At 67.5% G+C, this 112,408-nt stretch carries 105 protein-coding genes and 1 tRNA gene (2 of these 106 only partly in view); 62 read left to right on the forward strand and 44 right to left on the reverse strand.

What is annotated here, in order from left to right:
- Positions 1–78, forward strand: partial view of a UbiH/UbiF/VisC/COQ6 family ubiquinone biosynthesis hydroxylase gene (locus ACVPT3_RS17230; protein ID WP_492042053.1) — the end only. The gene continues 1,176 nt to the left of window position 1, outside the view; only the last 78 of its 1,254 coding nucleotides appear in the window; the start codon falls outside the window, past its left edge; the stop codon is at positions 76–78.
- On the opposite strand, the gene ACVPT3_RS17235 is transcribed toward ACVPT3_RS17230, so the two are convergent.
- From ACVPT3_RS17235 to dapF, 5 genes are all read right to left on the reverse strand, one after another.
- On the reverse strand, positions 75–890 hold the full coding sequence (locus ACVPT3_RS17235) for a transglutaminase family protein (protein ID WP_492042054.1): 816 nt from the start codon (positions 888–890) through the stop codon (positions 75–77). The genes ACVPT3_RS17230 and ACVPT3_RS17235 overlap by 4 nt on opposite strands.
- A 9-nt stretch (positions 891–899) precedes the next feature.
- Positions 900–1,322, reverse strand: a complete 423-nt coding sequence (locus tag ACVPT3_RS17240; RefSeq protein WP_492042055.1) for a YraN family protein — start codon at positions 1,320–1,322, stop codon at positions 900–902.
- The gene (gene rsmI, locus ACVPT3_RS17245; RefSeq protein WP_492042056.1) at positions 1,319–2,191 is read right to left on the reverse strand and encodes a 16S rRNA (cytidine(1402)-2'-O)-methyltransferase; all 873 of its coding nucleotides are present in this window, start codon (positions 2,189–2,191) and stop codon (positions 1,319–1,321) included. Before rsmI ends, ACVPT3_RS17240 begins: the two co-directional genes overlap by 4 nt.
- Before the next feature lie 2 nt (positions 2,192–2,193).
- Positions 2,194–4,551 carry an NADP-dependent malic enzyme gene (locus ACVPT3_RS17250; RefSeq protein ID WP_492042057.1) on the reverse strand — a complete coding sequence of 786 codons (2,358 nt, stop codon included), beginning with the start codon at positions 4,549–4,551 and terminating at the stop codon, positions 2,194–2,196.
- Positions 4,552–4,694: 143 nt separating this feature from the next.
- Positions 4,695–5,525 carry a diaminopimelate epimerase gene (gene dapF / locus ACVPT3_RS17255; RefSeq protein ID WP_492042058.1) on the reverse strand — a complete coding sequence of 277 codons (831 nt, stop codon included), beginning with the start codon at positions 5,523–5,525 and terminating at the stop codon, positions 4,695–4,697.
- A 40-nt stretch (positions 5,526–5,565) separates the two neighbouring features.
- Here dapF and ACVPT3_RS17260 point away from each other — a divergent pair, with 40 nt between their 5' ends.
- The 6 genes from ACVPT3_RS17260 to ACVPT3_RS17285 all read left to right on the forward strand — a co-directional run bounded on the left by ACVPT3_RS17260 (position 5,566) and on the right by ACVPT3_RS17285 (position 13,855).
- Complete coding sequence (locus ACVPT3_RS17260; RefSeq protein WP_492042059.1) at positions 5,566–6,357, forward strand: potassium channel family protein; 792 nt, start codon at positions 5,566–5,568, stop codon at positions 6,355–6,357.
- Between the two features lie 91 nt (positions 6,358–6,448).
- The gene (locus tag ACVPT3_RS17265; RefSeq protein ID WP_492042060.1) at positions 6,449–8,608 is read left to right on the forward strand and encodes a prolyl oligopeptidase family serine peptidase; all 2,160 of its coding nucleotides are present in this window, start codon (positions 6,449–6,451) and stop codon (positions 8,606–8,608) included.
- A gap of 87 nt (positions 8,609–8,695) precedes the next feature.
- Positions 8,696–10,111, forward strand: coding sequence for a S41 family peptidase (locus ACVPT3_RS17270; protein WP_492042061.1), 1,416 nt, complete (start codon positions 8,696–8,698; stop codon positions 10,109–10,111).
- A 20-nt stretch (positions 10,112–10,131) separates the two neighbouring features.
- The gene (locus ACVPT3_RS17275; RefSeq protein ID WP_492042062.1) at positions 10,132–12,351 is read left to right on the forward strand and encodes a prolyl oligopeptidase family serine peptidase; all 2,220 of its coding nucleotides are present in this window, start codon (positions 10,132–10,134) and stop codon (positions 12,349–12,351) included.
- Positions 12,352–12,418: 67 nt separating this feature from the next.
- Positions 12,419–13,171 (forward strand): DUF1223 domain-containing protein, encoded by a 753-nt coding sequence (locus ACVPT3_RS17280; RefSeq protein ID WP_492042063.1) that lies wholly within the window; start codon positions 12,419–12,421, stop codon positions 13,169–13,171.
- 9 nt (positions 13,172–13,180) lie between these two features.
- Positions 13,181–13,855, forward strand: a complete 675-nt coding sequence (locus tag ACVPT3_RS17285) for a phytanoyl-CoA dioxygenase family protein (RefSeq protein WP_492042064.1) — start codon at positions 13,181–13,183, stop codon at positions 13,853–13,855.
- Positions 13,856–13,900: 45 nt separating this feature from the next.
- Here ACVPT3_RS17285 and ACVPT3_RS17290 read toward each other — a convergent pair whose 3' ends face one another.
- Entirely contained in the window at positions 13,901–14,974 is a 1,074-nt protein-coding gene (locus ACVPT3_RS17290) for a phosphotransferase family protein (protein WP_492042065.1), read from the reverse strand.
- On the reverse strand, positions 14,971–16,503 hold the full coding sequence (gene glpK, locus ACVPT3_RS17295; RefSeq protein WP_492043842.1) for a glycerol kinase GlpK: 1,533 nt from the start codon (positions 16,501–16,503) through the stop codon (positions 14,971–14,973). Before glpK ends, ACVPT3_RS17290 begins: the two co-directional genes overlap by 4 nt.
- Before the next feature lie 63 nt (positions 16,504–16,566).
- Between glpK and ACVPT3_RS17300 the strand changes: the two genes are divergently transcribed.
- From ACVPT3_RS17300 to ACVPT3_RS17310, 3 genes are all read left to right on the forward strand, one after another.
- The gene (locus ACVPT3_RS17300; protein ID WP_492042066.1) at positions 16,567–17,547 is read left to right on the forward strand and encodes a threonine ammonia-lyase; all 981 of its coding nucleotides are present in this window, start codon (positions 16,567–16,569) and stop codon (positions 17,545–17,547) included.
- Positions 17,548–17,611: 64 nt separating this feature from the next.
- On the forward strand, positions 17,612–18,064 hold the full coding sequence (locus ACVPT3_RS17305; protein WP_492042067.1) for a MaoC family dehydratase: 453 nt from the start codon (positions 17,612–17,614) through the stop codon (positions 18,062–18,064).
- 252 nt (positions 18,065–18,316) lie between these two features.
- Positions 18,317–19,477, forward strand: a complete 1,161-nt coding sequence (locus tag ACVPT3_RS17310) for an OmpA family protein (RefSeq protein WP_492043843.1) — start codon at positions 18,317–18,319, stop codon at positions 19,475–19,477.
- Between the two features lie 172 nt (positions 19,478–19,649).
- Here the strand turns inward: ACVPT3_RS17310 and ACVPT3_RS17315 are convergent, their stop codons facing one another.
- Both ACVPT3_RS17315 and ACVPT3_RS17320 read right to left on the reverse strand, forming a co-directional pair.
- A complete protein-coding gene (locus ACVPT3_RS17315) occupies positions 19,650–19,817 on the reverse strand; it encodes a hypothetical protein (protein ID WP_492042068.1) in 168 nt (55 codons plus the stop codon).
- A gap of 138 nt (positions 19,818–19,955) precedes the next feature.
- The gene (locus ACVPT3_RS17320; protein ID WP_492042069.1) at positions 19,956–20,630 is read right to left on the reverse strand and encodes a YiaD family glycine zipper/OmpA-like lipoprotein; all 675 of its coding nucleotides are present in this window, start codon (positions 20,628–20,630) and stop codon (positions 19,956–19,958) included.
- 255 nt (positions 20,631–20,885) lie between these two features.
- Here ACVPT3_RS17320 and ACVPT3_RS17325 point away from each other — a divergent pair, with 255 nt between their 5' ends.
- On the forward strand, positions 20,886–21,797 hold the full coding sequence (locus tag ACVPT3_RS17325) for an isopenicillin N synthase family dioxygenase (protein ID WP_492043844.1): 912 nt from the start codon (positions 20,886–20,888) through the stop codon (positions 21,795–21,797).
- Between the two features lie 15 nt (positions 21,798–21,812).
- Here the strand turns inward: ACVPT3_RS17325 and ACVPT3_RS17330 are convergent, their stop codons facing one another.
- The 6 genes from ACVPT3_RS17330 to ACVPT3_RS17355 form a co-directional block, all read right to left on the reverse strand.
- The gene (locus ACVPT3_RS17330; RefSeq protein WP_492042070.1) at positions 21,813–23,420 is read right to left on the reverse strand and encodes a TadE/TadG family type IV pilus assembly protein; all 1,608 of its coding nucleotides are present in this window, start codon (positions 23,418–23,420) and stop codon (positions 21,813–21,815) included.
- 171 nt (positions 23,421–23,591) lie between these two features.
- Positions 23,592–25,496 carry a M2 family metallopeptidase gene (locus tag ACVPT3_RS17335; RefSeq protein ID WP_492042071.1) on the reverse strand — a complete coding sequence of 635 codons (1,905 nt, stop codon included), beginning with the start codon at positions 25,494–25,496 and terminating at the stop codon, positions 23,592–23,594.
- A 100-nt stretch (positions 25,497–25,596) separates the two neighbouring features.
- Entirely contained in the window at positions 25,597–26,292 is a 696-nt protein-coding gene (gene mtgA, locus ACVPT3_RS17340) for a monofunctional biosynthetic peptidoglycan transglycosylase (protein ID WP_492042072.1), read from the reverse strand.
- Positions 26,292–27,257 (reverse strand): WD40 repeat domain-containing protein, encoded by a 966-nt coding sequence (locus tag ACVPT3_RS17345; protein WP_492042073.1) that lies wholly within the window; start codon positions 27,255–27,257, stop codon positions 26,292–26,294. The genes mtgA and ACVPT3_RS17345 overlap by 1 nt, the downstream gene beginning before the upstream one ends.
- 183 nt (positions 27,258–27,440) lie before the next feature.
- Positions 27,441–28,379 (reverse strand): pirin family protein, encoded by a 939-nt coding sequence (locus ACVPT3_RS17350; protein ID WP_492042074.1) that lies wholly within the window; start codon positions 28,377–28,379, stop codon positions 27,441–27,443.
- Positions 28,380–28,435: 56 nt separating this feature from the next.
- A complete protein-coding gene (locus ACVPT3_RS17355; protein WP_492042075.1) occupies positions 28,436–28,924 on the reverse strand; it encodes an Lrp/AsnC family transcriptional regulator in 489 nt (162 codons plus the stop codon).
- A 149-nt stretch (positions 28,925–29,073) separates the two neighbouring features.
- Between ACVPT3_RS17355 and ACVPT3_RS17360 the strand changes: the two genes are divergently transcribed.
- The 6 genes from ACVPT3_RS17360 to lpdA are packed head-to-tail and all read left to right on the forward strand — an operon-like array spanning position 29,074 to position 35,169.
- On the forward strand, positions 29,074–30,321 hold the full coding sequence (locus tag ACVPT3_RS17360; protein WP_492042076.1) for a 3-methyl-2-oxobutanoate dehydrogenase (2-methylpropanoyl-transferring) subunit alpha: 1,248 nt from the start codon (positions 29,074–29,076) through the stop codon (positions 30,319–30,321).
- Between the two features lie 2 nt (positions 30,322–30,323).
- Positions 30,324–31,448, forward strand: coding sequence for an alpha-ketoacid dehydrogenase subunit beta (locus ACVPT3_RS17365; protein WP_492042077.1), 1,125 nt, complete (start codon positions 30,324–30,326; stop codon positions 31,446–31,448).
- 1 nt (position 31,449) lies between these two features.
- Positions 31,450–33,141: a 2-oxo acid dehydrogenase subunit E2 gene (locus ACVPT3_RS17370; protein ID WP_492042078.1), complete on the forward strand. Its 1,692-nt coding sequence runs from the start codon at positions 31,450–31,452 to the stop codon at positions 33,139–33,141.
- 44 nt (positions 33,142–33,185) lie between these two features.
- Complete coding sequence (locus ACVPT3_RS17375) at positions 33,186–33,401, forward strand: ribbon-helix-helix protein, CopG family (protein ID WP_492042079.1); 216 nt, start codon at positions 33,186–33,188, stop codon at positions 33,399–33,401.
- Positions 33,395–33,760 carry a type II toxin-antitoxin system VapC family toxin gene (locus tag ACVPT3_RS17380; protein WP_492042080.1) on the forward strand — a complete coding sequence of 122 codons (366 nt, stop codon included), beginning with the start codon at positions 33,395–33,397 and terminating at the stop codon, positions 33,758–33,760. The genes ACVPT3_RS17375 and ACVPT3_RS17380 overlap by 7 nt, the downstream gene beginning before the upstream one ends.
- A gap of 14 nt (positions 33,761–33,774) precedes the next feature.
- On the forward strand, positions 33,775–35,169 hold the full coding sequence (lpdA, locus tag ACVPT3_RS17385; RefSeq protein WP_492042081.1) for a dihydrolipoyl dehydrogenase: 1,395 nt from the start codon (positions 33,775–33,777) through the stop codon (positions 35,167–35,169).
- Here the strand turns inward: lpdA and ACVPT3_RS17390 are convergent, their stop codons facing one another.
- Both ACVPT3_RS17390 and ACVPT3_RS17395 read right to left on the reverse strand, forming a co-directional pair.
- Positions 35,170–35,967: an SDR family NAD(P)-dependent oxidoreductase gene (locus tag ACVPT3_RS17390; protein WP_492042082.1), complete on the reverse strand. Its 798-nt coding sequence runs from the start codon at positions 35,965–35,967 to the stop codon at positions 35,170–35,172.
- A gap of 7 nt (positions 35,968–35,974) precedes the next feature.
- On the reverse strand, positions 35,975–36,445 hold the full coding sequence (locus tag ACVPT3_RS17395) for an Rrf2 family transcriptional regulator (RefSeq protein WP_492042083.1): 471 nt from the start codon (positions 36,443–36,445) through the stop codon (positions 35,975–35,977).
- A 167-nt stretch (positions 36,446–36,612) separates the two neighbouring features.
- On the opposite strand from ACVPT3_RS17395, the gene ACVPT3_RS17400 reads away from it, so the two are divergent.
- From ACVPT3_RS17400 to ACVPT3_RS17440, 9 genes are all read left to right on the forward strand, one after another.
- Positions 36,613–38,589, forward strand: coding sequence for a potassium transporter Kup (locus ACVPT3_RS17400; RefSeq protein ID WP_492042084.1), 1,977 nt, complete (start codon positions 36,613–36,615; stop codon positions 38,587–38,589).
- Between the two features lie 62 nt (positions 38,590–38,651).
- Entirely contained in the window at positions 38,652–39,989 is a 1,338-nt protein-coding gene (locus tag ACVPT3_RS17405; RefSeq protein WP_492042085.1) for an RsmB/NOP family class I SAM-dependent RNA methyltransferase, read from the forward strand.
- 47 nt (positions 39,990–40,036) lie between these two features.
- Positions 40,037–40,702, forward strand: a complete 666-nt coding sequence (gene rpe, locus ACVPT3_RS17410) for a ribulose-phosphate 3-epimerase (RefSeq protein ID WP_492042086.1) — start codon at positions 40,037–40,039, stop codon at positions 40,700–40,702.
- Positions 40,699–42,552: a heparinase II/III family protein gene (locus ACVPT3_RS17415; protein ID WP_492042087.1), complete on the forward strand. Its 1,854-nt coding sequence runs from the start codon at positions 40,699–40,701 to the stop codon at positions 42,550–42,552. The genes rpe and ACVPT3_RS17415 overlap by 4 nt, the downstream gene beginning before the upstream one ends.
- Complete coding sequence (locus tag ACVPT3_RS17420) at positions 42,549–42,893, forward strand: hypothetical protein (RefSeq protein WP_492042088.1); 345 nt, start codon at positions 42,549–42,551, stop codon at positions 42,891–42,893. The genes ACVPT3_RS17415 and ACVPT3_RS17420 overlap by 4 nt, the downstream gene beginning before the upstream one ends.
- Before the next feature lie 83 nt (positions 42,894–42,976).
- Positions 42,977–44,581 carry a bifunctional phosphoribosylaminoimidazolecarboxamide formyltransferase/IMP cyclohydrolase gene (purH, locus tag ACVPT3_RS17425; protein ID WP_492042089.1) on the forward strand — a complete coding sequence of 535 codons (1,605 nt, stop codon included), beginning with the start codon at positions 42,977–42,979 and terminating at the stop codon, positions 44,579–44,581.
- A gap of 12 nt (positions 44,582–44,593) precedes the next feature.
- Entirely contained in the window at positions 44,594–45,058 is a 465-nt protein-coding gene (locus tag ACVPT3_RS17430) for a GNAT family N-acetyltransferase (RefSeq protein WP_492042090.1), read from the forward strand.
- 63 nt (positions 45,059–45,121) lie between these two features.
- Positions 45,122–46,021 (forward strand): dienelactone hydrolase family protein, encoded by a 900-nt coding sequence (locus tag ACVPT3_RS17435; RefSeq protein ID WP_492042091.1) that lies wholly within the window; start codon positions 45,122–45,124, stop codon positions 46,019–46,021.
- A 233-nt stretch (positions 46,022–46,254) separates the two neighbouring features.
- Entirely contained in the window at positions 46,255–48,339 is a 2,085-nt protein-coding gene (locus ACVPT3_RS17440; RefSeq protein ID WP_492042092.1) for a S8 family peptidase, read from the forward strand.
- An 88-nt stretch (positions 48,340–48,427) separates the two neighbouring features.
- Here the strand turns inward: ACVPT3_RS17440 and grpE are convergent, their stop codons facing one another.
- Positions 48,428–49,015, reverse strand: coding sequence for a nucleotide exchange factor GrpE (gene grpE / locus ACVPT3_RS17445; RefSeq protein ID WP_492043845.1), 588 nt, complete (start codon positions 49,013–49,015; stop codon positions 48,428–48,430).
- 44 nt (positions 49,016–49,059) lie between these two features.
- On the reverse strand, positions 49,060–50,118 hold the full coding sequence (hrcA, locus tag ACVPT3_RS17450) for a heat-inducible transcriptional repressor HrcA (RefSeq protein ID WP_492043846.1): 1,059 nt from the start codon (positions 50,116–50,118) through the stop codon (positions 49,060–49,062).
- Between the two features lie 100 nt (positions 50,119–50,218).
- Between hrcA and rph the strand changes: the two genes are divergently transcribed.
- Both rph and ACVPT3_RS17460 read left to right on the forward strand, forming a co-directional pair.
- Positions 50,219–50,944 carry a ribonuclease PH gene (rph, locus tag ACVPT3_RS17455; RefSeq protein WP_008259300.1) on the forward strand — a complete coding sequence of 242 codons (726 nt, stop codon included), beginning with the start codon at positions 50,219–50,221 and terminating at the stop codon, positions 50,942–50,944.
- 65 nt (positions 50,945–51,009) lie between these two features.
- Positions 51,010–51,465: a hypothetical protein gene (locus ACVPT3_RS17460; protein WP_492042093.1), complete on the forward strand. Its 456-nt coding sequence runs from the start codon at positions 51,010–51,012 to the stop codon at positions 51,463–51,465.
- A 66-nt stretch (positions 51,466–51,531) separates the two neighbouring features.
- On the opposite strand, the gene pnp is transcribed toward ACVPT3_RS17460, so the two are convergent.
- The 8 genes from pnp to ACVPT3_RS17500 form a co-directional block, all read right to left on the reverse strand.
- Positions 51,532–53,769 (reverse strand): polyribonucleotide nucleotidyltransferase, encoded by a 2,238-nt coding sequence (gene pnp, locus ACVPT3_RS17465; RefSeq protein WP_492042094.1) that lies wholly within the window; start codon positions 53,767–53,769, stop codon positions 51,532–51,534.
- Between the two features lie 245 nt (positions 53,770–54,014).
- Positions 54,015–54,284 carry a 30S ribosomal protein S15 gene (gene rpsO / locus ACVPT3_RS17470; protein WP_492026835.1) on the reverse strand — a complete coding sequence of 90 codons (270 nt, stop codon included), beginning with the start codon at positions 54,282–54,284 and terminating at the stop codon, positions 54,015–54,017.
- A gap of 72 nt (positions 54,285–54,356) precedes the next feature.
- Positions 54,357–55,289 carry a tRNA pseudouridine(55) synthase TruB gene (truB, locus tag ACVPT3_RS17475; protein ID WP_492042095.1) on the reverse strand — a complete coding sequence of 311 codons (933 nt, stop codon included), beginning with the start codon at positions 55,287–55,289 and terminating at the stop codon, positions 54,357–54,359.
- A 121-nt stretch (positions 55,290–55,410) separates the two neighbouring features.
- Entirely contained in the window at positions 55,411–55,866 is a 456-nt protein-coding gene (gene rbfA / locus ACVPT3_RS17480) for a 30S ribosome-binding factor RbfA (RefSeq protein WP_492042096.1), read from the reverse strand.
- 65 nt (positions 55,867–55,931) lie between these two features.
- Positions 55,932–56,609 carry a DUF2459 domain-containing protein gene (locus ACVPT3_RS17485; protein WP_492042097.1) on the reverse strand — a complete coding sequence of 226 codons (678 nt, stop codon included), beginning with the start codon at positions 56,607–56,609 and terminating at the stop codon, positions 55,932–55,934.
- Between the two features lie 83 nt (positions 56,610–56,692).
- A complete protein-coding gene (locus ACVPT3_RS17490) occupies positions 56,693–57,217 on the reverse strand; it encodes a hypothetical protein (RefSeq protein WP_492042098.1) in 525 nt (174 codons plus the stop codon).
- A 47-nt stretch (positions 57,218–57,264) separates the two neighbouring features.
- Positions 57,265–58,197, reverse strand: coding sequence for a Gfo/Idh/MocA family protein (locus ACVPT3_RS17495; protein ID WP_492042099.1), 933 nt, complete (start codon positions 58,195–58,197; stop codon positions 57,265–57,267).
- Between the two features lie 5 nt (positions 58,198–58,202).
- Positions 58,203–59,360, reverse strand: a complete 1,158-nt coding sequence (locus ACVPT3_RS17500) for a DegT/DnrJ/EryC1/StrS family aminotransferase (RefSeq protein ID WP_492042100.1) — start codon at positions 59,358–59,360, stop codon at positions 58,203–58,205.
- Positions 59,361–59,547: 187 nt separating this feature from the next.
- Here ACVPT3_RS17500 and ACVPT3_RS17505 point away from each other — a divergent pair, with 187 nt between their 5' ends.
- From ACVPT3_RS17505 to ACVPT3_RS17515, 3 genes are all read left to right on the forward strand, one after another.
- On the forward strand, positions 59,548–60,630 hold the full coding sequence (locus ACVPT3_RS17505; RefSeq protein ID WP_492042101.1) for an AGE family epimerase/isomerase: 1,083 nt from the start codon (positions 59,548–59,550) through the stop codon (positions 60,628–60,630).
- Positions 60,627–61,136, forward strand: a complete 510-nt coding sequence (locus ACVPT3_RS17510) for a D-glycero-alpha-D-manno-heptose-1,7-bisphosphate 7-phosphatase (protein ID WP_492042102.1) — start codon at positions 60,627–60,629, stop codon at positions 61,134–61,136. Before ACVPT3_RS17505 ends, ACVPT3_RS17510 begins: the two co-directional genes overlap by 4 nt.
- A 62-nt stretch (positions 61,137–61,198) precedes the next feature.
- Positions 61,199–62,080: an alpha/beta fold hydrolase gene (locus tag ACVPT3_RS17515; RefSeq protein ID WP_492042103.1), complete on the forward strand. Its 882-nt coding sequence runs from the start codon at positions 61,199–61,201 to the stop codon at positions 62,078–62,080.
- 18 nt (positions 62,081–62,098) lie between these two features.
- On the opposite strand, the gene ACVPT3_RS17520 is transcribed toward ACVPT3_RS17515, so the two are convergent.
- Positions 62,099–63,073 carry an ABC transporter ATP-binding protein gene (locus ACVPT3_RS17520; protein ID WP_492042104.1) on the reverse strand — a complete coding sequence of 325 codons (975 nt, stop codon included), beginning with the start codon at positions 63,071–63,073 and terminating at the stop codon, positions 62,099–62,101.
- Positions 63,074–63,180: 107 nt separating this feature from the next.
- Between ACVPT3_RS17520 and ACVPT3_RS17525 the strand changes: the two genes are divergently transcribed.
- From ACVPT3_RS17525 to polA, 4 genes are all read left to right on the forward strand, one after another.
- Positions 63,181–63,420 (forward strand): zinc-finger domain-containing protein, encoded by a 240-nt coding sequence (locus tag ACVPT3_RS17525; protein WP_492042105.1) that lies wholly within the window; start codon positions 63,181–63,183, stop codon positions 63,418–63,420.
- 87 nt (positions 63,421–63,507) lie between these two features.
- Entirely contained in the window at positions 63,508–63,948 is a 441-nt protein-coding gene (locus tag ACVPT3_RS17530; RefSeq protein ID WP_492042106.1) for a VOC family protein, read from the forward strand.
- A complete protein-coding gene (locus ACVPT3_RS17535; protein ID WP_492042107.1) occupies positions 63,948–64,574 on the forward strand; it encodes a DUF6655 family protein in 627 nt (208 codons plus the stop codon). Before ACVPT3_RS17530 ends, ACVPT3_RS17535 begins: the two co-directional genes overlap by 1 nt.
- A gap of 38 nt (positions 64,575–64,612) precedes the next feature.
- Positions 64,613–67,528, forward strand: coding sequence for a DNA polymerase I (polA, locus tag ACVPT3_RS17540; RefSeq protein ID WP_492043847.1), 2,916 nt, complete (start codon positions 64,613–64,615; stop codon positions 67,526–67,528).
- A gap of 221 nt (positions 67,529–67,749) precedes the next feature.
- On the opposite strand, the gene ACVPT3_RS17545 is transcribed toward polA, so the two are convergent.
- Positions 67,750–68,220, reverse strand: a complete 471-nt coding sequence (locus ACVPT3_RS17545) for a hypothetical protein (protein ID WP_492042108.1) — start codon at positions 68,218–68,220, stop codon at positions 67,750–67,752.
- On the reverse strand, positions 68,217–69,419 hold the full coding sequence (locus ACVPT3_RS17550) for an AAA family ATPase (protein WP_492042109.1): 1,203 nt from the start codon (positions 69,417–69,419) through the stop codon (positions 68,217–68,219). Before ACVPT3_RS17550 ends, ACVPT3_RS17545 begins: the two co-directional genes overlap by 4 nt.
- Before the next feature lie 315 nt (positions 69,420–69,734).
- Here ACVPT3_RS17550 and ACVPT3_RS17555 point away from each other — a divergent pair, with 315 nt between their 5' ends.
- The 3 genes from ACVPT3_RS17555 (at position 69,735) to ACVPT3_RS17565 (ending at position 73,081) form a co-directional block, all read left to right on the forward strand.
- Entirely contained in the window at positions 69,735–70,490 is a 756-nt protein-coding gene (locus tag ACVPT3_RS17555) for a hypothetical protein (RefSeq protein WP_492042110.1), read from the forward strand.
- A 311-nt stretch (positions 70,491–70,801) separates the two neighbouring features.
- Positions 70,802–71,761, forward strand: coding sequence for a hypothetical protein (locus ACVPT3_RS17560; RefSeq protein ID WP_492042111.1), 960 nt, complete (start codon positions 70,802–70,804; stop codon positions 71,759–71,761).
- Complete coding sequence (locus ACVPT3_RS17565; protein WP_492042112.1) at positions 71,762–73,081, forward strand: phage terminase large subunit family protein; 1,320 nt, start codon at positions 71,762–71,764, stop codon at positions 73,079–73,081.
- Positions 73,082–73,090: 9 nt separating this feature from the next.
- On the opposite strand, the gene ACVPT3_RS17570 is transcribed toward ACVPT3_RS17565, so the two are convergent.
- Positions 73,091–74,245 (reverse strand): hypothetical protein, encoded by a 1,155-nt coding sequence (locus ACVPT3_RS17570; RefSeq protein ID WP_492042113.1) that lies wholly within the window; start codon positions 74,243–74,245, stop codon positions 73,091–73,093.
- Positions 74,246–74,346: 101 nt separating this feature from the next.
- On the opposite strand from ACVPT3_RS17570, the gene ACVPT3_RS17575 reads away from it, so the two are divergent.
- Both ACVPT3_RS17575 and ACVPT3_RS17580 read left to right on the forward strand, forming a co-directional pair.
- Positions 74,347–74,547, forward strand: a complete 201-nt coding sequence (locus ACVPT3_RS17575) for a twin transmembrane helix small protein (RefSeq protein ID WP_492042114.1) — start codon at positions 74,347–74,349, stop codon at positions 74,545–74,547.
- Positions 74,548–74,566: 19 nt separating this feature from the next.
- Positions 74,567–75,139 carry a cob(I)yrinic acid a,c-diamide adenosyltransferase gene (locus tag ACVPT3_RS17580; protein ID WP_267514888.1) on the forward strand — a complete coding sequence of 191 codons (573 nt, stop codon included), beginning with the start codon at positions 74,567–74,569 and terminating at the stop codon, positions 75,137–75,139.
- 265 nt (positions 75,140–75,404) lie between these two features.
- Here the strand turns inward: ACVPT3_RS17580 and ACVPT3_RS17585 are convergent, their stop codons facing one another.
- Together ACVPT3_RS17585 and ACVPT3_RS17590 are read right to left on the reverse strand one after the other, a co-directional pair.
- Positions 75,405–76,952: a S41 family peptidase gene (locus ACVPT3_RS17585; RefSeq protein WP_492042115.1), complete on the reverse strand. Its 1,548-nt coding sequence runs from the start codon at positions 76,950–76,952 to the stop codon at positions 75,405–75,407.
- 345 nt (positions 76,953–77,297) lie between these two features.
- Complete coding sequence (locus ACVPT3_RS17590; RefSeq protein WP_492042116.1) at positions 77,298–77,642, reverse strand: hypothetical protein; 345 nt, start codon at positions 77,640–77,642, stop codon at positions 77,298–77,300.
- Positions 77,643–77,758: 116 nt separating this feature from the next.
- On the opposite strand from ACVPT3_RS17590, the gene ACVPT3_RS17595 reads away from it, so the two are divergent.
- From ACVPT3_RS17595 to ACVPT3_RS17605, 3 genes are all read left to right on the forward strand, one after another.
- Complete coding sequence (locus tag ACVPT3_RS17595; protein ID WP_492042117.1) at positions 77,759–78,523, forward strand: electron transfer flavoprotein subunit beta/FixA family protein; 765 nt, start codon at positions 77,759–77,761, stop codon at positions 78,521–78,523.
- 1 nt (position 78,524) lies between these two features.
- Positions 78,525–79,454, forward strand: coding sequence for an electron transfer flavoprotein subunit alpha/FixB family protein (locus ACVPT3_RS17600; RefSeq protein WP_492042118.1), 930 nt, complete (start codon positions 78,525–78,527; stop codon positions 79,452–79,454).
- A 102-nt stretch (positions 79,455–79,556) separates the two neighbouring features.
- On the forward strand, positions 79,557–79,847 hold the full coding sequence (locus ACVPT3_RS17605) for a DUF167 domain-containing protein (RefSeq protein ID WP_492042119.1): 291 nt from the start codon (positions 79,557–79,559) through the stop codon (positions 79,845–79,847).
- A gap of 15 nt (positions 79,848–79,862) precedes the next feature.
- Here ACVPT3_RS17605 and ACVPT3_RS17610 read toward each other — a convergent pair whose 3' ends face one another.
- Complete coding sequence (locus ACVPT3_RS17610) at positions 79,863–81,170, reverse strand: DUF5690 family protein (protein ID WP_492042120.1); 1,308 nt, start codon at positions 81,168–81,170, stop codon at positions 79,863–79,865.
- Positions 81,171–81,243: 73 nt separating this feature from the next.
- Here ACVPT3_RS17610 and ACVPT3_RS17615 point away from each other — a divergent pair, with 73 nt between their 5' ends.
- Entirely contained in the window at positions 81,244–82,377 is a 1,134-nt protein-coding gene (locus ACVPT3_RS17615; RefSeq protein WP_492042121.1) for a TIGR03364 family FAD-dependent oxidoreductase, read from the forward strand.
- The gene (gene phnX, locus ACVPT3_RS17620) at positions 82,374–83,174 is read left to right on the forward strand and encodes a phosphonoacetaldehyde hydrolase (protein WP_492042122.1); all 801 of its coding nucleotides are present in this window, start codon (positions 82,374–82,376) and stop codon (positions 83,172–83,174) included. The genes ACVPT3_RS17615 and phnX overlap by 4 nt, the downstream gene beginning before the upstream one ends.
- 23 nt (positions 83,175–83,197) lie before the next feature.
- On the opposite strand, the gene ACVPT3_RS17625 is transcribed toward phnX, so the two are convergent.
- On the reverse strand, positions 83,198–83,917 hold the full coding sequence (locus ACVPT3_RS17625; RefSeq protein ID WP_492042123.1) for a UTRA domain-containing protein: 720 nt from the start codon (positions 83,915–83,917) through the stop codon (positions 83,198–83,200).
- Positions 83,918–84,098: 181 nt separating this feature from the next.
- Here ACVPT3_RS17625 and ACVPT3_RS17630 point away from each other — a divergent pair, with 181 nt between their 5' ends.
- The 3 genes from ACVPT3_RS17630 (at position 84,099) to ACVPT3_RS17640 (ending at position 89,992) form a co-directional block, all read left to right on the forward strand.
- Entirely contained in the window at positions 84,099–86,237 is a 2,139-nt protein-coding gene (locus ACVPT3_RS17630) for a phosphocholine-specific phospholipase C (RefSeq protein WP_492042124.1), read from the forward strand.
- A 53-nt stretch (positions 86,238–86,290) separates the two neighbouring features.
- Entirely contained in the window at positions 86,291–86,866 is a 576-nt protein-coding gene (locus tag ACVPT3_RS17635; RefSeq protein WP_492042125.1) for an HD domain-containing protein, read from the forward strand.
- Between the two features lie 255 nt (positions 86,867–87,121).
- Positions 87,122–89,992: a TonB-dependent receptor gene (locus ACVPT3_RS17640; RefSeq protein ID WP_492042126.1), complete on the forward strand. Its 2,871-nt coding sequence runs from the start codon at positions 87,122–87,124 to the stop codon at positions 89,990–89,992.
- A gap of 81 nt (positions 89,993–90,073) precedes the next feature.
- Here ACVPT3_RS17640 and ACVPT3_RS17645 read toward each other — a convergent pair whose 3' ends face one another.
- On the reverse strand, positions 90,074–90,835 hold the full coding sequence (locus tag ACVPT3_RS17645; protein ID WP_492042127.1) for a DeoR/GlpR family DNA-binding transcription regulator: 762 nt from the start codon (positions 90,833–90,835) through the stop codon (positions 90,074–90,076).
- 162 nt (positions 90,836–90,997) lie between these two features.
- Between ACVPT3_RS17645 and ACVPT3_RS17650 the strand changes: the two genes are divergently transcribed.
- From ACVPT3_RS17650 to ACVPT3_RS17665, 4 genes are all read left to right on the forward strand, one after another.
- A complete protein-coding gene (locus ACVPT3_RS17650; RefSeq protein ID WP_492042128.1) occupies positions 90,998–93,661 on the forward strand; it encodes a TonB-dependent receptor in 2,664 nt (887 codons plus the stop codon).
- 79 nt (positions 93,662–93,740) lie between these two features.
- A complete protein-coding gene (locus tag ACVPT3_RS17655) occupies positions 93,741–95,558 on the forward strand; it encodes a phosphocholine-specific phospholipase C (RefSeq protein ID WP_492043848.1) in 1,818 nt (605 codons plus the stop codon).
- Between the two features lie 220 nt (positions 95,559–95,778).
- Positions 95,779–96,075, forward strand: coding sequence for a hypothetical protein (locus ACVPT3_RS17660; RefSeq protein WP_492042129.1), 297 nt, complete (start codon positions 95,779–95,781; stop codon positions 96,073–96,075).
- Between the two features lie 172 nt (positions 96,076–96,247).
- Positions 96,248–96,370: a hypothetical protein gene (locus tag ACVPT3_RS17665; RefSeq protein ID WP_492042130.1), complete on the forward strand. Its 123-nt coding sequence runs from the start codon at positions 96,248–96,250 to the stop codon at positions 96,368–96,370.
- Between the two features lie 60 nt (positions 96,371–96,430).
- Here ACVPT3_RS17665 and ACVPT3_RS17670 read toward each other — a convergent pair.
- The 3 genes from ACVPT3_RS17670 to ACVPT3_RS17680 all read right to left on the reverse strand — a co-directional run bounded on the left by ACVPT3_RS17670 (position 96,431) and on the right by ACVPT3_RS17680 (position 97,803).
- Positions 96,431–96,507, reverse strand: a tRNA-Arg gene (locus tag ACVPT3_RS17670).
- A gap of 184 nt (positions 96,508–96,691) precedes the next feature.
- The gene (locus ACVPT3_RS17675) at positions 96,692–97,492 is read right to left on the reverse strand and encodes an SDR family oxidoreductase (protein WP_492042131.1); all 801 of its coding nucleotides are present in this window, start codon (positions 97,490–97,492) and stop codon (positions 96,692–96,694) included.
- Complete coding sequence (locus ACVPT3_RS17680; protein WP_492042132.1) at positions 97,492–97,803, reverse strand: 4a-hydroxytetrahydrobiopterin dehydratase; 312 nt, start codon at positions 97,801–97,803, stop codon at positions 97,492–97,494. Before ACVPT3_RS17680 ends, ACVPT3_RS17675 begins: the two co-directional genes overlap by 1 nt.
- Positions 97,804–97,971: 168 nt before the next feature.
- Here ACVPT3_RS17680 and ACVPT3_RS17685 point away from each other — a divergent pair, with 168 nt between their 5' ends.
- The 5 genes from ACVPT3_RS17685 (at position 97,972) to ACVPT3_RS17705 (ending at position 102,489) form a co-directional block, all read left to right on the forward strand.
- A complete protein-coding gene (locus tag ACVPT3_RS17685; protein WP_492042133.1) occupies positions 97,972–98,685 on the forward strand; it encodes a Crp/Fnr family transcriptional regulator in 714 nt (237 codons plus the stop codon).
- A gap of 72 nt (positions 98,686–98,757) precedes the next feature.
- A complete protein-coding gene (locus ACVPT3_RS17690) occupies positions 98,758–99,546 on the forward strand; it encodes a class I SAM-dependent methyltransferase (protein ID WP_492042134.1) in 789 nt (262 codons plus the stop codon).
- Entirely contained in the window at positions 99,534–101,111 is a 1,578-nt protein-coding gene (gene ubiB, locus ACVPT3_RS17695; RefSeq protein WP_492042135.1) for a 2-polyprenylphenol 6-hydroxylase, read from the forward strand. Before ACVPT3_RS17690 ends, ubiB begins: the two co-directional genes overlap by 13 nt.
- Before the next feature lie 13 nt (positions 101,112–101,124).
- Positions 101,125–101,595 (forward strand): hypothetical protein, encoded by a 471-nt coding sequence (locus ACVPT3_RS17700; protein ID WP_492042136.1) that lies wholly within the window; start codon positions 101,125–101,127, stop codon positions 101,593–101,595.
- A gap of 102 nt (positions 101,596–101,697) precedes the next feature.
- On the forward strand, positions 101,698–102,489 hold the full coding sequence (locus tag ACVPT3_RS17705) for a hypothetical protein (RefSeq protein WP_492042137.1): 792 nt from the start codon (positions 101,698–101,700) through the stop codon (positions 102,487–102,489).
- 24 nt (positions 102,490–102,513) lie between these two features.
- On the opposite strand, the gene arfB is transcribed toward ACVPT3_RS17705, so the two are convergent.
- The 5 genes from arfB to ACVPT3_RS17730 form a co-directional block, all read right to left on the reverse strand.
- On the reverse strand, positions 102,514–102,915 hold the full coding sequence (arfB, locus tag ACVPT3_RS17710) for an alternative ribosome rescue aminoacyl-tRNA hydrolase ArfB (protein WP_492042138.1): 402 nt from the start codon (positions 102,913–102,915) through the stop codon (positions 102,514–102,516).
- Complete coding sequence (locus tag ACVPT3_RS17715) at positions 102,912–103,370, reverse strand: YaiI/YqxD family protein (RefSeq protein WP_304935340.1); 459 nt, start codon at positions 103,368–103,370, stop codon at positions 102,912–102,914. The genes arfB and ACVPT3_RS17715 overlap by 4 nt, the downstream gene beginning before the upstream one ends.
- Positions 103,371–103,560: 190 nt before the next feature.
- Entirely contained in the window at positions 103,561–104,424 is an 864-nt protein-coding gene (locus tag ACVPT3_RS17720) for a DUF5677 domain-containing protein (RefSeq protein ID WP_492042139.1), read from the reverse strand.
- 580 nt (positions 104,425–105,004) lie between these two features.
- Positions 105,005–106,345, reverse strand: a complete 1,341-nt coding sequence (locus ACVPT3_RS17725; RefSeq protein WP_492042140.1) for an amidohydrolase family protein — start codon at positions 106,343–106,345, stop codon at positions 105,005–105,007.
- Positions 106,345–107,817, reverse strand: a complete 1,473-nt coding sequence (locus ACVPT3_RS17730; protein ID WP_492042141.1) for an amidohydrolase — start codon at positions 107,815–107,817, stop codon at positions 106,345–106,347. The genes ACVPT3_RS17725 and ACVPT3_RS17730 overlap by 1 nt, the downstream gene beginning before the upstream one ends.
- A gap of 359 nt (positions 107,818–108,176) precedes the next feature.
- Here ACVPT3_RS17730 and trmB point away from each other — a divergent pair, with 359 nt between their 5' ends.
- The 5 genes from trmB to rimP all read left to right on the forward strand — a co-directional run.
- On the forward strand, positions 108,177–108,878 hold the full coding sequence (gene trmB, locus ACVPT3_RS17735; RefSeq protein WP_492042142.1) for a tRNA (guanosine(46)-N7)-methyltransferase TrmB: 702 nt from the start codon (positions 108,177–108,179) through the stop codon (positions 108,876–108,878).
- 96 nt (positions 108,879–108,974) lie between these two features.
- Positions 108,975–110,939 carry a methyl-accepting chemotaxis protein gene (locus ACVPT3_RS17740; RefSeq protein WP_492042143.1) on the forward strand — a complete coding sequence of 655 codons (1,965 nt, stop codon included), beginning with the start codon at positions 108,975–108,977 and terminating at the stop codon, positions 110,937–110,939.
- 83 nt (positions 110,940–111,022) lie between these two features.
- Positions 111,023–111,526, forward strand: coding sequence for a DUF1993 domain-containing protein (locus ACVPT3_RS17745; protein WP_492042144.1), 504 nt, complete (start codon positions 111,023–111,025; stop codon positions 111,524–111,526).
- Positions 111,527–111,535: 9 nt separating this feature from the next.
- A complete protein-coding gene (locus ACVPT3_RS17750) occupies positions 111,536–112,063 on the forward strand; it encodes a hypothetical protein (protein WP_492042145.1) in 528 nt (175 codons plus the stop codon).
- 101 nt (positions 112,064–112,164) lie between these two features.
- Positions 112,165–112,408 carry the 5' end (the start) of a ribosome maturation factor RimP gene (gene rimP / locus ACVPT3_RS17755; RefSeq protein WP_492042146.1) on the forward strand. Its footprint extends 356 nt past the window's final position, so 244 of the gene's 600 nt are visible here — the first part of the coding sequence; the start codon lies at positions 112,165–112,167; the stop codon falls past the right edge of the window.

Here is a 112,408-nt window from a genome sequence, read left to right on the forward strand (position 1 = left end):
CTGCGCCGCGCCTTCATGCAGGAAGCCGGCGGGGCGACGGGCGATCTGCCGCGGCTTTTGCGTGGCGAGGCGGTCTAGTTCAGCCGCATCCGCACGCGCTCGAAGGTCGTCGAACGCCGGGCCTCCTCTACCCCGTCCAGGCCCCGCGCGCGGGACAGGGCGTCCAGCGAGCCGGCCAGGGCCCCCTGTTTCTCACGGGCTGCGGCGACGTCCAGCCAGGGGCGGTGGTCGTCCGGATCCAGCAGGGCGCGGCGCAGGGCGGAGCGTTCGGCGGCGCCGTAATCCCGGCTGCGGATGGCGCGACTGAACAACAAATTCTGCAGCCTGATCAGTGACTGACGATCGGTCACAGGGGCCATCAGCAGATCCAGACGGTCGGCGACGTGCGGCGTCAGGCCGGCGCGCAGGGCGCGGCGGGTCAATTCGCTGGGCAGGACCAGACGGCCCTGGCTGAACGGGTCCAGGGCGACCGGTCCCTCTGTCGTCTCGACCCGCACCAGGAAATGGCCAGGGAAATCGACCCCGGCGGCCTTGACGCCTGCCGCCCGGGCCGCATGGAGGTAAAAGATCGCCAGGGCCGCCGACAGGCCGCGCCGTCGCGCCGCCACATCAATGATGTCCGTGTTGGAGGGGTGGTCGTAATGGATCAGGTCGCCGTTCAACTGCAGATCGGCCGCCATGGTTTCGGACAGGGCGTCGTCGGGGCTTTCGCCGCCGATCCGCTCCTTCAATCGTTCGCAGGCCCCGCGCGCCAGGGTGCGCACCGGCTCGGAGTCACGGAAGGGATAGTCGTGGAGAGCGCAAGCGATCGCCGCCTCCAGCAGGGGGAAGCCTTCGTCGTCGGCCTCTCCGGCCGACGTCAGGACGCCTTCGGCCTCCTCCCGCGTCATAAGATCCCTTCAGCCCCCGCCGTGTCTCTGGACGCCGCGAAGATGACGTGGAAACCGCTGGGGAGCCAGCGCCACCATATCAATTCTCAAATCAAGCGGTTGCAGGCCAGGACGATTGCGCCGGATCGCCTCGCCCGCCGCCACCAGCCGGTCATGCTGGGCGGGCTTCAACGCCAGGACGGCGAGGTCGAGCGTGGTGCGGCGCTTGACCTCGACCACCGCCAGGACACGGCCTCGGCGCGCCAGCAGGTCGATCTCTCCCGATCGGGTCTTCAGGCGAAAGCCGAGAATCCGATAGCCTCTGGTCATCAGCCACAGGGCCGCGATCCATTCCGCCGCGTGTCCGGCCTTGAAGGCCGCCCCACCCTTCGCCTGACGCCAGGCCGCCTTCGGGCGACGGTCGGGCGTCGGGCGAGGCAGACGGTCGATCATCGACCCTGAAGCTCCAGGGCGCGGCGATACAGGGGTTTGCGCGGCAGATCGAGCGCGCGCGACACCTCGGACGCCGCCTCGCCCGGCGCCAGTCGGGTCAGGGCCTCGGCCAGGGCTGCGTCGGCGTCTGCGGCCGATGCGACCGGAGCCTCGCCGGGACCGACAACAACCACGATCTCGCCCTTCGGGGCGTCGAGGCGCGGATCGACGGACAGTTGGTCCAGCGGCCCGCGCACGCACTCCTCGTAGAGTTTCGTCAGCTCACGGGCCACGGCGGCGGGGCGAGGGCCCAGGACAGCGGCCATGTCGGTCAGGCTGTCGCGAAGCCGGGGGCCGCTTTCGAAGAAGACCAGGGTCTGGCGCTGGGCCTTCAGGTCCTCGAGGGCGGCGACGCGGCCGGCGGTCCTGGGCGGCAGGAATCCCGCGAACAGCACCCGGTCCGCCGGCAGTCCGGCGATGCACAGGGCCGCCAGCAGGCTTGAGGGACCCGGTATCGGGTGCACCGGCAGGCCTTCGGCGATCACCGCGCGGGCGACGACGAAGCCGGGATCGGACACCAGCGGCGTGCCGGCGTCGGAGACCAGGGCGACGACCTCGCCGTTCCTCAGACGTTCGATCGCCAGTTCGGCCGCGCGGGCCGAGGCATGATCGTCGCACCGTTCCAGCTTCGCCTTCAGCCCATAGGCGGTCAGCAGCTTGGCGGTCACGCGGGTGTCCTCGGCCAGGACCAGATCGGCGGCGGCGAGCACGTCCAGGGCTCTGAGCGTGATGTCGCGCAGATTGCCGATCGGCGTCGCCACAAGATAGAGACCGGCCTCCACCCGCCTGGGCGGCGGCGCGGCGGGCGGGAAGGGGCCGGGCTCTTCCACGATCAGGCGGTCGGCGGCACCGCAGTGCTCGCCGTCCTTATCGTGGCTGCAGGCGGCGGGGGCGCGGAGGTCAGGCCGGACCCCTGGAAGGCAGGACCGGCGTCATAGGCGGCGAAGGTGGCGGCGGTGATGATCTCGCTGACCGAGGCGCCCAGGGATACAATCTGGACCGGCTTCTCCAGCCCGACCAGAAGCGGGCCGATCACGGTGGCGCCGCCCAGGGCCTGGACCAGTTTGGTCGAGATGGCGGCGGAATGAATGGCGGGCATGACCAGGACGTTGGCCGGCTTGGTCAGGCGGTTGAAGGCGTAGGCGGGATGGCCCTTGGGATCCAGGGCGACCTCGGGCGGCATTTCACCCTCGTATTCGAAGTCGACGCCCTTCTTGTCCAGGATGCGGATGGCTTCGCGCACCTTTTCGGCGCGGTCGCCGGGCGGATTGCCGAAGGTCGAATAGCTGAGGAAGGCCACGCGCGGATTGCGCCCCAGTTTGCGCACCGTCTCCGCCGCCTTGATGGCGATGTCCGCCAGCTCCGCCGCATCCGGCAGTTCGTGGATGGAGGTGTCGGCGACGAACAGGGTGCGGCCCTTGGCCAGAAGGATCGACAGGCCGATCAGGGTGTCCTCGACGTCCAGCACGCGCTGGACCTCCTTCAGGGCCATGTTGAAGTTGCGGGTCACGCCGGCGACCATGGCGTCGGCCCGGCCCTTGGCGACCAGGGTGGCGGCGAAATAGTTGCGGTCCTGGTTGATCATCCGCGCCACGTCGCGGCGCAGATAGCCCCGGCGTTGTAGTTTTTCGTACAGCCAGTCGGTGTCCTCGACATTGTGTTCGGAGACGCGGGCGTTGGTGATCTCGATGCCCAGGTCGTCGAAATTCAGACCGGCCTCGGCGGCGTTCTGGCGGATCAGGTCCTCGCGACCGACCAGGATCGGCGTGCCCAGATCGGCCTGTTTGAAGCCCCAGGCGGCGCGGATGACGGCCAGTTCTTCACCCTCGGCGAAGACGACGCGTTTATTGGGTCCGCCGCGCACGGCCGAGCTGATCTTCTGCATCAGGGCGGCGGACGGATCGACGCGCGAGCGCAGGGCGTTGCGATAGACGTCCATGTCCTCGATCTGGACGCGGGCGACGCCGGTATCCATCGCCGCCTGGGCGACGAAGGGCGGGATGTACCAGATCAGGCGGGGGTCGAACGGGGTGGGGATGATGTAGTCCGGGCCGAATTTCAGCTTGCGGCCGCGATAGGCGGCGGCGACCTCGTCCGGCACGTCCTCGCGGGCCAGGGCGGCCAGGGCCTGGGCGCAGGCGACCTTCATCTCATGGTTCACGCGACGCGCGCGCACGTCCAGGGCGCCCCGGAACAGATAGGGGAAGGCCAGGACGTTGTTGACCTGGTTCACATAGTCCGAGCGGCCGGTGGCGATGATGGCGTCAGACCGCACCGACTTGACGTCTTCCGGCGTGATCTCGGGATCAGGGTTGGCCATGGCGAAGATGATCGGATTGGGAGCCATGGAGGCCACCATCTCCTTGGTGATCGCGCCCTTGGCCGACAGGCCCAGCACCACGTCGGCGCCGACCATGGCCTCGGCCAGGGTGCGCAGCGGGGTGTCGGTGGCGTGGGCGGCCTTCCACTGGTCCATGCCGTGTTCACGGCCCTGGTAGACGACGCCGTCCCGATCGCAGATGACGGTGTTCTCGGCCTTGACGCCGGCGGCCTTCATCAGGGCGATGGACGACAGGCCCGCCGCTCCGGCGCCGGCCAGCACCACCTTGACCTCGTCCAGCCGCTTGCCGGCGACGTGGCAGGCGTTGATCAGGCCGGCGGTCGAGATGATGGCTGTGCCGTGCTGGTCGTCATGGAAGACGGGGATGTCGAGCAGGTCCTGAAGCTCGCTCTCGATGACGAAACATTCGGGGGACTTGATGTCCTCCAGATTGATGCCGCCCCAGGTGTCGCCGATGTTCTTGACGACGGTGATGAACTCATCCGGATCGGTGGTCTTGACCTCTACGTCGAAGCTGTCGACGTCGGCGAAGCGTTTGAACAGGACCGACTTGCCCTCCATCACCGGCTTGGAGGCCATGTGGCCCAGATTGCCCAGGCCCAGGATGGCGGTGCCGTTCGAGATGACGGCGACCAGATTGCCCTTGGACGTATATTCGTAGGCCTTGTCCGCATCGGCGGCGATGGCCAGGACCGGCACGGCCACGCCCGGCGAATAGGCCAGCGACAGGTCGCGCTGGGTCGCCATCGGCTTGGTCGGAGCCATCGAGATCTTGCCCGGGGTCGGGAAGAGGTGGAAGTCGAGCGCCTCCTGGTCGGAGAAGGTCTGTTTTTCGGTTTGATCGGGCATCGGGGCGTCCAGGGCGTCGGCGGGGCTGTAACCGTTCGTGTCCTAGAGTGTGGGAAGGGCCGCGCCAAGCCTTGACCCCCCGTAAGGCGTACAGACCTGTTTCGAAGCTTCCGTTCGCGTCAGCGTCAACCGAGGCGCGGGCTTCAGAAGGCGAGGGCGCCGGTGCGCTCGATTTCGACCGGGCCGGTCATCAGCACATGGTCCGTCGCCGGATCCCAGTCGATCACCAGTTCGCCGCCGTCGACGACCACCGTGGCCTTGCGATCGGTCAGGCCGCGCCGGGCCGCCGCCACCTGGGCCGCGCAGGCGCCTGTGCCGCAGGCCTTGGTCAGGCCGGCGCCGCGTTCCCAGACGCGCAGGCGGATATGGTCGCGGTCCAGCACATTGGCGAAGCCGACGTTCACGCCCTCGGGAAACAGGGGATGATGTTCGACCAGGGAGCCCGAGCCGGTGACGAAGCCGTCATCCTGGCGGTCGGTGAAGAAGACGACGTGGGGGTTGCCCATCGAAACGGCGCCGGGCGTGTGCAGCAGGGGGGCGTCGATGGGCCCGACCTGAAGCTCGATGCCGCGGGTGTCCATTTCCTCGGCCAGGGGCACCTGGGTCCAGTCGAGCCGGGGCTTGCCCATGTCGACCGTGACCTGGCGATCGCCGGCGCGGGCGGCGGTGGTGGGGCCGGCGGCGGTGTCGATGACGACCCGATCCGAACCCTTGGCTTCCATCAGCAGCCAGCCGACGCAGCGCAGGGCGTTGCCGCAGGTCTCGACCATGGAGCCGTCGGCGTTCCACACCCGCATGAAGGCGTCGGCGGTCTGGGACGGCTCGATGGCGATCAGCTGATCGAAACCCTCGCCCGAGGCGCGGTCGGCCAGGGCGCGAATCTGGTCCTCGGTCGGACGAAACGGCGTTTCCAGCGCGTCGATGACGATGAAGTCATTGCCGGCGCCGTTCATCTTGATGAAAGGACGGGTCATGCAGGCCATATAGGCCTATCCCTGTCGTCCGGAAACCATTGTGTCCCAGAGCGAAACCGACCCCAAGGACGGCCTGAGGCTGCGCGCGCGGCTGCGGTACCTGTATCACGGCGGCCAGCCGGCGGCGGTGAAGTTCCGGCTGACGGTCATCGTCATCGACTTCGCCATCATCGCCTTCTTCCTGGCGGCCCCGATCCTGAAGAATATGGGCTGGGCCTTCTATGTGCTCGACTATCTGATCGCCGCCCTGCTGGCGGTCGATCTGGCGGCGCGGGCCTATGCCTATTCCGACGTTCGAGACTGGCTGAAGAAGCCGATCGTCTGGCTGGATCTGTTCATCCTGGCCACCCTGCTGTTCCCGGCCTGGCTGTTCAATCTCGGCTTCCTGCGGATGCTGAGGCTATGGACCCTGCTGAACTCGGACTTCTTCTGGCGCACGGTCGGGGCGCGGTTCGACGACACCCGGGTCGAGGGGATCGTGCGCGCGCTTTCGGGCTTGGTCACCTTCGTCTTCGTCGTGACCGGGTTCGTCTATGCGACCTTCCGGGGGCATGACGGGATCAGCGGCTATATCGACGCCCTCTATTTCACCGTGGCGACCCTGACGACGACCGGGTTCGGCGACGTCACCCTGCCGGGGCCGGTGGGCAAGCTTCTGTCCATCGCCATCATGCTGGTCGGGATCACCCTGTTCCTGCGTCTGGCCCAGGCCCTGATCAAGCCGCACAAGGTCCGCTACCCCTGCGACCGCTGCGGCCTTCAGACGCACGATCCTGACGCGGTTCACTGCAAGGCCTGTGGCAACCTGATCTGCATCCCCGACGAGGGCTGACGCACATGACAAAACCGTAAGGGTCGGCCTCCTCGCCTTGCCGCGGGGCCGGTCGCCGTTAAGGTGCCCGTCTTCATTTCGGGGACTGTCCATGATCCGCTCATCCGCCGCCGTACTTGCGGCCCTTCTCGCCTCCACCAGTATGACGTCGGTATCCATGGCCCAGACCGCCCCCTCCGCTCCCGCCTTCGCAACCAGCGAGGCGAGCGACCCCTATGTCTGGCTCGAAGACGTCGAAGGCGAGCGGGCCATGGCCTGGGTCAAGGACCAAAACACCCGTTCCCTGGGCGTGCTGCAGAACGACCCCCGCTATGAGCCCCTGCACCAGCAGGCGCTGGAGATCGTCCAGGCCCGCGACCGCATCCCCGCGCCGGGCTTCACCCACGACGGCCATGTCGACAATTTCTGGCAGGACGCCCAGCATGTGCGCGGCGTCTGGCGGCGCACCACGCTGGACTCCTACAAGACCGCCGAACCCCAATGGGAGACGGTGCTCGACATCGACGCCCTCGCCGAGGCCGAGAGCGCCAACTGGGTCTACAAGGGCTCGACCTGCCTGGCCCCCGAAGAGCGCTACTGCCTGATCAGCCTGTCGAACGGCGGCAAGGACGCCGTGACCCTGCGCGAGTTCGACACCGTCTCCCGCAGCTTCGTCGAGGGCGGCTTCTTCCTCCCGGAGTCCAAGGGCGGGGCGGCCTGGGTCAACAGCGACACCCTGCTCATCGCGCGTGATTTCGGCGCCGGCACCCTGACTGACTCGGGCTATCCGATGGTGGTCAAGCGGATGACGCGCGGCCAGTCGCTGGATCAGGCCGACGTCCTGTTCATGGGCGAGCCGACCGACGTCTCGGTGTCCGGCTATACGCTGCGCGACGCCGACGGGGTGCTGAAGGCGACCCTGATCAACCGGTCGATCGACTTCTATTCGTCCGAGACCTATCGCGTGACCGACGACGGGGCGGTGGTGAAACTGGCCCTGCCGGCCAAGTCGGACATCACCGGCCTGGTCGCGGGCAAGCTGGTGGTTTCGCTGAAACAGGACTGGACCGCGCCGTCGGGTCAGGACTTCAAGAGCGGCGACCTGATCGCCTGGCCGCTGGACGCCTGGCTGGAAGACCAGGCCACGCCCGCCGTCCTGGTGCTGCGCCCGACCGAGCGTCAGGCCGTCGAGGGGGTCAATGCGACGCGCAACACCCTGGTCGTCGCCCTGTATGACAATGTGCGCGGTTCGGTGCGGGTCTATCGCCCCGGCGAGACGGAATGGACCTATTCCACCCTGGACCTGCCGCAGAACGTCTCGGTCGGCGTGGGTTCGGCCTCCGAGACCGACGACAAGATCTTCGTCAGCGTCACCGGCTATCTGAACCCGTCCAGCCTGTGGCTGGCCGATGCGGCGACCGGCGCGGTCGATCAGGTCAAGTCGATGCCGGCCAAGTTCGACGCCACCGGCATGACGGTGGACCAGCATGAGGCCCGCTCGGCCGACGGGACGATGATCCCCTATTTCGTGGTCCATAAGGCGGACATGCCGCTGGACGGCTCCAATCCGACGCTGCTCTACGGCTACGGCGGGTTCGAAAGCTCGCTGCTGCCCGGTTATTCGGCGACGGTCGGCAAGCTGTGGCTGGAGAGGGGCGGGGTCTATGTCATCGCCAATACGCGCGGCGGCGGCGAGTTCGGTCCCCGCTGGCATGAGGCGGCGCTGCAGCAGAACCGCCAGCGGGCGCATGAAGACTTCCAGGCCGTTGCGCTCGACCTGATCGCGCGCGACATCACCAGCCAGCCGAAGCTGGGGATCATGGGCGGCTCGCAGGGCGGCCTGTTCATGGGGGCGATGCTGACCCAACGGCCGGACCTGATCAACGCCGCCGTCATCCAGGTGCCCCTGTTCGACATGCTGCGCTTCCACAAGCTGCTGGCCGGCGCCTCTTGGATCGGGGAATACGGCAATCCGGACGTTCCCGAAGAACGCGCCTGGATCCAGGCCTATTCGCCCTATCAGAACCTGCGGGCGGGCCAGCCCTATCCCGAGGTCTTCATCCACACCTCGACCAAGGACGACCGGGTTCATCCGGGCCACGCCCGCAAGGCGGCGGCGCGTCTGGAGGAACTGGGCTATCCGGTCCTGTTCTACGAGAACACCGACGGCGGCCATGCGGCGGGGGCGAACCTGCAAGAGACGGCGCGGCGTCTGGCGCTGGAATACACCTATTTGTCGCGGCGGCTGATGGACACGCCGGCGAAGGAGTAGCCCTCAATGACGCGAGGTCTCGTCCTATCGATAGCCGCCTTTGGGTTGGTCGGGAGTATTTTTCCCTTGCCGGCTCGAGCGCAATCGATGGCCGAACCTTCGCCAGTCGTATTGAACTTTGAGGCTGGGGCCGGTCTGGGGTTCAGTCCATCGGGCGGCTGGACTTTTCGACCGGTGCGTGAAGCGGACGCTCCTCAAGGGGCTGTGTTCGCGCGCCTCGCCAATCCTGATCAGAACGCCGGACCAACCCATGCCAGTAAGAGTGTTCCGGCTGCACCCTACGCAGGGCGTGCCGTCCGCCTCAAGGCGTGGTTGAGGGTGTCGGGCGAGGCTACGCCCCTTGCAGGATTGTGGTTGAGAATCGATGGTTCGTCACCGGGTTCGCCGCTGTTCTTCGATAACATGTCGGATCGACCGGTCGCTCCGGGCGATTGGGTTGAGAGCGAAGTCGTCGCCTATGTTCCGCCCAATGCGGAAAGATTGCTCTTCGGTCTGGTCAAGTCGGGTGGAGGAACGCTGGATGCGGACAACCTCGTTCTGGAAATCGCTCCTAAGAACGACGGAGCCGCCATGCCAGTAGAAGTCCGCGCTTATTTGAACGAGGCCCTGACTGCGCTCGAGACGCGTCATATCAATCGTGCATCGGCGGACTGGTCGCATCTGCGCGCCGTAGCCGAACGAATGGCTAGCAGCGCGCAAACGACGGCGGAGACCTATCCAGCGATCCGGACCGCAATCGGCCTGTTGGGCGAAAAGCACACTCTCTTCATCGGCCCCGAGGGGCGAAGTGTCTCGGCGCGAGGGCAAACCGTCGCCCAGCCCCAGGGACTGCCCACCGGTGAAATGATGGCGCCGACGGTTGCGCGCTTATTGGTTCCAGCTTTGATGACGGACGGAGCCGGCACCACTGTGGGCTCCGCTTACCAGGATACTCTGATTAACTTGATCGCCGCACTGGAGCGTCAGGGAGCTTGTCGCTGGATCGTGGATTTGCGTGGCGACGGCGGCGGTAACATGTGGCCGATGGTAAATGGTTTGGAGGCCTTGTTGGGCGCTGGGCCTTTCGGAGGTTTCGGTGACTCAGATCGTGTTCGGTCATACTGGGCTCGCCGAGAGGACGGGACCATCGCGGAGATGACAGACATTTCGTCTGCTCATCACGTTTCCGGGCGACTGTCTGAAATGCCGGTAGCGGTTCTGTTCGGCGCAGGTACAGCGAGTTCGGGCGAGATGACGGCTATCGCCTTTCGAGGTCGAGAACGCACTCGCAGTTTCGGGCAGGCTTCGGCAGGCTACACCACCGCCAACGGGGGGCATCTTCTACCCGATGGCGCGCGGATTCTGATAACCACCATGGGCGTTCACGACGGTCTTGGATCATTCATTTCCGGGGCTTTGATTCCGGATGAACTCTTGCCAGACGAACAGACTTTGACGCGCGCGCTCGAATGGTTGCAAACCGAGGAATGCATGGCGACCGCTTTGTCCTCATCTGCCAACTAAGCCTGCAACAAGGTCATCGTATGAAGTCGATCATCATGCTTTCCGTCGCCATTCCGGCGCTTATCCTGGGGGCCAGCGCCAGTGCGGTCGTAGCGGGCGGCGCCGACGAAGTCATTGTCTCGACGAACGACAGCCGCCCGCCCCACTTTCCCCGCGACCTGACCCCCGCGGGCGTCGCGGCGGTCGACGACCATCTGGCGCTGGAGCAGGTGGACGGAGCCGAGGCCATGGCCTTCGTCGCCGAGGAGAACCGAAAGTCGCTGGCCGTCCTGACCGGCGATCCTCGCTACGAAACCTTCCGCGCCGAGGCCCAGGCGATCCTGACCGCCACCGACCGGATCCCCGCCCCGTCCTTCCTCGGCGACGGGATCGGCAATTTCTGGCAGGACGCGGCCAATCCCAAAGGGGTCTGGCGCCGGACGTCGCTGGACAGCTACCGCACCGCGACGCCGCAGTGGGAGACCCTGCTCGACATCGACGCCCTGTCGAAGACCGAGGGCAAGGACTGGGTCTTCAAGGGCGCCGACTGCCTGGCGCCCGACGAGACCCGCTGCCTGATCAACCTGTCCGACGGCGGCAAGGACGCGGTGGTCGTGCGCGAGTTCGACCTGACGACCAAGCGGTTCGTTGATGCCGGGTTCAGCCTGCCCGAAGGCAAGCACCGCATCGAATGGCTGGACCGCGACACGCTTCTGGTCGCCACCGACTTCGGCGCGGGGACCATGACAGAGTCCGGCTATCCCTTCATCGTCAAGGCGCTGAAGCGCGGCCAGACCCTGGTCCAGGCGGTCGAGGTCTATCGCGGCGAACAGGGCGACGGCGGCTATGGCGTCAGCCCGGCGGTTTATCGTGACAAGGCCGGCAAGGTGACGGCAGTGATCATCACCCGCCCGCTGGACACCTTCCGGTCGGAGACGTGGATGCTGGCTGACGGCGGCCCCGTTCAGTTGGACCTGCCTGCACGTGTTTCGGTTCACGGCGTTCTGGAGGGACGCTTGATCTTTTCGACCGAAGAAGCGTGGACGCTAAACGGAGGGACTTACCCCGCAGGAGCCGTACTGGCCTATTATCCGGGCGAGCTGGTGAAATCAGATGATCGAATTGTGATCATGGGAGAGGGGCCCTCGCCTGTGGTGCTGATGCCGGAGGCGCGTCAGGCCGTGCAACAGGTTGCAGTGCTGGACGACCGTCTGGTTATCGCGACGACAGATAATGTTGCGGGGCGATTGAAGGTCTATCGTCACCGCCCCGGCCGTCCCGCTCGCTGGGAAGCGCAGGACATCACCGTGCCCGACAACCTCGCAGTCGGTCTGGGCGACAGCTCCAAGTCGCGGGGTGAAGTCTTCGTCTCGACCCAAGGCTTCCTGGTGCCGCCGACCCTCAGCCTGGCCGACGCGGACGCGGCGACCCTGACCACATTGAAATCGGCCCCGGCCAAGTTCGACGCCGCGCGCGACGTGACCGAACAATACGAAGCCACCTCGACCGACGGAACCAAGATCCCCTATTTCATCACCCGGCCGCGCGACATGAAGCTGGACGGGTCGAACCCGACCATCATGCTGGGCTATGGCGGGTTCCAGATCAGCCTGAACCCGGCCTACAAGCCCGAGATGGGCAAGCTGTGGCTGGAGCGGGGCGGGGTCTTCGTCCAGGCCAATATCCGCGGCGGCGGCGAGTTCGGTCCCGACTGGCACCAGGCGGCGCTGGACGGAAATCGCCAGCGGGCCTTCGACGACTTCGCCGCCGTGGCGCGCGATCTGGAACAGCGCGGCGTCACCAGCCCGCGCCGGTTGGGCATCTACGGCCGGTCGAACGGGGGGGTGCTGACCAGCGTGTCGATCACCCAGCACCCGGAGCTGTTCAATGCGGCGGTGATCGAGAGCCCGCTGGTGGACATGCTGCGCTATCACGAGCTGCCGGCCGGCGCCTCGTGGATCGGCGAATACGGCGACCCGCGCATTCCCGAAGAGGCCGAATGGATCGCCCGATATTCGGCCTATCAGCAGCTGCGGCCCGACGTGACCTATCCGCGCATCTATCTGACCACCAACACCCGCGACGACCGGGTCCATCCGGGCCATGCGCGCAAGTTCGCCGCCCGTCTGGGCGATCAGGGCCACGACCACCTCTATTATGAGGACACGGCCGGTGGTCACTCCAACGACGCCGACCCGGTGGCCAACGCGCGGCGCTGGGCCCGTCACTATGTCTATCTGTCGCAACAGCTGATGGATTGAGGGCGGGCGGGGGCGGCTCACGGACTTATGACCCCAGGCAACGTCCGCGACGTCTAAGAACATGGCCATGAGACACAGGATCGGGGTCATCGCAGCGACGGTCATGGCGGGCGCCGTCCTGTCCGTGGGCTCGGTCGCCCAGCCGGCGGGGCCGCGCGTCAAGCCCGTCCGCCACGCCGTGACCGCCGGACCGCCGGTCGTTGTCGAACTGTTCACCGCCCAGGGTTGCGGGGGTTGTATCGAGGCCAATGCCGTGGTCGAGCGGGCGGCGGCGGAGCCCGGGGTGATCGCCCTGACCTACGGCGTCGACTACTGGGACTATCTGGGCTGGACCGACACCTTCGCCCGGCCCGCGTTTTCCCAGCGCCAGCGCGCCTATCGCGCCGCCCTGCGTCAGCGCGGCGTCTCGACGCCCCAGGTGGTGATCGATGGCCGGCGCCAGCTGTCCGGCGCCCGTAGCCAGGAACTGGAGACCGCCATCATCGAGGAGGCCGGTCGTCAGGTCTGGCCGCCCGAAATCGAGTTCCGCGAAACCGGCGATCAGGTCGGCGTCGGCTCGGGCCGCGCCCCGGCCGGGGGCGCCGAGGTGCTGGCCGTCACCTACACGCCCGGCCCCCAGGTGGTCGAGGTCGCCCGCGGCGAGAACCGGGGCCAGGCCGTGCGCCACATGAACGTGGTGCGCGACGTCGTCCGCCTGGGCGAGTGGCGCGGCAGCCCCATGTTGTTCGACCTGCCGCAGACGCCCCATGACGAGGCCGTGGTGGTGATGGTCCAGGGCAAGACCGACCGTCGAATCCTGGGGGCGGCGGTCAGGAACTAGGTCCGGCGGATGGATGCCGATGTGCTCACTTTCGAGATGGACGGCGCGCAGCGGATTCGGGGCGCGGCCGCCGATCATCTTGACGCCTTGCATTCCGTCCTCGCCGATACACCGCCGGACCAAGCGGGCGTGCGATTGCGGGGAATCGCCCCTCTCGACCGTCTGCTGGGGTCGGACGGCCCTATCGGGGCGCTAGCGTCGGCGGCGCTCAAGGCCGAGAGCAAGCCTGTAAGGGCCATCCTGTTCGACAAAACCCTCAGCGCAAACTGGTCGCTGGGCTGGCACCAGGACAGAACCATCTGCGTTCGACGGCGAATTGACACGGACGGTTTCGGTCCTTGGACAGTCAAGGCGGGGATGCAGCACGTGGCGCCGCCTTTCGGTATCTTGTCACGAATGGCGACGCTGCGAATTCATCTCGACGATGTCGGGGCAGACAACGCCCCCCTGCTGGTCGCGCCCGGTTCCCACACTGTGGGTCGCGTCCCGGTCGGCGACATCGACGAAGTCGTTCGCCGATGCGGCGCCCACGCCTGTCTGGCCAAAGCGGGCGACATCTGGCTTTACGCCACGCCGATCCTGCACGCATCGGAGGCGGCGGTGCGGCCTGCGCGCCGCCGGGTCCTCCAGCTCGATTATGCCGCCGAAGCTCTGCCTGGCGGATTGGAGTGGCTGGGCGTCTAGCCCGGCTCTGTGCGACGGCTGTCGGAGGACCGTCCCTGCATCGGCCTAGGCCCCCGCCTTTCTTGCGAACCCCCAGGCCGCGTCGCTCAGCGGGCCGACCTGGGCGGCCATGGTCTTGGCGTGGGCGCTGGCGGCGGTGCCGTCGCGGACCCGGCCGGCGATGCCCTGGCAGATCGCAGCGAGGCGGAACAGGTTGTAGGCGTAAAGCCAGTCCAGATTGGCCGGCCGCATGCCTGACGCGGCGGCGTAGCGCTCGACCGTCTCCTCGACCGACGGGATGCCCAGGGCCTCAAGATCGGCGCCGGCCAGGCCGTTGCGCAGGGAGGCTGGAATGGCCCAGGCGATCAGCAGGTAGGAGAAGTCGGCCATCGGATCGCCCAGGGTCGACAGCTCCCAGTCGAGCACGGCGCGGGCCTGGGGGCCGTCGGGGGCCAGGATCATATTGTCCAGGCGGAAGTCGCCGTGGACGATGCGGCTGGGCCCCTCGGGCGGGAGACTCTCGGGCAGGAAGGCGATCAGCCGGTCCATCGCCGGTACGGGCTCGATCTCGGACGCGCGGTACTGTTTGGTCCAGCGCCCGACCTGGCGGGCGAAATAGTTGCCGGCCTTGCCGTAGTCCGCCAGCCCGATGGCGGCGGGGTCGAAGGCGTGCAACCGGGCCAGGGTGTCGGTCTGGGCCTGATAGATGGCCCGGCGCTCGGCGGGGGGCAGGCCCGGCAGTTTGAGGTCCCAGAAGATCCGGCCCTCCACCTTGTCCATGACATAGAAGATGGAACCGATGACCGCCTCGTCCGTGCAGAGGGCGTGGGGCCTGGCGACCGGGAAGCCCTGGGCGGCGAGGGCGGAAATGACCTGGAATTCGCGGTCGACCGCGTGGGCGCTGGGCAACAGGACGCCAGGCGGCTTGCGACGGAGGACATAGGCGGCGTTCGGGGTGGTCAGCTCATAGGTCGGATTTGACTGGCCGCCCTTGAACTGGCGCACCGTCAGGGGGCCGGCATAGCCCGCGACATGGGTCGCCATCCAGACGTCGAGCGCGGCCTCGTCCAGTCTGTAGCGGGGATCGACTTCGCGGACGCCGGAAAAGGCGGACTGGGCGTCGAGGGCTGGATCGGTCATTCGGTTTGGTGTCCTGGCGCTTCCTGGCCGGCCGCGTCTTTTGCGCGATCCGGGGCGGCGATGATGGCGGCCTTCACGGCGCGACGCCAGCCGGAAACCAGCCCTTCACGCTCATCATCCGACATTCGCGGCGTCCAGCGCGCGGGGGCCTCGGCGGGCCGGGCCTCGAGGTCCGAGACCAGGCCGACGCCCAGCGCCGCCAGACGCGCAGCCCCCAGAGCCGTCATTTCCTGGAAGGCGGGCCGCTCGACCTCGACCTCGCAGATGTCGGCGACGAACTGCATCGCGAAGCTGTTGGCGGTGACGCCGCCGTCAACCTTCAGGGTCTTCAGCGCGGGGGCGCCGTCCTGGGCCAGGGCGTCCAGCAGATCGCGCGTCTGATAGGCCAGGGCCTCAAGGGCGGCGCGCACGAAATGGGCGGGGCCGGCGTCCCGTGTCAGGCCGACCACGGTTCCCCGCGCCTCCGGCTCCCACCAGGGCGCGCCCAGGCCGGTGAATCCGGGGACCATATAGACGCCCCCGTTGTCGGAGAGACCCAGGGCCATGGCCTCGGACTGGCGTGATTCCGAAATCAGCCCGACGCCGTCACGCAGCCACTGGATCGCCGAACCCGCCGAGAAGATCGAACCCTCCAGCGCATAGGCCGTGCGGCCCTGCGCCTGATAGGCCAGGGTGCTGAGCAGGCGGCGGGTCGAGGACACGGGTTCCGGCCCCACATTGGCGACCAGGAAGGCGCCGGTTCCGTAGGTTATCTTGGCGTCGCCGGGCCGCAGGGCGCCGTGTCCGACCAGGGCGGCCTGCTGATCTCCGGCCGACCCGGCGATGGGCAGGGGCTTGCCGAACAAGCCGGGGTCCGTCTCGGCGATGATCCCGGCGCAGGGGACGATGTCGGGCAGGGCGTCGCGCGGCGCGTCGAACAGGGCGCAGAGGTCTTCGCGCCACTGACCCGTCTTCAGATCCATCAGGGCGGTTCGGGCGGCGTTGGCGGCGTCGGTGGCGTGGACGCGGCCGCCTGTCAGGTTCCAGATCAGCCAGGCGTCGATCGTGCCCAGCTTGACCTCGCCTCGACCGGCCCGCTCGCGAGATCCGGGAACGGCGTCCAGCAGCCAGGCGAATTTCGTCGCCGAGAAATAGGGATCGAGAATCAGGCCGGTTGCGGCCTGGACCGCAGGCTCGTGACCTTCATGGGTCAGGCGGGCGGTGACGTCGGCGGTGCGGCGGTCCTGCCAGACGATCGCCCGGTGCAGGGGCTCGCCGGTTCGGGCGTCCCAGAGCACGGCGGTTTCGCGCTGATTGGTGATGCCCACGGCGGCGAAACGATCGATTCCCCCGGCCTTGCGCACCACCTCGCGACAGGTCTGGAGCACGGCGGACCAGATTTCCGCAGCGTCATGTTCGACCCAGCCGGACTGAGGAAAATACTGGGTCAATTCGATCTGGCTGACGGCGACCGGCCGCAGATCCTGATCCCGGACCTCGAAGGCGATGGCGCGGGTCGAGGTGGTGCCCTGGTCGATGGCGAGGATCAGGCTCAAGCTGTTTCTCCCTGGGGCGGCTTACGCGGCGCGCGGTGGTTGGTCTAAGGGGAGCATATGATGACGCACCTGCCCAGCTATGAAGGCGTTCTTGACGCCGCCCGCCAGATCGACGGCGTCGCCCTCCGCACCCCTTTGATCGAAAGTCCCGCGTTGAACGCGGAGGTCGGCGGTCGAGTGCTGATGAAGGCGGAGACCCTGCAACGCGCCGGCGCCTTCAAGTTTCGCGGAGCCTATAATCGCATCAGCCGGCTGAGCGCGGAGGAAAAGGCCCGCGGCGTCGTCGCCTTCTCGTCGGGCAATCACGCCCAGGGCGTGGCGGCGGCCGCGGCCCTGGCGGGGACGTCGGCCCTGATCGTCATGCCTACGGATTCCCCCCGGGTGAAGATCGACGGCGTCATCGGCTTCGGCGGAGAAGTCCGCCTCTATGATCGCTGGACCGAAAGTCGCGAGGCGATCGGCGCGGCGATCGCCGCTGAACGCGGCGCGGTCCTGGTGCCGCCGTTTGACGATCCCTTCGTCATCGAGGGACAGGGCACCACGGCCCTGGAGATGCTGGACCAGGCCGACACGCCGATGGATCAGATCCTGTGCGGCGCGTCGGGCGGGGGACTGATGGCCGGGATCAATCTGGTCATGGGCGCGCGCAGCCCCGACACCCGGGTCCTGGTGGTCGAGCCGGAGGCCTATGACGACACGGCGCGATCCCTGGCGGCCGGAACGCGGGTCGGTCATCCGGACGGGCCGCCGTCGATCTGCGACGCTCTGATGGCGCCGACGCCGGGCGTGCTGACCTGGCCGATCAACCAGCGTCTGGCGGGCTCGGTCACGGTGTCCGACATGGAGGTGGCCGAGGCCATGCGCTTCGCCTTCCGCCATCTGAAACTGGTGGTCGAGCCGGGCGGGGCGGTGTCCCTTGCGGCGCTGCTGGCCAGGAAGGTTGCTGCGGAAGGCCGCGTCACCGGCGTCGTCCTGTCTGGGGGCAATGTCGATCCGACCCTCTATGCTGCGATCATCGAGGGTCGTTTCGCGGCCTGATCCCTTTTCATGGCCCCACATCTCGGCCACCTTTCGGGAAACGAAACATCAGGGAGGGACGACCATGACCAGGACGAGCGAACTTCAGCAACTGATCGGCCGGGAAGTCGGGGTTTCCAGATGGTTCGACGTCAGCCAGGCGCGCATCGACGCCTTCGCCGACTGCACCGAAGACCGGCAGTTCATCCATGTGGATCCCGAGGCCGCCGCGACGACGCCGTTCGGCGGGACCATTGCTCACGGCTTTCTGACCCTCAGCCTGGCCTCGGCCATGAGCTATGACGCCGTCTCACCCCTGGACGGGGTGACGATGGGGATCAACTACGGCTTCGACAAACTCCGCTTCCTGGCGCCGGTCGCGGCGGGGTCTCGGGTGCGGGGGCGTTTCCGCCTGATCTCGGCCGAGGACAAAGGGGATGGGCGCTGGTTGCTGAAGCACGAACTGACGGTCGAGATCGAAGGCGGGGACAAGCCCGCTCTGGTCGCGGAATGGCTCGGAATGCAGGTCGTCAGCTAGTCGCGACGTGGGGTGTGCTGTGGCGCGCCGCTCACGCGACACGGGCGTGACGTTGTTTCCTATAAACGACGCAAAATCGTCCAAACCGGGACGATTTCGGAAATTTCACCTGTAGCATCAATAGCACGGTGTCAATTGTCCCGGCAGAACTCGCCCAGTTTTCGCCTCGACCTTCCACGGCAACGCTGATAAGACACGCCGAGGCGGTAGACCCGCCCTAGATACAACAGGCGGAGGCTAACCCCTATGCGTATGAAGACTTTTGTGCTGGCCTCCAGCGCAGCGGCCGCCCTGGCCCTGTCGGCTGGCGCCGCATCGGCCGAGCCGAACGGCTGGTACGGCGCGATCGACGCCGGCTATCACGTGATCGACGACATCAACGCTGAGTCGTCGACCACCGGTGCAAACTGGAACTACGAAGTGAACGACGGCTGGGCGGCTTTCGCCCGTCTCGGCTATCGCTTCAACCCCAACTGGCGCGTTGAGCTCGAAGGCGGCTACCGCTCGGGCGACATCGGCACCGTGCGCGCCGTGTCGGGCTCGCAGGGCCTCTGCAACCTCACCCCGGCGACCGGCGGCTGCTATTCGCCGGAAGGCGACATTGAAGCCACGACCCTGATGGCCAATGTCATCTATGACTTCGGTTACGAAGCCTGGGGCGTGCGTCCGTTCGTCGGCCTCGGCGCCGGCCTGAATCGCGTCCAGACCCAGACGATCGGCAACCTGCGCGCCAACCGCGGCGCCACCTTCGCCATCGACGACGACTCGACCGAGTTCGCCGCTCAGGCGATCGCCGGTCTGGCCTGGGCCCTCGGCGACCGCACCAACATCGACCTGACCTACCGCTACCTGACCGGCGACGCCTCCTGGGAGTCCTCCACGGTCGGCACGGGCGTCGGCGCGACCGCCTTCGGCGAATGGGACGGCGACTACGATCAGTCGCACACCGTGACCCTGGGTCTGCGCTACAGCTTCGGCGCTGAAGAGATGGCGCCTCCGCCGCCGCCTCCCCCGCCGCCGCCGCCGCCGCCTCCCCCGCCGCCGCCTCCCCCGCCGCCGCCGGTCGCTCAAAAGCCGACCCCGCGTCAGTTCGTGGTCTACTTCGACTGGGATCGTTCGGACCTGACGGCTGAGGCCCGCTCGGTGGTCAGCCAGGCCGCCAGCTACGCCAAGACCGGCGCAGCCACCCGCGTCCTGATCGTCGGTTACACCGACACATCGGGCTCGGCCGCCTATAACCTCGGCCTGTCGAACCGTCGTTCGCGCACCGTCGCGGACGCTCTGGTCGCCCAAGGCGTCAACGGCGGCGTCATCGCCCTCGACGGCAAGGGTGAAACCGCCCTGGCCAAGCCCACCGCCGACGGCGTGCGCGAACCTTTGAACCGTCGCGCCACCATCGACATCAACTTCTAAGACTGTCCGACGGTCGGCCCGGATTATCCGGGTCGACCCGAGGACGACGAACGTGTCGAAAGACCGAACGCCGCGCCCGACCGGGAGCGGCGTTCTTCTTTTTCTAGGCTTGGCGACGGCGTCCAGGCAGGTCGAACTCGCCTAGGCTCGCCCTGTCTGATCCGGTGGCGTTCTATCCGGTGGTGCGCATCAGCAAGGCGGATTCCAGGCGCGCCGGCTCGAGGCGTCGCAGGAGCGCATCTCCCAGGCCGATCACCAGGGCGGCGACAAGTACGGCGCTCGCGATCGCTACGGCCGCGAGCTTCAAACCCTGTGCGAACTCCCGCTCTTCCGGATCCACCCGCGTTTCCCCTCAAACCTCCCCTTCGCACATCATGATGCGCGAACCGAGGCAAGTCACGGATCGGTGCTCGGTCACGAAAAGGGGGGCGACGTCTAATGACGCCGCCCCCCTTGCCGCCCTGTGAGGCGACCGTGATCAGCCGGTGAACGGGCGGATCAGGATTTCCACACGACGATTCTGGGCCTTGCCTTCCGCGGTTGCGTTCGAGGCTACCGGATTGCGTGAGCTGTTGCCGGCGACGTACAGCCGTTCCGGAATCACGCCCCGTCGAACCAACTCGGACGCGACACTGGCCGCACGACGTTCCGACAGGGGCTGGTTGATGGCGTCGCCGCCGGAGGAGTCGGTGTGGCCGATGATGTCGATGGTCGAGCGATCATATTCCTGCAACACGCGAGCGACGTCGTCGAGCACGGGCATGAAGCGCGGATCGATCGAGGATTGGTTGGTGGCGAAGGTCACGTCCGACGGCATCCGCAGGACCAGATTATCGCCCTGGCGCGCGACGCCGACGCCGCTTCCCGAAAGTTCGGCCTCGAGGGCCCGTTGCTGACGGTCCATATACTGACCGATGGCGGCGCCCCCCAAAGCGCCGACGCCAGCGCCGATCAAGGCGTTCTTGCGTCCCTGTTCGCCGTTCGACGTATTGGTGAGGTAGCCCAGCAAGGCGCCGCCCAGAGCGCCGGCGATGGCGCCCGTGCCGGTGTTGTTGCGGGTCGGGGTGGAGCTATAGGGATCGGTCGTGGTGCAGGCGGCGGTCCCCAGCAGGGCCGCGATGGAAACGCTGGCGACGAAGATCTTGGCGCGCATGGAATGTTCCTTCCGAATTGCAGTCTGGCGCAAAAAACGCTCGCTTACTGTCTAGGTTCCAAGCTGTACCATGAATGAACGGACTGGCGCCCGCACGATCAACCGCCGGGGATCGACGAATCCTGCAACCGCCCCCAGACTGACAGAGTCGCAGAATAGGCGTATGAGACCGCCGTAGTTTTTGCCGAACGAGGACGCCCCTTGAGCTCCACCGAAACCCACCTCCCCGCCGAGCGCGCGATCACGCCGGTTTCGATGACGCGTTATGATGAGGACTTCCAGGGCTTCAGCGACGCCCTGGGCGCGTCCTTCGCGCGCTTCGGCTTCGCGGTGGTGGCCGATCACGGACTGGACGAAGGCCGGATTGCCGCTGCGTTGGACGACGCCAAGGCCTTCTTCGCCCTGCCCGAACCGGTGAAGCGCCAGTACCATCAGCCGGGAACTGGCGGCGCCCGCGGTCTGACCCCGTTCGGCGTCGAGGCGGCCAAGGGCGCCGCCACCGTCGATCTGAAGGAGTTCTGGCATGTCGGCCGCGAACTTCCGCAGGACCATCCGTATCAGCAGTTCATGCGCGACAATGTCTGGCCGGCCGAGACGCCCGGCTTCAAGGCCCATGTCTATGGCATGTATGAGGATCTGGACGCCCTGGGCCGCAAGATCCTGAGGGCCATCGCCCGCTATCTGGGCCTGGACGACGGCTATTTCGACGATAAGGTCGAGATGGGAAACAGCGTGCTGCGGCTGCTGCACTATCCGCCGGTGCCGGCCGATGCGCCCGGCGTCCGCGCCGGCGCGCACGAGGACATCAATGTCATCACCCTGCTGCTGGGCGCCGAAGAGGCCGGGCTGCAGCTGAAGGAGAAGGACGGAAGCTGGCTCGACATCGCGCCGCCGCCGGGCGCCCTGGTGATCAATATCGGCGACATGCTGCAGCGGCTGACCAATCATGTCCTGCCGTCGACGACGCATCGGGTGGTCAATCCGGCCCCGGAGCGGCGCGGGTTCGCCCGCTACTCCACGCCCTTCTTCCTGCACTTCAATCCGGACTTCCTGATCAAGACCCTGCCCAGCGCGGTCACCCCGGAAAACCCGGACCGGTACGCCGACAAGTCCATCACGGCCGAGGACTATCTGACCGAACGGCTGCGGGAGATCCGTCTGCTCTGACGGCGCCGTCGACCGTCAGCGGGTGATCCGCAGCTTGGTGATGTCGCGTCCGATGGCCTCGAAGGCCGCGACCAGCGCCGTTCCGCTGTCAGCCAGATAGGCCTTGTCGGACGAGGAGGCGCAGTTGGACAGCAGGGTGGCCGCCGCGCTGTTGGCGGTGATCGCGAAACCGACGGTGTAGACGGTGACGCCCTTGGCCTTCATCGCGGTGCAGAGCTTCTCGGCCTGGGATGCGGACGATCCGTTGGAGGCATTCTGGTTTATCCGGACATCATTATTCGAGTAGGACCCCCCCAGCGAATCCTTGGCTATGACCCCGCTATAGTAGGGCGTGTTGAAGTCGCCGTCGGTCATCAAGACCACGGCCTTGACCGTCTTCAACGGATCATAGTCGTTCGCGGCGGAGTCCGACGACCACAGACTGTTGAAGTTGGGCGCCAACGTATACCAGCCCCAGGCCGTGCCTATTTGGCCGGCCGTCGAGCCTCCGTCGTCCAGACTGTTTATGATGGACTTCAGGCTGTCGCGGTCGCTGGTCAGGGGCTGAATGCCAACGGTGAGGCAGGTGTTCTCGTTGGTGCTGGAATAGTTGCGGCCTACATAGGCCGACGCAGGCGAGGCGTCGGTATAGGCGGCGGATCCGACCCGCTCAGTCACGCAGTTGCTGATCTCATGAACGGACGTACTGCCTGCCGCATTGGCGTAGGCGAGATACTGGCAGCCCGCGACCGTGCAATAGGCCGTCCCGCCGCCCGAGTATTTTCCGGAGATCTTGTTGTTGATCACATAGGTGAAGGTGTCGGTGGAGCGCGCAGTCACGGTGAAGGCCGTGTTATCCGAGCTGTGGCCCATCTTCGTCGCGCTGTTGATCGCCATGCCGGACACCCCGGTGACGACGACGCGATCATTGACGGCGAACCCATGGTTCGCCGCCGTCACCGTGATGGTGCATTTGGTGGAGGTGCAGGCCCTGGTCGCGGCTGTGATGGTCTTGCCCGCCGTCACAGGGCCCCGCGCGGCGGCGGCGCTCGATCCCATGTACACCCCCATCGAATAGGGCACGACGGACATGCGCGAGGTGTAGGGGGTCTGGACATCCTTGACGACGATATCGACCATCTTGAGCGCGGCGGTTTTCAGGTCGGAGATCTTGCTGCCGCTCATTGAGCCCGTGATGTCGAGCACCATGGCCACTTCGAGGTTCTTGGCCGACCGATTGACCTCGGAATGGACCTTGATGGGAATCGTGTCGTCGAGCAGTTGGCCATAGGGAGGCAGGACGATATTGGCGACCAGGGTATTCACCCGGCCCACGGCGTCCGAGACGACGACGCTGGTTCCATTCAGGGCGACGGTGACGTCGGAATCCTGGATCGGTTCGATCTCGGTATTCTCGAGATTGGCCCGCAGGGTGATCAGGGTGACCGCCTTGAGGTCGTCCGGGTCCGTATAGGACGACCGGGCCGCAGACAGGGTGGCGGCGTCCAGGGCGTCCTGAAACTGGGACCTGGCCGTCGTCACGCGGTGCAGATCAATGCCGCCGAGCGCCAGCATGGCGATGATCGGCAGGCTGAAGGCGAAGATCATCGCCACATTGCCGCGCCGGTCGGGACCCAGGCGCAAGACGAGGCTGCAGAGGCGGCGGACCGCCCGACGGATCAATGGAGAGGCCAAGTTCGTCGCTTCCCTGCCGGGCGCACACGGCCCGTATGACGGCAGAATGCCGTCATACGGTTAAGAGAAGCCTCAAGCCTCAGGTTAACGGCCCCGCAGACCTATAAGCCGTGGGCGGCCTCAGGCCTCGGACCAGCCGCAGTCGCGGCCGCGATTCTGGACCGTGAGCCATTGGTTCAGCGGCGCGAAATAGTCGGCGACGGCCGAGGCGTCGTTGGTGGTCTCGCCGGTGAAGGCCTGCATCGCCTCGGGCCAGGGCTTGGACTGGCCCATTTCGAGCATGGCGTTGAAGCGGGCGCCGACCGCCTCGTTTCCATAGACCGAGCAACGGTGCAGCGGCCCGGTCCAGCCGGCCTGTTTGCAGGCCGCGCGCTGGAACTGGAACTGGTAGATGTGGGCCAGGAAGTAGCGGGTATAGGGGGTGTTGCCCGGCACATGATATTTGGCGCCCGGGTCGAAGGCGTTGGTCGGGCGCGGCCCCGGCGGGACCAGGCCCTGGTATTTCAGCATGTCGGCGGTCCAGGCGGCGTTGTACTGGTCCGGCGACGTCTCGCCCGAAAAGACGCCCCAGCGCCAGCGGTCGACCATCAGGCCGAAGGGCAGGAAGGCGATCTTGTCGAGCGCCATCTTCAGCAGGAAGGGAATGTCCTCCTCGGCACCCGGCGTGGTCTTCAACAGGCCGATCTGGTTCAGATAGGTGGGGGTCAGGGCCGACAGGCCGACGAAGTCGCCAATGGCCTCGTGGAAGCCGTCATTGGCCCCGTTGCGGAACATCATCGGCTGGTTCTTGTAGGCGCGCTGGTAGTAGTTGTGACCCAGCTCGTGGTGGACGGTGTAGAAGTCCTCGCCGTTGACGTTGGTGCACATCTTGATGCGGATGTCGTCGGCGTTGTCCAGGTCCCAGGCCGAGGCGTGGCAGACGACCTCGCGGTCGCGGGGACGCACGATCTGGCTGCGTTCCCAGAAGGTCTGGGGCAGGGGATCCAGGCCCAGGGAGACGTAGAAGCCCTCGCCCGTCCTGACCATTTTCACGGGGTCGTAGTCGGCGGTCTTCAGCAGTTCGGTCAGGTCGTAGCTGGAGGCCCCGCCGCTGGTCGGGGCCACCACATCATAGATATTGCCCCACTGCTGCGACCACATATTGCCCAGCAGGTCGGCGCGGATCGGGCCGTGATCGGGTTGGACGGCGTCGCCGTATTTGGCGTTCAACCGGGCGCGGACATAGCAGTGCAGGTTCTCGTAGAAGGGTTTGACCTGGGCCCACAGCCGGTCGGTCTCCTCGGCGAAATCGTCGGCCGGCATGTCGTAGCCGGACCGCCACAGGGCGCCGGTGTCGGTAAAGCCCAGTTCGCGCGCGCCTTCGTTGGCGATCTCGACCATGCGGGCGTAGTCGTTCTTCATCACCGGCGAAATGGTGCGCCAGCCTTCGTAAAGCGCCTTGGTCTCGTTCGGGTCGCGGCTGTCGGCCAGGATCAGCGAGGCCTCGTCCAGGGTGATCGGCTGGCCCTTGAAGTCGAACTTGCCGGTGGAATAGGTCGAGTCCAGCCGGGTGGTGATCTGCGACAGTTCCTCAGCCGCGCCGGGCCGGTTGGGGGCGGGCAGGACGATGCCGAGCCGCAGCAGGTTCAGCTTGCGGCGAACGACGGGATCGACCGCGACATCATTGAACTTGGCCGCCTGGTTGGCGAACTGGACCTGAAGTTCGGTGGCCTCGGCATTGACCTTGGACTCCAGCCACATGGTGTCGAAGGTGATGTTGGTGGCGCGGGCCCACTGCACCCGGGCGGCGTATTCGCCGAAGGTCAGCATCTTGGCCTCGGCGTCGGCGATGAACTGGGTCGCGCCCTCGACGGTGGTCGGATAGTCGGCGCGCAGGCCGGTGGCGGTCACCGGGGCGGGGGTGAAGGTCTGGGCGCCGCCGTCGGCCTGAAGCGGTCGGGTCTCGTGCGAGGTCGTGGTGGCGGCGCAGCCGGCGGTAAGGGCGAGGGCGCAGACCGCGACGGCGGTCATCATCTGACGCTTCATGATGGGATCTCCTGAACAGCGGGCGCAGGAGAGGTCAGGCCCGATCCGCCGTCAAGCGGAGCGGTTTGTCGGAGATTTTTAGCGGCTATCGGCCTTCGGCCTACTTGAGCCGAATGCAGGCGTTCAGTCCGTCGTTGCGGACCGTGCCCATGGCGGCCTGGATGCGCGAGGCGCGCCGGCGGACATAGGGCCCCGGCGAGGCGGCCTTGTAGCGACGCGGGGCGGGCAGGATGGCGGCGAGACGCGCCGCCTCGCGCGAGGTCAGGTCGGCGGCGTCCTTGCCGAACCAGTGCTGGGCGGCGGCCTGGGCGCCATAGACGCCCGGCGCCCATTCGACCACGTTCAGATAGACCTCCATGATCCGGCGCTTGGACCAGACGGTTTCGATCAGGACGGTGTAGCCCGCCTCGAAGCCCTTGCGGATCCAGTCTCGGCCTGGCCACAGGAAGACGTTCTTGGCGGTCTGCTGGCTGATGGTCGAGCCGCCGCGGATGCGGCCGCCCTCGGCGTTATGATCCAGCGCCTTCTGGATCGCCTCGATGTCGAAGCCGTGGTGGCTGCAGAAACGGGCGTCCTCGGCGGCGATGGCGGCGTTGACCAGATTGGGCGAGATGTCGTTCAGACCGCGCCACTGATAGTCCAGACCCTCGCCACGCACGGCCTGGCGCAGCATCAATATGGTCGGGGCGGGCGGCAGGACGGCGACGATCAACACCCCGCCGATGGGCAGCAGGGCCAGGACCGCCAGGGCGATCAGGGCCGCACGGAACCAGGCCTTTTTGCGCCCCCGCGCCATTACAGGATCGCCACGCCGGCGGTCCCGTCCTCGTCGGCCCAGGCGACCTTGTCGGCGGCCGGGCTGAGGCACAGGGCGACGATGGAGGGGCCCTTCTCGGCCTTGACGAAGTTCAGCCCCTGGGCGGCCGGATGGGCGACCCAGACCCGGCCGTCGGTCAGGCCGGCGGCCAGGAGGCCGTGCTCGGTCCGGGCCGAGACCAGATTGACCAGCGTGGTGTCGTCATAGCCGATCTCGGTCGCCTCGCGTCCCATGGGCCCGTTCGAGCCGATGAAGGGCCACAGGACCGCGCCCTGGGCTCCGGAGGTGGCCAGAAGCTGGCCGCCGGCGAGGAAGGCCAGCGAGCGGACCTTGGACGGATAGCCGCCCATCCGCAGGTTCTTGGCGTCCTTCAGCCGCCAGCCGTGCAGTTGGCTGTCCTGCATGGTGGTGACGACAAAGGCTCCGTCGGGGGAGAAGGCGACGGCGGTGTGCGAGCCGGCCCAGGCCAGTTTGACCGGCTGCTGCTTCTCGATCCGAGCGTACCAGAGGGCGGCGCCGCCGTAGGTCGAGGCGGCGATCCGCCGGCCCTTGGGCTCGAAGGCGACGCCGGAGACGGTGCGTTCGTGCTGAAAATCGCGGCGGAAGCCGGCGTCCTTCGGATCGATCACCGACAGGGTGCGGCCCCAGGAGAAGGCGACCAGCCCCGAGGCAGGCGAGGCGTCGATGGCGTCGACCCACTGGTTCCTGGCCGTGGCCAGGACGGCGGGTTCGGCGCCGCGACGGCTCCAGACCACCTGGCCATCGTCGCCGCCGGTGACGATCCCGTCAGCGGACGGGTGCACGGCGGCGCACAGGACGGCGCCGTCATGAGCCTGGACCGTCGTTCCATCCTCGAACCGGACCGAGCCGTCGCCGAGGGCGAAGACGGCGCCGGCGCTGTCGAACAGGGCGGCGGTGACCTGGGCGTCAAAATCGAAGTTCATGCGGGACGCGTTAGCGGGTTGCGGGGGCGGGGGCAAATGACGGCTCCTTCTCCCTCCCCTTCATGGGGAGGGATGATCGCGCAGCGATCCGGGTGGGGCCGTTGGAGCGGAGCGGAGTTCTGACCGCCCCACCCCGGCTACGCTCCGCTCCGCCGCCCCTCCCCATAAAGGGGAGGGAAAAGACTACACCGGATCGGTGGGCAAAGGCGCCACCGGCGCCGGCGCGGCCTGAGCCTTGGCGGGTTCGTCCGGCAGGGGGATGAACTCCAGGTCGTCTTCGCTGGGCAGGGCCATTCGTCCCGCCTTCCAGTCCGCCTTGGCCTGGTCGATGCGGGCCTGGCTGGAGGCGACGAAATTCCACCAGATCAGGCGTTCGCCGACCGGCTCGCCGCCCAGGACCATGACGCTGGACTGGACCAGGGCCTTGATGGTCGGCTCGGCCGCCGGCTCCAGCACGATCATCTGGCCTTCGTGGAAGGTGCGGTCCCCGACCTCGATGGAGCCCTTGGCCACGAACAGGGCGCGTTCGCTCATGCCGCCGGCGCCCTTGCCCGGAGGGGGGGCGGTGCGGACGCCGGGCTGAAGCTCCCAGTGGACATAGAAGAGGGGCGAGGACACCGGCACGCCGGCCTTGGCGCCATAGGCCTCGCCCGCCACCAGGCGCGCGAACAGGCCGCCGTTCTCATAGGCGGGCTGGGCGTCCTCATCGAGGTGATGGAAGGCCGGATCGATCTCCTCGGCCTCGTCCGGCAGGGCGACCCAGGCCTGCATCCCGTGCATCGGCCCGCCCCGGCTCTTCTTCAGCGGGTCGGTGCGCTCGGAATGGACGATGCCCTTCCCAGCGGTCATCCAGTTCACCTCGCCGGGCCGGATGACCTGGTTATAGCCGAGGTTGTCATGGTGCATGATCTCACCCTCGAACAGATAGGTGAGGGTCGACAGGCCGATATGCGGGTGCGGCCGCACGTCGATGGCGTCCGAGCCCGGTGCGAACTCGGCCGGACCCATCTGGTCCAGAAAAATGAAGGGCCCGACCATCCGGCGCGAATGGAAGGGCAGGACGCGCCCGACCTCGAACCCGCCCAGGTCCTTGCGGCGCGCGTCGATCACTAGTTCGATCATGTTCGGCATCCCCTCGGCGGGCCACGGCCCTCAGTGGAAAGGTCCGCCGAACGGTCTTATCCGACGTGAGGGGTGACTATGCCAAGAGGCAGGGCGGTCACATTCTTCACGCCGCGCGTGACGATATGGCTCTCGCAGTCGGAGACGATGCCCAGGGCCAGCAGTTTCTCGCGCAGGAACTTGTCGAAGGCGTGCATGTCGGAGGTGATGATGCGCAGCACATAGTCCTCGCGCCCCGTGATGGTGGCGCACTGGACCACTTCCGGCCATTTGGCGACGGCGCTCTCGAAGATGTCGAGATTCTCCGACGACGGCAGCATCAGTTTGACGATGGCGTAGACCTCGAAATCCAGGCCCAGCAGTTGCGCGTTCAACAGGGTGACGCGCTTGGTGATCAGGCCGGAATCCTCCAGCCGCTTGATCCGGCGCCAGCAGGGCGAGGCCGACAGGCCGACGCGATCCGCGACTTCCGCGACCGACAGACCGGCGTCTTGTTGCAGGATATCCAGGATCCGAGCGTCGATGGGATCGAGTTCGTCCGCCAATGCGTTTCTCCGATTAACAGTATGGCGAAATAAAATACCCTAAATCGGGATTTCGCAAGGTCAAATTGAGCGAGCACCTGCTTAGGCGCCGTGTTATCAAACGTCCAGAGGAAACACGGACGGACCCCCGAACGGACATGGACGCCCGCATGAACGACAAATTGAACCAAAAGAACAGCCGCCCGCTGTCGCTGCGTGTGCCCGAGCCCACGGGCCGACCAGGCGATGCGCCGGACTTCAGCCATCTGTCGATGGACCCGGCCGGGGCCGTCGAACGGCCCGACGTGGCGACGACGCCCTATGAGATGCGCGATCACGCCTTCCGGCTGATCCGGGTGCTGGACGATGAGGGACAGGCCGTCGGACCGTGGAATCCGCGTCTGGACCCTGAGACTCTACGTCGCGGCCTGAAGGCCATGATCCTGACCCGCGCCTTCGACGACCGGATGCACCGCGCCCATCGGCAGGGCAAAACCAGCTTCTATATGAAGTGCACCGGCGAAGAGGCCATTGCGGTCGCGCAGGGCATGCTGCTGAGCCGCGAGGACATGGGTTTCCCGACCTATCGCCAGCAGGGGCTGCTGATCGCGCGCGGCTATCCGCTGGTCGACATGATGAACCAGATCTACTCGAACGCGGCGGACCCGATCAAAGGCCGTCAGCTCCCGATCATGTATTCCGCCAAGGACTATGGCTTCTTCACCATCAGCGGCAATCTGGGCACCCAGGTCCCCCAGGCTGTCGGCTGGGCCATGGCCAGCGCCTACAAGGGCGATGACAAGATCGCCATCAGCTGGATCGGCGACGGCGCCACGGCGGAAGGCGACTTCCACAACGCCCTGACCTTCGCATCCGTCTATCGCGCCCCGGTGATCCTGAACATCGTCAACAACCAGTGGGCCATCAGTTCCTTCCAGGGCATAGCCGGCGGGCTGGAGACCACCTTCGCCTCCAAGGCTATCGGCTATGGCCTGCCGGCCCTTCGGGTAGACGGCAACGACTTCCTGGCGGTCTGGGCGGCGACTCAGTGGGCCGAGGAGCGCGCCCGTTCGAACCAGGGCGCGACGGTGATCGAACTGTTTACCTATCGCGGCGCCCCGCACTCGACCTCCGACGATCCCAGCCGCTATCGCCCCGGCGACGAGCACGAGAAATGGCCGCTGGGCGATCCGCTGGACCGTCTGCGCCAGCACCTGACCGTCATCGGCGAGTGGGATGACGAGCGCCACGCCACGGCCCTGCGCGAGGCGGTCGAACAGGTCCGCGCCGCCGGCAAGGAATCCGAGGCCATCGGCACCCTGGGCCAGTCGCGTCCCAGCGTGAAGACGATGTTCGAGGAGGTCTATGCGACCGAAGACTGGCGGCTGATCGAACAGCGCCGCGAGGTGGGGGTCTGACCATGGCTGAGCAAACCACCTTCACCGACGCCGATCGCAACGACGGCGTCGAGCCGGACATGGTCGACCAGAACGCCGCCCCCGCCTCGGAGGCGACGGGATCCGGCGTACAGCCGATGAACATGATCCAGGCCCTGAACTCGGCCATCGACGTCAAGATGAGCGAGGATTCCAACGTCCTGTCGTTCGGCGAGGACGCCGGCTATTTCGGCGGGGTCTTCCGCGTCACCGACAAGCTGCAGCAGAAGCACGGCCTGACCCGCAGCTTCGACGCCCCGATCAGCGAATGCGGCATCGTCGCCGCCGCCATCGGCATGGGCGCCTATGGCCTGCGTCCGGTCGTCGAGATCCAGTTCGCCGACTACATCTATCCGGCCTATGACCAGATCGTCTCCGAGGCGGCCAAGATGCGCTATCGCTCGGGCGGCCAGTTCACCAGCCCCATCGTGGTGCGTTCGCCCTATGGCGGCGGCATCTTCGGCGGCCAGACCCACAGCCAGTCGCCGGAAAGTCTGTTCACCCATATCGCCGGGCTGAAGGTCGTCATCCCATCCAACCCCTATGACGCTAAGGGCCTGTTGATCGCCGCCATCGAGGATGACGACCCTGTCGTCTTCTTCGAGCCGAAACGCCTGTACAACGGTCCGTTCGACGGCTGGCACGAGAAGCCGGTCTCGCCTTGGAAGGCGCAGGACCTGGCCCAGGTGCCCACCGGAAAATATGTCGAGCCCATCGGCAAGGCGCGCGTGATGCGCGAGGGGAACGACGTCACCATCCTGGCCTATGGCACCATGGTCTGGGTGGCCCTGGCCGGCGCCGAACACGCCGGCGTGGACGCGGAGGTCATCGACCTGCGCTCGCTCGTGCCGCTGGACATCGAGACCATCGAGGCCAGCGTGAAGAAGACCGGCCGCTGTGTCATCGTGCACGAGGCGCCCAAGACCTCGGGCTTCGGCGGCGAACTGTCGGCCCTGGTTCAGGAGCGTTGCTTCTATCATCTGGAGGCGCCGATCGCCCGCGTCACCGGCTGGGACACGCCCTATCCGCATGCTTTCGAATGGGAATATTTCCCCGGACCGCAACGGGTCGCAGACGCCTTGAAGAGCGTCATGACGGGAGGTCGATAAGATGGGTCGTTTCGTCTTCAAACTGCCCGACGTGGGCGAAGGCACCGCCGAGGCCGAACTGGTCGGCTGGCACGTCAAGGTCGGCGACACGGTCGCCGAGGACCAGATCGTCGCCGACGTCATGACCGACAAGGCCACCGTCGAGATCACCGCCCCGGTGTCGGGCAAGGTCATCGCCCTGCACGGCGAGCCCGGCGCCATGGTGCCCGTGCGCGGGCCGCTGGTGGAGTTCGAGGTCGAGGGGGCGGGAAATGCGGATGAGGCGACGCCCCCCTCCCCGGCTTCGCCGGTACTCCCCCCAAGGGGGGGAGATCGCGCAGCATCCAATCCTCCCCCCTTGGGGGAGGTGGCGCCGAAGGCGACGGAGGGGGCTGACGCCGCACCCACCGGCAACTACGTCTTCAAACTGCCCGACGTCGGCGAAGGCACGGCCGAGGCCGAGCTGGTCGGCTGGCACGTCAAGGTCGGGGATGCGGTCGAGGAAGACCAGATCATCGCCGACATCATGACCGACAAGGCGACGGTGGAGATCACCTCGCCGGTCGCCGGTGTCGTTGTCGCCCTGTACGGCGAGGCGGGACAGCAGGTCCCGGTCGGCGGGCCGCTGGTGGCGTTCGATGTGGCGGGCGCCGGGAATGTCCCGAGGCCCGTTCAGGCCCCCTCCGTCGCCTCCGGCGACACCTCCCCCAAGGGAGGAGGATCAGCGCCGACGCCCGCCCCGAAATCTCCCCCCCCTGGGGGGAGTACCCGCGCAGCGGGGGAGGGGGGCAAGTCCGTCGCGCCTCCCGCCCTCACCGGCCGCGCCCCCGGCGAACGCCCGTCCGCCTCTCCCGCCGTGCGCAACCGCGCGCGGGATCTGGGCGTGGACCTGACCTTCGTGCCCGGCTCCGGCCCGGCCGGTCGGATCACCCATGAGGATCTGGACGGCTTCATCGCGCGCGGCGGCCAGGTTCCGGCGTCCGCCGCTCCGGCCGGCGGCTCGCCCTTCGCCCGCGCCGAAGGAACAACCGAGGTCCGCATCATCGGCCTGCGCCGCAAGATCGCGGAGAAGATGGCCGAAAGCGTGCGCCGCATCCCCCACATCACCTATGTGGAGGAGATCGACGTCACGGCGCTGGAGGAGCTTCGTGCCCACCTGAACGCCACCAAGGCCAAGGATCAGCCCAAGCTGAACCTTCTGCCCTTCATCGCCCGCGCCATCGTGGTCGCCCTGCGCGATCAGCCGCAGATCAATGCCCATTACGACGACGAGGCGGGCGTCCTGACCCAGCACGCCCCGGTCCATCTGGGCATCGCCGCCCAGACGCCGAACGGCCTGATGGTGCCGGTGGTCCGCCACGCCGAGGCGCGAGACGCCTGGGATACGGCGCTGGAGATCGCCCGCGTCTCCGGCGCGGCCAAGGACGGTTCGGCCAAGCGCGAGGAGCTGTCGGGCTCGACCATCACCATCACCTCGCTGGGGACCCTGGGCGGAGTGGTCCACACCCCGATCATCAACCACCCCGAGGTCGCCATCGTCGGTCCCAACAAGATCGCCGAACGGGTCGTGGTCCGCGACGGCCAGATGGTGGTGCGCAAGATGATGAACCTGTCGTCGTCGTTCGACCACCGGATCGTCGACGGGCATGATGCGGCGGTGTTCGTCCAGCGGATCAAGGGGTTGCTGGAGCAGCCTGCGACCCTGTGGATGTGAGCGGCCGGACATGATATACACATCATATATCATGGAGGCTTGAGATGCGTATTCTCGTGGACGCCAATGAGACCCAGGTCGCCGCCTTGGACGACCTGGCCAAGCGCGAGCAGCGGTCTCGCGCTGCGGTGATCCGCGCCGCCATTGACGACTATGTCGCGCGTCACAAGCAAAGCCGGATCAAGGAAGGATTCGGCCTGTGGGGCGATCGCGCCATGGACGGGCTGGAGTACCAAGAGAAGCTGCGTAGCGAATGGTAGCGGCTCTTTTTGACACCAACATCCTGATCGATCATCTGAACGCCTATCCTGAGGCGGAGGCTGAAATCGAGCGATACCAGGACCGCGCCATCAGCATCGTCACCTGGATCGAAGTCATGGCCGGAGCCCATGGCGATAAGGCGGAGCCTACCCGCCGCTATCTCAGCGGCTACCAGATCGCGGCTGTCGATGATCGGATCGCGGAACGCGCCGTCGCTCTGAGGCAGGCCCATCGGATCAAACTGCCCGACGCCATGATCTGGGCGACGGCGCAGGTGGAAGGCCGCCTGTTGATCACCCGCAACATCAAGGATTTCCCGAGCGACGAGCCGGGCGTCCGCGCTCCCTACGTCCTCTAACCCTCACGGGCTATATGCAACAGTTGAAGACCAAAGTCCTGATCATCGGCGCGGGCACCGGCGGCTATGTCGCCGGCATTCGCTGCGGCCAGCTGGGCCTCGACACCGTGCTGGTGGACGGGGGAGACGGCCTGGGCGGGACCTGCCTGAACGTCGGCTGTATTCCGTCCAAGGCCATCATCCATGCGGCGGGCAAGTTCGAGACCGTGGCCAAGGCGGCCGGCGGGGGGACCCTGGGCATCACGGCGGCCAAGCCGGCCATCGATCTGCAGCAGACGGTCGAGTGGAAAGACGGGATCGTCCGTAAGCTGAACGCGGGCGTTGCGGCCCTGCTGAAGAAGGCCAAGGTCAGAGTGATCAAGGGCTGGGCGAACTTCGAGGACGCCAAGACCTGCGTGGTGAAAACCGAAGACGGCGACATCCGCATCACCGCCGAACACGTCATCCTGGCCACGGGATCGGAGCCGGTCGAACTACCCTTCCTGCCGTTCGGCGGCGACGTCATCTCCTCGACCGAGGCGCTGAGCCTGTCGGAAGTCCCGAAGAGGCTGGTCGTCGTCGGCGGCGGCTATATCGGCCTGGAGCTGGGCATCGCCTTCAGGAAGCTGGGGGCCGAGGTGGCCATCGTCGAAATGGCCGAGCGGATCCTGCCGCTCTATGACAAGGCCTTGACCGATCCGGTCGCCAAATGGCTGGAGACGCACGGGGTGGAGCTGCACCTGGGCGCGCGCGCCGGCGGGTTCGGGGACGGGAAACTGTCGATCACGACCAAGGACGGCGAACCGCTGCAGCTGGACGCCGACAAGGTGCTGGTCACGGTGGGGCGTCGACCGCGCACCCAGGGCTGGGGTCTGGAGAATATGGGCGTGGCCATGGCCGGGCCGTTCGTGAAGATCGACAACCGCTGCGCCACCAGCATGAGAAACGTCTGGGCCGTTGGCGACCTGACCGGCGAACCGATGTTGGCGCACAAGGGCTCGGCCCAGGGCGAGGTGGTCGCGGAGATCATCGCGGGTCATGACCGGGTGTTCGATCCGGTCGCCATCGCCGCCGTCTGTTTCACCGAGCCGGAGATTGTTTCGGCGGGTCTGGGCCCCAGCGACGTCGAGGGGCGCGACGACGTGATCACCGCCGTCTTCCCCTTCGCCGCCATCGGCCGGGCCCTGGCCATCGAGGCAGGCGAGGACGGCGGCTTCGTGCGGGTCATCGCGTCGAAGGCCGATCACCGCATCCTGGGCGTCCAGGCGGTCGGCCAGCATGTGTCGGAGCTCAGCAACAGCTTCGCCCAGATGCTGGAGATGGGGGCGGTGCTGGAGGATGTGGCGGGGACGATCCACGTCCACCCGACCCTGGGCGAGGCCTTCCACGAGGCGTCCCTGCGGGCCCTGGGCCACGCCATTCACATCTGACTAAAGCCGGTCCAGCCGCCTGGCGTGGTTCGCCACCATGCGCAGCGCCAGCCCGTCAGGCAGGAAGCGCGCCAGTCCGGCCATGATGTTGTTCATCATCCCCGGCGTCACGCTGGGCCGGTTCGCCTCGCAGGCGTTGTAGCCGATGCGGGCGACGCGGGCGGCGTCCATCCACATCCAGGCCGGATAGGCGCTGGACACCTGATCGCGCGAGCCATTGACGTCGTGGAACTCGGTCAGGGTGTAGCCGGGGTTCAGCACCGTGACATGAACCCCGGTCCCCAGTGTCTCCAGATACAGGCCCTGCGACGCCTTGATCAGGAAGCTCTTGATCGGCCCGTACAGGGTGTCGCCCCCGGTCGCCGGCATCTGACCCGCCAGAGACGCCACGTTCAGCACCCGGCCGAAGCCCCGTTCGACCATGCCCGGCAGGACCAGGCGGGACAGTTCCACCGGCGCCGTTAACATGACCTGGATCATGGCCCGGTGGGCGCTCAGATCCGTATCGAGGAAGCCGGTCACCCGGCTGAAGCCCGCATTGTTGATCAGGCCGTCCACCGTCAGGCCCCGCGCCGCGACGGCCGCGATCAACCGTTCAGGGGCGGCGGGATCCGAGAGATCCTCTGGGAGGACCGTCGCGGTCACGCCGTGGGCCGCGACCAATTCGTCAGCCAGACCCTGAAGCGGGCCCTCGCGCCGCGCGGTCAGGATCAGATTCCACCCGTTCGCCGCATAGGTCCGGGCCAGGGCCGCGCCGATGCCGGCCGAGGCGCCAGTGACGAGAACCGTCCGGCTCATCCGAGCTTCAGGCCGCGACGGGGCAGGACTTGTGCGGCGTGAAGGCCGCCAGCGAAACGGGATTTTCGGCCAGCAGATCGGCTATGGTGATCTTGGACAGGGCCTCGGTGGCGGCCTCGTCGGCGGCGGTCAGGGCCTTGGCCACCTGGCGCGGAATATGTTCGCTGATCGGGCAGCCCTTGGCGCCGGCGGGGGGCGAGCCGATGTGGGCGCAACCGTTGACGGCCCTCAGCACCTCGTCCAGGCGGATGTCTTCGGGCTGGCGCAGCAGCCAGGAGCCGCCGGTGGCGCCGGGGCGGGTGGCGATCAGCCCGGCCTTGGCCAGCAGGGCCGTGACCCGACGCACGACCACGGGATTGGTCGGGACCGAAGAGGCCAGCACGCCGCTGGGCGCCGCCTGCGCAGGTGAAAACGCGCCCTTGTGGGCCATATAGGCCAGGGCGTGGGCGGCGACGGGGAAGCGCTGGCTGTCTGACATGTTCGTGTTCCTGCACGTAAAATAGGCGTTCCCACGCCGAATCACAAATCCCGCCCCGCGCTGTGAAGGCGAATCCCGCGCGTCACGATTGAAGCGGGCGCGGAATGGGCCTAAAGGCTCGCCGCTTTGAAGGGCTCGACCTGTTGTCGGAGACCCGGAGGATACGCATGGCCGGGGATACTCCCCACGACGCGGGCGCTCTCCCCGCCGCGTCGAACACGCCGGACAAACCCACCCACGCCACGGGACCCGAGTCCCACGCCCCAGGGGGCCAGATCGCCAAGCACGGCGGCTTCTGGGCCCTGACCCTGGGCGCGATCGGCGTGGTGTTCGGCGACATCGGCACCAGCCCGCTTTACGCCCTGCGTGAAGCCATCGCCCACGCCCAGTCCGGCGTCGGCGGGGACCTGGCCGTGATCGGCGTCGTCTCCCTGGCCTTCTGGGCCCTGATGGTCGTCGTGACCTTCAAATATGTCTTCTTCCTGATGCGGGCGGACAACAAGGGCGAGGGCGGCACCCTGTCGCTGATGGCCCTGGCCCAGTTCGCCGTGGGTCGACGCAGCGCCTGGATCTTCATCCTGGGCGTCTGCGGCGCGGCCCTCTTCTACGGCGACGGCATCATCACGCCCGCGATCTCGGTGCTCTCGGCCGTCGAGGGCTTGCAGGACGCGCCGGGCCTGGCCGGGCGTCTGGACCCCTTCATCGTGCCGATCTCGGCCGGGATCCTGATCGCCCTGTTCATGGTTCAGTCGCGCGGCACGGCCAGCCTGGCCAAATATTTCGGCCCGATCACCGCCGTCTGGTTCCTGTGCCTAGGGGCGCTGGGCCTCTACCATATCTTCGACGACATCAGCATCATGCGCGCCCTGTCGCCCCACTATGGCGTCATGCTGCTGATCAACGACGGCTTCCTCGGTTTCGTCATCCTGGGCAGCGTCTTTCTGGCCGTGACGGGGGCCGAGGCCCTGTATGCGGACATGGGCCATTTCGGAAAGGCGCCGATCCGCATGGGCTGGCTGGCCTTCGTCCTGCCCTGCCTGACGCTGAACTATCTGGGCCAGGGCGCCCTGATCCTCGACAATCCCGGCTCCGCCGAGAATCCGTTCTGGAACATGGTGCCGGAGTTCGCCTACTGGCCCATGCTGATCCTGGCCACGGCCGCCACCGTCATCGCCTCGCAGGCCGTGATCACCGGCGCCTTCTCGGTCACGCAACAGGCGGTCCAGCTGGGCCTGCTGCCGCGTATCGACATTCGCAACACTTCCGAGACCCAGGCCGGCCAGATTTTCGTGCCGGCCGTCAACACCTTCCTGATGGTCGGGGTCCTGGTGCTGCTGGTCGTGTTCCAGAGCTCGCATAACCTGACAGCCGCCTATGGGGTGGCCGTGACGGGGACCATGCTGGTCAATACGCTGATGAGCTATTCGGTCATCACCAAGGGCTGGAAATGGCCGATGTGGGCCGTGGCCGGAACCCTTATTCCGTTCGCCTTCATCGACAGCGTCTTCCTGACCTCCAACCTGCTGAAGATCCCCGACGGCGCCTGGATGCCGCTGGTGCTCGGGGCCCTGCTGGTGCTGGTCATGTGGACCTGGGTGCGCGGCACACAGATCCTGACGACCAAGACGCGCAAGGACAGTCTGCCGCTGAACGACCTGATCGAGATGCTTCAGGCCCGGCCGCCGCACCGCGCGCCCGGCACGGCCATCTTCCTGACCAGCGATCCCGACGTGGCGCCCGTCGCCCTGATGCACAATCTCAAGCATAACAAGGTGTTGCACGAGAAGAACGTCATCCTGACCGTGCGCACCTCCGAACGGCCGCGCGTCAAGGAGGCCGACCGGGTGCGGATGGAGCCGATCAACGACGACTTCAAGAAGCTGACCATCACCTATGGCTTCATGGAGACGCCGAACGTGCCCCGGGCCCTGGGCCTGTGCCGGAAACAGGGACTGAAGTTCGACATCATGTCGACCAGCTTCTTCCTGGGCCGTCGCTCGCTGATCCCGTCGGCGCGCCAGGGCATGCCCCTGTGGCAGGACCGGCTGTTCATCTTCCTGATGCGCAACGCCGCCAACCCGACCGACTTCTTCCATATCCCGCCCGGCCGCGTGGTCGAGCTGGGCGCGCAGGTGGCCGTATGAGTTCCGAAGGACGCGGTTCTGATGGACGGGGCGGTCACAGCTCACAGGCGCGCGGCCGCCGAATGGCCACCAAGGGCCGGCCGCGCCCGGCTGCGGCAGAGGTCGCGCACGCCCCGTCGCAGGACGACATCGGCGTCGAGGCCCGGGTGGTCGCCGGCATTCTGCTGAACGCGGCGCTTGAGAAGCGCAACGGTCTGGACGAGGCCCTGTCCCAGCCTGCGGCCCGCGCGCTGGAGCCTGTCGACCGCGCCTTCGCCCGCGCCGTGGCCATGGCCGCCCTGCGTCGTCTGGGCGAGATCGACCAGATCCTGAACCGCCGCCTGCAGAAGTCGCCGCCCGAGGCCGTCCGCACCCTGATGCGCATCGCCCTGGCCCAGACCCTGGTGCTGGAGACCCCCGCCTTCGCCGCCGTCTCCACCGCCGTGAAACTGGCCGAGCGCGACCCCAAGACCCGGCCCTACAAGAATCTGGTCAACGCCGTGCTGCGCGGCGTGGGCCGCGACGGCCCCGGCCTGACCACGGCCGAGAGCAATCTGCCCGACTGGATCGCCGCCCGCTGGAGGGCGACCTATGGCGAGGCCGCCCTGACCGGCCTGGCCCTGGCCGCGCGCGAGGAGCCGGCCACCGACCTCAGCCTGAAGCCCGGCGTCGATCCCGCCGCCGTGGCCGCCGCCGTCGAGGGCGAGGCGCTTGAGGGTGGAACCGTGCGCACCGGCCGTCGCGGCGACGTGGCGACCTGGCCCGGTTTCGACGACGGCGACTGGTGGGTCCAGGACGCCGCCGCCGCCGTTCCCGGCCGTCTGCTGGACGCCGAACCCGGCGAGACCGCCCTGGACATGTGCGCCGCCCCCGGCGGCAAGACCCTGCAGCTGGCCGCCGCCGGCGCCTCGGTGGTCGCGCTGGACCGTTCGGCCCCGCGCCTGAAACGCCTGAGCCAGAACCTGGAGCGCACCGGCCTGACCGCCGAGGTGATCGCCGTCCCCGCCGAGGACTGGGACGACGACCGCAGCTTCGACGCCGTGCTGCTGGACGCGCCCTGCACCGCCACCGGCACCTTCCGCCGCAATCCGGAAGTCCTGCGCGCCACCAAGCCCGCCGAGGTCGCCAAACTGGCGGACGTCCAGCACCGGCTGCTCGACGTCGCCGCCGAACGGGTCAAGCCGGGCGGCCGCCTGGTCTATTGCACCTGTTCGCTGGAGCGCGAGGAAGGGGAGACCCAGGTGATCGCCTTCCTGCGCCGCAACCCCGGCTTCCGCACCGTCGCCGCCGATCCCGCCGCCCTGGGCGCCCCGATGGAAGCCCTGACGCCCGAAGGCTGGCTGCGCATCCTGCCGTCGATGTGGGCCGAGCACGGCGGCTTGGACGGCTTCTTCGCGGCCCGGCTGGAACGGATTTCCTGAGGAGGAGCGGCTTGCTCCCGCCCGCAAGCCGTCCTATCCGAAAGGCCATGGCCCTCACTCCCCTGATCTGCCCGTCCATCCTCGCCAGCGATTTCGCGCGCCTGGGTGAAGAGGTCCGCGCGCTCGAAGCCGCGGGCGCCGACTGGATCCATGTCGATGTGATGGACGGTCATTTCGTGCCGAACATCACCCTGGGTCCGGACATCGTGAAGGCGATCCGGCCGCACACCAGCCTGCCGTTCGACGTGCACCTGATGGTCGCGCCGGTCGATCCGTGGCTGGAGGCTTATCGCGACGCCGGGGCCGATCTCCTGACCGTCCACCCCGAAAGCGGCCCGCACCTGCACCGCACCCTGGGCCGCATCCGCCAGCTGGGCGCCAAGGCCGGGGTAGTGTTCAATCCGGCGACGCCGTTGTCGATCCTGGAGGAAGTGGTCGACCTGGTGGACCTGGTGCTGATCATGTCGGTCAATCCCGGCTTCGGCGGACAGAAATTCATCGACAGCTCCCTGCGCAAGATCGCCGGCGCCCGCGCCATTCTGGACCACGCCGGATCTGCGGCCCATCTGCAGGTCGACGGCGGCGTGACCTCGGCCAACGCCGGCGCCTGCGTCGCCGCCGGGGCCGACGCCCTGGTCGCCGGCTCCTTCGTGTTCAAGGGTGATTATGCGACCAATATCGCCGCCCTGAAGGCCGTTCCGGCAGCCGCGTGAGCCCGATCAGCCCCTTCGCCCCGCGCGGCGCAGATCCGACGCCCGACGTCGCCTCAGGCCAGATTCCTGGCCTCGCTGGCGCGCCGGTCCGCACGCCCATTCGTTCGGGCGCGACCGAGACCGGCCCCGGCCTGTGGCCGGCCATCGCCGGGCGGATACTGACCCGTCAGCTGTGGATCGAACTGTACGGCCTGCCGGGCTATGGCCTGACGCTGAGCCCGGTGCTGGGCGGGGGAAAGGTCACGGCCTTCGCGGCTACGCCGCGCGACTTCCGGCCGCACGATTCGGCGCCGGGCAAGAATCTGCTGGTCGGGCGTTTCATCCTGGCGGGGGCGTCGATGGAGGTCGAGGCGCCGGCCGATCCGTGGAACCGCCCCAGCCCGTCGCGGCCCTTCGCGGTCGAGCTTCACGCCTTCAACTGGCTGCCCGCCCTGATGGCCCAAGGCGAGCGCGGGGCGCGCGAGGCCCTTCGTCTGACTCTGGGCTGGGCCGACGCCTTCGCCCGTTGGTCCCCCTTCGCCTGGGGGCCGGAAATCCTGCCGCGAAGGGTGATCAACCTGGCCTGCGCCGCTCGCAAGATGGGCGGCGTCGCGACCGAGGCCGAGCGGTTGAGGCTGGCGGACTGTCTTGCGCGCCAGACGCGCCAATTGCTTCGACCGCCGGGCGGTCTGGCCACCCGAGCCGAGAAACTGACGGCGGCGGCCATCGGCGGCTGCGTCCTGGCCGGGGCGCCGGGCCAGGGCCTGCGACGCCGCGCCCTCTCCGCCCTGGCGGGCGCCCTGAGGGCCACGGTCCAGGCCGACGGCGGCCATGCGTCGCGCAGCCCGGAGGCCGGACTGGAGCTGTTGCTGGATCTGCTGATCCTGGACGACGCCCTGGCCCAGCTGTCCGAACCGACGCCCGAGGCCGTGTCGGACGCTATCGGGCGTCTGACCCAGGGCCTGCGCCTGCTGACTCTTCCGGACGGGCGTCTGGCCAGTTTCCAGGGCGGCGGACCGTCCACCGCGGCACGCGTGGCTGCGGCCCGGGCCCACGACGAGGCGTCAACCGTCTCGGGCAAGTCCGACCCCGTCCATCCGCCTGTCGGCGCCGTCGCCGGACTGGTGAGAATCGCCAGTCCGCTGTTGTCGATCGTCGCCGACGCCGCCGCCCCCGCCAAAGGGGGCTGGGGCGCCTCCGCCTGCGCCCAGCCGATGGCGCTGGAGATCGCCTGCGGCAAGGACCGCCTCGTGACCGGCTCCGGCTGGACCCCTCGCGCGACCGACCGCCAGGCGCTGCGGCTGACGCCCGGTCATTCGACCCTGACCCTGGGCGAGCGGTCGCTGAACGAACCCCTGGGCGGCTGGAAGGGCGAACTGCTGGGTCCGCGCCTGGTCGGCCCGCCGATCCATGTCACCACCGATCAGCGCGACGGCGACGGCGCGGTCTGGCTGGACATGGAGCACGACGGCTGGAACGAGGCTTTCGGCCTGAACCACCAGCGTCGCCTCTATCTGGACCAGCGGCTGGATGAGCTGCGGGCCGAGGAAAAGCTGTTCCCCACGCCGGGCCGCAAGGACATTATCCGTCAGATCGCCGCCCCCTACGCCATCCGGTTCCATCTGGAGCCGGGGGTCCAGGCCTCGCTGGCGCGCGACCGCCGCTCGATCCTGCTGCGCGGCGCCTCGGGCCGGGGCTGGTGGTTCCGCACCGACGGCCCCGACGTGGCCATCGAACCCAGCGTCCATATCGACGCCGGCCTGACCCGCCGCTCGCTGCAGATCGTGGTGCGCGGCTCGGCCCGCACCGACAGCGAGAGCCGGATCCGCTGGAAGCTGAGCCCGGCGGGCGCGAGCGGCGATCCGACGTGACCGACGCCGGCCGCCTGTGGATCGTGCGCGGTCTGCATACGGCCATCTATATCGTCATGTCGGCGGCCTGTTTCGCCGTCCTCTATGCGGGGATCTCGGGCCAAAGCGGCGCCTGGCTTCACGTCGCCCTGGCCCTGGTGGCCATTGAGGTCGTGGTCTTCGTCGGCTGCGGCCTGAAATGTCCTCTGACCGCCGTCGCCGTCCGCTACGGCGCCCGGCCGGACGGTCCCTATGACACCTTCTTTCCCGAGCGATGCACCCGCCACACCTTTCGGGTCTTCGGTCCGCTGATCACGCTTGGGCTGATCCTCAACGTGCTTCGCTGGTTCGGCCTGCTCTGATCCGTCCGCATACGGGGTGACGCACAAGCGCCCCGGTGCTAGACGCCCCGCCATCCTCCCCCAGCCTTCACGGACGCCGCTTCATGCCCGCCGCTCCCGACTTTCCGCCCGCCCCCGACCGGGTCAAGCCGCAACGCGCCCTGATCTCCCTGTCCGACAAGGCCGGACTGGAAGACGCCGCCCGCGTCCTGCACGACCTGGGCGTCGAACTGGTCTCGACCGGCGGCACCCGCGCAGCGATCGCGAAACTGGGCCTGCCGGTCAAGGACGTGGCCGATCTGACCGGCTTCCCCGAGATGATGGACGGCCGGGTCAAGACCCTGCACCCCGTCGTCCACGGCGGCCTGCTGGGCGTGCGCGACGCGGCCGACCACGCCCAGTCAATGATCGACCACGGCATCGGCGCCATCGATATTGTCTGGATCGACCTCTATCCGTTCGAATCCACCGTTGCTTCCGGGGGTTCATTCGAGGCTGCGGTCGAGAATATCGACATCGGCGGTCCGGCCATGATCCGCTCGGGCTCCAAGAACCACGGCTATGTCGCCGTCGCCGTGGACGGCGAGTCCATCGGCCTGATCGTGGCGGCGCTGAAGGCCGAGGGTTCGACCGATCTGGCCCTGCGTAAGCGGCTGGCCGCCCGCGCCTTCGCCCGCACCGCCGCCTATGACGCCGCCGTCTCCGGCTGGTTCGCCCAGCAGGTCGAGGACGTCGCCCCGGCGCGCAAATCCATCGCCGGTTCGCTGGCCCAGACCCTCCGCTACGGCGAGAACCCGCATCAGACCGGCGCCTTCTATCGCACCGGTGAAGCGCGTCCCGGCGTGGCCCATGCGACCCAGATCCAGGGCAAGGAACTGGGCTACAACAATATCGCCGACGCCGACGCCGCCTATGAGCTGGTCGCCGAGTTCGAGGCCCCGGCCGTGGTCATCGTCAAACACGCCAACCCCTGCGGCGTGGCCGTGGGCAAGGACCTGTCGGAAGCCTATGCCCGCGCCCTCGAATGCGACGCCGTCTCGGCCTTTGGCGGCGTGATCGCGGTCAATCGTCCTCTGAACGGCGACGCCGCCCGCGCCATCACCGGCATCTTCACTGAGGTGGTCATCGCCCCTGGCGCCGACGACGAGGCCAAGGAAGTCTTCGCCGCCAAGAAGAACCTGCGCCTGCTGATCACCGACGGCCTGCCGGATCCGCACGGGCCGGGCGAGGTGTTCCGTTCGGTCGCCGGCGGCTTCCTGGTCCAGAGCCGCGACCGGTCGCTGATCAAGCCGTCGGATCTGAAGATCGTCACCCAGCGCCAGCCAACGCCGACCGAGATCCAAGACATGCTGTTCGCCTTCACCGTGGCCAAACACGTCAAGTCCAACGCCATCGTCTACGCCAAGGACGGCCAGACCGCCGGCATCGGCGCCGGCCAGATGAACCGCCGCGACAGCGCCCGGATCGCCGCCATCCGCGCCAAGGAGGCCGGAGAGGCCAAGGGTCTGACCCAGTCCCTGGCCGAGGGGTCGGCCTGCGCCTCCGAAGCCTTCTTCCCCTTCGCTGACGGCTTGCTGGAAGCGGTCGCTGCCGGCGCCACGGCGGTGATCCAGCCCGGCGGCTCGATGCGCGACGCCGAGGTCATCGCCGCCGCGGACGAGAAGGGCATCGCCATGGCCTTCACGGGGGTGCGGGTCTTCCGGCACTGAGGATCACCCCGGATGATCCTTATCGAGGACGCCGACCCGGATCATGCCGACGCCAAAGTCCTGATCGCCGCCCTGTCCCAGCGACTGGCGGCGATCACAGGCTCCAGCGGCCAAGCCTCGTTCGACGCCGACGATGTTCGGGGGCCGGGCGCCGCCTTCCTGCTGGCGCGGGACGGGCAGGGTCGGGCCATTGGCTGCGGCGCCCTGCGTCCGCTCCAGCCGGGCGTCGCAGAAATCAAACGCATGTATGCGGCGGTCGCCGGCCAGGGCGTCGGTTCCGCCGTGCTCGCGGCTCTGGAGGCGAAGGCGAAAAGCCTCGGCTATGACGAGATCCGTCTGGAAACGCGCCGCGTCAACACGGCGGCCGTGGGCTTCTATCTCCGCGCCGGCTATCGTGAAATCCCGCCGTACGGCTGCTATGTTGGCCGGCCGGAAGCCGTCTGTTTCGCCAAACCAATCGGATCGACTTCCGCCTAAGTTGACTGGACGCCCTCGGCGCGCCGTGATGGTCTGCGGCTCCCCCGTTTCTGGAGCCGTCCCATGACCACCCTGATCCGTCCCGAAGGCCAGACCGCCGATGATCTGAAGCTCAGCCGCCGGGCGGTGGGCGCTTTGGGGGGGCTGCTGTTCTCTGGCTATGCGGTCGCGGCCCTGGCCAAGGAGGCCCAGCCGATCACCACTGACGCCGCCGGGCTCGAGACGGCCGAGGTGACCTATCCGGCGCCGGACGGATTCGAACTGACCGCCTATGTCGCCCGCCCCGCCGGCGAAGGCCCCTTCCCCGTCGTGGTGGTGGTGTCCGAGATCTTCGGCGTCCACGCCTATATCAAGGACATCTGCCGCCGCCTGGCCAAACAGGGCTACGCCGCCATCGCCCCGGCCTTCTTCAACCGGGTCGAGGATCCGGCGCCCCTGTCCGACATGGGCCGGATCATGCAGATCGTCGGGGCGGCCAACTATGAACAGGTGATGGGCGACCTGTCAGCCACCCTGGAATGGACCAGCCAGCAGCTGTGGGCGCGCGACGGCAAGGTCGGGATCACCGGCTTCTGCTGGGGCGGCAAGGTGGTGTGGCAGGCGGCGGCGCGGTTCGCCGTCATCGGCGCCGGCGTGGCCTGGTACGGCCGTCTGGCGCCCGCTCCCGATGCAACCCCGGTGCAGGTCTCGTCCGGCCAGCCCTGGCCGGTGGATCTGGCCGACGACCTGAAGGCGCCGGTCCTCGGCCTGTATGGCGGCCAGGACCAGGGAATCCCCCTCGCCAGCGTCGAACGGATGCGCGAGGCCCTGGCACGCGCCGGCCAGACCGACAGCCGGATCGTCGTCTATCCGGATGCGCCCCACGGTTTCCACGCCGACTACCGCGCCAGCTACGCCGAGGCGGACGCCAAGGACGGCTGGGCCAGACTGCTCGCCGCCTTCGACGAATCTTTAAGAGGTTGAATTGTTCCTGATGTGACACACTGCGGCGGGCTGTGTGTCATGGAGGGGTGAAGGTGGCGAATTCTCAGTGGCGTAGAGCGATCCTGCTGGGTGCAGGTCTGTTGTTCCTTCCCCTTGCGGCCTGTGGCGGCGGCGGCGGCGGGGGTGGAGCCGTGACGCCGGTCGTTCCGCCCCCTCCACCCCCTCCTCCTCCTCCTCCTCCGCCACCGCCACCCCCGCCGCCGCCGCCCTCGGTGACGTCGAGCGAATATCTGCGCAACTATGGCGTGGCCAATATGAAGGCCGAGGCCGGCTGGCAGGCTGGCGCCACCGGGAACGGCGTCACGGTCGCCGTGGTCGATTCCGGCGTCAGCAACAGCCAGGCCGATCTGGTCGGTCGCATCTCCAGCGCCTCGACCGACGTGGTTGTGGGCCGCAACACCCCCTATGTCGCGACCGACAGCCATGGCACCCTGGTGTCCGGCGTGATCGCCTCGAACTTCAACGGCACGGGCACGGTCGGCGTCGCTTATGAATCGACCATCCTGTCGATTCGCGCCGACATCTCCGACTGCGAGGATGAGGACGACGACGTCTGTTTCAGCAGCTCGGACCTGGTCCGGGCCCTGGACTTCGCCGTGGCCAACGGGGTCAAGATCATCAACATGTCGCTGGGCGGCGACGACCGGCTGGGCGCGGCCTTCGAGGCGGCCCTGCTGCGCGCGGTCGGTTCGGGGGCGGTCATCGTCGCCTCGTCGGGCAATGACGGCGAGGCCAATCCCGGCTGGCCCGCCCAGTATGCGGTCGATCCCCGCTTCGCCGGCGCCGTCATCGCCGTGGGCTCCCACGGCGAGACCAACCTCATGTCCGACTTCTCGAACCGCGCGGGGGTGACGGCCGCCGCCTATATTTCGGCGCCGGGCGAGGACGTCATCACCGGCTGCGACGGGACCAGCTGCTGGCGGATCAACGGCACCTCCTTCTCGGCGCCCCATGTCTCGGGCGCCCTGGCCCTGCTGATGGACGCCTTCCCCAATCTGTCGGCGCGCGAAGCCCTGGCCATCCTGATCGACACGGCGCGCGACGCCGGCGACGCCGGGACCGACATCGTCTATGGGCGCGGCCTGCTGGACATGGCCCGCGCCTTCCAGCCAGCGGGCGCCACCTCGGTTCCCATGGCCGACGGCGCCTCTATCGTCGCCGAGACAGAGCCGGGCAGTTTCGTCGGCCCGGCCTTCGGCGACGCCTTCGCTCGTCAGACCGCTTTAGGGACGGTGCTGTTCGACAGCTATGACCGGATGTTCGCGGTCCAGCTAGGTGCAGCCTATCCGACGGCGCCCAGCCGCTCTTATCAGGCGGCCCCGTTCGAACCCAGCCGCACGGCGACCACCCGGCTGGCCCTGCCCAACGGCGGCCGGCTGAACCTGACGGCCTCCCAGCCGCTCCCGACGCCCGAACCCATCGCCCCGCGCCATGACCTGACCGACGCCCCCTGGCTGGGCGACGAGCCCCGTCAGGAGGCCATGCTGGACCTGGAGATGGGCCGGCTGAGCTTCGCCACCTGGCAGGGCCGCGGCGGCGCGTCCTCGCCGTTCGACGGCGCAGCCGGCGACGGCTTCGCCGCCCTGGCCCAGGTCGATCACGCCGTGCGCGGCGCCGTCCGGTTCGGCGCCCTGACCCTGGCGGCCGAGAGTGGCGGCGGCGACCGCCGCATGCCCCTGCGCCGGGTCGAGGAAGAGGCCTCGACCTACAGCCGCGCCACCCTGGCCTGGCGCGGCGCCGACGGCGGCCTGTCGCTCAGCCTGGGCACCTTGGACGAGCGTCTGGGCCCGCTCGGCGCCTTCCTGCCGGGCGGATCGGACTTCGCCCTGCCGTCGCGGACCAACTTCTATGCGGTCGGCGGCGACTGGGCCCTGCGGCCCGGCCTGACCCTGATCGGCGAGGTCGGAATGGGCGCGACCGAGACGGAAGGCCGCTTCCTGTCGACGGACCAGGCGGCGATCAGTTCGAACTGGCGGCTGGCCCTGCTGACGGGGTGTACGGTCCTGTGCGACCGGATCAGCTTCACCGTGTCGCAGCCGCTGCGGATCGAGCGCGGGACCTTCTCGGCCTGGCTGGCGGACGTGCCAGTCGAATATTTCGACCCGCTGACCTATTCGCGCCGCAGCTTCTCGGCCACGCCCAGCGGACGTCAGATCGACTTCATCCTGGGCGGCGAGCGTCGGCTGTGGGACGGCTCAAGCCTCTCGGTCCAGGCCGTCGCCAGCCGCGAACCGCGCCATGTCGCCGACGCGGCGCCGGAGTTCGCCCTGATCGGCGGGTGGCGGCGCCAGTTCTGAGGGGGCTGGTGAATCGAGAGTCGTGAGAAAGAGGTGAGCGGCTTGCGGAGACACCGCAGCTCACCACTCACCATTCACGTCCTGAAGATCAGGCCTTGCCGTCGAAGGCCTGGCCTTCGGACGCCAAGGCGGCGCCATAGGGATTCGACGCCTGCGCGCCGGACCCCTTGGCCGCGACCACGACCATGGCCGGACGGATGGTGCGGCCGAACAGTTCGAAGCCGGACTGCATGGTCTGGAGCACGGCGCCGCCCGGAACCGTGTCCGACGGCTGTTCGATCATGGCCTGGTGCAGATGGGGGTTGAAGGCCTCGCCAGCCTCGGGCGCTACCCGCTTCAATCCATTGGTCTCGAACGCCTGAAGCAGGGCCTTCTGGGTCATTTCCAGACCTGTCACAAGGGCGACGGTCGGGCCGTCGGTGTCCTTAGGCGCGGCCATCAGGGCGCGCTCCAGATTGTCGGCCACGCCCAGCAGATCCTTGGCGAAGCGCTGGATGGCGAAGGCGCGGGCGTCGTTCTGCTGCGTCTCGGCGCGCCGCTTCAGGTTCTCCATCTCGGCGGCGACGCGCAGGGCGCGGTCCTTCCACTCGTCACGCTCGGCGATGACGGCGTCCAGCGGCGCCAGATTGTCGGCAGGATCGGCGTCCAGACCGTGTTCGGCGTTGGTTTCCGCCATGTCGGCGTCCAGTTCGTTGAAGTCGTCGTTAAGGGGCTTGTCGCTCACTTGTCGTTCCCGTCCAGCATCCGGCCCAGCACCCGGGCGGTATAGTCCACCAACGGAATGACACGGGCGTAGTTCAACCTAGCGGGGCCTATGACGCCGATGGCGCCCAGAACCCGCTGTCGGCCGCTCATATAGGGCGCCGCGATCACGGCGGAACCCGAAAGTGAAAACAACCGCGTTTCAGCGCCGATGAAAATTCGCACGCCTTGCGCCGAATCGACCCCGTCCAGCAGGCCGATCAGCTGTTCCTTCTGCTCCAGGTCGTCGAACAGGACCCGCACCCGCTCCAGGTCCGCCAGACCCTCGCCGTCCTGCAACAGGTTGGCGCGGCCCCGCACGATCAGGGCGCGCTCGCGGTCCGGCCCGCCGGACCAGGCGGCGAACCCGTCCTCGACCAGGCGGGCGGCGGTCTGGTCCAGCTCGCGCCGCGCGATCTCCAGCTCCTGGGTCATCTCGCGCTTGGCGTCGGCGAAGGGCCGGCCGCGTAGACGGGCGTTGAGGAAGTTGGAGGCTTCCACCAGGGTCGAGGGCGTGACCCCGGCCGCCAGGGTCATGATCCGGTTCTCGACGGTGCCGTCGTCGGCGACGATGACCGCCAGGGCCTGATCCCCGCCCAGAGCCACGAACTCCACATGTTTGACGCCGGACTCGCGCACGGGGCTGGACACCACGCCCGCGCCTCCCGCCAGGCCGGACAACAGGTTCGACGCCTCGTCCAGGGCGGATTCGAAATTCCGCCCCCGCCCGGCCAGCCGCCCGTCGATCTCTCGCCGCTCCTCCTTCGTCAGGTCGCCGATCTCCAGCAGGCCGTCGACGAACAGGCGCAGGCCCGCATGGGTCGGGATCCGTCCCGCCGACGTATGGGGCGAGGCCAGCAGACCGGCCAGGGTCAGGTCCTGCATCGTATTGCGGATCGAGGCCGGCGACAGGGCGATCCCGCCCAGCGACAGGGTGCGTGACCCGACCGGCTCGCCGGTCTCCAGATAGGATTCGACGATGCGTCGGAAGATGTCGCGGGCGCGCGCATCCAGCCCCGCCAGTCCGGCAAGAGCCATGCCCGGGGATTGGGCGCCGTCGAACGGCGGGGTTTTGGGGGCATACAGGCTCACGGTTTCAGGATAAGCACCGCGGCCTCGGCTTCCAAGGACTCATCTCATGCGCCATTCGCAACGCACCGACGACCAACTGCGTCCCGTGACCATCGAGACCGGGGTCAACCGCTATGCCGAGGGCTCGTGCCTGATCACCTTCGGTCACACCAAGGTCCTGGTGACGGCCTCGGTCGAGGAGACCATCCCGGGCTGGATGCGCGGCAAGGGCCAGGGCTGGGTCACCGCCGAATACGGCATGCTGCCTCGCGCCACCCACACCCGCGGCCGCCGCGAAGCCGCCGCCGGCAAACAGACGGGCCGGACGCAGGAGATCCAGCGCCTGATCGGCCGCTCGCTCCGCGCCGTCGTCGATCTGAAGGCCCTGGGCGAGCGCCAGGTGGTGCTGGACTGCGACGTCATCCAGGCCGACGGCGGCACCCGCACCGCCTCCATCACCGGCGCCTGGGTCGCCATGGCCTCGGCCCTCAACTATCTGCGCGACGAAGGCGTGCTGAAGTCCGACCCGATCCTGGACCAGGTGGCCGCCGTATCCTGCGGCGTCTGCGACGGCGTGCCGGTGCTGGACCTGGACTATGAAGAGGATTCCGAGGCCGAAGCCGATTCCAACTTCGTCCTGACCGGCGCAGGCCAGATCGTCGAGGTCCAGGCCACCGGCGAGAAGCGCGGCTTCTCCCGCGCCGAGTTCGACCGGCTGTTCTCTCTGGCCGAGATCGGCTGCACCGAACTGTTCGCCCTGCAAAAGGCGGCGCTGGAGGCTGTGCGCCGATAAGAGGTTTCGCGCGTTCAGGGAACGGGTCATCGTGTCGGTGACCCGTTCGACGTCCCGGAGACCCTATGCGCGCCTCCCTGTTCGCCTGCACCGCGCTCGCCGCCGCCCTGGCCTTGTCCGCCTGCCAGCCGCGCGCCGAGGCGCCGGCCGAACCGGCCGAACCGGCCCCTGCGGCCGCTCCCGCCGCCTCGGCTGCGGCGCCCGCCCAGCCGCCAGCCCCAACTCCATCAGCCCTACCTGCGCCAGCCCAGCCTCCGGCGTCGCCTCAGGAGCCTCAGACTGGTATCCCGGAGGGACCGGACATGAGGCCGGAACGGGCGCCCGCCAGCGACACCCCCTGTCGCGCGCAGATCGGCGAGGCCGCGGCCGCACGCCTGGTCGAGCGGTGTATCCAGGTCAGCCCCGCGACCCGCCCGCCGTGCAACGTCGCCAATCCTTGTGACCTGATCCAGGGGGAAATCGACCGGTCCTGCAAGCTGTGGGAACGGGACGGTGATGCGCCGGCGGAATGCCGCTCCTGACTCAAGCCAAGAAAAAGGCCCCGCCGTCGCCGGCGGGGCCTTTCTGTTTTCGGACGAGCCTAGGGCTTAGTCGCGACGACGACGACCGCGATCGCCACCGCGATCACCGCCGCCTTCGCGCTTCGGACGGCCGCCGGTGTCGTCCGACAGGGGCTCTTCGCCGCGCCCGGCGCGTTCGGCGTTGATCTTGTCGGTCAGGTCTTCACCCGTGGTTTGATCGACGACCTTCATCGACAGCTTGGTCTTGCCGCGATCGTCGAAGCCCAGGAACTTGACCTTGACCTCTTGGCCTTCCGACAGGACGTCGGCCGGGTTGGCGACGCGTTCCAGAGCGATCTGGGACACGTGGACCAGGCCGTCCTTGGCGCCGAAGAAGTTCACGAAGGCGCCGAAATCGACGACCTTGACGACCTTGCCGGAATAGATGGTTCCGACTTCCGGTTCCGAGGCGATGGACTGGATCCAGGCCTTGGCGGCGTCGATCTTTTCCTGGTCGTTGGCGGCGACCTTGATGGTGCCGTCGTCGCCGATGTCGATCTTGGCGCCGGTCTTTTCGACGATCTCGCGGATGACCTTGCCGCCCGAACCGATCACTTCACGGATCTTGTCGACCGCGATCTTGATGGTTTCGATCTTCGGCGCATGCTCGCCCAGTTCGGCGCGCGGCGCGTCCATGGCCTTGGACATCTCGTCCAGGATGTGGAGGCGACCGGCCGAGGCCTGGGTCAGGGCCTGCTTCATGATCTCCTTGGTGATGCCGGCGACCTTGATGTCCATCTGAAGGCTGGTGATGCCTTCCGAAGTGCCGGCGACCTTGAAGTCCATGTCGCCCAGGTGATCTTCGTCACCCAGGATGTCCGACAGGATGGCGAACTCGCCCGACGGCTCCAGGATCAGGCCCATGGCGATGCCCGAGACCGGACGGATCAGCGGCACGCCGGCGTCCATCAGGGCCAGCGACGAACCGCAGACCGTGGCCATCGAGGACGAGCCGTTCGACTCGGTGATCTCGGAGACCAGGCGGATGGTGTAGGGGAAGTCTTCCTTCGACGGCAGCATCGGACGGATCGCGCGCCAGGCCAGCTTGCCGTGACCGATTTCGCGACGGCCGGGCGAACCCATGCGGCCTGCTTCACCCACCGAATAGGGGGGGAAGTTGTAGTGCAGCAGGAAGCTTTCCTTATAGGTGCCCTGCAGGCTGTCGATGTATTGCTCGTCCTCGCCGGTGCCGAGCGTGGCGACGACCAGGGCCTGGGTTTCCCCGCGCGTGAACAGGGCCGAACCGTGGGTGCGCGGCAGGACGCCGACTTCCGACACGATGGCGCGGACCTTGTCCAGGGCGCGGCCGTCGACGCGGTGGGCGTTCTCGATAATGTCGCGACGCAGGACGTCGGCTTCGCATTCCTTGAAGGCGGCCGCGAACTTGGAGCTGTCGACGCCCTCGGGGTTCTCGTCGGTTTTCACCAGGGCGGCGGCGGCGGTCTTCTTGGCCGCATCGACGCCCGAACGACGGTCATATTTGCCGGGGTGGGTGTAGGCGGACTTGATGTCCTCGCCGACCAGCTTCTTGATCGAGGTGACGACGTCGGAGTGGTCTTCGGCCTGGAAGTCGAAGGGCTCCTTGGCGGCGTGTTCGGCCAGATCGATGATGGCGTCGATCACCGGCTGCATGCCGGCGTGGGCGAACATCAGCGCCTCGAGCATCTTCTCTTCCGACAGCTCCTTGGCTTCGGATTCGACCATCATCAGGGCGTCTTGCGTACCGGCGACCACCAGGTCCAGGTCAGAGGCCGGGATCTGGTCGACCGTCGGGTTCAGAACCAGTTCGCCGTCGATCAGGCCGACGCGCGCGGCGCCGATGGGGCCCATGAAGGGCACGCCCGAGATGGTCAGGGCGGCCGAGGCGGCGACCATGCCCAGCACGTCCGGATCGTTTTCCATGTCGTGCTGCAGCACGGTGATGACGACCTGGGTCTCGTTCTTGAAGCCCTTGACGAACAGCGGGCGGATCGGACGGTCGATCAGGCGGGAAACCAGGGTTTCCTTCTCCGACGGACGGCCTTCACGCTTGAAATAGCCGCCCGGGATCTTGCCGGCGGCGAAGGTCTTTTCCTGGTAGTTGACGGTCAGGGGGAAGAAATCCAGACCGGGCTTGGGCGAACGGCCATAGACGACGGTGGCCAGAACCACGGTCTCGCCGTAGGTCGCCAGCACGGCGCCGTCGGCCTGGCGGGCGATGCGGCCCGTTTCCAAGGTCAGCGGGCGTCCGGCCCACTCGATCGTCTTGCGTTTGATATCGAACATATTTCGTCTTTCGTATCCCGGACGGCGTATTCCGTGCGGGGTCCCATCATTGGGGGCGGATGCGTCGGCGTTCAGTCCTTCGATCCAGAGGTCGCCGCGCCATCGCGGTCGACCGGGAGAGGACCGGCATGGCCCTCGCAACTGCGCCGTAAGTCCTGCGGCGCACAGGTCGTCTCTAGTCGCACAACGAGGCGCGGACGTGACCGCCCGCGCCTCGAAAGCGTATTCTACACTGATCCGGCGCCTTAGCGGCGCAGGCCCAGCTTGGTGATGAGCGCCTGGTAGCGAGCGGCGTCGACCTTGACCAGGTGGTCCAGCAGACGGCGACGTTGCGACACCATCTTCAGAAGGCCACGACGCGAGTGGTTGTCCTTCTTGTGGGTCTTGAAGTGTTCGGTCAGGTTGGAGATGCGTTCCGACAGGATCGCGACCTGAACCTCGGCCGAGCCGGTGTCGCCAGCGGTGCGGGCGTTATCGGCGATGATCTCGTGCTTGCGTTCAGCAGTAACCGACATCGTAGTCTCCCTTGGTGGCCTACCGCGCTTTCGCGCTACTTGAGGCCGGGTTGGAGTCCCCTGATCAGGCGATCAGGAAAGATTGAAAACGCGGTCGGGTTCTAACCGGCCGGCCCGCAACTGACAGAGTGCGACGAGGGTCTGGCCCTGAAAGGCTGAAACCGTTCGCGAACCGTCCGACAGACGGGTCTTGAGGGTTTCCACCTGACGGGGGAGCAGAACGATCGGGCGTCCCTGCCGAAGCGAGAAGGCGTCCTGATCCGTCACGGCCAGCTCCGGGATGTCGTCCAGGGCGGTCGCAACGGGAAGCAAGCCTTCCGAGGCGGCGCCCCTATGCACCAAATCCTCGAGAAAATCCAGCGTCACGGCGTTTTCGGTATGAAACGGTCCCACCCGCTCGCGCCGCAGGGCCGAAACATGCCCCTCGGCGCCCAGGACGGCCGCCAGATCGCGCGCCAGCGACCGGACATAGACGCCCTTGCCGGTGCGGATGGTCAGTTCGACATGGTCGGCGTCCGGCGCGTCCGTGACCTCGGCCGAATGAATGGTGACGCGGCGCGCCTGAAGCTCGAACTCCACCCCGTCTCGCGCCAGGTCATAGGCGCGGGCGCCGTCCACCTTGATGGCCGAGAAGCGGGGCGGCGTCTGGTCGATCTCGCCGATGAAGGCGGGCAGGGCGGCCTTCACCGCCTCGACCGGGGGGCGAACGTCGGACCGGCCGATGATCTCGCCTTCGCGGTCCACGCTGTCGGTGGAGACGCCCCAGTTGATGGTGAAGCGATAGACCTTCTGCGCCTCCATCATCATCGGCACGGTCTTGGTCGCCTCGCCGAGCGCAATGGGCAGGATGCCGCTGGCCAACGGATCCAGCGTCCCGGCGTGACCGGCCTTCTGGGCGTTGAACAGGCGGCGGATGCGGCTGACCGCCTCGGTCGAGCCCATCTCGAACGGCTTGTCCAGGCAGACCCAGCCGTCAACGACGTCGCCCTTCTTCTTGCGGGCCATTATGCTGGGCCTGTCGCGCTAAGCGCTACTTGAGGCCGGGACGCTGGGCCTACCGCGCTTCGGGCTACTTGAGGCCGGGACGCTGGGCCTATCGCGCTAAGCGCTACTTGAGGCCGAGCCATTAAGCGTCGCCCTCTTCGTCGTCGCGGCGTTCCAGGTCGGCGCGGACGCGGGGGTCTTCGAACAGGCGGTCGATATGGCTGGCGGCGTCGAAGCTTTCGTCGTGGCGGAAGCGCAGGTCGGGGGTGAACTTCATGTCCAGCCGGCGGCCCAGCTGGCCGCGCAGGAATTTGGCGTGGACGTTCAGCGCCTTGATGATCTCGCTCTCATGGCCCGTGGTCGGGGCGGCCTCGACGCCGGCGCCCAGGGGTTCGACGAAACAGGTGGCGTGTTTCAGGTCCGGCGACAGGCGAACCTCGGTCACGGTGACGGAGACCCCGACCAGGGCCTCGTCGTGGATGTCCTCCTCGCGCAGGATGTCGACCAGGGCGTGACGGATCAGTTCGCCGGCGCGCAGCTGACGTTGGCTGGGACCGGCCGGGCCGGAGGAGTTGCGGGTATGCTGTTTGTGGGCCATCGGCCGCTCCTTCTTGTTCGCCCGCCGGGGCTCGGACCCGGCCGGATAAGCGAAAGTCGGGCGGTCTAGGCGCGTGGAGCCGCCCTGTCCAGTTCCGCCGCTCTGACGGACCGCATCACTTCGGCTGAGAAGACCGACCGGGCGGGACGGATCGTGACGCCGCCGGCGTTCAGCACCCCGGCTGTCCAGTGGTTGCAAAGGTGCAGGATTGAGAAGGTTTCTCGGCCGGCGAAGAAGCGGGCGTCATCGCCGGGGCGGGCGGCGGCGACACGCGGGGCGCCGCTCGACAGGTCCAGCGAATCCTCGATCCGCCCCGCCATGCGGTCGAAGGCGACGGGCGTCAGGCTAAGGCTTACGCGGCGGTCGGCGACGTATCCTTCGCGGGGATCCTGGCGCTCCGGGTCCAGCATCAGGACGGACGGATTGCCCGGTCGGAAGAAGGCGCGCGCGCCGTCGGGCAGGCGGTCCGAGATCGGGCTTTGATCGACGTAGAAGGTCGCGTCGCCCCAGCCGATCAGGATCCAGTCGCCCGACGCCAGGGTCGCAACGGCCTGTCCCAACGGCCCCCCGCGCGCTTCGAGAGCCGCGCGGGGTATAGCCAGGTCGGTGTGGAAGCCGTTGTCGAGCAGATAGACTGCGACCGGTGGGTCGGCGTCTGGCGGGACAGGCGCGCCCGGCCGGGTCCAGGTCAGCAGGGCGGCGACTACGCCGATCACAACCGCCAGGGGCAGGGCCCATCGCATCGCCGTCTCTCCGAACGCCTCTCCAGCCGAGAGGATAAACGACCAAGCGTGACAGTTGAAAGGGCCAGACGGCGAGGCTGGATCTAGGAATCCGTGTCCGCGAACGGCGACACCGGCGCAGTCTGCCATTCGCCGCGCCACTCGTAGCTCAGGGTGACGCAGTGGCGATAGGCGCCGTCGCTCCAGCGACCCACCGCCTGCATCGTCAGGGGTCTGGGCGCGCGGATGCGGCTCATCACAAGCCAGACCTCGTCCGCGCCGGGGCAGAGCGCGCGGGCCAGTCCGCGTCCGTCGCCGGTCTGTTCGATGGCGTAGAGGTCGGTCTCGTTGGCGCCTTGCGGCAGAGCCCGCCGCGCCGCGTCCGGCCCCCCGCGCGCGAAATCGGCCGAGCCGCGCGCGGTGGTCGAGAACAGCCGCTCGACGCTGATCGCCCCGAACAGGCCGCGGCGGACCTGGAGGGTGATCCCCTTGGTCAGGGCCTGGGTGATCCGGTCTGTGGCGTTGTAGGAGAAATATCGGGTGTCGGCGTGCGCGGGCGCGGCCGCCGACACGGTCAGCAAGGCGACGAGGCCAGAGACGACGAGAAGCGGGGCGAGGGACGAGCGCATGTCTCTTCCTTTCCCGGCCATTGCGGCGACTTTAGGCCTCGCCCCGATCAGTGTTCCCCCAGGCAGCGCAGGGCGACCTCGAGGTTTCGCAGACCGTCTTCCCCCGTCACCGCCGGGGTCTCGCCGGTGTGAATGGCGCGGGCGAAGGCCTCCAGCTCCTTCCTCAGCGGTTCGGCTGGCCAGGAGTTCAGCATCCGGGTGGAGTAGGAGCCGTCGGGCTGCTGGCCGAAATATTCGGTGACCTGGCGGGTGATCAGGTCGGCCACGATGAACTTGGTCTTGGTTGCGACCTGCAGGGTGCGGGTCTTGTAGGGGGTGACCCAGTTGGTGGTGATGTGGGCGATCACGCCGTTGTCCAGCCGGAACTGCAGCAGGGCCGTGTCCTCGCGTTCGGCGCGGGTGCGGGCCAGTTGCGGCTGGACCTCGACGATCTCCGAGCCGGTCAGGTGGCGGATGATGTCGATATCGTGGACCGCCAGGTCGATGACCACGCCCACATCGCCCATGCGCGGCGGGAAGGGGCCGACGCGGGTGACCTGGATGGAGATGATCTCGTCGTCGGCGACGGCGCGCTTGACCGTCTCGACCGCCGGATTGAACCGCTCGACCTGGCCGACCATCAGGACGCGGTCATTGGCCTTGGCGGCGTCGATCATCCGCTGAGCGTCGGCCACGTTGGCGGCGATCGGCTTTTCGACCAGGACGTGGACGCCCTTTTCCAGCAGGGCGACGCCGATGTCGGCGTGGAAGCGGTTGGGCGTCGCCACGACCGCGGCGTCCAGCCCGGCGTCGATAAAGGCCTGGGCCGTCGTGACCGGGGCCGTCTCATAGGCGGCGGCGACCCCGTCGGCGACGACCGTGTCGGGGTCGAAGACGGTGGTCAGGTCGAACTCGCGCATTTCCGAGGCGACGCGCGCATGGTTGCGGCCCATGACGCCGACGCCGGCGACGCCGAACTTGAGGACGGGGGTGTTCGGCATCAGGCTTATCCCTTGTAGCTGGCGACGGCGGCGATGATCTTGTCCTGGGTCGCCTCGTCCAGGTCGGCGTGCATGGGCAGGCTGAAGACCACGTCCATCAGACGCTCGGTGACCGGCAAGCCTCCGGCCCCGCGCGGGAAATGCTCATAGGCCGGCTGCAGGTGCAGCGGGATCGGATAATAGACGGCGGTCGGCACGTCATGGGCCTTCAGATGGGCGATCAGGCCGTCGCGGTCCGGGTGTTCGACCGTATATTGCGCCCAGTTGGAGATATTGCCCGCCGGGACGTCGGGAACCTTGGCCACGTGAGGGCGCAGGCCTTCATTGTAGCGGGCGGCGATCCGGTTGCGCCACTCGATCTCCTGGCCGAAGACCTTCAGCTTCTCGATCAGCACGGCCGCCTGGATCGTGTCCAGACGGCTGTTCAGGCCGATCCGCATGTTCAGATATTTGGGGTCGTGATCGAAGACGCGGTCCTTCAGGTCCACCGCCACGGCCTTGCCGTGCACGCGGACGGAATCGATCAGCTGGGCCAGTTCGTCGTCATTGGTCAGCACCGCCCCGCCGTCGCCGTAGCAACCGAGGGGTTTGGCCGGGAAGAAGCTGGTGGTGGTGATGTCGGCCCATTTCAGCGGATGTTCGCCGCCGATGGTGCAGCCGAAGCCCTGGGCCGAATCCGCGATCAGCTTCAGGCCGTGCTTGTCGCAGATGGCCTTGATGGCCGGATAGTCGGCCGGCTGGCCGAACAGGTCCACGGCGATGACCACGCGCGGGGTCAGGCGGCCCTCGGCCTTGATGCCTTCAATGGCGCGCTCCAGCGCGGCGGGGTCCATATTGTAGGTGTCGGCGTCCACATCGACGAAGACCGGCTCGGCGTCGAACCAGGGCACGACCTCGGCGGTGGCGGCGAAGGTGAAGCTGGGCACGAAGACCGCGTCGCCGCGCCCGATCCCCCAGGCCATCAACGGCAGGGCCAGGGCGTCCGTGCCGTTGGCGCAGCCCAGGGCGTGCTTGGCCTGACCGAAGGCGGCGAGGTCGGCCTCGAACTGGCGGACCTGGGGCCCCATCACCCAGGCGCCGCCGACGACGGCCTCCTGAACAGCGGCCTCGATCTTGCCGGCGAGACGAAGGCGCTGGGCCTGAAGGTCGATGAAGGGGATCATGGGGCGCTCTCCACGGCGAATCGGGGGCGGCGGTCCGATGGGTCAGACCGCGAATAGGGCCGCCCTCTAGCAAGATCGGGCGAGAGGACCAAACGGAGCGGTGTCACTTCGCGTTGCCCTTTGCAACGGTCTACCACTCCAGAAGCCTCCTCTTGGCGCCGGGCGGGATGCGCCCTAAGCCGACGACATGATCCTCGACGACGCCAAGACCAAGGTCTCGACCTGGCTGTTAGACTACGCCCTGCCGCTGTGGGCGGAACGCGGCGTCGATGCGAACGGGCGGTTCTATGAACAGCTCGATTTTGACGCCCGGCCAGTGACCGGCCTCCGCCGACGCACCCGCGTCCAGGCGCGTCAGATCTATGTGTTTTGCGAGGCTGCCCGCCTGGGTTGGGGGGGCGGCCGCGCCGTGGCCCAGGCCGCGCTGGATCGGATGATCGCGACCTGCCGTCGCGATGACGGCCTGTGGGTCGCCGCGACCGACGACGCCGGAGACGTGCTGGACGACACGCCGGATCTCTACGACCTGGCCTTCGTGCTTTTCGCCCTGGCGGCCGCGCACCGGACCCTTGGTGACGATCGGGCCCGCCCTCTGGCGCTGGAGACCCTGGCGGCGATCGATCGTCTGATGGCCGCGCCTCACGGAGGCTGGGCGGAGGCCGTCCCGGCGCGCCTGCCCCGTCGCCAGAATCCACACATGCACCTGCTGGAGGCGATGCTGGCCTGGCAGGCGATCGCCCCCCATCCGGCCTTCGAAGCGGCGGCGCGGACGGCGCTGGACCTGTGCCGGAGTCGTTTTCTGATCGACGGGGCGATCCATGAATATTTCACCGCCGACTGGACGCCTGATCCGACGACGGGACATATCGTCGAACCCGGCCATTTCGAGGAATGGGCCTGGCTTCTGCGCCAGGCGCAGATCGCCGGTTTCGAGACAGTCGACGCCGCCGAGGATCTGCACCGCCGCGCCATTGCTCAGGGATTGAAAAACGGGGCCATGATCCGCGAGATGGACGTCGCGGGCGCGCCGCTCGACGCCGGGCGTCGCCTTTGGGCCCAGACCGAGGCGATCCGCACGGCCCTGATGTTCGGGGACCCGGGCGTGGCCGATCTGATCGACAAGGTCTTCACCACCCATCTGGCCACGCCGATCCCCGGCCTGTGGATCGACAGCTACGACGCGACCGGAGCGTCGCAGGACAAGGCCGCGCCAGCCTCCAGTCTCTACCACCTGATGACCGCCTTTTCCGAACTGTTGAGACACCGATGACCGGACTACCCGCCGTCTTTCTGGACCGTGACGGCGTCCTGATCGAGGACTCCGGCTATCCGCATTTGCCCGAACATCTGACGCTGGTCCGCGGCGCAGCCGCTGCGGTGCGGCGGTTGAACCGGCTCGGCTATCTGACGGTCATCGTCACCAACCAGTCGGGCGTGGCGCGGGGCCTGTTCAGCGAAGACCAGATGCACGCCTTCAACGCCCTTCTGGTGAAGCGGCTTGCCCAGGACGGGGCGGTGATCGGCCCGGTCTATGCCTGTCCCTTCCACGCCGAGGCGCAGGACGAACGCTACCGCCATCCGGACCATCCCGATCGCAAGCCCAATCCCGGCATGTTGCTGAGGGCCATCGCCGAACACCACATTGACCCGGCCAGATCCTTCATGATCGGGGACCAGCCGACCGACATCGAGGCGGCGAAACGGGCCGGGGTGTCGGGGTTTCTGTTCGAGGGCGGTGATCTGGACGTGTTCGTCCGGGAACTGATCGGCGCCTGACGCCATCGCATTTCCTTGCGCGGTGAATTAGGCTGACATCTCTTCATTTGGAGGACATCGCCGTGGCTCTCGTCGCCCCCTACGTCGAACGTCGGTGGAAATCGCCGGACGGGCTTGATCTGTTCGCCCGGGACTATGCGCCGGGCGCCGGGTTCGCCCGCGCGCCGGTTGTCGCCATTCACGGCCTGACCCGCAACAGCGCCGACTTCGACGTCATCGCTCCGTTCCTGGCCCAGAGCGGCCGTCGGGTCCTGGCTGTCGACGTGCGGGGCCGCGGTCTGTCGGATCGCGCCCCCGACCCGATGACCTATACGCCCGAAGTCTATGCCCGCGATGTCCTGGCCTTGATGGATCAGGCGGGCGTCGACCATGCGATCTTCCTCGGCACCTCGATGGGAGGACTGATCACCATGACCCTGATGGCGCTGAAGCCCAGGGCGGTGGTCGCCGCCATACTGAACGACATCGGCCCCGAGGTGGCGCCCGAGGGCCTGGCGCGCATCGCCGCCTACAGCGGTCAGCCGGTCGAGATCGAATCCTGGTCCGATGCGGCCGCCTACGCCCGGCGCATCAATGCGGTCGCCTTTCCCCATTATTCGGACGCCGACTGGGACGCCTTCGCCCGTCGCATCTTCCGTCAGCAGCCGGACGGCGAGGTCGGCCTCGACTACGACCCCGACATCTCGGTTCCGATCCGCGCGGCCGGCGCCAAGGCCCTTGTCCCGAACCTGTGGCCCTTCTTCCGCCGCCTTGCGCGCAAGAAGCCGACGCTGCTGGTGCGCGGGGCTTTGTCCGACCTGCTGAGCGCCGCCATCGCGGAAAAGATGAAAAAGGCCGCTCCGTCCATGACCTATGTCGAGGTTCCCGGGGTCGGACACGCCCCGATGCTGGACGAGCCCGAGGCCAAGGCGGCGATCTTCGAATTCCTGGCGGAGGTGGATTGACGTCCGACCCTGGCGAAATCAGTCCTTGGTGGGATCGACCTTGGACGTGTCTCCATAGGTCAAGGCCAGGAAGACGTCCTCGAGATCCGGGTCTTCGGTGGTGATGTCGGCGATGGTGACGCCGGCCTTGCGGACCGCAGCGATGACCTGTTCCACCGACGACTGCCCCTTCCGGTAGGCGACCGCGAAAGCGCCGTTGGGACGGGAGGAGACGACGAAGCCCGGCAGGGTTGGGGCTGTCTCCAGCGGCGTCTCCGGCGTGACCACCACATTACGGCTGTCCAGTCGGCGCAGCAGTTGCGGCGTCGGCTCGCAGGCCACCACCTCGCCGCGGTTGACGATGGCGATGGTGTCGCAGAGCTCCTGCGCCTCTTCCAGATAGTGGGTGGTCAGGACGATGGTCACGCCCTCGGCGTTGATCTGGCGGACATAGGCCCACAGCTGGCGGCGCAGTTCGACGTCCACCCCCGCCGTCGGCTCGTCCAGGATCAGGATCGGCGGATTGTGGACCAGGGCCTTGGCCACCATCAGGCGGCGTTTCATTCCGCCGGAGAGGGCGCGGACATAGGCGTTGGCCTTGTCCGACAGGCCCAGAGCCGCCAGCAGCTCGTCCGAGCGGCGCTCATTCTTCGGCACGCCATAGAAGCCCGCCTGGACCTCCAGCGACTCGCGCGGCGTGAAGAAGACATCAGCGACGATCTCCTGGGGCACCACGCCCAGGGCGGCCGCGGCGTCGCGCGGCTCCTTGTCGATGTCGCGGCCCCAGATGGTCACCGTGCCTTCCGACTTCTTGACTACCCCGGCCAAGATGTTGATCAGGGTCGATTTTCCAGCGCCGTTGGGACCGAGAAGTCCGAAGACGGACCCGCGCCGGATGACCAGATCGACCCCGCGCAAGGCGGTCTTGGGAGCAGCTTTCTTGGAGCCGGCGTAAGTCTTCTTCAGCCCCCGCACCTCGATGGCGTTGTCGGGCAGGGTGGTCGCATCGGTCATGGGGGCGCTTTGGTCGAGACATCGGGGTCCGGCGGAGGTTTGACGCCGCAGGACGGGCCGCATAGGTATGCGCCCGACGCCTCCTCGCCAAGTCCACGAGTTGAACAATGCCGCCCCGCCATCCCGACGCGATCATTCCTCCGCCCGAAGAGGTCATTGTCTTGACCAAACGCGTCGCCTGCGACGGCGGCGGCGGAGCCCTGGGCCATCCGCTCGTCTATATGGACATGGGCGAGGACGACTTCATCGAGTGCGGTTATTGCGACCGTCGTTTCGTCCTGTCGGCCCATCCGCACGACGAGAGCGAGTATCTGAGCCCCGCAGCCCGCGCGCCCGAGGCCCACTGAGCCTGCGGCCAAGCCCGGTCGCGGTTTGGACGTCGGGCGGCTATAAATGGCGCTGAGCCGCCACTCCCCGGACGGAGACTGACAAACTTGCGCTATCTGCACACCATGGTCCGGGTTCAGGACCTCGACGCCTCCCTGCACTTCTATTGCGACCTGCTGGGTCTGCAGGAGGTCCGCCGCGTGGAAAACGAGGCCGGTCGTTTCACCCTGGTCTTCCTCACCGCGCCCAAGAATCTGGAACAGTCGACTGCGGAACGCTGCCCCGAGGTCGAGCTGACCTACAACTGGGACCCGGAAACCTATCAGGGCGGCCGTAATTTCGGTCATCTGGCCTATAAGGTCGACGACATCTACGCCGCCTGCCAGACGCTGATGGACGGCGGAGTGGTGATCAATCGGCCCCCGCGCGACGGCAATATGGCTTTCGTGCGCTCGCCGGACGGCATCTCGATCGAGCTGCTGCAGGAGGGTCCGGCGCTGGCGCCGGCCGAACCCTGGGCCTCCATGCCCAACACCGGAACCTGGTGATGCGTCGTCACGCCGTGCCGCGCGTTGCGGCGGTCCTGGTGGCGAGCCTGCTGGCGACGGCCTGCGCCTCCACCACCGAAAGCAACACCGGCCGCACCGCCACCGAACAGCTGTTGCTGGCCCGCGCCTCTGACAAGGCGGTCGAAGGCCTGTCCCTGCCCTTGCCGACGGCCGCCTCCATCTTCGTCGATGAATCCTATTTCCAAGGCGAAGGGACGCGCTACGCCATCAGCGCGATCCGCGCCGCCTTGTCCGACGCCGGCTACCGGCTGGCCCGCAACAAGGAAGACTCCGACGCCGTTTTCGAAATTCGCGCGGGGGCCCTGTCGCTGGAGCAGACGCGCCGAGTGTTCGGCAGTCCGGAAATGCGGATTCCGATCAACGAGACCCTGAACGTGGTCTCGCTCCCGGAACTGTCGGTTTACAGCAATCGCGACCGGGTCGGCGTCGCCGAGTTTTCGGGCTTCCTCTATGAGGCCAAGACCGGCGCGCCCCTTGGAGCGGTGCTGCCGATGATTGGCCAGTACCGAATTCGCAGCCACAAGGTTCTGATGATCGTCGCCTGGGGCCAGCAGCAGGCCCAGCCCGGTCAACGCGACCCGGGATCGAGCTGGACCGAATTCTGACGGCTGACGTGGCGGCTCAGGCCGCCTATGTTCCGGCCATGACCGACGCCGCCGTTTCCGACTCCGCCGTATCTCCAGACCGCCCGCTCACCCAGGACGGCCCCGCCCTGCGGCTGTGGATGATCGACGCCTCGGCCTATATCTTCCGCGCCTATCACGCCCTGCCGCCTCTTACCAGAAAGTCGGACGGCCTGCCGGTGGGGGCGGTCCAAGGCTACTGCAACATGTTGTGGAAGCTGCTGAAGGACATGAAGGGCGCCGACGGCCCCACCCATCTGGTCGCCATCTTCGACCATTCGGACAAGACGTTCCGCAACACCCTGTACGACCAATACAAGGCCCATCGTCCGCCGGCCCCTGAGGACCTGGTTCCGCAGTTTCCGCTGGTGCGCGAGGCGACGGCGGCCTTCGGTGTCCACTGCGTCGAACTGGCCGGCTACGAGGCCGACGACCTGATCGCCACCTATGCCTGCAAAGCCCGCGACGCCGGCGGCGAGGCGGTGATCGTCAGTTCCGACAAGGATCTGATGCAGCTGATCGGCGGCGGCGTCGTCATGTGGGATCCGATGAAGGACCGGCGCCTGGCCGAGCCGGAGGTGTTCGAGAAGTTCGGCGTCGGTCCTGAGAAGATGGTCGATCTTCAGGCTTTGATCGGCGACAGCGTCGACAATGTCCCCGGCGCCCCCGGAATCGGCCCCAAGACGGCGGCTCAACTGTTGGACGAATACGGCGATCTGGACACCCTGTTGGCGCGCGCCGGCGAAATCAAACAGCCCAAGCGCCGCGAGACGCTGATCAATTTCGCCGACCAGATTCGTCTGTCGCGTGAGCTGGTGCGCCTGACCTGCGATGCTCCGGCGCCAGAGCTGATCGATGACTTCGCCGTGCGCGATCCCGATCCCGAGACCCTGTCGGCCTTCCTCGACAAGATGGAGTTCCGCTCGCTGCAGCGCCGGGTCGGCGACGGCAAGGCGGGGCCCAGCGAGATTTCGGCCTTCGCGCCCAAGCGCGCGCCGAACCTGAGCGCCCCCGTCGCCACGCCCCGCTACGGCCAGGTGGTGGAGGGCCCGGCCGAGGCTCAGAGCTTCGACCTTGAGGCCTATGAATGCGTGCAGACCGAAGAGGCGCTGGATCGCTGGATCGCCAGGGCGGTCGGGGCGGGGGTGGTGGGCTTCGATACAGAAACCTCGTCGCTGTCGGCGACGCATGCGGGGCTGTGCGGGGTGTCGCTGGCGGTGGGGCCGAATGAGGCGTGTTACATCCCGCTGACGCATGAGCATGAGCCGCAGGCGGGCGAAGGGGGGCTGTTCGGGGAGCCGGGCGAGGCACGCGAGCCGCTTCAGCAGCTGGACAAGGCGACAGCCCTGGCGAAGCTGAAGGGGTTGCTGGAAGACTCTAGTGTATTGAAAATACTACAAAATTCCAAGTACGACCTTGCCGTCATGGCGCGGCGGGGGATCCGTGTGGCCCCCTATGACGACACCATGCTGATCTCATACGTGCTCGAGGGCGGGCTGCACGGGCATGGGATGGACGAGCTGGCGCGGCTCCATTTGGGGCATGACCCCATCCCGTTCAAGAGCGTGGCGGGGACCGGCAAGAGCCAGAAGTCGTTCAAACACGTCGCCCTGAAACCCGCCACCCAGTACGCCGCCGAAGACGCCGACGTCACCCTGCGTCTGTGGCGCATCCTCAAGCCCCGGCTGGCGCGCGAGGGCCTGTCCACCGTCTATGAGACCCTGGAACGCCCCCTGCCCGCCGTCCTGGCCGAGATGGAGACCGCCGGCGTCCGCATCGACCCCGACCGCCTGAAACGCCTGTCCAGCGAGTTCGGCCTGCGCATGGCCGAGCTGGAGGCCCAGGCCCAAGAAATCGCCGGCCGCCCCTTCAACATCGGCTCCCCCCGCCAGATCGGCGAGATCCTGTTCGGCGAGCTGAACCTGCCCGGCGGCAAAAAGACCGCCTCCGGCCAATGGGGCACGGACGCCAGCGTGCTGGAAGACCTGGCCGCCACACACGCCCTGCCCCGCGTCCTGCTGGACTGGCGCCAGCTGTCCAAGCTGAAGGGCACCTATACCGACGCCCTGACCGCCGCCGCCGACCCCGCCACCGACCGCGTCCACACCAGCTACCAGCTGGCCGCCGCCACCACCGGCCGCCTGGCCAGCTCGGACCCCAACCTTCAGAACATCCCGATCCGTACCGAGACCGGCCGCGAAATCCGCCAGGCCTTCATCGCCGCCCCCGGCCATCTGCTGATCAGCGCCGACTACAGCCAGATCGAACTGCGCCTGCTGGCCCATATCGGCGACATCCCCGAGCTGAAACGCGCCTTCAAGGCCGGGCTCGACATCCACGCCGCCACCGCCAGCGAGATGTTCGGCGTCCCCGTCGAGGGCATGCCGTCCGAAACCCGCCGCCGCGCCAAGGCCATCAATTTCGGCATCGTCTACGGCATCAGCGCCTTTGGTTTAGCCGCTCAGCTGGGCATCGATCAGGGCGAGGCCGGCGCCTATATCAAGACCTATTTCGACCGCTTCCCCGGCATCCGCACCTATATGGACAAGACCAGGGCCGAGGTCCGCCAGGCCGGCTTCGTCTCCACCGTCTTCGGCCGCCGCATCCACATCCCCGCCATCCACTCGAAATCGGGCGCCGAACGCCAGTTCGGCGAACGCGCCGCCATCAACGCCCCGATCCAGGGCGCCGCCGCCGACATCATCCGCCGCGCCATGATCCGCATGCCCACAGCCCTGGCCGAGGCCGGGCTGAAAACCCGCATGCTGCTCCAGGTCCACGACGAACTGGTCTTCGAAACCCCCGAGGCCGAGGCCGACCGCGCCATCGCCGTCATCAAACGCGTGATGGAAACCGCCTCAGACCCCGCCGTCGCCCTGACCGTCCCCCTGGTCGTCGACGCCCGCGCCGCCCCCAACTGGGACGCCGCGCATTGAGGCGGCTACCGGCCCCGACGCGGTCGGGCCCTGCCTGAGCCGAGCGGCGAACCCGCCGCGGGGACTTGCCCCGAGGCTCAGCGGTTGGGGGTGGGGGCGCCTGAAGGGGCGAGCTTGCTAAGGCGCCGCTATTAAGCCGATAGCCGTGAGCAACGCTGCGAGCTCTGGCTCGACATTGGCTGCGCGCAATAACGATGGGTGGTCGAGCCGCTCTGCCAACCTCACTGCCGGGGTCGCCTTGGTGTAAGCAGGCCAGCGTTGGACGAGTTGCTGGCCGGCAGCCGGGGTGGTGGCCGGGCGCAATGCCGCGCAGCCGTCGAGGTGACGCAGCAACAATGCCTCGGGCAGGGGCGCTGCCAGACAAGGTGCAGCTGCGCACTTGCCGCGAGCCCAGGAATGCGCTGGTCGCGCTGGATGGCTTGCCCTAGTTTGTCTTCGTCCAGAAGGACGAAGCCACGCTCATAGGGTTCGCCTCTCTTGGCTTCGCGCTCGCGCCGACGCAGGATGGCGCGCTCAACAATTGCGAGCGGGTCGCCACCGCCGGGTTGTAGCAAAACAGGGTCGAGATAGACGGCCAAGCCCTGCGCGTTCGAGAGCCGGGTAAGCAGGGCCACATAGCTCTGCTCGCTTTCGCCCTCGCAGCCGATGAACAACCTGCGACGTTGAGTTATGATGCGGCGAGGGCGTCTCATCCGATCTGCGGTACAGCGCCGTAACTGCCGCCCAGATACTTGCGGTAGTAGTTATCGTCCCGGCGCACCGCCTGAATCTCCGCCAGGGAATAGACCTCTGACCGGCCGTCATGCGTCTTGGAACAGAATAGCACCTCTTCCTTCGCCAGATCCTCGAGCAAGGAAGCGTTGTGGCACGTCATCCAAAGCTGAGCCCCGTCGGGATTGCGGATGGGATCGTAGAACCAGCGCAGAATCTCTGGCAGCACAAGAGGGTGGATCGAGGTGTCGAGTTCGTCCAGCACAGCGATGCCGCCGGTTTCCAGCGCACGCAGAAGAAAAGGGTAGAGTTTTAGAAAAGTTCGCGTGCCATGACTTTCCAGCATGAGCGGTACGAGGCCGTCATGCCCTTCATGCGCGAACATGGCGATCGGCCCTGACGGTCCCATCTCCACCTTCATCGCCTGGATGCCTAGATCGATCCGTTCGATTTCTCGGTTGATCGCATCAACCAGCATCGGATTGTCGGCATAGAAGCGAACCATCTGATCCTCGGCCCCGTCGGCGCGCTCAATTAGAATGTTCGAGAATACGTGGGTGGCCGCAAGTCGCATCGAGATCGCGAAAGGGTGACCGAGCTGGGCAAGGGTCGAGATCACGCTGGCGTTCGGGCGTAGAACCTTCTCGAGCGCCTGTCTGTAACCGGAGAGACCGAAGGCGGTGGAGCCGGTCACTTTGCCCTCCGAGGTGCGCGTGAACAGGCCGACCCTTCGCCCTGTTTCGGGCGACCAATAATGCATAGTCTCCGAGATCACCTCGAACTTCGCGTCGATCTCCACCTCATACTGGTAGCGCGTCTGGACCGGGTCATCGGACACATCCTCGGGGTCTGCGACGCCGGCCAGAGAAAGTGAAAGACGAGTCGGTTCGCCGCGTGCCTCGTTGCTGTTGAACTTTTCGAATGGCATCCGTGCACCCGGCGCCAGATTAAAACTATCGCGTGCAAACCACGCGATGAAGGAGATCGCGCGTAAGATCGTCGATTTGCCCGAGGCATTGGGGCCGAAAATGGCGACCACCTTGGGAGTTCTTTGCTTGGACCCCCTCCACGGCGCCCCGAACCGTCCCGGTAGATGCGGAGCGTTAGCTGCTACGAGCAGGTCGACGACCTGCGCATCTCGGATCGAGTAAAAGTTTTCGATTTTCAGTTCATGTATCATCGTGGTCGATCCAAACTTACACTTGCATATAGCATTTGGGGTTGAGTTTGACAATTTTTTGCGAAAGTCCCCCATTTGGGGGCCCGGTCGCCAAGCTCGTCATTCTCGCTTGGTCGCGTGCCCGCGGCACGCCCGAGGGCAAGGTCTAGTGGCGACGACCCATACGCCCGGTGTGTCCGCAGGGCGCGCTCCCATTGGACACCGGGCGTATGGATCCTAGGGACAAGCCCTAGGATGACGAAACCGGGGGCTTGGATCGACAACATCCTCGCCTTGTGGTGAGTGCGGCGGAGATTTGGGGGATGAGGGGTCGTCATGTTCGTCGCGCCGCTGCTGGCACTCGCTGTTCTGGTTCCGGATCCGGGGACGCCCAAATTGTGGGAGCAGGAGGCGCCCGCCATCAGCTGGGCGCGGCCGCCCGATCCGGAGGTGACCTTCAAACTGATGCCGGGGTTTGCGGCGCGGCTGGATGTACAGGGCTGGGCCAGGGTGCGCTGCTATCAGGAGACGGACGGCCACCCGTATGATTGCGAGGTCGCCGAAGAACGACCTCATGGTCTGGGGTTCGGGGCGGCGGCGCGCGTGGTCGTGGCCAGCGGGGAACTGAGGCTGGGGCGGATCGCCGGGGTTCCGCAGCCCAGCGAAATGCAGACCACCGTCCGCTTCCGCGTGGAAGAGGAGGCGGAGGAGGACCGATGGTCGGGGCCGGAGCCGTCCGAAATCCAGCTGAAGCTGGCGCGTAAGATCGTGGATCGCGCCGACGCGGCCGGGTTGATCGAAGATGAGGCTCTGCTCGACGGGCTGGAATACGACCGGCATGCGGTCGTTCAGGCCTGGATCGATGAACTGTTCGTCGAGGTGAAGGCCGAGCGGCGCGAGGCCCTGGCGCTGCAGCTGGCGCGCGTGGTGAGCGAGGGCGATCTGCGTCGCCTGCTGGCCGGGGAACATGTGTCGCCGCCGGATATGGAGGCGTTCAAAGCGGCTTTTCCGGAGTCCGAGTCCGCCAAGGCGGCGACGGCGGAACTGAGACGCCGATATTGCGAACGGTACGACTGCGACGCGGGCGACTGAGGTCGACGCGGGGCGGAAGGCCGGTAGGGCTCGGGGCGTGGTCCCCAGGGTCGTCGTCCTCGACTCTCTAGGCCCGTCTTCCTCGGGACAAGCCCGAGGAAGACGACAGGGGGAGGACGGCGGTGGGTCGGGTCGGCGCTTTTCGACGCGGTCGGTCCTTGTGGCTGGGGCGCCGGAAGGATGGGAATTGCGGGCGCTGGACGGGTTGAACGCACGCAATTCTGAAAGCGAACCCTTTTGAAATCAGGCGGTTGAGGTCCGGGGTTGGCGATTTGCGCGCCTGAGGTGCGGGCGGGGTTAGGCTTTTCCGCATGGGGAAGCATTTCAACAGTCGGATGGATGACGCGGCCTGGCAGGTCTTGTTCGGGCGGTGGCATGGGGGCGAGGCGGCGAAGGCGCTGCGGGCCGAGGCGGGGGTGTCGCCCGATACCTGGAGGGCGAACGCCAAACGTCTGGGGATGCGGATCGGCGACCTGCCGGCCGATCATCCGGCGCGGCGGTCGATCCCGGTCCTCGAGCGGCCGGACGACTGGCGCCATCCCAACAGCAAGCTGACGGCGGGACAATGGCGCGAGGTCTTCGCCCTGCTGGAGCGGGGGGCGACCTATAGGGATGTCGAGGCGCGGTTTCCGGTCCGGGCCTCAAACGTGGCGAGCATGGCGGGGAAGCTGGGCCTTCAGAAGCGGCAGAGGGTTCTGGCCGAGGGCGAGCTTACGCCTGAAAACGGGTCGCCTGATCCGGAGGGGGCGACCTGGGGCGTGACCGTCGATCCCGCCGATCCCGAGGGGACGCGGGCCGCCTTCTGGCGATTGATCCAGCGGGCGGCCGGGGAGGGTCGGTTCGCCGTGATGGGACGGATCCTCATGGCGAAAGAACAGGTCGAGCGCGTGTTCGACCGGGAGCGGGTTAGGGCGGGCGCTTCTATTCCTGGGGGCTACCGCCCTGCGGGCTACTTGAGCCCCCAGACCCCCACTATGCCTGGGGGCTACCGCCCTGCGGGCTACATGAGCCCCCAGACCCCCACTATGCCTGGGGGCTACCGCCCTGCGGGCTACATGAGCCCCCAGACCCCCACTATGCCTGGGGGCTACCGCCCTGCGGGCTACATGAGCCCCCAGACCCCCACTATGCCTGGGGGCTACCGCCCTGCGGGCTACATGAGCCCCCAGACCCCCGGTTTGCTCGAAGGCGGCGACGGGGACGGTCAGGGCGCTGGGGGCCTGGTGTTGCGTCCGGCGCAGAAGCCGCCGGAGGGGGCGTGGTCGACCTAGTTGTTTCTGGGCGGGCGGGGGGCGGGCAAGACTCTGGCGGGGGCGTCGTGGATCGCGGACATGGCCGAGCGGCTGGGGGCGGGCGGGCGGCTGGCGCTGATCGGGCCGACCTTGCACGATGTGCGCGAGGTGATGATCGCCGGGCCGTCGGGGGTGATGAGCCTGCCGCGCTGGACGGGCGTCGGTGGAGATGGCGAGGTGGAGTGGCGGGGACCGGAGTATCAGCCGTCGCGGCGGCGGCTGGTGTTTCCGAACGGGGCCGAGGCCTTCGTCTTCTCGGCCGAGGACCCCGACAGCCTGCGCGGCCCCCAGTTCGCCGCCGCCTGGGCCGACGAATTCTGCGCCTGGCGCAACGGCGGGGAGACGCTGGCCCTGCTGCGGATGGGGCTGCGCCTAAGACTGATGGCGGCCGACCCAGACTCCCCAGCCGTTGATCCGAACGCGGCGCAAAACGGGGGAGTGGGGGCTCAAGGAGCGAGCGACCGCGTCGCGAGCGGTAGCCCCCGGCTGGTGGTTACGACCACGCCGCGCCCGACCAGGGCGCTCAAGGCGCTCCGCGCCGAGGCGTCATGTTTGCTCACCCATGCGACGACGCGGGACAATGGGGATCATCTGGCGCCGGGGTTTCTGGAAGGGCTGGAGCGGCTGTACGGCGGGACGCGGCGGGCGGCCCAGGAGCTGGAGGGCCAGGTGGTCGAGCCCGAGGGCGGGCTGTTCACCGCCGAGATGATGGCGGCGGCGCGGGGGGAGGCTCCGGTCTCGGCCAATGGCTCGGGGGACGGGCGGCCGGTCTATGAGCGGGTGGTGGTGGGGCTGGACCCGACCTGTTCGCGCGGCGGGGACGCCTGCGGCATCGTGGCGGTGGGGCGGCGCGGGGATACGGCCTGGGTGCTGGCCGACCGCTCGATGCGGGGGCTGTCGCCGCAGAAATGGGCCGAGCGGGCGATGGAGACGGCGCGGCTGTTCGGCGCTCGATGCATTGTCGGCGAGGTCAACCAGGGCGGGGACATGGTCGAGGCGGTGCTGAAGGCGGCCGGGTGCGGGGCGGATGGGGAGAACATCGGCTTTACCGCCGTGCGGGCCTCGCGCGGCAAGGCGGCGCGGGCCGAGCCGGTGGCGGCCCTGTATGAACAGGGGCGGGTGCGGCACGCGGGCGCGTTCGCGGCGCTGGAGGAGGAGCTGATGGCGCTGGGCGATGAGGAGGCCGAGAGCGGGGGCGAGGCGGCGGGGCATTGGGACCGGGCCGACGCCCTGGTCTGGGCCGTCACCGACCTGATGCTGGACGGCCGGGGCGAAGGGCCGCGGGTGCGGGCGCTCTAGGCGGCCCCGCTAGGCCGCCATCACGCCGATGTCGTCGGGGCTTTCGCCGCGGCCCAGCAGGCCGGTCTCGAAGTCCATGAAGATGTCCATCAGCTCCTCGACGCCGGCGGGATGGGCGGCGGGGCGGAAGCGGAAGCGCCAGTAGCTGACGATATGCTGGACGGCGCCCAGCTGGTCGCCCAGCTTGGCGAACATGGAGGGGGCGTCCAGCAGGAAGTCGCGGAAGGCGGTGGGGCGGCCCTCCTGGGTCAGGCGGGCGTAGGCGTCGTCATAGACCTGGAGGGTGCGGGACACCTCGTCGCAGGTGCGGATGATGCGACCCCGCAGGACGGCGCGGCTGCGGTCCAGATATTCGCGCGCCCCGCGGTCGACCGTGCCGACCGGCTTGATGGTGCGCACCGCCTCGGCGACGGCGGCGACCTCGCCCAGCAGGATCGACAGGGTCCATTTGTAGTAGAGGAAGCCCTTCCAGCAGAAGACCCCCTCCTGATACTGTTCCGGGGCGAGACGCAGGGTCAGGCGCAGGGCGTCCAGCTGGTCGCCCGGGCTGTTGGACAGGATCTTGGCCGCCATCCTGGCCGCCGAGTCCGAGGCCACGGCGACGGTGTCTCCGTCCAGGCTGAGGGTGACCAGGGGCTCGATCTCGCCGTGGACGAAGGCCAGCATCCGCTGCAGGTCGCCCTCGCTGATCGAGAAATAGCAGGGGGCCGGATCCAGGCCTCCGCGCCGCAGCTGTTCGCGCAGCAGGAAGGGGTCCAGAGACGGCAACCGGTCGATCAGCCGCAGGGTCTCCATGTCCGGATGGGTCGGGGCGACGCCGAAGGCTTCGGTCATCATCCGCTCAAAGCCGATCTGGTTGACGAAGACGTAGCGGCCGCCGGTCTTCAGGTCCTCGTCGTCGATGGGGATGACCACCTTGGTGGCCACCTGGCGGCGGCCGGTGAAGAGGTCCGTCTCGTTGCGCCGCAGCCGGTGCTTGATGATCAGGGCGCGGTTCAGGCTGGAGGTGCGAAAGATCGGCCGCGCGGCCCAGTCGGGGTTGCGTATCGCGCCATCCGAACGGCTGTCGCCGTTCTCTTCCCACACGCGCAGGAGATTCAACACCCGGGCGGTGGAGGCCGAGCCTTTGAGGTGCTCGAGGTTGCGGACGACGCGATCAGTCATGCTGTACAGATGCGGCGCCAATAGTGACCAATGGCTTAGCTTTGCACCGAAATCGACAAATTCCGCGCGACCCTGAGCCCGTAGGGGCCTAGACTGTCGTCATGCAGATGTTCGACATGCTGATCGTCGCCGCCATCGCCGCCGTCACGGCGACCCTGGGGTTCGGCCTCTATTCGCTGTTTCGCGGCGGCGCTTACGCCCGCACCCACTCCAACCGGCTGATGCGGCTGAGGGTCGGGCTGCAGGCCCTGGCGGTGCTGCTGCTGGTCGGCGGCATGATCTGGAAGGCGAGCGGGTCCTGAGGGGCGCGGGAATCGGATCATGGTGACACTGAACAAGATCTACACCCGCACCGGCGACGACGGTCAGACGCGGCTGGCCTCCGGGGCGCCGGTGTCCAAGACCGATCCGCGGGTCGAGGCCTACGGCGCGGTGGACGAGCTGAACGCCGTCCTGGGCGTGGCCCGGCTGAACAGCGGCCAGAACGACCGGATCGACGCCATGCTGGCCCGGATCCAGAACGAGCTGTTCGACCTGGGCGCCGACCTGGCCACCCCGCTGGACCCGCCCCCGGCCTGGGAGGCGCTGCGCATCCTCGACAGCCAGGTCGAGCGGCTGGAGCAGGAAATCGACTGGATGAACGAGAGCCTGAAGCCGCTGGACAGTTTCATCCTGCCCGGCGGCTCGCCCCTGTCGACCCATCTGCACGTGGCCCGCACCGTTTGCCGCCGCGCCGAGCGCGAGGCCGTGCGGCTGGTCGAGGCGGGCGAGGCGGTCAATGGGGCGGCGGTGCGCTATCTGAACCGGCTGTCGGACCATCTGTTCGTGGCGGGGCGCCGGGCGAATGCGAACGGCGCCAACGACGTGAAGTGGAAGCCGGGGGCGACGCGGTAGGGGCTGCAGCGTCCATACAGGACAAAAGAAGAGAGGGCGGCGTCACCTCTCCGCGCGCGAAGGCGCGTGGGGAGGACAGGTCGCGCTTGCGACCAGGCGGGGTGACTCCGGCAGTGGGGATGACCTTGCCAGTTTCAGACATCGAGTCGCCCCCTCCTGGCGTTCGCTGACGCTCCCGCCGGTCCTCCCCGTTCGCCTTCGCGAACGGGGAGGTGTTGTTTGGTTGCGCATATGGCGACCCATCGCGCCCTTGTCGCCGCCTTCATCAGTGCGGGAGTGTCGCGGTCCAGGCTTCAAGCGCCGCCGTGTCGTTCATCTCTCCGTCAAAGCGATGGAGGGGCGTCACTGGCTGATTGGAGCCTCGTTCGCGACCAATATAGTATTTCATCGGCAAGGACATGCTTCCCAAGCCGCTGGGAACACTGATGATTCGGATTTCCATATAGACCGTATCGGCTCCGGTCTCGCGTCCTATGGGTTTTGCGCCGAGCCGAACCCACAGGTCCACGGCGTCAAGACAGGCCGACATGCAGACCTGGTCCGTCAGCACGAACACAGGCCCCTCCGGAGGATGGAAGTCCCGCGTTTCGGCCTGGGTCGCCGAACCGCCATTGGGATGGGGTGCGATCACCCAACGATCATCGCCCCTCGCGATCGCCTGCTCCAGCCCGGCTATGGTCCTCTGATGCCAGGTCCTGGCTTCATCGGAGAGGGCGCCGTTCGCGTCTCGCGCTTCAAACCCTGCGCGCATGGCCTCCAGATTATCTTTCGACGCCCTCCAGACGACGGTCGTCGGGGCTTCAGGCGCATGCTGAACCGCTTCCGCGCCCCACAGGTGATTGGCGATCTGATTCGACCATAGTGACGAACCGCCCCCGTTTCCGCGGAGGTCCAGCACGATCGCCGGCGCTGAACGCAGGGTGTCTGCCTGCTCGGCGATCTGGGCCACGAGGGCGCCCAGGGCTCGCCCGCCTTCGCTTTGCGGGTCGCCATTGAAGGTGGAAAGCGTGATCCAGTAGCGACCATCGTCCAGACGGCGCATCCCGACGGGACGCCGCTCGCGCTCTGGAAAGACATCATAGCGGGAATAGAAGCCGGGTCCTGCCGGCCGCCAGTTCAGATCAACCGCCAGGCCGCCGGTCGGAGTGTGGAAGACGCAGCGTTCGACGGGCTGGACGTAAGGGTCGCCCGTGTCGACCATGACCCATCCGCCGAGCGCCATGCGCTGGGACGCCAGTTCCCAGCGCCCGAAACGGGCGCCCATGCGATCATTTCCGATCTGGAAGGCGTCGCGACCGTCACATGAGACGATTCGCGCGCCCACAGGAACGCCGGACCACGGCTCGGAGACCGTCACGACGAGCCCTCTTTCGCCGTCATCCTGGGCGATGAACCCGGGCCAGGTCTTCGCCTTGTCTGGCGTCGATCCGTAGACGCCGAAGCCGAGATGGCCGTCATCGAACGCCGCAACATAATGTTGCATCGCGTAGAAATAGTCGGCGAAACTGTCGGCGGTTTCGGCCCGGTTCAGAGCCAGGGCGTATTGCGCGTCGTTCACGCGTGCGAACTGCGGGTCGTCCGGGTTGAGCATGCCGGGATGGTTGACCACGATGGCGTCATGGATCGCCGTCGCATCCTCGCGCAGGGTTTTCCCCCAGTCTCTGTCGGCCGGGAGTTGAGCTGGTGGCGGGGCTGCGTTCTGGGGCGTCGATCCTGCCGGCAAGGGGGCGGCTTGGGTTTCGGCGGTGAAACTTGCGGCCGACAGGGCCAAGGCCCCCGCCGCGACAAGCGCAAGGCGACGCATAGACGGCATAGAAGTCCCCCTTTGGCCGCAACCTTCGGGTTGAGCGGCTGGTCGCCAGAGTAGGCGGGCGTCAGGGGGCGGGCAAGACGATCGCTCGCCCGGCGGGGCGAGTTGACGCGGTGCGGCGGTAGGGCTGCACCGTCCATACAGGACGAAAGAAGAGAGGGCGGCGTCACCTCTCCGCGCGCGAAGGCGCGGGGGGAGGACAGGTCGCGCTTGCGACCAGGCGGGGGCGACTCCGGCTGTGGGGTTGACCCCAAGAGCGTCTGGCGCAGGGTCGCCCCCGCCTGGCGTTCGCTGACGCTCCCGCCTGTCCTCCCCGTTCGCCTTCGCGAACGGGGAGGTGAAGGGTGGTCAGGTCGCTGGTCTGGCCGCAGCCAACGCGGCCTTCTGGCGGGCGATTTCGGCGTCGCGGGCGCGGTCCTGGGCGGCGAGTTCGTCCTCGATACGGATCAGTTCGCGGTTCTTCTCGTCCGAGGCCTGGGCGCGGGAGACGCCGTTGGGGCGGCCGGTGATCTGGGCGATCGAGATCGGTTGGGCGCAGATGCGGCTTTCGATGTCGTACCATTTGCCCGCCGCCTCGCAGCGTTCGCCCGGCGCGACCCAATAGTCCTGGAAGACGAATATGCCCGCCACCGCGACGCCGAACAGGGCGAGAAAAATCATGGACAGGCGGGGAAAGGTCAGGAAACGCTTCATCTCATGGTCCGTTAGGTGGGGATCGCCGCGACAGCTTGACCCCGCGTTACGTTGACAGGCCTTCGCGACCGCTCCATGTCCTGCCCCTACATTCAGGCGATTTCACGGATAGACCCATGAAGGTACTCGTCCCCGTCAAACGGGTGATCGACTATAACGTCAAGGCCCGCGTCAAGGCGGACCAGTCGGGCGTCGATCTGGCCAACGTAAAGATGAGCATGAATCCCTTCGACGAGATCGCCGTCGAAGAGGCGGTTCGTCTGAAGGAAGGCAAGGAACATCACGCCGCCGGCACCGCGACCGAGATCGTCGTGGTCTCCATCGGCGTGACCCAGGCCCAGGAAACCATCCGCACCGCCCTGGCCATGGGCGCGGACCGGGGTCTGCTGATCCAGTCGGATACGGACCTGGAGCCGCTGGCCGTCGCCAAGCTGCTGAAGGCGGTGGTCGAGGAAGAAAAGCCCGACCTGGTGCTGATGGGCAAACAGTCGATCGACGGCGACAATAATGCGGTGGGCCAGATGCTGGCCGCCCTGCTGGACTGGCCCCAGGCGACCTTCGCCGGCAAGCTGGTGATCGAAGGCGGCAAGGCGACCGTGACGCGTGAGGTCGACGGCGGTCTGCAGACCATCGCCGCCGAACTGCCGGCGGTGGTGACGGTGGACCTGCGGCTGAACACGCCGCGCTACGCCTCCCTGCCGAACATCATGAAGGCCAAGAAGAAGGAGATCGCCGTCAAGGCGGTCGCCGACTACGGCGTCGATGTCGCCGACCGTCTGAAGGTCCTGAAGGTCACCGAGCCGCCCAAGCGCTCGGCCGGGGTCAAGGTGGCCGACGCGGCCGAACTGGTGTCCAAACTCAAGTCCGTGGGAGCGCTGTAATATGGCTGTCCTCGTCATCGCCGATCACGACGGTTCGACCGTTCGCGACACCACCCACAAGACCGTGACCGCTGCGCTCGGCCTGTCGTCCGACGTGGACGTCCTGGTCGTCGGGCAGGGGGCGCAGGCCGCTGCTGACGCGGCGTCCAAGATCGCCGGCGTCCGCAAGGTGCTGCTGGCCGAGAGCGCCGGCCTGGGCCACGGCCTGGCCGAAGCGGTCACCGACACCGTCACGCCCCTGGCCGCCGGCTACGACGCCATCCTGACGCCGGCCTCGACCGACGGGAAGAATTTCGCGCCCCGGATCGCCGCCAAGCTGGACGTCGCCCCGATCTCGGACATCATCGAGGTGGTGTCGGCCGATACCTTCGTGCGGCCGATCTACGCCGGCAACGCCCTGGAGACGGTCCAGTCGGCCGACGGCAAGAAGGTGATCACCGTGCGTCCGACGGCCTTCGCCGCCGCGGCTGAGGGCGGTTCCGCTCCGGTCGAGAGCGTCGCCGGCGCCGATGCGCCCAAGACGGCCTTTGTCTCGGAAGAAATGGTCAAGTCGGACCGGCCCGAACTGGGCGCCGCCAAGATCGTGGTCTCGGGCGGTCGCGCCCTGGGCTCGGCCGAGGAGTTCCACGCCGTGATGGAGCCTCTCGCCGACAAGCTGGGCGCCGCCATCGGCGCCTCGCGCGCGGCGGTGGACGCCGGCTATGCGCCGAACGACTATCAGGTCGGCCAGACCGGCAAGGTGGTGGCGCCGGCCCTGTATATCGCCATCGGCATCTCGGGCGCCATCCAGCACCTGGCGGGGATGAAGGACTCCAAGACCATCGTCGCCATCAACAAGGACCCGGACGCCCCGATCTTCCAGGTCGCGGACTATGGTCTGGTCGGCGACTACAAGACCATCGTGCCGGAGCTTATGGCCGCCCTGGGTTGAGGCTTTGGGCTGAGACCTTGGGTTGAAGCTCCGCGGAACTATCCGATAGGGGAAGGGCGCGACGCCGGACGTCGCGCCCTTTCGCGTTTGCGCAGGACCTGAATGGCCCGACTGCCGATCAAGCTACAGCCCGGCGCCTCCGGCGACCGGATCGACGGGTGGGATGTGGATCCCGAAGGCCGGCCCGTGCTGAAGGTGCGGCTGCGCGCCCGGCCGGTGGACGGCGAGGCCAACGCCGCCCTGATCCGGTTTCTGGCCAAGGCCCTGGGGGTGTCGAAGTCGTCGGTCGAGCTGGCGCGGGGCGGTCAGTCGCGACTGAAGATCGTCGAGATCGCCTCCCTGGGCGAGGCCGAGCTGAAGACACGGCTGGACGGCCTCGTCGCGGGCGATTGAGGCCTTGATCCTCGCTCAAAAGCGGTCTGCGCCGGTCCCCTCCGCCGGGGGGCTGTCTTTGCGTCTTCGCAGGAACAGGATTGCGGCGCCGCCGACCAGCAGGAGGCCGGTCAGGCTGGCGGCGTAGGCGGCGGCCACGAAAAAGGGCAGCCAGGGCAGATCGACGGCGCCGAAATTCTTGAACAGCAGCAGGGCGACGCTGCCCAGATAGCCGGTGGCGTCCGCCACATAGATCAGGAAACCGGCGGTCGCGACCGTGCCGGAATAGGCGATCATCCGGTCGAACAGCATGGCGTTAAAGGGGGTGTAGGCAAGATACAGGCCGGCGCCGCCGGCGATCATCCAGGCGATCGGCGACAGCAGGCCCTGCTGGAAGGCCAGGGTCGAGGCCCCCAGGACGGCGAAGCCGACCATGATGACGCCGTGCATGAGCAGCAGGGCGCGGCCGTTGTTCTTCACCGCGATCAGCACGCCCATCGCCACCAGAGACAGGACGGCCACCGGTCCCTCGCTGGCGGTGAACACCGATGCGGCGTCGCCGTACCCCAGCGCCTGCCAGATTTCGGCGGCGAAATTGTCGCGCAGGTCGCGGAAGGCCGTCAGCATGACATAGGCGGCGACCAGCAGCACCAGCATCGGCCAGTGCGCGGCCAGGAAGGCGGCGCGCTCCCGGGCCATCATCGGCCGGCGGGCCACACGCTCGGCCTCGTCCGCCGGACTGGGCGGAGGCAGGGCGGCGAGGGCGAGGACCGAGACGGCCAGCAGGGGCATGAAGATCACCCCCACGGCCGCCGGCATCCAGAACGCGCTGACCTGCCAACTGTCCATCAGGATCTTCCCGACCGACTTCACGACGCCCGAGGACAGGATGAAGCTGGCGCACAGGATTGCCCCCAGCACCTCGCTGGTGCGCCGGCCCTCCATGAAGCCGAACACGAGGCCCCAGATCAGACCGAGCGGCAGGCCGTTCAGGAACAGGGCCGCCACATTCCACGGCGCGGGCGTGACCGCGAACAGGACAAGCGCGATCCAGGAGACGCCGATCAGCAGCACGATCGCGATCGCGCGGCGCTCGGGCCGCATCTCCGAGATCACCTTGACGCCGATCAGCTTGGACAGGGCGTAGCCGGCGACCTGAGCGATCACGAGGGCGATCTTGTAGTCCAGGGCGAAGTCCCACCCGGCCACGACATCGAAGGTCGCGGCGGTGAAGGGTTTGCGGAAGGCGTACATGGAGAAATAGGCGCAAAATCCCGCCAGTCCGGCGAACGCCACAAAGACAACGGGGTTGGCCTTCGCCAGCCAGAGCCGCATCCGGTTCATCGTTTGACATCATCCTGTTGCACCGACGTGGTCTAGACCACTGCTGCGACGCTTGAATGACGAGGATGATGGGATGAGGGGGCGGTACGACGTCGCCGTGGTCGGGGCCGGGATCGTCGGCCTGGCCTGCGCCCTGGCCGCTGCACGGCGCGGCCTTTCGGTGGTGGTGATCGACCGTGACGCCCAGGCGAACGGCGCCTCGATCCGCAACTTCGGCTTCGTCACCGTCACCGGCCAGCCGCGCGGCCGGGTGTGGCGCCGGGCGCATCGCAGCCGCGCCGTCTGGGACGAGGTCGCGGGCGAGGCGGGCGTTCCGATCCTGCAGAACGGCCTGTGGCTGCCCGTGCGGCGGCCCGAGGCTGTAGCCGTGCTGGAAGCCTTCATGGCCACCGAAATGGGCGAGGGCTGTCGGCTGATGACGCCGGACGAGGCGCGGGCCCGGGCGCCGGAGACGACCGGGCCCGACACGGTCGCCGCCCTCTGGAGCCCCCATGAATTGCGCGTGGACTCCCGCACGGCCATCCCGCGACTGGCGGCGTGGCTGGAGGGGCGTTTCGGGGTCGCGTTTCTGCGTCAGACCGTCGTCCAGGCGGTCGAGCCGCCGCGCGTCGTCACCGGCCGGGGCGTCGTGGAGGCCGCGCGGGTGGTGGTCTGTCCCGGAGACGACCTCGTCAGCCTGTTTCCCGACCGGCTGGCCGCCGCAGGACTGGTCCGCTGCAAGTTGCAGATGATGCGGCTGGCGTCGCCCGGTTTCGCCCTGCCGGCGCCGGTCATGTCCGACCTCGGCCTGGTCCGCTACGGCGGCTACGCCGACCTGCCGGAGGCCGCCGCCCTGCGCGCGCGGCTGGAGGCGGAGCAGGGCGAGGCCCTGGCCCACGGCGTCCATCTGATTGCGGTGCAGGACGCCGACGGCGGCCTGGTCGTGGGCGACAGCCACCATGACGCCGCCACCCCCGATCCCTTCGCCAGCGAGGCGGTCGACCGGCTGATCCTGGACGAGTGGCGCGCCGCGACCGGCCGGCCGGCGCCGCCGGTGCTGCAACGCTGGACCGGAACCTATGCCCGCGGCCCGCACGCCGACCTGATCGATGCGCCGCATCCGCGCGTGCGTCTCGCGCTCATCACCGCCGGCAACGGCGCCTCCACCGGCTTCGCCTTTGGCGAAGAGGTGATCGCAAACCTGTTCGAGGAGACTTCCGAACCATGACCTCCATCCGCGACTGTTTCGACATGGTTGTCTTCGACTGGGCCGGCACCATGGTGGATTTCGGCAGCCGCGCGCCGGTGCTGGCGCTGATGGAGGCCTTCGCCGCCCTGGACGCGTCGATCACCGAGGAGGAGGCGCGCCGCGACATGGGCCGCGCCAAGGCCGACCACGTCCGCGCCCTGCTGGACCAGCCCCGGATCGCCCGGGCCTGGCAGGCCGCCCATGGCGAGGCGCCGGATACGGCGGCGGTCGAACGGATCATGGTCGAGCTCCAGGCTCCGATGATCCGTCTGGCCGAAGAGACCGCGGATCTGATCCCCGGCGCCGCCGAGACCACAGCGACCCTGCGCGGGCTGGGTCTGAAGATCGGCTCCTGCACCGGCTACACGCGCGAGATGATGCAGGCGATCCTGCCGCGCGCCGCCGATCAGGCCTATGCGCCCGACCTGGTGGTCTGCGCCCACGAGACGCCGCAGGGCCGGCCCTCGCCGCTGATGATCTACAAGGCCTGCGCCGATCTGGGCGTCTGGCCGCTGTCGCGGGTGGTCAAGGTGGACGACGCGGAGGCGGGCGTCGCCGAGGGGCGCAACGCGGGTTGTTTCACCGTCGGCGTGGCCGCCTCCGGAAACATGGTCGGGCTGACGGCCCAGGCCCTGGCGGACCTGGGCGGCGATGAACGCGCTGAACGGCTCGGGGAGGCCGCCGCCAAACTGCGGGCCGCCGGCGCCGACCTGGTGATCGACACGGTCGCCGATCTCATACCTGCGCTCGAGGCCGAGGCGGCGCGGCGCGGCTGACCCGGCGCGCGCGGATCCGTCCTCTAACGGACGCGGATATCCACGCTGATCTTCAGGGCGTCGTGGCGCCAGTATTCCCGGTCGAACTCGACCACCTGGCCCCGGGCGTCATAGCTTGTCCGCACGACGTTCAGGCCGGGCAGTCCGGACTTGACCTGAAGCGCCTCGGCCTCGCCGCTGGTCAGGGCGCACGGCTGCATGTCCACCCGGTTGCGGGCCACGGCGATATTGTAGGCGGACTTCAGGACGCTGGTCAGCGAGCCGTCGAGCGGGTGGCTGAGCAGGTCCGGCGCCATGGCCGCATCGACGACGATGGTCTCTACCAGGACGGCGCGGCCGTCGACGGAGCGGCGTCGGCGAATCCGGTACATGGGGGCGCCCACCGCGCGGCCGAAGATGGCGGCCAGGGCCGGGGTGCAGGCGATCTCGGTCTTGCTGAGGGTCTCGGTCTCCGGGCGCCGGCCCTGGGCCTCGACATAGGACATGAAGCCTTCCCACCGCGTCGGATCATAGACGACCGGCGGGGGCGAGACGTACCAGCCGCTGCGTTCCTTGCGATAGATGACCCCCTCGGCCTCCAGCTGGAACAGGGCTTCGCGGATCGTGCCGCGCGCCACCCCGCCGCCGATCTGCAACTGACGTTCGGAGGGCAGGCGTTCGCCGGGCTTCAACTCCCCTCCCGAGATCCGGGCCGCGATGGCGTCGCGCACCCCGAGATAGTGGAGAATGTCCGGCTGGGGCATCGAATCGCTCGGTCGACGGTCGATTCCCGCCCGACGGGAAGATGAGAAGTCGCGCCTTCGGGGTCAAGCGAACGGATCAGACACGGAGGGTTCAGAGATACGCCGCCCAAGCTTCACGAAAATTTCGCCGAAGCTCGCCTCCATCTGGTCTATACCAAAAACGAAGAGGGGGATTTGATCCATGTCAAATGATCGGCGGTCTTTCCTGCGGGGCGCGCTGGGCGGCGTCGCGGCCGGCGCAGCCTTGAACCTGCTGCCGGCGACGGTGCGCAAGGCCATGGCCATTCCGGCCAACAACGCCACCGGCACCATCATGGACGTCGAGCACGTGGTCATCTTCATGCAGGAGAACCGCGCCTTCGATCACTATCTCGGCGCCCTGAACGGCGTGCGCGGCTTCGGCGATCCCCGCCCGCAACCTCTGCCCGGCGGGGCCACGGTCTGGCGCCAGCCCAGCGATGAACATCCGGACGGTTTCGTCATCCCCTTCCACGGGGATTCGCGCACCACCAACGCCTATACGGTTGATGGATCAGACCAGGGGCACAAGGCCGCCGTCACCATCGTCAACGGCGGCCGCTACGACCAGTGGGGCCATTCAGGCGAACTGCACAAGCGGATGGCCTATTACAAGGCCTCGGACCTGCCCTTCTACTACGCCCTGGCCAGCGCCTTCACCGTCTGCGACGCCTATCACTGCTCGACCCTGACCCAGACCTATCCGAACCGTCTGCACCTCTGGACCGGCTGCAACGGCGGCGGCAAGGTCGGCGGCGATCCGGAGATGAGCAACTACGGCGAGGACGAGACCCCCAGCGCCGACATGGCCGAAGACAGGGTCATGGCGCGCGGTCCCTATGATTGGACCACCTATGCCGAACGGCTCCAGGCGGCGGGCGTCAGCTGGAAGGTCTATCAGGAATACGATAATTTCGGCGACAACATCCTGTCGGTGTTCAAGCCCTTCCGGCCCTGCCCCAAGGATTCGCCCCTGTACCAGCGCGGGCGGGCGTGGGTGTCGGAAGACAAGACCGGCGCGGATCGCACCCGTTCCGACGGCGAGCAACTGGTCGAGGCCTTCCGCGCCGACATCGCCGGCGGGCGGTTGCCCAAGGTGTCATGGATCGTGACGGCGGCCGATCTGTCCGAACATCCCCAGGCCGAGCCGTCCAAGGGCGAGCATGTCTGCGCCAAGCTGATCGAGGCCCTGGTCGATCATCCGGAGGTCTTCTCCAAGACCGTCTTCATCGTCAACTATGACGAGGCCGGCGGCTTCTACGACCATGTCCAGCCGCCCATGCCGCCCCTGACGCCGGACCAGGGCCACAGCACGGTCTCCGTCGCCGGAGAAGCCAAGATTTATGGTCCGGACGCCGACCCGTCTCATCGCGGCGCTCATCCGCTGGGACTGGGCATCCGCGTGCCCGCCATTGTGGTCTCGCCCTGGAGCCGCGGCGGCTTCGTCTGTTCGGAAGTGTTCGACCACACCTCCACGCTCCAGTTCCTGGAGAAGCGGTTTGGGGTGAAGGAGGAGAACATCAGCGACTGGCGTCGGACGGTCTGTGGCGACCTGACCTCGGCCTTCGATTTCGCGCGTCCGAACCGGGACTGGGCGGCCCTGTCCCTGCCGGCGACGGCCGATTACATGCAGCGCGTGGCCCAGTCCAAGGCCGCGCCCAGCCTGCGGATTCCCGAGCGCCAGACGCCGGCCGTGCAGGACGGCCCCCAACGGGACGCACGCCCCTTGCCCTATGAACTGGCCGCCGAGGTTCGGGTGGTCGACGGGGCGGTCCTGATCGATCTGGTCAACAGCGGCCGAACGGGCGCGGTCTTCCAGGTGTTCGACAACACCGACCGCGCGGGGCCGTGGCGCTTTACGCTGGGCGCAGGCGAAACCTATGCGGCCGGACATTGGAACGACGGCCGGCCGGGCGTCTATGATCTGACGGTTCACGGCCCGAACGGCTTCTATCGTCGGTTCGCCGGCGACGCTGATCGGCCTCAGCCCCAGGTGACCCTATCCACCGATCCCAGGGGATTGCTGACAGTCGGCGTGATCGGGGCGGCCGATGCGGCGCCCCTCGCGACCCTGGAGATGGACGCGGCCTATCCCCTGTCCGAAGGCGAGGCGCGCCGCCCGCTGGCGCTCAAGCCGGGCGTTGCGGCCCGTACGGCCTGGGACCTGCGCGGCAGCGACCATTGGTACGATCTGACCGTGACCCTGGCCGATGATCCGACCTTCATCCAGCGCCTGGCCGGTCACGTGGAGACCGGTCGTCCCAGTCGCACCGACCCGGCCATCGGGCGCATGCGCCTATGAAGAACGCCCTGGCCGCCAGCTCGATTTCGACCCAGTTTCAAGACGGACTTTCAATGACTTCTTCCGTGGACGCCGACGCCTTCTTCTCCGAATTGTCGGACCTGTTCACCCGGTTGGGCGGGCTTCATTACGGCGAGGACGTCAGCCAGCTGGAGCATGCCGTACAGACCGCGCATCATGCGCGCGTCGATGGGGCGCCGCCGGCCCTGGTGGCGGCGGCCCTGCTGCACGATGTCGGCCATATGATGCAGAAGGCCGGCGAGGACGCCGCCGATCGCGGCATCGACACCCGTCATGAACATATCAGCGCCGGCTACCTGTCGCGCGCCTTCGGCCCCGAGGTGACCGAGCCGGTCCGGCTGCACGTCGCGGCCAAACGCTGTCTGGCGACCACGGCTCCGGGCTATGTCGATCGGCTCAGCGCGGCCTCGCTTCAGAGCCTGGCCCTGCAGGGCGGACCGATGAGCCCGGCCGAGGTCAACGAATTCATGGCCTCGCCGGCGGCCGAAGCCGCCCTTCGGCTGCGCCGCTACGACGAACTGGGCAAGGCCCAGGGCGTCGAGGTCGCCGGCTTCGAGGCCTATCGCGAGCTTCTCTGCGACCTGATCAACCGCAGGGCTGAAACCTAGTTTTCATTTCAACTATGGGGGTTGTTGAATGAGTAAGCGTTTCCATCGTCGCCGGTCCGGATAGCCGGGCCCGCGAGAGAATGACCGACGTCGCCTGAAGCGGCGTCGCTACAGCCGAACACGATCGGCCGGGGGATCCAACAAGGGTGATCGACATCGACAGGGCGCGTCCGTGCGTCGCTGATCGCTGACGGCTGCCTTGCGCTGACCCTGATCGGCCGACCCGAAAACACATCAGGATCAATGGAGACAGTCATGTCGCTTCATGTCATCGCCCGCGCGCGGGCCGTTCATCGTCAAGTCTTCGCCGGCGCCAATCTGCGTGCGGCGCTTCTGGCGGGTTCCGCCGTCCTCGTCGCATCCGCCGCCCACGCCCAGACGGTTCAGCCTCAAGCCGCCGCAGCTGCCGAGATGGACGAGGTCGTCGTCACCGGTCAGCGCCTCAGCACCGCCAACGCCATCGACGCCCAGCGCCGGTCGGGCGTGGTCTCGAGCGTGATCTCGTCCGACGACCTGGGCAAGCTGCCGGACGCCAACGTCGCCGACGCCCTGGCGCGCGCGCCCGGCATCAATGTCGTCGTCAACCAGGAAACCGGTGAAGGCGAATATGTCTCGGTCCGGGGTCTGGCCGGCACCTTCAACGCCTATTCGATCAACGGCGTCCGCGTCGCCCTGACCGATCCCGACAGCCGCAAGATGTCGATGACGGTCCTGCCGCCCAACGGCCTGAAGAGCATCACCGTCTCCAAGACCCTGACGCCGGACATGGACGGGGACGCCATCGGCGGCTCGGTCAATTTCCAGACCCCGACGGCCTTCGACTTCACCAAGCCTGTGGCCCGCGCCTTCCTCAGCTACGGCGTCAATGACCGGGCGCAGGAGCAGGGCGAAGAAGACGGTTCGGGCCAGATCCAGATGGACTTCGCCAGCCGCCTGTCGTCCGACAGCCGTTTCGGCGCCTTCGTCTCGTTCAACTACGGCAAGAGCAACAGCCTGAATGAAGAGACCGAAAACGACGGCGAGTGGGAGCCCTATCGCTGGCGCAAGGACAGCGAAGAGGCGATCGACGAGCGCTCGATGTATCTGCCGGGGATCGACCTCGACTACCGTCGCATCGAACAGGAGCGGTTCGGCGGCAACTTCTCGCTGGATTATCAAGGTCAGGCGAACGACTTCTATCTGCGCGGCCAGTACAGCCGCCTGGAGCGGACCGGCACCAACGACTACACCGACTTCCGCAGCCGCAAGACCAAGCGCCTGCAGCAGGTCGATGTGGAGAACGCGACCCTTATCCAGCCCGATGACGCCGTCGTCGGCTTCGGGGCCAAGGGCCGCATCTACAGCTACACCGTCGACCAGATGAAGGACTTCGACGCCGACGGCCTGATCACCGACGCCGACCGTCAGAGCAGCTCGTCCTACTGGTCGCTGTTCGGACGCTCGGGCGTGTGGAGCCCCGAGACCTTCCAGTTCGCGCGGACCTTCCAGACCCTGGACCAGATCTCGACCCTGGGCACGATCAACCTGGGCGGCCAAACCCGTCTGAACCGCCTGACCCTGGACTATGATCTGAGCTACAGCGCCGGCGAAAAGGGCGGCCCGGACAGTTTCTCGATCACCTACAACTGCGACGCCTGTTCGGCGCCGTTCAACCAGACGGGTCTGCTGTGGTCGTCCTATGATCCGCGCTTCCCCATGCCGCAACTGCCGGCCTTCGCCGACAACGCGCAGAACGATCCCGACCTGTTGCCCTATGACGGCGGCGGGCGCAGCCGCGACAAACAGACCGACGCGCGCACGGCGTTCAAGTTCGACGCCGTCTATGAGATGGAAGGCGTGGTTCGTCACCTGAAGGCCGGCGTCAAGGTCCTCCGGTCCGAGCGCGAATACGACGCCACCCCGATCTGGGGCGGTTCGTTCGACAACACGCCCCTGGAGGGCAAGAGCCTGGGTCAGTCGGGCCTGATCGACCGCGAGGTCGGCTCCGTTCTGGACGGTCGCTACTACTATGGCGCCATCCTGAACCGGGACAAGGTGATCGCCGCGATCGAAGCCGCCCAGAAGGCCAATCCGGTCGACTATTCCTACGCCGATCTGAATTCGAGCGACAAGCGCGGAGAAGAGACCATCTACGCCGGCTACGGTCTGGCCAGCTTCCAGTTCAACGCTCTGGACGTGGTCGCCGGGGTGCGGGTCGAACACACCGAGGTCAGCAACACCAACTGGATCGAGGACGAGGCCCAGACCGGCTTCGGCGACACCGACAGCCACTACACGAACGTCCTGCCCAGCGTGACGGCCATCTATCGCCCGTCGGACAATTTCGTCTATCGCGGCGCGATCTGGACCAGCTTCTCCCGGCCCGAGTTCAGCAATATCTCGCGCGGCGTCAGCGTCAGCCGAGCGGCGCCGCGTCCGGGTCAGACCCTGGGCGACATCGTCTCGATCAGCCGGGGCAATCCCGACCTGAAGCCGGCCGAGGCCCTGAACCTGGACGTTTCGGCCGAATATTATCCGGACCGTTCCAGCCTGGTCTCCATCGGCGTCTTCCACAAGAAGATCGACCATTTCATCTTCACCAACGGCAGCGCGGTCGACGCCGACACCCAGGAAGGCACGATCACCATCAGCCAACCCAAGAACGGCGAGACGGCCAAGATCACCGGCGTCGAACTGAACCTGATCAAGTCGTTCGAGGGCATGGGCGCGCCCTTCGACGGCTTCGGCGTCGAGGCCAACCTGACCCGTCAGGTCAGCGAGGCCGAGACCGGTCTGGACTATCGCAAGGGCCGGTCGATCTCCTTCATCCAGGCGCCGGACCTGATCTACAATGCGTCGCTGACCTATCAGAAGTACGGCTTCGAAGCCCGCCTGTCCTATCAGTATCAGGGCGCCTATATCGAAGACCTGCGCGATAACGCCGTTGATAAATGGGTCCAGCCGAACAAGAGCCTGGACTTCCACTCGCGCTACAACTTCCGCCCCGGCCTGACGATGGACTTCGACGTCCAGAACATCCTGGATGGCCATCGCTACTACACCACCAAGGGCGAGAGCCCCTCGTACCAGAAGGACTATATGGAGCCCGGCCGGAACTTCCTGGTCCGCCTGGCCTATTCCTACTGATCCGAAGACGAAGCGCCGGACCGCCCCCGATCGAAGATCGGGGGCGGTCTAGGCCGCCGCCGGGGACCGGGGCCTCACCCGTCAGTCCGCGACGCGAATCTCGGTGCGGCCTTCCCGCGCGGCGGCTTCGATATCGACGGGCGCGGGGCGGTCGGCGACGATCAGATCGACCTGGGACCACTCCGCCGCAATGATCCGGCCGGGCGCCTCGAACTTGGAGGCGTCCGCGAGGCAGATCGTCCGGCGGGCGTTCGGCAGGACCGCCCGGGCGAATTCGGCCTCTTCCGGCTCGTGGTCCAGAAAGCCCCGCGCCGCGTCTATGGCGACGATGGAGAAGAAGGCGAGATCGGGCACGAACCGGTTGGCGTATGCCGCCGCCTCGGCGCCAAAGGCCGCGCGATAGGTCGCGTTCACGGCGCCGCCCGCCAGGAACAGTCGCGCCTCCGACGTCGCCGCCAGTTCGCTGGCGGTTTCAAGGCTGTTGGTGACCACGGTCAGGTTGCGCATCGATGCGATCTCGCGCGCCATCCAGAAGGCCGTCGTGCTGGAATCCAGCAGCAGGGTCATGCCCGGCTCGACAAGGTTCGCCGCGCAGGCCGCGATCCGCTTCTTGACCTCCGCATTGACATTGAGCCGCTGACGCCAGGGCGCCTCGGCGCGCCGGTCGCGCAGGCGGACGCCGCCGTGCACCTTTCGCACCGCACCGTCCAGCTCCAGGCGCCGGATGTCGCGACGCACGGTTTCTTCCGAGACGGCGAAGGCGGCCGCGAGGTCGGCGATCGTGCACGATCCCTGATCCGACAGGGTCGAAAGAATGGCGTCGAGCCTTGCCGTCTGATTCAACCGATCCTCCCGGAACGCACCTCTATGTGACATGTGACGCCTGCGGACGTCAAAAGCCACATAAAAACGCAAAAGGCCACAATAGTTCACACCTGTGTCACAGGCGAAGCGTAGATCGCCCACTGAGACGGCTTGGCGCCGTCCAGCTCAGGGGATGTCATCATGGTTCTTTCAAACACGCGCTCCGGCGCGCGCGCCCTGCTGTGCGGCGTTGCGCTTGCTGCAGTCCTGCCCGCCGCAGCCTTGGCCCAGACCACGCAGGCCCAGACCACGCAGGGCCAAGGGGCGGCCGAGCCCGCCAGTCTCGCCGAAATCATCGTCACAGGCTCGCGCAACGCCACGCGTCGCGCCGAGGCGGAACAGCGTCAGGCCGACATCGTGTCGGAGGTGATCTCCGCCGATGAACTGCTGACCATTCCCTCCACCAGCGTGGCCGCGGCTCTGAAACGGCTTCCGGGCGTCAGCACCGTCAATGATCGCGGCACGGGCGACGCCCGCTACGTCAGCATTCGCGGTCTGGACAGCGCCCTGAACGTCTACACGATGAACGGGGTGCGGCTGGCGACGTCGGGTCGCGACAATCGCGCCGTGGCCCTGGACCTGCTGCCGCCGGACGGCCTGGACACCGTGCGCGTGGTCAAGAGCGTGACGCCGGATCTCGACGGCGACGCGGTCGGCGGCACCATCGACTTCCGCCTGCCCGGTCCGTTCGACTTCGGCGAGAACCTCGCCACCCTGTCCGCCCGCGCCAGCCGCGAGAACATCGCCGACAAGACGGCGACCGACCTGACCGGCGCCTTCTCGACCTTCCTGAACGAGGCCAAGACCCTGGGTCTTTATGGCGTCGTCTTCCACACCGAGCGGACCATCACCGGCGAGCGCAACGAGAACATCAGCTACAACACCAGCTGGCGTCCGGACGGCGTCCTGCCCGCCGACAATATCGTCTTGCCGGAGAGCACCGAGCTGCGGCTGGTCTCGCACGGCCTGGACCGGTTCGTGAACGACATCGATCGCACCGGCGGCAACTTCACCCTGGAATACCGCCCGTCGGCGGACGACGCCCTGCATCTGCGCGGCCTCTATTCGCAGTGGAAGAATGATCAGCTGCACGACTATATCGACGTCAAGACCAGCCTGAACGCGGCCGGAGAGATCGACGGCTTCTCGTCCCTGATGGGGGCCGAGGTGAAGCAGGAGGACAACCGTCTGGCCATGGTCGACTTCGGCGGCCGCCACGTTCGCAGCGCCTTCGAGCTGGATTACGACATCGCCTACACCTACGGCCGGACCGAGACGCCGAACCAGTGGTATATGGAATACGTCACTGACGACAGCCTGCCGATCTTCAACACGCCGATCAGCTTCGACGCCTCGGACAGCAAACACCCGACCTGGGTGTTGAGCGAGGCCCAGTCGACGGCCATGCTGAACCCCGACAATCTGAAGTTCGACTATGCCGAACTGTATCGCCGGATTTCGGAAGATTCCCAGGCCTTCGCCGCGACCAACCTGACCTGGTCGCCCGAGGGCCAGGGTCTGATCAAGACGGTCAAGGGCGGGTTCCGGTTCCGCCGGTCCCAGCGTGACTATGACCAGCAGCAGGACGTCGACAGCGGCACGCGCGACATTCCCGGCCTGGCCAGCGGCTCGTCCCTGTCCAGCCACAGCGACCTGATCGCCGGTTCGATCGACCATTTCGACGACGACCATTATCGGGACGGCACGCGTTTCGGCACGATCCTGGAGATGAACCGGGTGCTGGCCCTGCTGCAGTCCGCGCCGCGCGTGACCGACGAAGAATATCCCTGGAACCTGAACGACTCCACGGGCCATGAGACCAGCTACAGCGGTTACGCCATGGCGGTGCTGGAGCGGGGCGCCTGGTCGGCCACCGTCGGCGCGCGCCTGGAGCAGACGGACATCCATAACGAGGCGCTGGTGACGACCGAGGACGCCGACACCGGCGTCGTCACACGCGAGTTCGGCGGCAAGACCGGCACGACCGAAGCCAGCTACACCGAGTTCCTGCCCAGCCTGCACGTCGATTGGCGCCCGAACGCCGAATGGACCGTCCGCGCCGCCGTCTGGACCTCGTTCGCCCGGCCGAACTTCACCGACATCTCCAAGGGGATCAACGTCGAATCCAACGGCGACCGGATCGTCTCCATCTCCAAGGGCAATCCCGATCTGAAGCCGGCTGAGGCGCTGAACTTCGATCTGGGGGTGCAGTACTCCGGCGACCAGGGCTTCCTGTCGGTGGGTCTGTTCCGCAAGGAAATCGACAACTTCATCTACGTGTCTGCGGGGTCGCAGGTCATCGTCGGCGAGGACGGGGTGCCGATCACCACCTCGGCCAACGGCAAGGACGCCAGCATCTGGGGCGTCGAACTGGCCGGTCGTCGCGACCTGATCGCCGGCTTCTCGGCCTGGGCCAACTACACCTACCAGCCCAGCAAGGCCGATCCGGGCATCGCCTGGCGCGACAGCGTCGAAGTCGGCCTGCCCAATGCCCCCGAAGTGCTGGGCAATATCGGCATCGGCTACAAGCGCGACCGGTTCGACGCCGACCTGGGCTACAGCTATCGCGGCCGCTACATCGCGACCCTGCGCGCCAACGCCCTGGACGAATATATCCAGCCCCAGGCGACGCTCGACTTCGGCGCGCGTCTGCAACTGACCGACCAGCTGGTGCTCAGCCTCTATGGCGAGAACCTGACGGGCGAGGCCGGCTACTGGGCCACGCGCGGCAAGTCGGAACGCTACACCATCGGCTATCAGACCGCGCCGCGCATGCTGGGTCTGGGCCTGACCTGGCGTCGCTGAGGCGGCTCGCCTCAATCGTCGCAAGCCTGTCGCCCGCGCCGGTCATAAGATCGGCGCGGGCCCCTGTTTCGGAAAACACATCATGTCTGTCGATCGGCGATCTCTTCTGGCGGGTGGTTTGGCGGGCGGCCTGGGCGCGGCCCTGGCGGCGGGCCTTCCGGCGTCTCTGGCGCGGGCCCTGTCCATTCCGGCCGATGTCCGCAAGGGCACGATCGAGGATGTGGCCCATGTCGTGATCCTGATGCAGGAGAACCGCAGCTTCGATCATTATTTCGGCGCCATGGCGGGGGTGCGGGGCTTTGGCGACGCCCATCCCATTCCCGTCGCGGCCGGTTCCGACGGCGCGCCGCGCGACGTCTGGACCCAGACCGACCGCACGGTCCAGCCGCCTGCGGACATCAGCCCCTTCCATCTGTCGACTGAGGCGAATTTCGACCTGATGCGGATGGAGGGCACGCCCCACCACTGGCCCGACGCCCAGGCCGCCTGGGATCAGGGGCGGATGGCGCATTGGCCCGAGGCCAAGACCCAGCGCGCCCTAGGCTTCTACAGGCGCGAGGACATTCCGTTCCAATACGCCATGGCCGAGGCCTTCACCCTCTGCGACGCCTATCACTGCTCGGTCCAGACCGGCACCAACACCAACCGGCTGTTCCTGTTCAGCGGGACCAACGACCCCCACGGCCTCGCCGGCGGGCCGGTGGTCGACAATGTCGACGACGACCTGAACAAGCCCGACGACGACCAGCCGCGCTATAACTGGACCACCTACGCCGAGCGGCTGCAGGCGGCGGGGATCGACTGGCGCCACTACCAGAATCTGGCCGACAATTTCGGCGACAACCCCGTCCAGAACTTCATGGCCTACCGGCGGGCCTGGCGCGACGAGCCCGGCTCGGATCCGGCGCTGAAGGACCGCGCCCTGTCGACGCGCGATCTGGACCAGCTGAAGGCCGACGTCCTGGGCGGCCGCCTGCCGCAGGTGTCGTGGATCATCGGCACGGCCGAGGGGTCAGAACACCCCGGCCCGTCCAGCCCGGCCCAGGGCGCGGACTATATGGCGCGGGTGATCGACGCCCTGACCGCCGACCCCGCCGTCTGGGCGCGGACCGTGCTGTTCATCAATTTCGACGAGAACGACGGCTTCTTCGATCATGTGCCGCCGCCCGCGCCGCCTTCGCCCGATCCGCAGGCGCCCGGCGGCTTCGCCGGCGCCTCGACCGTCTCGACGGCCGGCGAATACCATCGTCTGCCCGCGCCCGGCGCTGACGGCGACACGGCGGAGTTCCGGGGCCGGCCTTATGGTCTGGGGCCACGCGTGCCCCTGTATGTCCTGTCCCCCTGGTCGCGGGGCGGCTGGGTCCATTCGGAAGTGGCGGACCACACCTCCGTCATCCGCTTCCTGGAGCGCCGGTTCGGCGTGATGGAGCCCAATATCTCGGCCTGGCGCCGCGCGGTCTGCAGCGATCTGACCACGGCCTTCGACTTCGCGACGCCCAATGCCGCCGATTTCGCGCGCCTGCTGCCGGACACCACCCAGGCCCGGACGCGGGCCGCAGCCATCCCGCATCAGCCGACGCCCGTCCTGCCCGCCGATCGCGCCCGGCCGCATCAGGAACCGGGCGAAAGGCCGGCCCGTCCGACCCGCTATCGGCTCGGCGCCACCTGCGACCTGAACGCGGATAGGCGCGAGGCCACGCTGACATTCTCGGTTCAGGGCGAACTGGCCGCTGTCTTCCATGTCTATGACCGGCTCCATCTGGACCGGATCCCCCGTCGCTACACCGTCGGGGCGGGCGAGAGCCTGAAGGGCGTATGGGCGCTGGCGGCTGACGGAGGGCGATACGACCTCTGGGTTCTGGGACCATCAGGGCTGGTCGGTCATTTCGTCGGCTGACGAGGGTCGAGGCGCGCAAGACGGTCCACTGGGCCGCCGCGCTGTCATAGACCATCTGCGTCGAGCCCCAGGACTCCGCTATCGAAGCCGCTCCCGTTCGTCCGGGGCGGCCTTTGTCATTCACGCAATATTGAGGTGTGTGAATAACACTTTTGAGTTGCAGTTCCTAAATTTGAAGGTCGTCATGCCCATGGGAGACTGGCTCCCCCGGAGGATTGTCATGATCAAAAAACTGATGGCTATCGTCAGCATCGCCGCTTTTGCTGGCGCGGCCTCGCTTGTTGCTCCCACGACAGCGAAAGCGTCGGGGCCATCTACCTACGCTGTTGAACAATGCGGCAACGGTTGGTGGGAGGAGTTGCAATACCCGACCTACGACGCGTGCTACATGGCTGCGGTCCAGTTCTACATCGAGCAGACTGGGGGCGCTGGCAGCAGCGGAGGCTCAGTGGTGCCCGACGTCCCTACCTGGCACCCCTGCCAAGGCACGCACATTGCCTGCAATCCAAGCGATTGATCGCTCGGTCATGAGCTAAGTTGCAAGGCGTCGACCGACTGCCCCGCAACGGAGGCCCGTCATCCGAAAGGGTGGCGGCCTTTTTGCTATGTTTCCGGCGATGTGGGGTCGAGATAAGGCTCGCCTCGCTCCCCAGCTTTCACGCGGGTCGCCAGCGCCGCGCGGCGCAAGTTTGCGGGATCGCACCAGCGGCTATCGTCGGGATCACCTGCGCGCCCTGACGCAGCGGGTGGAGGTCATAAGCAAGACCGAGGCGCGCATCATCGGCTCACGAACCGAGCTTCTGCGGGCCTAGGCGTCTAGCGATGGTGGGGGGTACGCCGCCGTTGGCGGAGTTCTCGGCTTTAAACCGAAGTGGCGCACCCGACAGGATTCGAACCTGTGACCCCTGCCTTCGGAGGGCAGTACTCTATCCAGCTGAGCTACGGGTGCGTGGTCGGCGAGACGCCGAAGAGGCCGCTTACAGCAAGCGGCGGGCGGCCTCAATCCCGAATAAGCAGATGAGGGCAGGATGACCGTCCCGAACCATCGCCGCTGGCTGACAGGTCAGCGCTCCCGGCCTCAAGCAGCGCGAAGCGCGGTAGGCCCCCTAAGAAAGCAATAGGGCGCTTGCGCCCTATTGCGCGGTCATGCCGCCGTCGATCTTGAACTCGGAGCCGGTGACGAATTTGGACTCGTCGGAGGCGAGGTAGAGGACGCAGTAGGCGACGTCGTCGGGTTCGCCGATCCGCTTCAGGGGGATGCCGCGGGTCAGGCGTTCGTGGGCCTTGGCCTCGTCGCCGCCGGCCATGGCGATGAAGGGGTCGAGGATCGGGGTCTTGATGAAGACCGGGTGGACCGAGTTGCAGCGCACGTTCCAGTCGGCCTTGGCCGCCTCGAGCGCCAGGGTCTTGGTGTACATCCAGACGGCGGCCTTGGTGGCGTTGTAGGCGCCCATGCCGGGGGCGGCGACCAGGCCCGCGATGGACGAGATATTGATGATCGAGGCCGGGGCGGCGGCGCGCAGATGGGGCATGGCGTATTTGGCGCCCAGCATGATCGAGCGCAGATTGATCTCGTACTGACGCTGCCAGTTCTCGACCGTGTCCTGTTCGACGAAGGCCAGGGGGCCGCCGACGCCGGCGTTGTTGACCAGGACCGACAGGCCGCCCAGGTCGGCGACGGCGGCGGCGATCACTCGCTCCCAGTCGGACTCGCCGGCCACGTCGTGGGCGTAGGCGAAAGCGGCGTCGGGGATTTCGGCGTTGATCCGGGCGGCCAGGGCGGCGACGCGGTCGCCGTCGATGTCGGTCAGGGCCAGGCGGGCGCCCTCGCGGGCCATCATCAAGGCCATGGCCTCGCCCAGGCCGCCGGCGGCGCCGGTGATCAGGGCGGTCTTGCCGGCGACGCGGCCGGGACGGTTGTGGGAGGCGGCCATCAGTCGTGTCCGTTTCCGGGCGTCAGGTCGCCGGTGATGGAGTCGATGAACTGGGCCATCTGCACATCGTGGTCGGTGACCCCGTCGGCGTCGTGCGTCGTCAGCAGGATTTCCACGCGGTTGTAGACGTTGAACCATTCCGGATGGTGGCCCATGGCCTCGGCCTGCATCGCCACGCGCGTCATGAAGGCGAAGGCGGCGCTGAAGTCATGAAACAGGATGGCCTTGACGATGGCGTCACGCCCGTCTTCGCCCGGTTTCCATCCGTCGAGCGCGGCGCAGGCCGCCTTTGCGCCGATGTTGCCGTCCATTCCGCGTCTCCTGCTCGATCTGTGTCGATTGATCCTGGCGTAAGGCGCCCGCAGGCGTGCGGCAAGGGTCGGGAACGCGGGATCAAGCTTGGGCGTTGATCTCCCTGTTAAGCGCGACCGTGGGCCCTGGCCTGATCGACGCGCGGTGGATGCGCCAAGGAGATGAGGATGGACAATCTGTGGATCGCCGCCCTCGATCCCGCCGACCGCAAGCGGATCGAACCCCATCTGGAGGAACGCGAGGTCGCGCGCGGCCAGATGCTGTACGACACCGGCGAGGCGGTCGATCAGGTCTGGTTCCCGATCAAGGGGGTGGTGTCGCTGATGACCGTCCTGCCCGATGACAAGATGGTCGAGACCGCCGCCATCGGCCGCGAGGGCCTGGTCGGGGTGACCTGCGGCCCGTTCAATGCCCGGGCCGCCAGTCGCGCCATCTCCCAGGGCGACGGCGTCGCCGCCTGTTGCTCCGCCGCCGTGTTCGGCGAGGCGCTGGATGCGAGCGAAAGCCTGCGCCAGGCCCTGTCGCGCTTCACCGAAGGCCTGATGGCCCAGGTGCAGCAGGCCGCCGCCTGCAACGCCCAGCACCGGCTGGACGAGCGGTTGGCGCGCTGGCTGCTGACCCTGCACGACCGGGCCGAGGACGATCGGATCGACCTGACCCAGGCCGACATCGCCGGCATGCTGGGGGTGCGACGCGCCACCGTGTCCGAGGTCGGGACCGTGCTGGAGGGCAAGAAGCTGATCCAGCGCGGCCGGGGCTGGGTCAAGGTGCTGGACCGCGACGGGCTGGAGGCGGCCTCGTGCGGCTGTTACGGCCTGATGCGCGAGGTGATGAAGGATCTGGAACTGCCCCAGCCTGAAGCCGGGGCGGATGTCGCCTGACGTCTGGCCGCCAGACTTCTGGTGGACTGACTTCTGGGTGACGGAAGGGCCGCGACGCGCTAGACCGCGCGCATGACCGACGCCTCCTCCCATGGCCCGCATTCGTCGGGCGACCGTTCCTCCTTCGGCTTCCGCGACGTGGACGCGCGCGAGAAGGTGAAGATGGTGCGCGGGGTCTTTGATTCCGTCGCCTCCAACTATGACGTGATGAACGACCTGATGAGCGTCGGCATCCATCGGCTGTGGAAGGACGCGGCGGCGGCCAAGCTGAACCCCCGGCCCGGCGAAACCATTCTGGACGTGGCCGGCGGCACCGGCGACATGGCGCGGCGCTACGCCAAGATGGCGCGCGCGGCCCAGGAGCGGCGGGGCGGCGAAGACGCTTCGGTGATCGTGCTGGACTATAACGCCGAGATGATCCTGGCCGGGCTCCACAAGGGCGGCGAGCCGGAGATGAGCTGGTCGGTCGGGGATGCGATGAACCTGCCCCTGCCGGACGCCTCGGTCGACGCCTATTCGATCAGTCTCGGCATCCGCAACGTGGCCCATATCGACAAGGCCCTGGCCGAGGCGCGGCGGGTGCTGAAGCCGGGCGGGCGGTTCCTGTGCCTGGAGTTCTCGCGCCCCACGGCCGGGCCGGTGCGTAAGCTCTATGATGCCTGGTCCTTCCACGCCATTCCGCGCATCGGCGGCTGGGTGGCCAAGGATCGCGACAGTTATCAGTATCTGGTCGAGAGCATCCGCCGCTTCCCCGACCAGGCGGCCTTCAAGGGCCTGATCGAGGACGCCGGCTTCAAGCGCGTCTCGGTGACCAATCTGTCGGGCGGGATCGCCGCCATCCACCACGGGTGGGCGATCTGACCCGGGTCTATCGCACGGCCCCGCCGCCGCCCGCCACGGTCGCGGTGCAGAACCCGGTCGCGGCCTTTCTGCGTCTCCTGGGCTGGCTGTGGGTGCTGGCGCGCCATGACGCCCTGATCCCGCGCGAGGCCAATCCCCTTCTGCCCGTCTGGGCCCGACCCTTCGCCCGCGCCGTGCAGATGCTGGCGGGCCGCGACGGACGTCAGGGCCGGCCGGGCCAGAGGCTGGGCAAGGCGTTCGAGCATCTGGGGCCGGTGGCGATCAAGCTGGGTCAGGTCCTGGCCACCCGCGCCGACATCTTCGGCCTGCAATTCGCGCGCGACCTGGGCCGGTTGAAGGACGCCCTGCCGCCCTTTCCGCTGGAAGAGGCGCGGCGCGAGATCGAGATGTCGCTGGGTCGGCCGGTCGAGAGCCTGTTCACCGACCTGAGCCCGCCGGTCGCCGCCGCCTCCCTGGCCCAGGCGCACCGCGCGACCCTGGCCGACGGTCGGGCCGTGGCGGTCAAGGTGCTGCGGCCGGGGGTCGAGCGCCGGGTCGCTGACGGGCTGGACGCCATGCGGCTGGGCGCCGCCCTGGTGTACCGGCTGGCGCCCCTGTCGCGCCGCCTGGAGCCCCAGGCCTTCGTCGAGACCATCGCCAATTCGATGGATCTGGAGCTGGACATGCGGCTGGAGGCGGCCGCCGCCAGCGAAATGGCCGATGTCATGGCCAAGGACGGCTATATGTCCGCCCCCGCCGTCGTCTGGGACGGGGTGGGCAAGCGGGTGCTGACGCTGGAATGGGCCAGGGGCGTGCCCATGACCGATCCGGCCCTGACCGACCTGCCCGGTCTGGATGTCGACCTGCTGGCCGACAATGTGGTGCGCGCCTTCCTGGTTCAGGCCCTGGACCACGGTGTGTTTCACGCCGACCTGCACGAGGGCAATCTGTTCGCCAACGCCCCGGCCCATCTGACCGCCATCGACTTCGGCATCGTCGGGCGGCTGGGTCCGGCCGAGCGGCGCTATCTGGCCGAGATCCTGTGGGGCTTCATCAGCCGCGACTACGACCGGATCGCCCGGGTCCATTTCGAGGCCGGCTATGTGCCGCCGCACCATTCGGTCGAGACCTTCGCCCAGGCCCTGCGCGCGGTCGGCGAGCCGGTGATCGGCCGCGCCGCCAGCCAGGTGTCGATGGGCCGGCTGCTGGGCCAGCTGTTCGAGATCACCGCCCTGTTTGACATGCGGCTGAGGCCCGAACTGATCCTGCTGCAGAAGACCATGGTCTCGGTCGAGGGGGTGGCGCGCCGGCTTCAGCCCGACCACGACCTGTGGAAGGCAGCCCAGCCGGTGGTCGAACGCTGGATCCGCCGCGAGCTGGGACCCCAGGCCCAGGCGCGCGACGCCCTGAACGAGATGATCGCGGCGGCCCGGGCCATCTCGCGTCTGGTGCAGGAGCCGCCGCGTCCGGCGACGGTGGTCATCGAAAAGTCGGGAACTCCCGCTTGGGTGACGGCTTCAGTCACGGTCGCGGTCGTCGCGGCCCTGACGGCCTTGGGTCTCTCTGTTTGGCCCTATCTGCACTGACCGGAGCCTTCGCATGAAGACCAGCCTGATCAAGACGGTTCTCGCCGCAGCCCTGTTTGCGGCGCCTGTGCCTGCCCTGGCCCAGGCGGCTGCGGGCTCGGTGCCCAACGCCTTCGATGGCGCGCCGGCCGCAGCCGCGCCCGTCCCCGCACCGGTCGAGGCCCAGGCGCCCGCTGCGGCCCAGGCGCCGGACATCGCCCGGGCCGAGACGGCGCTGCGCGGCGTGATCGCGGCGGTTCAGGGCGCGGGCTTCGACTATTCGGTCTTCACCTCGGATCTGGCGACCCGGATGCGGCAGCTGTCGCCCGAGATCAGCCCCCTGATCAAGAGCTTCGGCGCCGTTCGCAAGGTCGAGTTCCTGAAGGCCGAGGGCGACGCCCAGCTGTTCCGCGTCACCTTCGACAACAAGGTGACCGAATGGATGATCCTGTTCGATCCCGAGGACCGGATCGCCGGCCTGCGGTTCCGCCCCGTCGAGGCCTGAGGCGAAGGCCGATGCGAAGGCTTGGGCGGGCCATCCTAAGGCCAAGCTGATGCGCTAAGCCCTGGAATGACGGCGCTTTTCCCGTCTTCTGGGGTTTCAGACATGAAATATTCCGTCGCCGGCCTCGGCATGATGGCCCTTCTCTCCGCCTGCGCGAGCGGCCCGGGTGGAGGCCCCGGCGGTCCGGGCGGCGAAGGCGGCCCGCCGCCGCAGCGATCCGAAATCTTCGTCAGCCCCTATGGCGAGCTGTTCGTGTCCGAGCTGGGCGAGCCCTATCCGGTCGCGGCCTGGTTCGCCGACGCCGACGCCGACAGCGACGGCCGCCTGACGGCCGAGGAGTTCGCCGCCGACGGCCGGCGCTGGTTCGGGACCCTGGACCAGGACGGCGACGGCGTGGTCGGCCCGTCGGAGATCTTCGCCTATGAGCGGCTGGTCGACGCCACCTTCACCGCCCTGGGCGGGGGAATGGGCGGGGGAATGGGCGGCGGTCGAGGCTCCGGACGGGGCTCGGGTCGGGGCTCGGGTCGGGGCGGGCCGCCCGGCGGCGGCCAGATGAACCTGAACGGCGACCAGCAAGACCCGATGGGCGGCATCGGCGGAATGGGCGGTCAGGAAGGCGGCGCCGCGCCGTCCAAGCCGCGCGCCCAGCCCTATCGCGGCGGGACCGAACGTCTGGCGCGCGCCGGACTACTGTCCGTGCCCCAGCCGGTGCGGGCGGCCGACCGCAACGCCGACCAGAAGATCACGCCCGACGAATGGACGGCGGCGGGCGAGCGCTGGTTCGTCCTGCTGGACCAGGATCACGACGGGATCCTGACGCTGGAAAGCCTGCCGAAGACGGCGGTGCAGGGCGGGCCGGGTCAAGGGCGTGGCGGACGTCCCCCACGACGTTGAACCAGCCTCGCTAATCCAGGGCTGCTAATCCAGGTTCGGGCGGCCGCGTCCCGACTTGATCGAGGCGCGGCTGGTCTTGGCCTTCAGCCGGCGCTCCTTGGAGGCCTTGGTGGGTCGGGTCGGGACGCGGAAGACCGGCCGGATCGAGGCCTCGTCCACCAGGGCCTGCAACCGTTCGATCGCGTCGGCGCGGTTGCGCTCCTGGGTGCGGTGGCGGACGGCGGTGATCAGGATCACCCCCTCCAGCGTCAGCCGGCTGCCGGCCAGCTTCATCAGCCGCGCCTTGACCGGCTCGGTCAGGCTGGGGGAGTTCCTGACGTCGAACCGCATCTGGACGGCGGTCGAGACCTTGTTGACGTTCTGGCCGCCCGGTCCGCCGGCGCGGTAGAAGTGGAACTCCAGCTCGTCCTCGGGGATGGTCGTCATGTCGCGACCCGGCGGGCCTTGACCACGGCCTGGTCCAGGGCCTGGAGGAAGCGCGAGCGGTCGGCGGCCGAAAACGGCGGCGGACCCGAGGTGGCCACTCCCATCGACCGCAGATGCTCGCCCACCATCCGCCCGGCCAGGGCCGAGCCGATGGAGTCCGGGGTGAAGGGCTGGCCGTTGGACTTCAGCGCCTGGGCTCCGGCCTTCAGGCAGCGGTCCGCCAATGGAATGTCGGCGGTGATGACCACATCGCCCACGCCCGCCCGTTCGGCGATCCAGTCGTCGGCCACGTCAGGCCCGGCGTCCACCACCACCTGTTCGATCAGGGCCTCGCGCGGGACCTGCATCCAGCCGTTGGAGACCACATAGGTCTTCAGCCCATAGCGCCGCGCCACGCGATAGACCTCCTCCTTCACCGGGCAGGCGTCGGCGTCGATGTAGAGGGCGGTCGGCATGGGCCTGACCTAGCGCGGACGGGGGTAGGGCGTCGATACCCGGTGCGGTCGGAGGGGCCGGGGGTGCCCTCCCTTTCATTCGTCATCCTCGGCCTTGTGCCGAGGATCCATACGCCCGGTGTGTCCGTGGCGGACTCTGACGGCATTGGATTTGGAAGGTCAGCTGGAAACGAGAGCGTGGCCTGGACGGCTAACCGGCGCTACGTTTTGGCGGCTCGCTGCTCGCCATCAAGGCGTTGAGTTCGGCGATGCATGTCAGCATCTCGTCCTGCGCTCCCAGGAAGCCTAGCAGACGGCACATGCCGAGGAGGGTGATCGAGAAGGCGTGACAGGCGAAACCTACCGTCTGCCCAATCCTTGCCGAATCCGGGCCGAAGGCGAAGCCATAAAAGCCTTCCTCATCGTCAGCCGAGAGGTAGTTGGTGGTGGATAGTAAGGTCGGGTGGGCTGCAGCGCCGCATAGCCATTTGTAGTAGGCGAAATGATCTGGGAAATCGCCGAGGGTCGCCAACTGCTCAATGCCGGGGACTTCGCGGCGCCCACGACGGGCCTGGATTGTTTGGGCGATCTGCTTATCGATCTGCCGAACAACGTCGGGATGATCGGCCATAAGCTTTTTTGCCGCTTTGTCACGACCAAGCTGACTTTTCATCTCTTCGCTGATGAAGTCTTCCGAACCGGCCAGCGGGGATTTTGCAATGTAGGCTACCCAGAAGCCGGTTTCGTAAATGGAGCGCACGACGGTCTGCGCTTCGATAGTCTGACCACGTTCAGCAAGCACGATTGCTCCGCCGAACGAATGAGCGACACGTGCCGTCAGTCGCATTATCAGCGCAACCGGGTGTCGGATTTCTTTGCCGTTTAGGCTTGGAACGTGATCGTTCATCAACCTCATGCCGAGGCGGTTGAAGCGCCGAGCAAAGTCAAACCATTCGGCGTTTTCAACGATGTGGTGCGGACGAAACTCGTCGATGACGGGGGCCAGCATCCCATCCACCTTTATGGAAGCGATAGCATCCGCTTCCGTCATCGAGATCATTGGTGGTTCGGACATGGCCCACCATAACGCGGGCTCGCTAAACTAAAAATGGGATGTCTCCGGGCCTTCAGACGCATCGTTGGATGCTGCCGATAGGGACGAAATGAGTCGCTTGCGATATCTATGGAACTTGTCTCAATCGAGTGCGCCACAGCCTTATACCGGGAGTATGGATCCCGGGGACAAGCCCCAGGATGACGGTAAAGGTAGGGATCTTCCGGCGCCGGTCGTGCGGACGCGCCCCCTCCGTCACGGCGCGAAGACGCGCCGCGCCACCTCCCCCAGAGGGGGAGGAGACCGGGTTGATGGACCTTGGGCCGCTGGCCTCTTCTCTTTCGTCATTCCGGGCGAAGGGCCTCTTGGCCCGGAGACCCGGAACCCAGCGGCGCGCGGAGCGCGAACCTGTCGCGGATTCGGTCTTTCGGCATCCTGCGGCGGATAGATTTCGTCTTCGGCGCCGCTGGGTTCCGGGTCTCCGCTACGCTCCGCCCGGAATGACGAAAGAAGGGTGGAGTCGCCTCCCCCAGGGGGGAGGAGATGAAAAAAGGGCGGGGCCTTGCGGTCCCGCCCTGGTCGTTCAGGCTCTAGACGGCCGTCAGTTGCGATAGGCCGGCGGCATCGGCGTCTGTTGCCGATAACGGTCGCGCAGCAGCAGGGCGCGGCTGGTCAGGGGTTGTTCGACGCCGTCGATGAAGACGGCCGAGGGCTGGCTGAGGGGCTCCAGCGGGTCGCCGGACCAGACCACGACGTCGGCGGCGGCGCCCGGCGCGATCTGGCCGAACTGTCCGCCCATGCCGAAGATCTTGGCCGGATTGACCGTCAGGGCGGCGATGGCGGCGCTATAGGGCAGGCCGTGCGAGACGGCGTTGCCGGCGTTGTAGCGGGCCTCACGGGCGCGGTGGGTCGACCCCTCATTGCCCTTGATGGCGATGACGACGCCGGCCGCGTTCAGGGCCGCCGCATTCTCCATCCGCGCCGCCCGCATCTCGAAATCGCTGGGTAGGTTGGAGATGGGGTTCAGCAGGACGGGCACGCCGGCCGCAGCGATCTCGCCGGCGACCAGCCAGCCTTCCTCGGCGCCGTCCAGGATCAGCTTGATCCCTTCCTCGCGCGCCAGACGCAGCACCTGCTGGATGTCGGACGCCCGGTGGACGCTGACGATCAGGGGCATGGAGCCGTTGGCGACGGGGATCAGGGCCTCCAGATCCGCGCGCGACAGGCTGAGGTCGCGCAGGCCCGCCCGCTCATAGGCCGACTTGTTGCGGGCGTAGAGGCGGACCTCGGCCATGGTCTCCTTGAACAGGACGAACTGGGCCCCGCGGGCGCCGCCGGCGATGTCGGCCCCGGCCTCGCCGAACGGGGCGACCATGGCCACGCGCGGCTTGACCAGGATGTTGGCGTCCTGACCCAGGTCGATGATGGCCGCCTGGCCCGCGAACAGGCCCGGCGTCTGATAGCCGCCCTCGCCGGCGCCGGCCGTTTCGTCCTCATGCACATGACCGCCGGACGAGCCGGGGTGCTGGGGCACGACCACGGCGCGGGTGATGCCGCCCAGGCGCGCCACCGGCAGGGTGAAGGACCAGGGGTCCAGGCCGTAGGAGATGTCGAAGGCGGCGCTGAGGGTGTTGGCGCTGTTGCGCAGCTCGTTGGTGCCGCCGACGGCGCCGACCTCGGTCCCGGCGAGGCCGGAATCGACGGCGACGAAGCCGGGGGCGACCACCTTGCCGGTCGCGTCGATGACGCGGGCGCCGGAGGGCGCTGCGCCGGCGCCGACCGAGACGATCTTGCCGTCACGGATCACGACCGTGCCGCGCTCGATGACCGAGGTTCCGGTCAGGACGCGGCCGCCGACGATGGCCACGGTGTCCTGAGCCAGAGCAGGGGCGGCGAGGGACAGGGCGGCCACGGCGCCCGCGAGGATATGGGACAGACGCATCAGCGGGCTCCTTCGGCGACGTTGGCGGCGGTCAGGCCATAGCCCGGCTGGCCCAGCTCGAAGTCGCTGGTCGGCTGATAGGCGGGGTTGGTCCGGTCGAAGGTCAGGGCGCCGTCGATGAAGACCTGGTCGGCGCGGGCGTAGATCGAGAAGGGATCGGCGCTCCAGATCACCACATCGGCGCGCTTGCCGGCCTCCAGCGAGCCGGTCTGGTCGGCGATGCCGATGGCCTTGGCGGCGTTGGAGGTGATCCAGCCGATGGCGTGTTCTTCCGAGATGTTCAGCCCGGCGCGACGACCGGCCGACAGGGCGGCGGCGGCCTCCTGATTCAACCGTTGAGTCAGTTCGGCGTCGTCCGAGTGGATGACGGCGCACGAGCCCTGCTGGGCGTCCACCAGGGCGGCGTTCTCCTCGATGGCGTCCAGGGCCTCCATCTTGAAGCCCCACCAGCCGGTCCACATGGCCGCGCAGATGCCGTTCTGGGCCAGTTGCGGCGCCAGCTTGTAGGCCTCGGTGGCGTGGTGGAAGGTGGTGATCCGGTAGCCGAATTCCTTGGCCATATCGATCATCATGGCCATTTCGTCGGCGCGGTAGCAGTGGTTCTGGATCAGGATGGACCCGTCCAGCACCCCGACCAGGGTCTCGCTCTGAAGATTGCGGGTCGGGGCTGCGCCCTCGCCGGTCTCGCGCCACTTGTCCCATTTGGCCTTGTAGTCGCGGGCGGCGATGAAGGCGGCGCGGTAGCCGGCCATATTGCCCATGCCGGTCGCCGGGCTCTGGTTCCGCGAGCCATAGACGCGCGAGGGGTTCTCGCCGCAGGCCATCTTGACCGTATAGGGGGCGTCCGGGAACTTCATGCCCTGCATGGTGATCGAGGGCGTATTGCGGATGGTCACGCCCCGGCCGCCGAACAGATTGGCCGAGCCGGGCAGGATGTGAAGCGTGGTGACGCCGCCGGCGCGGGCGGTGTTGAAGCCCGGATCCTGGGGCCACAGCGAATGTTCGGCCCAGACCTGGGCGGTGTTCGGGCTGGTGGCCTCGTTGCCGTCGCTCATGCCCTGCACGCCGGGCGACGGATAGACGCCTAGGTGGCTGTGGACGTCGATGACGCCGGGGGTGACATAACGGCCGCGCGCCTCGATGACGCGATAGCCGGCGGGGACGGGGGTCGAGGCGTCGCCGACGGCGGCGATCCTGCCGTCCGTGACCACGACCACGCCATTGTCGATCTTGCGGTCCGTCCCGGTCAGGACGGTGGCGCCGACCACGGCGAAATTCTCGCGCGGCAACGGTTGATAGGTGGACGGATAGGGGTTCAGGGTGGTCGCCGGATCCAGGCCGGCGGCCAGGGTCTTGTCCTTGGACGGCGCGGCGGCCTCCGAGTCCGTATCCGTGGTGGCGCAGGCCGCCAGGCCCAGCATAGCGCAGCCTATGGCCGCGAGGCTGACGCCCCGCAGATGATGTCCGATCATCAGATCCCCTTTTCCCGACGACACGCCAGCCCGACGTGTCTTGCGACAGTCATAGGAGGGGCATCTGCCGGAGGCGTCAAAAGATTTCGATGTTCTTTGGGTTGTGCACCTCCCCGTTCGCGAAGGCGAATGGGGAGGACAGACCGCGAAGCGGTCAGGAGGGGGCGACACGGTGGCTGACGGGAGCTTCATGCGGTGGATGGCCCGGGGCGGGTGACGGCGCGACGAGACGCGGGATAGGGCGGAGTCGCCCCCTCCTGGTCGCTGGCGCGACCGGTCCTCCCCATTCGCCTTCGCGAATGGGGAGGTGAGAGCGGATGGTCTGGACGCGCCTGTTCCTGACCGCTAACGGCACGCGCATGAACGACGACGAAAACCCCCATCTCGACCGGCCGCTGCGGTCGTTCGGCCGGATCAAGGCGCGGCCGATCAAGCCGCGGCAGGCGGCGCTGATGGACAGCCTGCTGCCCCAGATCGCCGTGCCCGATCCCAAGGCCGGTCCGCTGGACCCCAAGGCGATGATGCCCGAGGCCGCCGAGGTGTGGCTGGAGATCGGGTTCGGCGGCGGGGAACATATGGCGGCCCAGGCGGCGACGCGGCCCGACGCCCTGGTGATCGGCTGCGAACCCTTCCTGAACGGCGTCGCCTCGGCCCTGCGCCATGTCGAGGAAGGCGGGCTGAAGAATGTCCGCATCCACGCCGACGACGCGCGCGACCTGGTCGACGCCCTGCCCGACGCCTCGGTCGACCGGGTGCTGATCCTCTTCCCCGACCCCTGGCACAAGGCCCGGCACAACAAGCGCCGCCTGTTGCAGGACGAGACGGCCCAGGCCTTCGCCCGCATCCTGAAGCCGGGCGGAACCCTGCGGTTCGTCACCGACTGGCGCGACTATGCCGAATGGACGCTGGAACGGCTGGAGCGGACGCCGGGGCTGGAGCGGATCGGGGCGGCGGATCAGGACTGGTTCGTTCCGCCGGCGGACCATGTGGTCACCCGCTATGAGGAGAAGAAGCTGGGCGACACGGCTCCGATCTTCCTGGAATACCGGCGCACGGCCTGAATTGGCGGATACGGAATTTTACGTAGTTTCCGCATAGACGGGTGTTTAACGAACTTCATTAGTAATGGCCCCTAAGTATAATCTCGGGGACGGACCATGAAGGCGTTGACGATCGGCGGCAGGATCAATCTGCTGGCCCTTGTGACCATGGCGGGTCTGTTGGTGATCACCGGCCTGTCCCTGATGCGGCTGGACGCCGTGATGCGCGACGACATCGCCGACCGCACCAAGAAGTCCGTCGAGATCGCCCATAGTGTCGTCGCCTATTATCAGGGCGAACAGGCGGCCGGCCGGTTGACGCAAGACCAGGCCCAGACCGCCGCCAAGGCCGCCGTCGGCGCCATGCGTTACGGCGCGGACGACTATTTCTGGATCAACGACATGCACCCCAGCATGGTGATGCACCCGATGAAGCCGGCGCTGAACGGCACGGATCTGAGCGAGAACAAGGACGCCGACGGCGTGCTGATGTTCAAGGAATTCGTCGCCGTGGTTCAGAAGGACGGCGAGGGCTTCGTCACCTATCAGTGGGCCAAGCCGAACCAGGACGGGGCCTCGCCTAAGATTTCCTATGTGAAGGGTTTCGCGCCCTGGGGCTGGGTGATCGGCTCGGGCGTCTATACCGACCAGATCGCGGCGGCCGTGGGCAAGGCGGCCCTGGTCCTGGGCTCGATGGCCCTGCTGGTGCTGCTGGCGGTCGGGGCGACGGGCTGGTTCATCGGCCGGTCGGTGTCGGCCCCGGTTGTGGCGCTGGAACGGCGGATGCGCGGCCTAGCCGAGGGCGACAAGACCTCCGAGATTCCCGGCGTCAAACGCGGCGACGAGATCGGCAAGATGGCCGCCGCCCTGGCCGTCTTCCGCGACGCCGCCATCGAAAAGGACCGGCTGGAGGCCGAGACCCTGTCGCAACGCTCGATGAGCGAACAGGAACGGGCCGCGCGCGAGGCCGAGAAGGCCGCCGAGGCCGAAGCCGACCGCGTCACCATCGCAGCCCTGGGCCAGGGCCTGTCGGCCATGGCCGACGGCGACCTGACCTATCGGATCGAGGCCGAGTTCGCGCCCAAGGCGGCCCAGCTGAAGACCGACTTCAACGCCGCCATCGCCCAGCTGCAGCAGGCCGTGGCCGTGGTGGTGGCCAATATCGCCGGCATCCGCTCGGGCGCCGGCGAGATCTCGCAGGCCGCCGACGACCTGTCTCGCCGCACCGAACAGCAGGCGGCGGGCCTGGAGGAGACGGCCGCCGCGCTGGACGAGATCACCGCCACGGTCAACAAGACCGCTTCGGGCGCCCGCCAGGCCTCGGACGTGGTTCAGGCGGCCAAGGGCGACGCCGAGACCTCGGGCGTCATCGTCCGCGACGCGGTCCAGGCCATGCAGGCCATCGAGGGCTCTTCGGATCAGATCAGCCAGATCATCGGCGTCATCGACGAGATCGCCTTCCAGACCAATCTGCTGGCCCTGAACGCGGGCGTTGAAGCCGCCCGCGCAGGCGAGGCCGGTCGCGGCTTTGCGGTGGTGGCCTCGGAGGTCCGGGCCCTGGCCCAGCGTTCGGCCGAAGCCGCCAGGGAGATCAAGACCCTGATCTCGACCTCGACGGCCCAGGTCGGCTCGGGCGTCAAACTGGTCGGTCAGACCGGCGAGGCCCTGCAGCGGATCGTGGAACGAGTGGCCGAGATCGACGGTCTGGTCTCGGAAATCGCGGCCTCGGCCCAGGAACAGGCCGTGGGCCTGGCCCAGGTCAATACGGCCGTGAACCAGATGGATCAGGTGACGCAGCAGAATGCGGCCATGGTCGAGCAATCGACCGCCGCCAGCCATTCGCTGTCGCAGGAAGCCCAATCGCTGCAGGCCTCGGTCGCCCAGTTCAAGGTCGGGGACACAGCCCGCGCGGCTGCGCCGGCGGCCTCGCACCGCGCCGAACCGCGCCCCGCCGCCAAGGCGCCGGCCCGCTCGAGCCATATGGTCGCCGCGTTGAAGACCGTCGGTCGCGGCGGCGCTGCGCCCGTGTCCCAGGCTGCCGTTCAGCCCGGACCTGCGGCCGACGGTTGGGAAGAATTCTAGATTCGGCGGCGGCGGGACTGGCGCGGCGGCGATGAACCGCCCAGCTATGGCCTTCTCACCGAAGCCCTGGCCGGAACCCTGGAATGACCCTCTCGATCTACGACGTCGCCGCCCCCGTCCTCGTGCGCGGCCTGACCAACCTGTCCGGCTTTCTGGACAAGGCCGTGGCGGAGGGGTTTGACGAAGCCGTCCTGATCCAGGCCCGGCTTCACGAGGACATGCGCCCCTTGTCCGCCCAGGTTCAGCTGGCGTCGGACTCGGCCAAGGGCGCCGTGGCGCGGCTGGCCGGCGTCGACAATCCGGCCATGGCCGATGATGAGACGAGTTTCGCCGAACTGAAGGACCGGATCGCCCGCACCCTCGCCTTCATCGACAGCGTGGACCCGACCGCCTTCGCCGGGGCCGAGACCCGGCCGGTGACGCTGAAGACGCCCAGCCGCGAGATGAATTTCGACGGCCTGGGCTATCTGACCAGCTTCGTGCTGCCGAACTTCCATTTCCACGTCACGACCGCCTACGCCATCCTGCGCAAGGAGGGCGTGCCGCTGAGCAAGATGGATTATCTGGGGCGGCTGGCGCTGGCATAGGGGGCGATCGTGAAACAGGCCGACAAGCGAGATGGGCGGATAAATTTCCTGCTTCTGATCCTGCTGGCGCTGTTTGCGCCAGCGTTGTCGTTGATGCTTTTCGCGGCCTTGTCTGCGGTTTTCGAGTTTCATCTGACGAGTCCCGCGATTCCCGAGCCTGCCCTGTTGTTTAATCCAATGGCTGTCGTGTTGGCGGTCGCCTACGGCGTGATCCCGGCTTTCGTATTCGGTTCGCTTGGGTGCATGGCCGCGACGGCTTTTCTGTCACAGTCGTCCGCGTGGCTTTGGAGCCTCGCTGGTGCAGGCTCGGCCCTGGCGTATGTGTTGGTGTTCCTGGTGATGGGTCTTGTGTTCAGCATCCAGGAGCTGACCTTATGGATCGGGCCCTTTATCGGAACGAGCTCCAGGCCGCCTGCTCCAGTCGTGGCGTCGGGCTCCATAGTGTTCAGCATTGTCATTGCCGGAGCCGTCGCGGCGAGCCTGTATCGCGCGGCGACGAAGCCGCTGTCGCTTAAAGGGGCTGACAAGCGATCCTGAACCGCCTATATGGCCCTCCACATCGTTAGACCGGCGTCCAACGGCGTCGTTCCAAGCGGCGGCCCGGACGGACCGCCGCTTTTGTTTTGGATAATCGCCGCTTGCGCGCAAGAACCGCCCAGGACCGCCAACTGCTCGAGCTGATCGACCCCATTGCGGAGTCGCTGGGCCTCGAGGTCGTGCGCGTCCGCCTGATGACCGGCTCCAAACGCCAGCGTCTGCAGATCATGGCCGAACGCCCGTCCGACCGCGACATCTCGGTCGAACAATGCGCCAAGCTGAGCCGCGCCGTGTCGGAGGTGTTCGACGCCGCCGACCCCATCGCCGGCGAATATATGCTGGAAG

It is taken from the genome of Brevundimonas sp. FV1ps31S (genome assembly GCF_058681265.1).

Excerpts from the sequence above, each read along its gene's own strand:
- ACVPT3_RS17235 (WP_492042054.1), bottom strand. The coding sequence starts at position 890 with ATGACGCGGGAGGAGGCCGAAGGCGTCCTGACGTCGGCCGGAGAGGCC.
- ACVPT3_RS17240 (WP_492042055.1), bottom strand. The coding sequence starts at position 1,322 with ATGATCGACCGTCTGCCTCGCCCGACGCCCGACCGTCGCCCGAAGGCG.
- ACVPT3_RS17250 (WP_492042057.1), bottom strand. The coding sequence starts at position 4,551 with ATGCCCGATCAAACCGAAAAACAGACCTTCTCCGACCAGGAGGCGCTC.
- dapF (WP_492042058.1), bottom strand. The coding sequence starts at position 5,525 with ATGACCCGTCCTTTCATCAAGATGAACGGCGCCGGCAATGACTTCATC.
- ACVPT3_RS17265 (WP_492042060.1), top strand. The coding sequence starts at position 6,449 with ATGATCCGCTCATCCGCCGCCGTACTTGCGGCCCTTCTCGCCTCCACC.
- ACVPT3_RS17270 (WP_492042061.1), top strand. The coding sequence starts at position 8,696 with ATGGCCGAACCTTCGCCAGTCGTATTGAACTTTGAGGCTGGGGCCGGT.
- ACVPT3_RS17275 (WP_492042062.1), top strand. The coding sequence starts at position 10,132 with ATGAAGTCGATCATCATGCTTTCCGTCGCCATTCCGGCGCTTATCCTG.
- ACVPT3_RS17280 (WP_492042063.1), top strand. The coding sequence starts at position 12,419 with ATGAGACACAGGATCGGGGTCATCGCAGCGACGGTCATGGCGGGCGCC.
- ACVPT3_RS17285 (WP_492042064.1), top strand. The coding sequence starts at position 13,181 with ATGGATGCCGATGTGCTCACTTTCGAGATGGACGGCGCGCAGCGGATT.
- ACVPT3_RS17290 (WP_492042065.1), bottom strand. The coding sequence starts at position 14,974 with ATGACCGATCCAGCCCTCGACGCCCAGTCCGCCTTTTCCGGCGTCCGC.
- ACVPT3_RS17300 (WP_492042066.1), top strand. The coding sequence starts at position 16,567 with ATGATGACGCACCTGCCCAGCTATGAAGGCGTTCTTGACGCCGCCCGC.
- ACVPT3_RS17305 (WP_492042067.1), top strand. The coding sequence starts at position 17,612 with ATGACCAGGACGAGCGAACTTCAGCAACTGATCGGCCGGGAAGTCGGG.
- ACVPT3_RS17310 (WP_492043843.1), top strand. The coding sequence starts at position 18,317 with ATGAAGACTTTTGTGCTGGCCTCCAGCGCAGCGGCCGCCCTGGCCCTG.
- ACVPT3_RS17320 (WP_492042069.1), bottom strand. The coding sequence starts at position 20,630 with ATGCGCGCCAAGATCTTCGTCGCCAGCGTTTCCATCGCGGCCCTGCTG.
- ACVPT3_RS17325 (WP_492043844.1), top strand. The coding sequence starts at position 20,886 with ATGACGCGTTATGATGAGGACTTCCAGGGCTTCAGCGACGCCCTGGGC.
- ACVPT3_RS17335 (WP_492042071.1), bottom strand. The coding sequence starts at position 25,496 with ATGAAGCGTCAGATGATGACCGCCGTCGCGGTCTGCGCCCTCGCCCTT.
- mtgA (WP_492042072.1), bottom strand. The coding sequence starts at position 26,292 with ATGGCGCGGGGGCGCAAAAAGGCCTGGTTCCGTGCGGCCCTGATCGCC.
- ACVPT3_RS17345 (WP_492042073.1), bottom strand. The coding sequence starts at position 27,257 with ATGAACTTCGATTTTGACGCCCAGGTCACCGCCGCCCTGTTCGACAGC.
- ACVPT3_RS17350 (WP_492042074.1), bottom strand. The coding sequence starts at position 28,379 with ATGATCGAACTAGTGATCGACGCGCGCCGCAAGGACCTGGGCGGGTTC.
- ACVPT3_RS17360 (WP_492042076.1), top strand. The coding sequence starts at position 29,074 with ATGAACGACAAATTGAACCAAAAGAACAGCCGCCCGCTGTCGCTGCGT.
- ACVPT3_RS17365 (WP_492042077.1), top strand. The coding sequence starts at position 30,324 with ATGGCTGAGCAAACCACCTTCACCGACGCCGATCGCAACGACGGCGTC.
- ACVPT3_RS17370 (WP_492042078.1), top strand. The coding sequence starts at position 31,450 with ATGGGTCGTTTCGTCTTCAAACTGCCCGACGTGGGCGAAGGCACCGCC.
- ACVPT3_RS17375 (WP_492042079.1), top strand. The coding sequence starts at position 33,186 with ATGCGTATTCTCGTGGACGCCAATGAGACCCAGGTCGCCGCCTTGGAC.
- ACVPT3_RS17380 (WP_492042080.1), top strand. The coding sequence starts at position 33,395 with ATGGTAGCGGCTCTTTTTGACACCAACATCCTGATCGATCATCTGAAC.
- lpdA (WP_492042081.1), top strand. The coding sequence starts at position 33,775 with ATGCAACAGTTGAAGACCAAAGTCCTGATCATCGGCGCGGGCACCGGC.
- ACVPT3_RS17390 (WP_492042082.1), bottom strand. The coding sequence starts at position 35,967 with ATGAGCCGGACGGTTCTCGTCACTGGCGCCTCGGCCGGCATCGGCGCG.
- ACVPT3_RS17395 (WP_492042083.1), bottom strand. The coding sequence starts at position 36,445 with ATGTCAGACAGCCAGCGCTTCCCCGTCGCCGCCCACGCCCTGGCCTAT.
- ACVPT3_RS17400 (WP_492042084.1), top strand. The coding sequence starts at position 36,613 with ATGGCCGGGGATACTCCCCACGACGCGGGCGCTCTCCCCGCCGCGTCG.
- ACVPT3_RS17405 (WP_492042085.1), top strand. The coding sequence starts at position 38,652 with ATGGCCACCAAGGGCCGGCCGCGCCCGGCTGCGGCAGAGGTCGCGCAC.
- rpe (WP_492042086.1), top strand. The coding sequence starts at position 40,037 with ATGGCCCTCACTCCCCTGATCTGCCCGTCCATCCTCGCCAGCGATTTC.
- purH (WP_492042089.1), top strand. The coding sequence starts at position 42,977 with ATGCCCGCCGCTCCCGACTTTCCGCCCGCCCCCGACCGGGTCAAGCCG.
- ACVPT3_RS17430 (WP_492042090.1), top strand. The coding sequence starts at position 44,594 with ATGATCCTTATCGAGGACGCCGACCCGGATCATGCCGACGCCAAAGTC.
- ACVPT3_RS17435 (WP_492042091.1), top strand. The coding sequence starts at position 45,122 with ATGACCACCCTGATCCGTCCCGAAGGCCAGACCGCCGATGATCTGAAG.
- grpE (WP_492043845.1), bottom strand. The coding sequence starts at position 49,015 with ATGGCGGAAACCAACGCCGAACACGGTCTGGACGCCGATCCTGCCGAC.
- hrcA (WP_492043846.1), bottom strand. The coding sequence starts at position 50,118 with ATGGCTCTTGCCGGACTGGCGGGGCTGGATGCGCGCGCCCGCGACATC.
- rph (WP_008259300.1), top strand. The coding sequence starts at position 50,219 with ATGCGCCATTCGCAACGCACCGACGACCAACTGCGTCCCGTGACCATC.
- ACVPT3_RS17460 (WP_492042093.1), top strand. The coding sequence starts at position 51,010 with ATGCGCGCCTCCCTGTTCGCCTGCACCGCGCTCGCCGCCGCCCTGGCC.
- pnp (WP_492042094.1), bottom strand. The coding sequence starts at position 53,769 with ATGTTCGATATCAAACGCAAGACGATCGAGTGGGCCGGACGCCCGCTG.
- rpsO (WP_492026835.1), bottom strand. The coding sequence starts at position 54,284 with ATGTCGGTTACTGCTGAACGCAAGCACGAGATCATCGCCGATAACGCC.
- truB (WP_492042095.1), bottom strand. The coding sequence starts at position 55,289 with ATGGCCCGCAAGAAGAAGGGCGACGTCGTTGACGGCTGGGTCTGCCTG.
- rbfA (WP_492042096.1), bottom strand. The coding sequence starts at position 55,866 with ATGGCCCACAAACAGCATACCCGCAACTCCTCCGGCCCGGCCGGTCCC.
- ACVPT3_RS17485 (WP_492042097.1), bottom strand. The coding sequence starts at position 56,609 with ATGCGATGGGCCCTGCCCCTGGCGGTTGTGATCGGCGTAGTCGCCGCC.
- ACVPT3_RS17490 (WP_492042098.1), bottom strand. The coding sequence starts at position 57,217 with ATGCGCTCGTCCCTCGCCCCGCTTCTCGTCGTCTCTGGCCTCGTCGCC.
- ACVPT3_RS17495 (WP_492042099.1), bottom strand. The coding sequence starts at position 58,197 with ATGCCGAACACCCCCGTCCTCAAGTTCGGCGTCGCCGGCGTCGGCGTC.
- ACVPT3_RS17500 (WP_492042100.1), bottom strand. The coding sequence starts at position 59,360 with ATGATCCCCTTCATCGACCTTCAGGCCCAGCGCCTTCGTCTCGCCGGC.
- ACVPT3_RS17505 (WP_492042101.1), top strand. The coding sequence starts at position 59,548 with ATGATCCTCGACGACGCCAAGACCAAGGTCTCGACCTGGCTGTTAGAC.
- ACVPT3_RS17510 (WP_492042102.1), top strand. The coding sequence starts at position 60,627 with ATGACCGGACTACCCGCCGTCTTTCTGGACCGTGACGGCGTCCTGATC.
- ACVPT3_RS17520 (WP_492042104.1), bottom strand. The coding sequence starts at position 63,073 with ATGACCGATGCGACCACCCTGCCCGACAACGCCATCGAGGTGCGGGGG.
- ACVPT3_RS17525 (WP_492042105.1), top strand. The coding sequence starts at position 63,181 with ATGCCGCCCCGCCATCCCGACGCGATCATTCCTCCGCCCGAAGAGGTC.
- ACVPT3_RS17535 (WP_492042107.1), top strand. The coding sequence starts at position 63,948 with ATGCGTCGTCACGCCGTGCCGCGCGTTGCGGCGGTCCTGGTGGCGAGC.
- polA (WP_492043847.1), top strand. The coding sequence starts at position 64,613 with ATGACCGACGCCGCCGTTTCCGACTCCGCCGTATCTCCAGACCGCCCG.
- ACVPT3_RS17545 (WP_492042108.1), bottom strand. The coding sequence starts at position 68,220 with ATGAGACGCCCTCGCCGCATCATAACTCAACGTCGCAGGTTGTTCATC.
- ACVPT3_RS17550 (WP_492042109.1), bottom strand. The coding sequence starts at position 69,419 with ATGATACATGAACTGAAAATCGAAAACTTTTACTCGATCCGAGATGCG.
- ACVPT3_RS17555 (WP_492042110.1), top strand. The coding sequence starts at position 69,735 with ATGTTCGTCGCGCCGCTGCTGGCACTCGCTGTTCTGGTTCCGGATCCG.
- ACVPT3_RS17560 (WP_492042111.1), top strand. The coding sequence starts at position 70,802 with ATGGGGAAGCATTTCAACAGTCGGATGGATGACGCGGCCTGGCAGGTC.
- ACVPT3_RS17570 (WP_492042113.1), bottom strand. The coding sequence starts at position 74,245 with ATGACTGATCGCGTCGTCCGCAACCTCGAGCACCTCAAAGGCTCGGCC.
- ACVPT3_RS17575 (WP_492042114.1), top strand. The coding sequence starts at position 74,347 with ATGCAGATGTTCGACATGCTGATCGTCGCCGCCATCGCCGCCGTCACG.
- ACVPT3_RS17580 (WP_267514888.1), top strand. The coding sequence starts at position 74,567 with ATGGTGACACTGAACAAGATCTACACCCGCACCGGCGACGACGGTCAG.
- ACVPT3_RS17585 (WP_492042115.1), bottom strand. The coding sequence starts at position 76,952 with ATGCCGTCTATGCGTCGCCTTGCGCTTGTCGCGGCGGGGGCCTTGGCC.
- ACVPT3_RS17590 (WP_492042116.1), bottom strand. The coding sequence starts at position 77,642 with ATGAAGCGTTTCCTGACCTTTCCCCGCCTGTCCATGATTTTTCTCGCC.
- ACVPT3_RS17595 (WP_492042117.1), top strand. The coding sequence starts at position 77,759 with ATGAAGGTACTCGTCCCCGTCAAACGGGTGATCGACTATAACGTCAAG.
- ACVPT3_RS17600 (WP_492042118.1), top strand. The coding sequence starts at position 78,525 with ATGGCTGTCCTCGTCATCGCCGATCACGACGGTTCGACCGTTCGCGAC.
- ACVPT3_RS17605 (WP_492042119.1), top strand. The coding sequence starts at position 79,557 with ATGGCCCGACTGCCGATCAAGCTACAGCCCGGCGCCTCCGGCGACCGG.
- ACVPT3_RS17610 (WP_492042120.1), bottom strand. The coding sequence starts at position 81,170 with ATGAACCGGATGCGGCTCTGGCTGGCGAAGGCCAACCCCGTTGTCTTT.
- ACVPT3_RS17615 (WP_492042121.1), top strand. The coding sequence starts at position 81,244 with ATGAGGGGGCGGTACGACGTCGCCGTGGTCGGGGCCGGGATCGTCGGC.
- phnX (WP_492042122.1), top strand. The coding sequence starts at position 82,374 with ATGACCTCCATCCGCGACTGTTTCGACATGGTTGTCTTCGACTGGGCC.
- ACVPT3_RS17625 (WP_492042123.1), bottom strand. The coding sequence starts at position 83,917 with ATGCCCCAGCCGGACATTCTCCACTATCTCGGGGTGCGCGACGCCATC.
- ACVPT3_RS17630 (WP_492042124.1), top strand. The coding sequence starts at position 84,099 with ATGTCAAATGATCGGCGGTCTTTCCTGCGGGGCGCGCTGGGCGGCGTC.
- ACVPT3_RS17635 (WP_492042125.1), top strand. The coding sequence starts at position 86,291 with ATGACTTCTTCCGTGGACGCCGACGCCTTCTTCTCCGAATTGTCGGAC.
- ACVPT3_RS17640 (WP_492042126.1), top strand. The coding sequence starts at position 87,122 with ATGTCGCTTCATGTCATCGCCCGCGCGCGGGCCGTTCATCGTCAAGTC.
- ACVPT3_RS17650 (WP_492042128.1), top strand. The coding sequence starts at position 90,998 with ATGGTTCTTTCAAACACGCGCTCCGGCGCGCGCGCCCTGCTGTGCGGC.
- ACVPT3_RS17660 (WP_492042129.1), top strand. The coding sequence starts at position 95,779 with ATGATCAAAAAACTGATGGCTATCGTCAGCATCGCCGCTTTTGCTGGC.
- ACVPT3_RS17675 (WP_492042131.1), bottom strand. The coding sequence starts at position 97,492 with ATGGCCGCCTCCCACAACCGTCCCGGCCGCGTCGCCGGCAAGACCGCC.
- ACVPT3_RS17680 (WP_492042132.1), bottom strand. The coding sequence starts at position 97,803 with ATGGACGGCAACATCGGCGCAAAGGCGGCCTGCGCCGCGCTCGACGGA.
- ACVPT3_RS17685 (WP_492042133.1), top strand. The coding sequence starts at position 97,972 with ATGGACAATCTGTGGATCGCCGCCCTCGATCCCGCCGACCGCAAGCGG.
- ACVPT3_RS17690 (WP_492042134.1), top strand. The coding sequence starts at position 98,758 with ATGACCGACGCCTCCTCCCATGGCCCGCATTCGTCGGGCGACCGTTCC.
- ACVPT3_RS17700 (WP_492042136.1), top strand. The coding sequence starts at position 101,125 with ATGAAGACCAGCCTGATCAAGACGGTTCTCGCCGCAGCCCTGTTTGCG.
- ACVPT3_RS17705 (WP_492042137.1), top strand. The coding sequence starts at position 101,698 with ATGAAATATTCCGTCGCCGGCCTCGGCATGATGGCCCTTCTCTCCGCC.
- arfB (WP_492042138.1), bottom strand. The coding sequence starts at position 102,915 with ATGACGACCATCCCCGAGGACGAGCTGGAGTTCCACTTCTACCGCGCC.
- ACVPT3_RS17715 (WP_304935340.1), bottom strand. The coding sequence starts at position 103,370 with ATGCCGACCGCCCTCTACATCGACGCCGACGCCTGCCCGGTGAAGGAG.
- ACVPT3_RS17720 (WP_492042139.1), bottom strand. The coding sequence starts at position 104,424 with ATGTCCGAACCACCAATGATCTCGATGACGGAAGCGGATGCTATCGCT.
- ACVPT3_RS17725 (WP_492042140.1), bottom strand. The coding sequence starts at position 106,345 with ATGCGTCTGTCCCATATCCTCGCGGGCGCCGTGGCCGCCCTGTCCCTC.
- ACVPT3_RS17730 (WP_492042141.1), bottom strand. The coding sequence starts at position 107,817 with ATGATCGGACATCATCTGCGGGGCGTCAGCCTCGCGGCCATAGGCTGC.
- trmB (WP_492042142.1), top strand. The coding sequence starts at position 108,177 with ATGAACGACGACGAAAACCCCCATCTCGACCGGCCGCTGCGGTCGTTC.
- ACVPT3_RS17740 (WP_492042143.1), top strand. The coding sequence starts at position 108,975 with ATGAAGGCGTTGACGATCGGCGGCAGGATCAATCTGCTGGCCCTTGTG.
- ACVPT3_RS17745 (WP_492042144.1), top strand. The coding sequence starts at position 111,023 with ATGACCCTCTCGATCTACGACGTCGCCGCCCCCGTCCTCGTGCGCGGC.